At 45.3% G+C, this 115,343-nt stretch carries 92 protein-coding genes, 2 tRNA genes and 1 pseudogene (1 of these 95 running past the window's edge); 46 read left to right on the forward strand and 49 right to left on the reverse strand.

Annotated elements, in window-relative coordinates; genetic code table 11:
* The 5 genes and pseudogenes from ABIO93_RS22515 to trmB all read left to right on the forward strand — a co-directional run.
* Positions 1 to 336, forward strand: a pseudogene (locus ABIO93_RS22515) (TonB-dependent receptor); the annotation flags it as partial.
* A gap of 30 nt (positions 337 to 366) precedes the next feature.
* A complete protein-coding gene (locus ABIO93_RS22520; RefSeq protein WP_348071871.1) occupies positions 367 to 1,446 on the forward strand; it encodes an SPOR domain-containing protein in 1,080 nt (359 codons plus the stop codon).
* Positions 1,447 to 1,550: 104 nt separating this feature from the next.
* Complete coding sequence (locus ABIO93_RS22525; protein WP_348071873.1) at positions 1,551 to 2,477, forward strand: hypothetical protein; 927 nt, start codon at positions 1,551 to 1,553, stop codon at positions 2,475 to 2,477.
* A gap of 7 nt (positions 2,478 to 2,484) precedes the next feature.
* Positions 2,485 to 3,783, forward strand: coding sequence for a folylpolyglutamate synthase/dihydrofolate synthase family protein (locus ABIO93_RS22530; protein WP_348071875.1), 1,299 nt, complete (start codon positions 2,485 to 2,487; stop codon positions 3,781 to 3,783).
* Between the two features lie 18 nt (positions 3,784 to 3,801).
* Positions 3,802 to 4,461, forward strand: coding sequence for a tRNA (guanosine(46)-N7)-methyltransferase TrmB (trmB, locus tag ABIO93_RS22535; RefSeq protein WP_348071877.1), 660 nt, complete (start codon positions 3,802 to 3,804; stop codon positions 4,459 to 4,461).
* A 54-nt stretch (positions 4,462 to 4,515) separates the two neighbouring features.
* Here trmB and gap read toward each other — a convergent pair whose 3' ends face one another.
* Positions 4,516 to 5,529 carry a type I glyceraldehyde-3-phosphate dehydrogenase gene (gene gap, locus ABIO93_RS22540; RefSeq protein ID WP_348071880.1) on the reverse strand — a complete coding sequence of 338 codons (1,014 nt, stop codon included), beginning with the start codon at positions 5,527 to 5,529 and terminating at the stop codon, positions 4,516 to 4,518.
* Positions 5,530 to 5,929: 400 nt separating this feature from the next.
* On the opposite strand from gap, the gene ABIO93_RS22545 reads away from it, so the two are divergent.
* Positions 5,930 to 6,745, forward strand: coding sequence for a 2,3,4,5-tetrahydropyridine-2,6-dicarboxylate N-succinyltransferase (locus tag ABIO93_RS22545; RefSeq protein ID WP_348071882.1), 816 nt, complete (start codon positions 5,930 to 5,932; stop codon positions 6,743 to 6,745).
* Between the two features lie 221 nt (positions 6,746 to 6,966).
* Positions 6,967 to 7,353: a helix-turn-helix transcriptional regulator gene (locus tag ABIO93_RS22550; RefSeq protein WP_348071884.1), complete on the forward strand. Its 387-nt coding sequence runs from the start codon at positions 6,967 to 6,969 to the stop codon at positions 7,351 to 7,353.
* A 44-nt stretch (positions 7,354 to 7,397) separates the two neighbouring features.
* Here the strand turns inward: ABIO93_RS22550 and ABIO93_RS22555 are convergent, their stop codons facing one another.
* A complete protein-coding gene (locus ABIO93_RS22555; protein WP_348071886.1) occupies positions 7,398 to 9,305 on the reverse strand; it encodes a gliding motility-associated C-terminal domain-containing protein in 1,908 nt (635 codons plus the stop codon).
* A gap of 492 nt (positions 9,306 to 9,797) precedes the next feature.
* Between ABIO93_RS22555 and ABIO93_RS22560 the strand changes: the two genes are divergently transcribed.
* The 9 genes from ABIO93_RS22560 (at position 9,798) to ABIO93_RS22600 (ending at position 29,156) form a co-directional block, all read left to right on the forward strand.
* Positions 9,798 to 12,956, forward strand: coding sequence for a TonB-dependent receptor (locus ABIO93_RS22560; protein WP_348071888.1), 3,159 nt, complete (start codon positions 9,798 to 9,800; stop codon positions 12,954 to 12,956).
* Between the two features lie 11 nt (positions 12,957 to 12,967).
* Positions 12,968 to 14,476: a RagB/SusD family nutrient uptake outer membrane protein gene (locus ABIO93_RS22565; RefSeq protein ID WP_348071890.1), complete on the forward strand. Its 1,509-nt coding sequence runs from the start codon at positions 12,968 to 12,970 to the stop codon at positions 14,474 to 14,476.
* Between the two features lie 405 nt (positions 14,477 to 14,881).
* The gene (locus tag ABIO93_RS22570) at positions 14,882 to 17,188 is read left to right on the forward strand and encodes a DUF1549 domain-containing protein (RefSeq protein WP_348072132.1); all 2,307 of its coding nucleotides are present in this window, start codon (positions 14,882 to 14,884) and stop codon (positions 17,186 to 17,188) included.
* A gap of 267 nt (positions 17,189 to 17,455) precedes the next feature.
* The gene (locus tag ABIO93_RS22575) at positions 17,456 to 18,883 is read left to right on the forward strand and encodes a DUF1501 domain-containing protein (RefSeq protein ID WP_348071892.1); all 1,428 of its coding nucleotides are present in this window, start codon (positions 17,456 to 17,458) and stop codon (positions 18,881 to 18,883) included.
* 488 nt (positions 18,884 to 19,371) lie between these two features.
* Positions 19,372 to 22,605 carry a TonB-dependent receptor gene (locus ABIO93_RS22580; protein ID WP_348071895.1) on the forward strand — a complete coding sequence of 1,078 codons (3,234 nt, stop codon included), beginning with the start codon at positions 19,372 to 19,374 and terminating at the stop codon, positions 22,603 to 22,605.
* Between the two features lie 40 nt (positions 22,606 to 22,645).
* Positions 22,646 to 24,154, forward strand: a complete 1,509-nt coding sequence (locus tag ABIO93_RS22585; protein WP_348071897.1) for a RagB/SusD family nutrient uptake outer membrane protein — start codon at positions 22,646 to 22,648, stop codon at positions 24,152 to 24,154.
* Between the two features lie 379 nt (positions 24,155 to 24,533).
* Positions 24,534 to 27,230 (forward strand): heme-binding protein, encoded by a 2,697-nt coding sequence (locus ABIO93_RS22590; protein ID WP_348071899.1) that lies wholly within the window; start codon positions 24,534 to 24,536, stop codon positions 27,228 to 27,230.
* Positions 27,231 to 27,367: 137 nt separating this feature from the next.
* A complete protein-coding gene (locus ABIO93_RS22595; RefSeq protein WP_348071901.1) occupies positions 27,368 to 28,264 on the forward strand; it encodes a TIM barrel protein in 897 nt (298 codons plus the stop codon).
* Between the two features lie 22 nt (positions 28,265 to 28,286).
* Complete coding sequence (locus ABIO93_RS22600) at positions 28,287 to 29,156, forward strand: TIM barrel protein (protein ID WP_348071903.1); 870 nt, start codon at positions 28,287 to 28,289, stop codon at positions 29,154 to 29,156.
* Between the two features lie 4 nt (positions 29,157 to 29,160).
* On the opposite strand, the gene ABIO93_RS22605 is transcribed toward ABIO93_RS22600, so the two are convergent.
* Positions 29,161 to 30,036: a DKNYY domain-containing protein gene (locus ABIO93_RS22605; RefSeq protein ID WP_348071905.1), complete on the reverse strand. Its 876-nt coding sequence runs from the start codon at positions 30,034 to 30,036 to the stop codon at positions 29,161 to 29,163.
* Positions 30,037 to 30,403: 367 nt separating this feature from the next.
* Between ABIO93_RS22605 and ABIO93_RS22610 the strand changes: the two genes are divergently transcribed.
* Positions 30,404 to 31,759 (forward strand): hypothetical protein, encoded by a 1,356-nt coding sequence (locus ABIO93_RS22610; protein ID WP_348071907.1) that lies wholly within the window; start codon positions 30,404 to 30,406, stop codon positions 31,757 to 31,759.
* A 27-nt stretch (positions 31,760 to 31,786) separates the two neighbouring features.
* Here ABIO93_RS22610 and ABIO93_RS22615 read toward each other — a convergent pair whose 3' ends face one another.
* Both ABIO93_RS22615 and gyrA read right to left on the reverse strand, forming a co-directional pair.
* Positions 31,787 to 33,247 carry a tetratricopeptide repeat protein gene (locus ABIO93_RS22615; protein ID WP_348071909.1) on the reverse strand — a complete coding sequence of 487 codons (1,461 nt, stop codon included), beginning with the start codon at positions 33,245 to 33,247 and terminating at the stop codon, positions 31,787 to 31,789.
* A 73-nt stretch (positions 33,248 to 33,320) separates the two neighbouring features.
* Positions 33,321 to 35,957, reverse strand: coding sequence for a DNA gyrase subunit A (gene gyrA / locus ABIO93_RS22620; protein ID WP_348071911.1), 2,637 nt, complete (start codon positions 35,955 to 35,957; stop codon positions 33,321 to 33,323).
* 278 nt (positions 35,958 to 36,235) lie between these two features.
* Between gyrA and ABIO93_RS22625 the strand changes: the two genes are divergently transcribed.
* From ABIO93_RS22625 to ABIO93_RS22645, 5 genes are all read left to right on the forward strand, one after another.
* A complete protein-coding gene (locus ABIO93_RS22625; protein WP_348071913.1) occupies positions 36,236 to 37,540 on the forward strand; it encodes a gluconate:H+ symporter in 1,305 nt (434 codons plus the stop codon).
* A gap of 34 nt (positions 37,541 to 37,574) precedes the next feature.
* Positions 37,575 to 38,051, forward strand: coding sequence for a RidA family protein (locus ABIO93_RS22630; protein WP_348071915.1), 477 nt, complete (start codon positions 37,575 to 37,577; stop codon positions 38,049 to 38,051).
* A gap of 11 nt (positions 38,052 to 38,062) precedes the next feature.
* Complete coding sequence (locus ABIO93_RS22635) at positions 38,063 to 39,175, forward strand: D-TA family PLP-dependent enzyme (protein WP_348071917.1); 1,113 nt, start codon at positions 38,063 to 38,065, stop codon at positions 39,173 to 39,175.
* A gap of 22 nt (positions 39,176 to 39,197) precedes the next feature.
* Entirely contained in the window at positions 39,198 to 40,268 is a 1,071-nt protein-coding gene (locus tag ABIO93_RS22640) for a membrane dipeptidase (protein ID WP_348071919.1), read from the forward strand.
* A gap of 222 nt (positions 40,269 to 40,490) precedes the next feature.
* The gene (locus ABIO93_RS22645; protein WP_348071921.1) at positions 40,491 to 40,742 is read left to right on the forward strand and encodes a hypothetical protein; all 252 of its coding nucleotides are present in this window, start codon (positions 40,491 to 40,493) and stop codon (positions 40,740 to 40,742) included.
* 14 nt (positions 40,743 to 40,756) lie between these two features.
* Here ABIO93_RS22645 and ABIO93_RS22650 read toward each other — a convergent pair whose 3' ends face one another.
* The 3 genes from ABIO93_RS22650 to ABIO93_RS22660 all read right to left on the reverse strand — a co-directional run bounded on the left by ABIO93_RS22650 (position 40,757) and on the right by ABIO93_RS22660 (position 44,248).
* Positions 40,757 to 41,323 carry a DinB family protein gene (locus ABIO93_RS22650; protein WP_348071923.1) on the reverse strand — a complete coding sequence of 189 codons (567 nt, stop codon included), beginning with the start codon at positions 41,321 to 41,323 and terminating at the stop codon, positions 40,757 to 40,759.
* Between the two features lie 72 nt (positions 41,324 to 41,395).
* Positions 41,396 to 41,980, reverse strand: a complete 585-nt coding sequence (locus tag ABIO93_RS22655) for a Crp/Fnr family transcriptional regulator (RefSeq protein WP_348071925.1) — start codon at positions 41,978 to 41,980, stop codon at positions 41,396 to 41,398.
* Between the two features lie 30 nt (positions 41,981 to 42,010).
* A complete protein-coding gene (locus ABIO93_RS22660) occupies positions 42,011 to 44,248 on the reverse strand; it encodes a bifunctional alpha,alpha-trehalose-phosphate synthase (UDP-forming)/trehalose-phosphatase (RefSeq protein WP_348071927.1) in 2,238 nt (745 codons plus the stop codon).
* A 664-nt stretch (positions 44,249 to 44,912) separates the two neighbouring features.
* On the opposite strand from ABIO93_RS22660, the gene ABIO93_RS22665 reads away from it, so the two are divergent.
* The 3 genes from ABIO93_RS22665 to ABIO93_RS22675 all read left to right on the forward strand — a co-directional run bounded on the left by ABIO93_RS22665 (position 44,913) and on the right by ABIO93_RS22675 (position 48,363).
* Entirely contained in the window at positions 44,913 to 45,485 is a 573-nt protein-coding gene (locus tag ABIO93_RS22665) for a hypothetical protein (RefSeq protein ID WP_348071929.1), read from the forward strand.
* Between the two features lie 339 nt (positions 45,486 to 45,824).
* Positions 45,825 to 47,543, forward strand: coding sequence for a tetratricopeptide repeat protein (locus ABIO93_RS22670; RefSeq protein ID WP_348071931.1), 1,719 nt, complete (start codon positions 45,825 to 45,827; stop codon positions 47,541 to 47,543).
* Between the two features lie 418 nt (positions 47,544 to 47,961).
* Positions 47,962 to 48,363 (forward strand): DUF1801 domain-containing protein, encoded by a 402-nt coding sequence (locus ABIO93_RS22675; protein ID WP_348071933.1) that lies wholly within the window; start codon positions 47,962 to 47,964, stop codon positions 48,361 to 48,363.
* A 4-nt stretch (positions 48,364 to 48,367) separates the two neighbouring features.
* Here ABIO93_RS22675 and ABIO93_RS22680 read toward each other — a convergent pair whose 3' ends face one another.
* From ABIO93_RS22680 to ABIO93_RS22690, 3 genes are all read right to left on the reverse strand, one after another.
* Positions 48,368 to 48,760 carry an NUDIX domain-containing protein gene (locus ABIO93_RS22680; RefSeq protein WP_348071935.1) on the reverse strand — a complete coding sequence of 131 codons (393 nt, stop codon included), beginning with the start codon at positions 48,758 to 48,760 and terminating at the stop codon, positions 48,368 to 48,370.
* Positions 48,761 to 48,777: 17 nt separating this feature from the next.
* Positions 48,778 to 49,230 (reverse strand): DUF1569 domain-containing protein, encoded by a 453-nt coding sequence (locus ABIO93_RS22685; protein WP_348071937.1) that lies wholly within the window; start codon positions 49,228 to 49,230, stop codon positions 48,778 to 48,780.
* A gap of 106 nt (positions 49,231 to 49,336) precedes the next feature.
* Positions 49,337 to 50,491, reverse strand: a complete 1,155-nt coding sequence (locus ABIO93_RS22690; RefSeq protein WP_348071939.1) for a beta-eliminating lyase-related protein — start codon at positions 50,489 to 50,491, stop codon at positions 49,337 to 49,339.
* A 91-nt stretch (positions 50,492 to 50,582) separates the two neighbouring features.
* On the opposite strand from ABIO93_RS22690, the gene ABIO93_RS22695 reads away from it, so the two are divergent.
* Genes ABIO93_RS22695 through ABIO93_RS22705 form a run of 3 tightly spaced genes read left to right on the forward strand, consistent with a single transcriptional unit; the run spans position 50,583 to position 52,776 of the window.
* A complete protein-coding gene (locus ABIO93_RS22695; protein WP_348071941.1) occupies positions 50,583 to 51,989 on the forward strand; it encodes a DUF4932 domain-containing protein in 1,407 nt (468 codons plus the stop codon).
* A gap of 59 nt (positions 51,990 to 52,048) precedes the next feature.
* On the forward strand, positions 52,049 to 52,456 hold the full coding sequence (locus tag ABIO93_RS22700; protein WP_348071943.1) for a type II toxin-antitoxin system RelE/ParE family toxin: 408 nt from the start codon (positions 52,049 to 52,051) through the stop codon (positions 52,454 to 52,456).
* On the forward strand, positions 52,453 to 52,776 hold the full coding sequence (locus tag ABIO93_RS22705) for a helix-turn-helix transcriptional regulator (RefSeq protein WP_348071945.1): 324 nt from the start codon (positions 52,453 to 52,455) through the stop codon (positions 52,774 to 52,776). Before ABIO93_RS22700 ends, ABIO93_RS22705 begins: the two co-directional genes overlap by 4 nt.
* A gap of 10 nt (positions 52,777 to 52,786) precedes the next feature.
* On the opposite strand, the gene ABIO93_RS22710 is transcribed toward ABIO93_RS22705, so the two are convergent.
* A complete protein-coding gene (locus ABIO93_RS22710) occupies positions 52,787 to 53,239 on the reverse strand; it encodes a GNAT family N-acetyltransferase (protein ID WP_348071947.1) in 453 nt (150 codons plus the stop codon).
* Positions 53,240 to 53,500: 261 nt separating this feature from the next.
* Between ABIO93_RS22710 and ABIO93_RS22715 the strand changes: the two genes are divergently transcribed.
* Positions 53,501 to 53,731 (forward strand): DUF433 domain-containing protein, encoded by a 231-nt coding sequence (locus ABIO93_RS22715; RefSeq protein ID WP_348071949.1) that lies wholly within the window; start codon positions 53,501 to 53,503, stop codon positions 53,729 to 53,731.
* A complete protein-coding gene (locus tag ABIO93_RS22720; RefSeq protein ID WP_348071951.1) occupies positions 53,715 to 54,038 on the forward strand; it encodes a hypothetical protein in 324 nt (107 codons plus the stop codon). The genes ABIO93_RS22715 and ABIO93_RS22720 overlap by 17 nt, the downstream gene beginning before the upstream one ends.
* 40 nt (positions 54,039 to 54,078) lie before the next feature.
* Here ABIO93_RS22720 and ABIO93_RS22725 read toward each other — a convergent pair whose 3' ends face one another.
* The 12 genes from ABIO93_RS22725 to ABIO93_RS22780 all read right to left on the reverse strand — a co-directional run bounded on the left by ABIO93_RS22725 (position 54,079) and on the right by ABIO93_RS22780 (position 73,927).
* Complete coding sequence (locus ABIO93_RS22725) at positions 54,079 to 55,374, reverse strand: MFS transporter (RefSeq protein ID WP_348071953.1); 1,296 nt, start codon at positions 55,372 to 55,374, stop codon at positions 54,079 to 54,081.
* Positions 55,374 to 56,012, reverse strand: coding sequence for a bifunctional 4-hydroxy-2-oxoglutarate aldolase/2-dehydro-3-deoxy-phosphogluconate aldolase (locus tag ABIO93_RS22730; RefSeq protein WP_348071955.1), 639 nt, complete (start codon positions 56,010 to 56,012; stop codon positions 55,374 to 55,376). The genes ABIO93_RS22725 and ABIO93_RS22730 overlap by 1 nt, the downstream gene beginning before the upstream one ends.
* On the reverse strand, positions 56,009 to 57,013 hold the full coding sequence (locus tag ABIO93_RS22735; protein WP_348071957.1) for a 2-dehydro-3-deoxygalactonokinase: 1,005 nt from the start codon (positions 57,011 to 57,013) through the stop codon (positions 56,009 to 56,011). The genes ABIO93_RS22730 and ABIO93_RS22735 overlap by 4 nt, the downstream gene beginning before the upstream one ends.
* A gap of 62 nt (positions 57,014 to 57,075) precedes the next feature.
* Positions 57,076 to 59,289 (reverse strand): PQQ-binding-like beta-propeller repeat protein, encoded by a 2,214-nt coding sequence (locus tag ABIO93_RS22740; protein ID WP_348071959.1) that lies wholly within the window; start codon positions 59,287 to 59,289, stop codon positions 57,076 to 57,078.
* Positions 59,290 to 60,771 carry a RagB/SusD family nutrient uptake outer membrane protein gene (locus ABIO93_RS22745; RefSeq protein WP_348071962.1) on the reverse strand — a complete coding sequence of 494 codons (1,482 nt, stop codon included), beginning with the start codon at positions 60,769 to 60,771 and terminating at the stop codon, positions 59,290 to 59,292. It lies immediately after the preceding gene.
* Between the two features lie 14 nt (positions 60,772 to 60,785).
* Positions 60,786 to 63,776 (reverse strand): TonB-dependent receptor, encoded by a 2,991-nt coding sequence (locus tag ABIO93_RS22750; protein ID WP_348071964.1) that lies wholly within the window; start codon positions 63,774 to 63,776, stop codon positions 60,786 to 60,788.
* Between the two features lie 48 nt (positions 63,777 to 63,824).
* Positions 63,825 to 65,066: a galactonate dehydratase gene (gene dgoD, locus ABIO93_RS22755; RefSeq protein WP_348071966.1), complete on the reverse strand. Its 1,242-nt coding sequence runs from the start codon at positions 65,064 to 65,066 to the stop codon at positions 63,825 to 63,827.
* Positions 65,067 to 65,124: 58 nt separating this feature from the next.
* Positions 65,125 to 66,366 (reverse strand): mandelate racemase/muconate lactonizing enzyme family protein, encoded by a 1,242-nt coding sequence (locus ABIO93_RS22760; protein ID WP_348071968.1) that lies wholly within the window; start codon positions 66,364 to 66,366, stop codon positions 65,125 to 65,127.
* 402 nt (positions 66,367 to 66,768) lie between these two features.
* Entirely contained in the window at positions 66,769 to 67,803 is a 1,035-nt protein-coding gene (locus tag ABIO93_RS22765; protein WP_348071970.1) for a LacI family DNA-binding transcriptional regulator, read from the reverse strand.
* Positions 67,804 to 67,839: 36 nt separating this feature from the next.
* Complete coding sequence (locus ABIO93_RS22770; protein WP_348071972.1) at positions 67,840 to 69,195, reverse strand: enolase C-terminal domain-like protein; 1,356 nt, start codon at positions 69,193 to 69,195, stop codon at positions 67,840 to 67,842.
* Between the two features lie 34 nt (positions 69,196 to 69,229).
* Positions 69,230 to 70,771 (reverse strand): SusD/RagB family nutrient-binding outer membrane lipoprotein, encoded by a 1,542-nt coding sequence (locus ABIO93_RS22775; protein WP_348071974.1) that lies wholly within the window; start codon positions 70,769 to 70,771, stop codon positions 69,230 to 69,232.
* A gap of 21 nt (positions 70,772 to 70,792) precedes the next feature.
* Positions 70,793 to 73,927, reverse strand: coding sequence for a SusC/RagA family TonB-linked outer membrane protein (locus ABIO93_RS22780; RefSeq protein ID WP_348072134.1), 3,135 nt, complete (start codon positions 73,925 to 73,927; stop codon positions 70,793 to 70,795).
* Positions 73,928 to 74,525: 598 nt separating this feature from the next.
* On the opposite strand from ABIO93_RS22780, the gene ABIO93_RS22785 reads away from it, so the two are divergent.
* From ABIO93_RS22785 to ABIO93_RS22795, 3 genes are all read left to right on the forward strand, one after another.
* On the forward strand, positions 74,526 to 75,719 hold the full coding sequence (locus tag ABIO93_RS22785; protein WP_348071976.1) for a histidine kinase: 1,194 nt from the start codon (positions 74,526 to 74,528) through the stop codon (positions 75,717 to 75,719).
* On the forward strand, positions 75,691 to 76,464 hold the full coding sequence (locus ABIO93_RS22790) for a LytTR family DNA-binding domain-containing protein (protein ID WP_348071978.1): 774 nt from the start codon (positions 75,691 to 75,693) through the stop codon (positions 76,462 to 76,464). Before ABIO93_RS22785 ends, ABIO93_RS22790 begins: the two co-directional genes overlap by 29 nt.
* A 141-nt stretch (positions 76,465 to 76,605) precedes the next feature.
* Entirely contained in the window at positions 76,606 to 76,962 is a 357-nt protein-coding gene (locus ABIO93_RS22795) for a hypothetical protein (RefSeq protein ID WP_348071980.1), read from the forward strand.
* A gap of 56 nt (positions 76,963 to 77,018) precedes the next feature.
* On the opposite strand, the gene ABIO93_RS22800 is transcribed toward ABIO93_RS22795, so the two are convergent.
* Genes ABIO93_RS22800 through ABIO93_RS22815 form a run of 4 tightly spaced genes read right to left on the reverse strand, consistent with a single transcriptional unit; the run spans position 77,019 to position 83,202 of the window.
* Positions 77,019 to 80,102 (reverse strand): efflux RND transporter permease subunit, encoded by a 3,084-nt coding sequence (locus ABIO93_RS22800; protein ID WP_348071982.1) that lies wholly within the window; start codon positions 80,100 to 80,102, stop codon positions 77,019 to 77,021.
* Positions 80,103 to 80,121: 19 nt separating this feature from the next.
* On the reverse strand, positions 80,122 to 81,165 hold the full coding sequence (locus ABIO93_RS22805; protein ID WP_348071984.1) for an efflux RND transporter periplasmic adaptor subunit: 1,044 nt from the start codon (positions 81,163 to 81,165) through the stop codon (positions 80,122 to 80,124).
* A gap of 8 nt (positions 81,166 to 81,173) precedes the next feature.
* Positions 81,174 to 82,538 carry a TolC family protein gene (locus ABIO93_RS22810; RefSeq protein WP_348071986.1) on the reverse strand — a complete coding sequence of 455 codons (1,365 nt, stop codon included), beginning with the start codon at positions 82,536 to 82,538 and terminating at the stop codon, positions 81,174 to 81,176.
* Between the two features lie 49 nt (positions 82,539 to 82,587).
* Positions 82,588 to 83,202, reverse strand: a complete 615-nt coding sequence (locus ABIO93_RS22815; RefSeq protein WP_348071988.1) for a TetR/AcrR family transcriptional regulator — start codon at positions 83,200 to 83,202, stop codon at positions 82,588 to 82,590.
* A 217-nt stretch (positions 83,203 to 83,419) separates the two neighbouring features.
* Between ABIO93_RS22815 and ABIO93_RS22820 the strand changes: the two genes are divergently transcribed.
* Positions 83,420 to 84,976 carry a sulfatase gene (locus tag ABIO93_RS22820; RefSeq protein WP_348071990.1) on the forward strand — a complete coding sequence of 519 codons (1,557 nt, stop codon included), beginning with the start codon at positions 83,420 to 83,422 and terminating at the stop codon, positions 84,974 to 84,976.
* 88 nt (positions 84,977 to 85,064) lie between these two features.
* Here the strand turns inward: ABIO93_RS22820 and ABIO93_RS22825 are convergent, their stop codons facing one another.
* Positions 85,065 to 85,523 (reverse strand): hypothetical protein, encoded by a 459-nt coding sequence (locus tag ABIO93_RS22825; protein WP_348071992.1) that lies wholly within the window; start codon positions 85,521 to 85,523, stop codon positions 85,065 to 85,067.
* Positions 85,524 to 85,737: 214 nt separating this feature from the next.
* Here ABIO93_RS22825 and ABIO93_RS22830 point away from each other — a divergent pair, with 214 nt between their 5' ends.
* Both ABIO93_RS22830 and ABIO93_RS22835 read left to right on the forward strand, forming a co-directional pair.
* Positions 85,738 to 86,544 (forward strand): metallophosphoesterase, encoded by an 807-nt coding sequence (locus tag ABIO93_RS22830; protein WP_348071994.1) that lies wholly within the window; start codon positions 85,738 to 85,740, stop codon positions 86,542 to 86,544.
* A 43-nt stretch (positions 86,545 to 86,587) separates the two neighbouring features.
* The gene (locus tag ABIO93_RS22835; protein ID WP_348071996.1) at positions 86,588 to 87,145 is read left to right on the forward strand and encodes a hypothetical protein; all 558 of its coding nucleotides are present in this window, start codon (positions 86,588 to 86,590) and stop codon (positions 87,143 to 87,145) included.
* On the opposite strand, the gene ABIO93_RS22840 is transcribed toward ABIO93_RS22835, so the two are convergent.
* Entirely contained in the window at positions 87,146 to 89,848 is a 2,703-nt protein-coding gene (locus ABIO93_RS22840; RefSeq protein WP_348071998.1) for a PAS domain-containing protein, read from the reverse strand.
* Positions 89,849 to 89,984: 136 nt separating this feature from the next.
* On the opposite strand from ABIO93_RS22840, the gene ABIO93_RS22845 reads away from it, so the two are divergent.
* Both ABIO93_RS22845 and ABIO93_RS22850 read left to right on the forward strand, forming a co-directional pair.
* The gene (locus ABIO93_RS22845; protein ID WP_348072000.1) at positions 89,985 to 91,697 is read left to right on the forward strand and encodes a hypothetical protein; all 1,713 of its coding nucleotides are present in this window, start codon (positions 89,985 to 89,987) and stop codon (positions 91,695 to 91,697) included.
* Between the two features lie 42 nt (positions 91,698 to 91,739).
* Positions 91,740 to 92,252 (forward strand): DUF1440 domain-containing protein, encoded by a 513-nt coding sequence (locus tag ABIO93_RS22850; RefSeq protein WP_348072002.1) that lies wholly within the window; start codon positions 91,740 to 91,742, stop codon positions 92,250 to 92,252.
* A 363-nt stretch (positions 92,253 to 92,615) separates the two neighbouring features.
* On the opposite strand, the gene ABIO93_RS22855 is transcribed toward ABIO93_RS22850, so the two are convergent.
* From ABIO93_RS22855 to ABIO93_RS22865, 3 genes are all read right to left on the reverse strand, one after another.
* Positions 92,616 to 93,419 carry an AraC family transcriptional regulator gene (locus tag ABIO93_RS22855; protein WP_348072004.1) on the reverse strand — a complete coding sequence of 268 codons (804 nt, stop codon included), beginning with the start codon at positions 93,417 to 93,419 and terminating at the stop codon, positions 92,616 to 92,618.
* A 77-nt stretch (positions 93,420 to 93,496) separates the two neighbouring features.
* Positions 93,497 to 94,522, reverse strand: a complete 1,026-nt coding sequence (locus ABIO93_RS22860; RefSeq protein ID WP_348072006.1) for an SDR family NAD(P)-dependent oxidoreductase — start codon at positions 94,520 to 94,522, stop codon at positions 93,497 to 93,499.
* 113 nt (positions 94,523 to 94,635) lie between these two features.
* A complete protein-coding gene (locus tag ABIO93_RS22865; RefSeq protein ID WP_348072008.1) occupies positions 94,636 to 95,352 on the reverse strand; it encodes a DUF3891 family protein in 717 nt (238 codons plus the stop codon).
* A 325-nt stretch (positions 95,353 to 95,677) separates the two neighbouring features.
* On the opposite strand from ABIO93_RS22865, the gene ABIO93_RS22870 reads away from it, so the two are divergent.
* Both ABIO93_RS22870 and ABIO93_RS22875 read left to right on the forward strand, forming a co-directional pair.
* Positions 95,678 to 96,676 carry a hypothetical protein gene (locus ABIO93_RS22870; RefSeq protein WP_348072010.1) on the forward strand — a complete coding sequence of 333 codons (999 nt, stop codon included), beginning with the start codon at positions 95,678 to 95,680 and terminating at the stop codon, positions 96,674 to 96,676.
* Between the two features lie 90 nt (positions 96,677 to 96,766).
* A complete protein-coding gene (locus ABIO93_RS22875) occupies positions 96,767 to 97,867 on the forward strand; it encodes an acyltransferase (protein ID WP_348072012.1) in 1,101 nt (366 codons plus the stop codon).
* 160 nt (positions 97,868 to 98,027) lie between these two features.
* Here the strand turns inward: ABIO93_RS22875 and ABIO93_RS22880 are convergent, their stop codons facing one another.
* The 4 genes from ABIO93_RS22880 to ABIO93_RS22895 form a co-directional block, all read right to left on the reverse strand.
* On the reverse strand, positions 98,028 to 98,963 hold the full coding sequence (locus tag ABIO93_RS22880; RefSeq protein WP_348072136.1) for a transposase: 936 nt from the start codon (positions 98,961 to 98,963) through the stop codon (positions 98,028 to 98,030).
* A gap of 58 nt (positions 98,964 to 99,021) precedes the next feature.
* Positions 99,022 to 99,372 (reverse strand): transposase, encoded by a 351-nt coding sequence (locus ABIO93_RS22885; RefSeq protein WP_348072014.1) that lies wholly within the window; start codon positions 99,370 to 99,372, stop codon positions 99,022 to 99,024.
* A gap of 143 nt (positions 99,373 to 99,515) precedes the next feature.
* Positions 99,516 to 99,588, reverse strand: a tRNA-Thr gene (locus ABIO93_RS22890).
* A gap of 113 nt (positions 99,589 to 99,701) precedes the next feature.
* Positions 99,702 to 101,606: a DUF349 domain-containing protein gene (locus tag ABIO93_RS22895; RefSeq protein ID WP_348072016.1), complete on the reverse strand. Its 1,905-nt coding sequence runs from the start codon at positions 101,604 to 101,606 to the stop codon at positions 99,702 to 99,704.
* Between the two features lie 106 nt (positions 101,607 to 101,712).
* Between ABIO93_RS22895 and pdxH the strand changes: the two genes are divergently transcribed.
* Entirely contained in the window at positions 101,713 to 102,354 is a 642-nt protein-coding gene (gene pdxH / locus ABIO93_RS22900; RefSeq protein ID WP_348072018.1) for a pyridoxamine 5'-phosphate oxidase, read from the forward strand.
* Here pdxH and ABIO93_RS22905 read toward each other — a convergent pair.
* The 7 genes from ABIO93_RS22905 to ABIO93_RS22935 form a co-directional block, all read right to left on the reverse strand.
* Entirely contained in the window at positions 102,351 to 102,947 is a 597-nt protein-coding gene (locus ABIO93_RS22905) for a hypothetical protein (RefSeq protein ID WP_348072020.1), read from the reverse strand. The two genes, pdxH and ABIO93_RS22905, sit on opposite strands and share 4 nt — an antisense overlap.
* A gap of 96 nt (positions 102,948 to 103,043) precedes the next feature.
* Positions 103,044 to 104,324: a citrate synthase gene (locus ABIO93_RS22910; protein ID WP_348072022.1), complete on the reverse strand. Its 1,281-nt coding sequence runs from the start codon at positions 104,322 to 104,324 to the stop codon at positions 103,044 to 103,046.
* A 324-nt stretch (positions 104,325 to 104,648) separates the two neighbouring features.
* Positions 104,649 to 105,104 (reverse strand): hypothetical protein, encoded by a 456-nt coding sequence (locus ABIO93_RS22915; protein WP_348072024.1) that lies wholly within the window; start codon positions 105,102 to 105,104, stop codon positions 104,649 to 104,651.
* Between the two features lie 30 nt (positions 105,105 to 105,134).
* Complete coding sequence (gene miaA / locus ABIO93_RS22920; protein WP_348072026.1) at positions 105,135 to 106,091, reverse strand: tRNA (adenosine(37)-N6)-dimethylallyltransferase MiaA; 957 nt, start codon at positions 106,089 to 106,091, stop codon at positions 105,135 to 105,137.
* A gap of 16 nt (positions 106,092 to 106,107) precedes the next feature.
* A complete protein-coding gene (locus ABIO93_RS22925; RefSeq protein ID WP_348072028.1) occupies positions 106,108 to 106,998 on the reverse strand; it encodes a hypothetical protein in 891 nt (296 codons plus the stop codon).
* 103 nt (positions 106,999 to 107,101) lie between these two features.
* Complete coding sequence (locus ABIO93_RS22930) at positions 107,102 to 107,707, reverse strand: hypothetical protein (RefSeq protein WP_348072030.1); 606 nt, start codon at positions 107,705 to 107,707, stop codon at positions 107,102 to 107,104.
* 165 nt (positions 107,708 to 107,872) lie between these two features.
* On the reverse strand, positions 107,873 to 108,718 hold the full coding sequence (locus tag ABIO93_RS22935) for a methylated-DNA--[protein]-cysteine S-methyltransferase (RefSeq protein WP_348072032.1): 846 nt from the start codon (positions 108,716 to 108,718) through the stop codon (positions 107,873 to 107,875).
* Between the two features lie 174 nt (positions 108,719 to 108,892).
* Between ABIO93_RS22935 and ABIO93_RS22940 the strand changes: the two genes are divergently transcribed.
* Positions 108,893 to 109,195, forward strand: a complete 303-nt coding sequence (locus ABIO93_RS22940) for a hypothetical protein (RefSeq protein ID WP_348072034.1) — start codon at positions 108,893 to 108,895, stop codon at positions 109,193 to 109,195.
* A gap of 235 nt (positions 109,196 to 109,430) precedes the next feature.
* Here ABIO93_RS22940 and ABIO93_RS22945 read toward each other — a convergent pair whose 3' ends face one another.
* Entirely contained in the window at positions 109,431 to 110,414 is a 984-nt protein-coding gene (locus tag ABIO93_RS22945; RefSeq protein ID WP_348072036.1) for a Gfo/Idh/MocA family oxidoreductase, read from the reverse strand.
* A gap of 95 nt (positions 110,415 to 110,509) precedes the next feature.
* Between ABIO93_RS22945 and ABIO93_RS22950 the strand changes: the two genes are divergently transcribed.
* From ABIO93_RS22950 to ABIO93_RS22960, 3 genes are all read left to right on the forward strand, one after another.
* Entirely contained in the window at positions 110,510 to 110,731 is a 222-nt protein-coding gene (locus ABIO93_RS22950) for a VF530 family protein (RefSeq protein WP_244825177.1), read from the forward strand.
* A 66-nt stretch (positions 110,732 to 110,797) separates the two neighbouring features.
* On the forward strand, positions 110,798 to 111,685 hold the full coding sequence (locus ABIO93_RS22955; RefSeq protein WP_348072039.1) for a J domain-containing protein: 888 nt from the start codon (positions 110,798 to 110,800) through the stop codon (positions 111,683 to 111,685).
* Positions 111,686 to 111,804: 119 nt separating this feature from the next.
* On the forward strand, positions 111,805 to 113,040 hold the full coding sequence (locus tag ABIO93_RS22960; protein ID WP_348072041.1) for a DEAD/DEAH box helicase: 1,236 nt from the start codon (positions 111,805 to 111,807) through the stop codon (positions 113,038 to 113,040).
* A gap of 59 nt (positions 113,041 to 113,099) precedes the next feature.
* Here ABIO93_RS22960 and ABIO93_RS22965 read toward each other — a convergent pair whose 3' ends face one another.
* Positions 113,100 to 113,564: a CHRD domain-containing protein gene (locus ABIO93_RS22965; RefSeq protein ID WP_348072043.1), complete on the reverse strand. Its 465-nt coding sequence runs from the start codon at positions 113,562 to 113,564 to the stop codon at positions 113,100 to 113,102.
* Positions 113,565 to 113,642: 78 nt separating this feature from the next.
* Positions 113,643 to 114,278: an SH3 domain-containing protein gene (locus ABIO93_RS22970; RefSeq protein ID WP_348072045.1), complete on the reverse strand. Its 636-nt coding sequence runs from the start codon at positions 114,276 to 114,278 to the stop codon at positions 113,643 to 113,645.
* A gap of 207 nt (positions 114,279 to 114,485) precedes the next feature.
* Between ABIO93_RS22970 and ABIO93_RS22975 the strand changes: the two genes are divergently transcribed.
* A tRNA-Lys gene (locus tag ABIO93_RS22975) sits at positions 114,486 to 114,558 on the forward strand.
* A gap of 303 nt (positions 114,559 to 114,861) precedes the next feature.
* Here ABIO93_RS22975 and ABIO93_RS22980 read toward each other — a convergent pair.
* Entirely contained in the window at positions 114,862 to 115,065 is a 204-nt protein-coding gene (locus tag ABIO93_RS22980; protein ID WP_348072047.1) for a hypothetical protein, read from the reverse strand.
* Positions 114,972 to 115,343: the 3' portion of an SDR family NAD(P)-dependent oxidoreductase gene (locus tag ABIO93_RS22985; protein WP_348072049.1), read on the reverse strand. 225 nt of this gene lie beyond the right edge of the window; the window shows 372 of its 597 coding nt (coding positions 226–597); the start codon falls outside the window, past its right edge; it ends in the stop codon at positions 114,972 to 114,974. The genes ABIO93_RS22980 and ABIO93_RS22985 overlap by 94 nt, the downstream gene beginning before the upstream one ends.

The following is a 115,343-nucleotide window of genomic DNA, read 5'->3' on the forward strand; positions in this document are numbered from 1 at the left end:
AATTACTTCGATTACGCGATGGGTTCAGTAGAGGAAGCCTGGCACCGGCCGGATCTTACATTGAACTGGTTTAATGCCCTAACCATCAGCAAAAAGCTGTTCGTTACCGCAGATTTTTATATGTTGAAAGGAATAAAAGCGAAAAATTTTGAGAGCGGTGTAGTCACCAAATTGCCCGTCATCACGGACCTGAATTTGAAGATTGACTATCTGTTAACCAAGAACTTCTCTGCTTTTGTGGCCCTCAATAACGTATTGGGGAAAAACTATCAGCGTTACCAATACTACCCGCAGCAGGGGTTAAACTTTATTGGAGGATTATCATTTTCTTTTTAACTTCGCTCAGTTAACGTTAAAATACGCTTCATGATCGCAGTTGAAACCGTCATCCGAAAACTCATTGGTGAATACGAATTCGTCATTATACCTGGGTTTGGAGCCTTATTATCTCATCAGGTTCCAGCCATTTATGATAACAATTCCGGGTTCTTTACACCACCGGCCAAACGACTGGCTTTTAATGAGTATTTGAAACTGGATGATGGTCTGCTGGCCAACTACATTTCGCGTCACGAAGAAATAACACATTCAGATGCAGTAGATTACGTTAAAGTTTACACGGATAGGCTGCGTTCGGGATTAGAATTCAATGGTCGTGCGTTGATAGCGGGCATAGGAGAGTTCAACAAGAATGTGGAGGGAAAATTGGTTTTTGAACCGAAAACTGAAAAGTACTTCAAAGATGAATGGTATGGTTTTCAGAAGGTTAAGGTGAAGCAGTTAGAGAAAAAGGCTGTGATTGCCGCGCTTGAAAACAATTACGTGAACGATGATGCTGTTGAAGTACTTGAACTGGAAGAGGAAACAAGGAAACCGTTCAAGTGGACTAATTGGGCTGCGGCGGCTGCCATTGCAGGACTTCTTTGCGGACTGAGCTTGTTTTTGGTTAACTCCAATGGAGGCGATATTCAAAGTACCCTGAACCCGTTCACGGAATTATTCAGCAGCTTTAAAACTGAAAAAGAAGAACCGAAGAAAGAGCCCGAGGCTGTGGTGGTTATTCCTGAAAGCAAGATAGAAATACAGCCGGTATTGAAGGATTCGGTTGCTGGTGAAGCAGTAGCTGAGGTCAAAGATTCTGCTGGTAGCCATGTACCTGAGGTGCTTCCGACTGTAAATGTGCCTGTGGTCACTGGACCAGCGCCAGCCATGGCGAAGTTTTACGTGATTGCAGGAGCGTTCAAAGGATCGAAGCAAGCGAAAATTCTTTTGGCCGAATTAAAAACCAAAGGGTTTACGGAGGCTTCCATTTTACCCGGCGACAAATTCAGCACGAAGGTTAAAGTTGCCATTAATGGATTTGAAACAGAGACAGATGCTTACCGCGCATCGGCCAAATTGAAAGCAGTGATCGGTGAAGCAGGTTGGGTATTTAAGAGAAGATAGTCAAAACAGGAGCATAAACGAAGAGGAGGCACAATGCTTCCTCTTTTTGTTATATACGATTTTTTTTAAATTTACGTTTTCGAAGGGAAATTAACGCTGAAATAATGATTGAATTACAGGCAGAAGACCGTCAGAGAATCGCCGTATCCTGGGCAATGTCCTTCGGTATTACCATTGCCATGCTTGGGCTATTCTTCATCATCCGGTTGACGAGTTCAGTACCCAAAGTGGCACCAATGGAGCTTTTTGTGGAAGTGAATTACGGTACGAGCAAGGTAGGTAAGGGCGATGTGCAGACCTACAACAAGCCAAATAACAGCAAGGTACGCGAAAATATGAAGGCTGACGCGGACGAAGTGAAGAAGGTAAAGTCGGTAGCGACTCCCAAACCTACACCTCCCACACCGCCTAAAATCGAGTCTCCTAAGCCTGCAAAGACGGTAGCTGAGAAACCAGTTATTGCTACCAAAGCTGAAAGCCCGGTGGAAGCTCCTGAAAAGACAGACGTTAAGAAATCAACGGGCGTGGAGAGCTCTTCCGCTCCGGTGAGCAAGCCAGCGCCCGAAAAAGCGATCAATAAGGACGCATTATTTTCTAAATCTTCCGGAAGCAAGTCAGGAAGTAATGGTACGAATGGTACGAAAACAGGTGTTGGAGGCAACAACAATGGCGATGACGCAGAGGGAGTAGGAGACAAAGGTTCAAAAACCGGTAGTCTTTTTGCCAAGACTTATAAAGGTGAAGGAGGCGGTGGCGGCACGGCTGTCGGGCTGAACCTATCCGGTTGGAGCTGGTCAAGAAGACCGGTTGTAGACGATAATTCGGATGCTACCGGGGATATTACATTCAAAATTACCGTTGATAAAAACGGACGTGTAAAGAGTATCGTAACGCAAAGCACAACTGTGACGGACTACGCTGTCGTCAACAAGTACAAGACCGCAGTGAGAGATCTGACATTTATTTCAAAATCCTCCAATGTTCCGGACGAGTCGGTAGGTACCATTACATTTAAAATACGCTCTCGATAAGTTAAGAATGAATTATCAGGAAACATTAGATTACCTGTACAGCAGATTACCTGTTTTTCAGAATATAGGGGCCCGTGCTTTCAAGCCGGGCCTTCATACTACCCAGGAGCTCTGTAAATCCCTTGGAGACCCTCAAAACACGTACCCAACAATCCATGTAGCCGGTACAAATGGAAAAGGAAGTACCTCTCATATGCTCGCGGCCATTCTTCAGGAAGCGGGTTACAAGGTAGGATTATATACATCACCTCATTTAAAGGACTTTAGAGAAAGAATCCGAGTAGATGGCGTGCCTGTAAGCGAAGATTTCATCATTCAATTTACCGATGGTCAAAAATCTAACATTGATAGATTAAATCCTTCTTTCTTTGAAGTGACTGTTGTAATGGCATTTTCATACTTTTCGGAGTGCGATGTGGATATAGCAGTGATCGAGGTAGGGATGGGCGGGAGGCTTGATTCGACGAATGTGATCACGCCTGTTCTTTCGGTCATCACCAACATCAGTATGGACCATACGCAGTATTTGGGGGACACACTTGGGCTGATTGCATCAGAAAAAGCTGGTATAATAAAGCCAGAGGTTCCAGTAGTTGTGAGCGAGTATCAGGATGAGGAGATCACTCAGGTGCTACTGGAAACGGCCAAAGAGGCGAATGCTCCTATTATTTTCGGTTCTAAGAAATATGATATAGGGAATGCAGGAGTGGAAGCAGGAAAACTATTACTGAATGTTAGTGAGGTAAGTGGTTCAAAACCAAGCCGCGAGCTACGTTTAGACCTGACCGGTTCGTATCAGTTGCATAACCTGGGCGGAGTGCTGGCAGCGGTGGATATTTTAAATGAAAAAGGCTGGAAGATTGAGGATGGAGCGATTCGTGGTGCTTTGGAATCGGTTGTTAAACTGACCGGGCTGAAAGGTCGCTGGCAGCAGCTTGGTATAAACCCACTCATTTATTGCGATACAGCCCATAACACTGCCGGACTTACGGAGACCATTCGTCAATTTGCGGGTATTTCAGAGGGGCGTCAGCGATTTGTCATAGGTTTTGTCGGTGATAAGGACATTACAACGATGTTGGGTTTGTTTCCTGCCGATGCTGAATATTACTTTTGCCAACCGTCCAATATGAGAGCTCTAAATGCAGCAGAACTGAGATCTATGGCTCTGGGATATGGGTTGCTGGGTGAAAGTTATCATAATGTGAATGACGCCTTGAAACAGGCAATTTTGGAATCGGGGCCGGAAGATGCCATCTACGTAGGTGGAAGCACATTTGTGGTAGCGGATCTCGAACAGTTATAGTTGATATTTTATTTAGGAATGGCAAGGAAGAAATTACATCATTACGAATTTAGTGCGAAGGCAGACAATGTGATCGAGGCGGGTAAGACCTTGTATACAGAAGTGAAAGGCCGCTGGAACCAGTTGTATTTTAATAACGAAAACCCGATAGTTGTGGAGCTGGCCTGCGGAAAAGGGGAGTATACGGTGGGATTGGGTAAGGTGTTTCCTGACAAAAACTTTATCGGTATGGACATCAAGGGTGACCGGATCGCGAGAGGAAGCCTGATGGCCATGGAGCAAAACCTGCAAAATGTCGCTTTTTTGAGGGCCGGCATTCAGTATTCTGAAGAGTTTTTTGATAAAGGCGAGTTAAGCGAAATTTGGCTTATCCATCCGGATCCGCAGGTGCGAGAGCGGGATGAAAACAAAAGGCTCACAAATCCTGGTTTTCTAGGGAGATATGCAGATTATCTGCGCAAGGACGGTTTATTTTGCTTGAAAACGGACAGCTCGTTCCTATATGATTACAGTCTGGAAACAATAAGCCAGTCGGGACGTTACAAAGTCCTGGAACATACCGACGATCTTTATACGTCTCATTTGTTGGACGAGCACTTTGGAGTGAAAACACATTACGAGAGTATTTTTACAGCAAAAGGACATACGATCAAATACTTTAAAGCACAGGTTATATAACAAAAGGCCCGTTTTATCAATTGACAAAACGGGCCTTTCTGTATTTGGGACTTACTATTTTGCGATAAGACCTGCGAAATAGTAAACTGTTCTTACCAATTGAGATACGTATGACATCTCGTTGTCGTACCAGCTAACTGTTCTAACGATTTGAGTACCGCCTACTTTCTGAACTCTTGTTTGGGTTGCGTCAAATAATGAACCGTAGCTGATACCAATGATGTCGCTGCTTACGATTTCATCTTCTGTGTAGCCAAAGCTTTCGTTAGAAGCAGCTTTCATGGCAGCATTGATTTCTTCGATACTGGTTTCTTTACCCAAAATAACTGTTAACTCAGTCAATGAGCCAGTAAGTGTTGGTACACGCTGAGCAGAACCGTCCAGTTTACCTTTCAATGAAGGAAGAACCAATCCGATTGCTTTTGCAGCACCTGTACTGTTAGGAACAATGTTCTGTGCGGCAGCTCTCGCTCTTCTCAAATCTCCTTTTGGATGTGGAGAGTCCTGTGTATTCTGATCGTTAGTATAAGCGTGGATGGTAGTCATCAGACCATTTACGATGCCAAATTTCTCTTCCAATACCTGCGCCATTGGAGCAAGGCAGTTGGTTGTACATGAGGCGCCGCTGATAATCGTTTCGGTACCGTCCAGAATGTCATGGTTAACATTGAAAACGATCGTTTTAAGATCACCGGTAGCAGGAGCGGAGATAACAACTTTTTTCGCACCAGCTTTGATGTGTGCGCTGGCTGATTCCTGGCTGGTGAAAAAACCAGTACATTCCAGAACAACGTCTACATCATGCGAGCCCCAGGGAATTTGAGCAGGGTCACGTTGTGCATATATCACGATATTTTCACCATTAACAACTACTGAATTGTCAGTTGATTTAACGTCAGCATCGAAACGGCCTTGTGCAGTATCATATTTAAGCAGGTGTGCTAATACTTTTGGACTGGTCAGATCATTGATGGCAACGATATCGATACCTTCCATGTTGTAAATCTGACGGTAAACAAGGCGACCGATGCGGCCAAATCCATTGATTGCAACTTTAACTTTAGACATATCTTGATTGATTGGTTATTTCAGGCACAATATTAATAAAAATGCACGCGGTTTTAAAGAAATCAGGTAAAAATACAGTTATAAGCTGTCAAACTAGAATAACTACTTATATTAGTAATTTTTGATCAAAATACTAAATTCAATGGATTTTTTGGTTTTGTTTTTACTAATATAAGTAGTTTTATTCTTTTAGTTTATGTTCTTGTATGTCGTCAACCTTATCTATATTTGCTTTCAGCTAGATGATACTTCAGTCTTACTCCAACCATTATAGACAATAGCAGGGTTGATAACATATCTGATTTATTACATCTAAATCGCATTAATAAATTTTTTGTTAATTCTATAACTAACTGAAAATAAGAGAGTTAAATATATCTAATTAATCAATTACTTAAACATGAGTTTCGCAGATCAAATAGAATCTTACTGGACAAACCGGGAACTTTTAAAAGAAGAGTCAGCCAAAAACTTCATCAAAGATATTATAGAAGAAGTAGATAAAGGCAGGATTCGCGTAGCAGAACCACAGGAAGACGGTACCTGGTTAGTGAACGAAGCGCTAAAAAAAGCAATCATTCTTTACTTCCCAATTCAACAAATGCAAATTAGCGAAGTTGGCATTTTTGAATACCACGATAAAATGAAGCTAAAAACCGGCTACGACAAGCTAGGGGTTAGGGTAGTGCCACCAGCGGTAGCAAGATATGGTGCATATATTTCAAAAGGAGTTGTATTAATGCCTTCCTACGTTAACATAGGTGCATATATAGATGAAGGGACCATGGTAGACACCTGGGCAACGGTAGGGAGTTGTGCGCAGATTGGTAAGAACGTTCACCTTAGTGGTGGAGTAGGGATTGGCGGCGTACTGGAACCTGTGCAGGCGTCCCCTGTTATCATTGAAGATGGCGCTTTCATCGGATCCCGCTGTATCGTTGTAGAAGGTGCTCACATTGGAAAAAGAGCTGTTTTAGGTGCTGGTGTGACGATTACAGGTAGTTCGAAGATCATTGATGTAACAGGAAGCGAGCCAGTAGAGTACAAAGGTTTTGTACCGGCCGACTCAGTGGTTATCCCAGGAACATTACCCAAAGTATTTGCTGCCGGTACTTATAACGTTCCCTGTGCACTAATCATTGGTAAGAGAAAACCTAGTACCGATCTGAAAACCTCACTGAACGAAGCATTAAGAGAAAATCACGTAGCGGTTTAGAAAAGTAAATCATATGAAATGTAAAAAAGCGGTACCGTGTGCCGCTTTTTTTGTTTTAGAGCCAAAATTCTGCATAAATATAGATATTTACATTGTTGAATTATCATATAGCTTAGATAATTAACATTAGTAAACTAACATTTGGTTACTTTTATAAACATCTTATTTGTTTACTTATCTACATTATTGTTATATTTGTAAACACAGTGACAATATGCTTTATGGATTTAAGTGAGAAAATTAAACAGATTCTGATTAACAAAAATATCAGCCCATCGCTATTCGCAGATGAAATTGGTATCCAGCGTTCCAGCATGTCTCACATACTGGCTGGGAGAAATAAGCCAAGCCTTGACATTGTACAGAAAATTGTCAAGCGTTACCCTGAGCTTGGGCTATCCTGGATATTGGACGATGAACCATTGCCTGCTCCGATTTTGGCCGCTCCGACCGCCTCTTCAGAATCGCGCCAAAAAAATGTTATGGTCGCCAGTACGGTACAGGAAAATGTCGCGAAACAAAAACCGGAGCCTAAGCCGGAGAAGCGGGTCGATAAGATACTGATTTTTTATTCAGACGGGACTTTTCAGGAGTTCAAACAGGCTTGATTAACGATGTTAACTAATTTGTAATCATTCAGCTAATTGCCTGATTACTTCAAAAGCGTAATTGTGCCCTTCACATCCTGCTCTGCAGTTTTGATGATATATGGATAGCTCCCGGGAGGAACCGGTTCGTTTTGATATGTTCCGTCCCATGGTATGTCATATCCGGCAGAATTGAAGATGACCTGTCCCCAACGATTATAGATTCGCATCTCCACAATCTGGTCTTTGGAGTTATATATCTCGAATGTGTCATTGACGCCGTCGCGATTAGGAGAGAATGCGGTTGGAATGTGCATCTTGTCGATCACAAATACCAGCACGCTCGCCTCGGCCACACATCCATTTTCCGACTGGACGGTCAATTTATATTCCGTCTCCACCATCGGCTGAACCGTTGCATCCATTTGATCAGCTGCGGATACCAGGCCCTGCGGTGGTGACCATTGATAAGCATAAGTCCCTGTCAGCGGGAATATTACCGGTTTCAGGATAGTTCTCGAGCCTTCAACTACTCCTTTTTTCTCGGGAAGCGCAATGGACAACGATTCCTTGCTGACTATAATCGTGTCCTGGCCACTGCATCCTTTCACTTCATTGGTGATTCGCAAGATATAAGTTCCGGCTTCATCGATCGGCAATGTGGGAGAGGTGGCTGCCAGAACAACATTATTCTTGCTCCATTGAACAGCCTGGCTGGTGGTAACATTGCCTCCATTCGCAAGAAGATCTATCGATTCTCCCTCACAAATAACCTCCTTGATCGCTGAAATCACAGCATTGATCGGTGGGGCGAAACGAACATTTACTATAAGTGAACTGGTGTCTCTTGAACATTTGCTGGTGTAGCTCTTCACAACAGCGTACCGCCCGGAGTCCTTCACCATGATACTTGCATTCACCTCGCCCGGAATGTTTGACCCATTCAATTGCCACTGGTACGCCCAGTCGGCTGAGCTTTCGGTTTTCAGTTCAATAGGACTTTCGGGACAAAACGATACGTCGGAAACCACCTGTTCTTCGAGTTTGATAACCGGCTGCTGGGGAAGATCGTCGTTGCAATCGATAACTAGCAACTGAAAATCCCGCCTGATCGACCCGATTTTTTTTCCATTCCGGTACTCTTCGCATTGAATTGCAAATACATACAGACCAATGCGATTGGCATTAACCGTGAGCTGGCCTGTGCTACTAACTTTCAAAGGGCTGGTACCCGGTATCACATTGCCCAAAGAAATGCCCGGCGCCCAGGTAACAAGAGGGTAACTACTTTTAAAAACGTCAGTGCCGTATGGCTGGTTTGGATTAGTAGTACCGCGCATAGGCGTCACCAGCGAGTACCTGAGCTCGTCGCCATCTGCGTCCGTGGCAGCCATACTCATCGAAAATGGTCTGTTGCTACAAATGTACTGGCCATTGGGAGCAACGAATTCTGGTGAAGAATTGGTGACACTTACCGGAGGAAATTCCAGATAAAACACCATTCCATTGTCTCCCGGCTGGGTGATATTGTTGATGTCGTCGTTGCGGCAGCAGCGCTCCCATGCAATGTAATAACCTTCCGGATCGCTGTACCGCTGCGAAGTCAGTGAAACTGTTCCTCTATATATGCCAATAATAGTGCTTAGTGAGCGACTACTGGCACAAGCCTTGTTTTGGTAACTGATCGCCTCGGACCTGATGTAATCCACTGTGATCTGTTGGACAAGGCTGTTGTTCTTTTTGCGATAGATGAAAAGGTCTGCCTTGGAATCTCTGTTTCCGGCCGTGTTCGGGGTAGGGATAATCAGGTTTTTTTGATCCCAAAATTGGAGCAGCGTGATTTCAAAAGTGCCTGCGCCGCCCTTGCGCTGCATTTGAAGTTCCCCACCAACGATATGGTTCGCGGTAACATACAGCGTAAATCCAAATAACAGCGATAGAATAAGTGCTATACGTCGTAAAAAATTCTTCATTGGCTAAATGGCTGGCATTCTTGCACATGCTATAAAATTAATCATTCCTGTTACAAATGCCGGATTATGTTTTCAAAAACTTTGTATGAAGCAAAAGTTAAACAAAATGTGTCTTACATACAATTTTCTCCTTTTACCGGACACAGCAGGACAGTCTGATTTACAAATACGTATACTTTGCCATTATTAAACAATTCAAATCAAAAATTGTACTAATTGAGCAATTCGGTTTTTTGCATATCAATGTTGATATCATAATTAATTACAAATCAACAGCTTATAAAATTAGTATTCAACTAGGTCCTTTTTCTCATGTTTCACCTAAACGCAGTGTATATGGCCCAATAAACAGCAGGCATTGACCCATTAATTCAGTTGTATCACATTTTCAACTACACAATTCCTAAGCTTATGAATCAATCTCGACCATTGAAATTCAGCACCAGCTTGCGATCATTTGGAAAAATAATGCTCGGCCAAGTGTGCTTAACTATGTCAATCGCCACTCTAGCCCAGGCGGAGACAGTCAAACATCTATTACACGATCCGGTAACAATTATTATAGACCGGGCCATTAAAGGAAAAGTTAATGACGACAAAGGACTGGCGCTGCCCGGAGTAAGCGTTGTTCTCAAAGGATCCAGTACCGGAACCGTTACCGACTCGGAAGGTTCTTACACGCTGAACATTCCCGAAGCAGGTACTAATATTTTGGTTTTCTCTTTCGTCGGGTACGTACCAAAAGAGGTTACAGTGGGAAATCAGACTTCTCTGAATATCGAACTGGCCGTGGATACCAAAGCATTGGAAGAGGTTGTGGTGGTAGGATATGGTACCCAGCGCAAGCGCGATATCACCTCCGCCGTTTCCGTTATTAATATTGATGATATTGGTGAAGTTCCTAAATCCAATGTGACCCGTATGATCCAGGGACAAGCACCCGGTGTGATCATCAAGCAAAAAAGCGGAACACCCGGTCAGCAGTTTGAAGTGAAAGTGCGTGGTATCAGCTCGCTGGGTGCAGGTAGCGATCCACTGTACGTAATCGATGGTTTTCCGGTCGGAATTTCAGTTGGACAAAACCTGAACCCGAATGATATTGAAACGATTTCAGTACTGAAAGATGCAGCTTCGACAGCGATCTACGGTGCCCGCGGATCAAATGGTGTGGTTTTGATCACTACCAAATCGGCGAAAGAAGGTAAGACAAGCCTGAATATTTCCTTCGATTATGGTGTGCAGAATATTCCGGAATCCAGAAAAACCAAAGTTTTGAATGGCCCCGATTTCGCACAGTTTTTGAGGGAAGTCTATATCGGCAGGTTTTTGATTAATCCAAAATACATGAGGCTGCCTACCGAAGAAGAGATACCCATCGATTTCCGTAATCCTAAGGATACCAAGTATTCCACCAACTGGTTTGACCTCATCCTGCACAACAATGCGCCTTACAAGGATGTGAATTTGACATTATCTTCCGGAAAAGGCCCGATAAAATCTGTGGTTTCAATGGGATACTATAAAGAAGACGGCTCGCTTCAATACACCGGCTATGACCGTGCTTCAGTACGTACCAATCTATTTGGTGAGGTTAACAAGTTTATCAGTATGGGTATGAATGTAGCTGGTAGCTATTCCAGGTCCAATCTGGCCAGTACGGATGGCCGTAGCGCGTTGGTAGGGTTAACGCTGATCAGCGACCCGCGCCGCCCTGCTTATGATGAAAAAGGGGAACTGATCCCTTACCATAATGGTGTGGGCGATATTTTCGGTTTTCCAAATCCATTATATGTTCTTAAAACAGTAAAACGGAACCGGAACATTGCCGACGTGCTCGCTAACGGATACATTGAACTGAACATTGCGCCTGGCCTGAAATTCCGGTCGTCGGTCAATGCGAAGATCAATTACAACACCTATAAGGAATTTGTACCGTCGACCATCGGGAATGCGATTGCTACTGGTAGCAACGGAGCGCCTCCGCGGATCGCTACAGAAAGGGACGATTCGGAAGAGCTGCGCAACTATGCGGCTGACCAGCTGCTGACCTATAACCGTAACATTGGCGAAGATCACCATTTTGACGCCATGCTCGGCTATTCTGCTCAGCAGGAAACCGTGAAAGGTCTGTATGGTTCAGCGAATACTTTTCCTGACGATTTAGCCCCATACCTGGGCAATGCGACCATTCGGTCATCCAACTCGATCGAAAGAAAATGGACGATGATCGCTTATCTGGCCAGACTTAACTATTCGTTTAAAGATAAGTACCTGCTTTCTGCGACTTATCGGAGAGAAGGTAGTTCCAGGTTCAGTGAAGGTCACCAGTTCGGTAATTTCCCTGCCGCATCTATTGGATGGAGGCTTTCCGAAGAACCATTCATTCCAAAGGCAGCCTGGCTTACGGATTTGAAACTAAGAGCCAGCTGGGGTATGACGGGTAATAACAGTTACTCAGTAAGCGCCAACAATAACTTTGGTATCGGCCAGAATGCTGGTGACGATGGTAACTATGCAAGTTTGTCTTTCCTGGGTCTCAATAATTATGTGTTCAACAACACGTTGGCCCCTGGAAAAGTAGTAACCCGCTACGCCAACTCGGAGCTGACATGGGAAAAATCAAACCAGACTGACATTGGTTTTGATCTTTCGACATTCAATAACAAACTGGTCTTCACATTTGAATACTATAAGAAGATCACCGACGATATGTTACTTCCTTACAGCATTCCAGCCGTGTCAGGATTTACGTCTACATTGAAAAACCTAGGCAAAGTTCAGAATCAGGGTGTCGAACTGGCGGTTCAGTATCGTATCAAAGTGGGCCAGGTTAATTTGCGGACCAATGCGAACATTACAATCAACCGTAATAAGGTACTCGCGATCCGTGGCCAGAATGATTTCATTTTGCAGGGAAGCCAGTATGGTGGATATAACATTCAGCAGGTGGGTAGGCCGATCGGGATGATTTTCGGTTATAAAAAACTGGGTATCTTCAATACCAAAGAAGAAATCGCCGCAGCTCCCTTGCAAGAAGGAGCCGTACCTGGTGCAATGAAATTTGCCGATTTGCACGGTGCAGCCGACGGAGGGCCGGATGGGATCGTTTCTTACGATACCAAGGACATGACCGAAATCGGTAACCCGAACCCTAAATTCAACTGGGCATGGAATGTGGGTGCAGACTATAAAAAATTCGATATCAGCGTATTACTGATGGGAGCCTACAAATTTGACGTGTACCGGAACATTGAAGCCTCGACTATGAATATGGACGGCGTGTTTAACGTATTGGAAAAAGCCAAAGATCGTTGGAGATCACCTGAAAATCCGGGATCCAATCCAGGCAGCAAAAATTCCCAGGGAGGAACAGACTATTTCAAATGGTCACGCGAGAGCAGCGAGCGTTACGTGTATGACGGTACCCACATGTGGATCAAAAATGTAACGATCGGCTACACACTTCCAAAGATTGATGGAGTCCTTTCTGATGCAAGGATCTTCATTAATGCAGCTAACTTGCTGATCGTCACCAAATATCCAGGCAACAACCCCGATGCTGGTGTCAGGGGCGGAACTGAACTTAACAATGACGACGAGTCATATCCTGTTCCGAGAACCTTTTCTGCTGGTATAAAAGTTAACTTCTAAATCTGACGGAAATGAAAAATATAACCGCAATAGGAATAATCGTTTTGGGGCTGCTGCAATCATCGTGCAGCGAAGATTTCCTCAACCAGTCCGATCCAACCAAAGTAGGTGTAGACCTGTTTTACAAGAATGAAGCCCAGGTTAAGCAGGCATTGAATGGCGTCTACGGGGCTGTTCAGAACCTTAACAATGGCGCTTACATTTTCGGAGAGTTTCAAACTGACAACACGACGGTGGATCTAAACCCCTCCGATCGTGGGGGTGCCGGGGGTTGGGAAGCATTCGAATATTCGACCGTCAATTCAGGGAATGGTGAGATCGCGACATTATGGAACAGCTATTACGCCGCGCTGTACAATGCGAATCTGACATTGGAAAAACTCGCAGATGCGACTGTTGACGAAGCGCAAAAAAAAGAAGTAGAAGGTCAACTCAAATTTCTGAGGGCTTACATGTTCTTTAACCTCGTCCAGTACTTTGGCGATGTCGTGATCGTAACCTCCACATTTGCTACACCTGATGCCGCATTTGATCTGGTACGGTCTCCGCAGGCGGAAGTTTGGGCACAGATCGAGAAAGACCTGAAAGAGGCCGCGGCTCTGCTGCCTGCCAAGTATACCAATGCTGCTGACAAGGGCCGGGCAACCAAAGGAGCTGCATTGAGTCTGCTTGGAAAGACCTACCTGACCAATAAGAAATACGCCGAAGCCGTTACCACATTAAAAGAGGTAACAACACTCGGATATGCGCTCAATGCGAACTATGCCGACAATTTTGAACCCTCGCCTGCCAAAAAGAATGGCGTTGAATCAATTTTTGAAATTCAGTACCAGGGTGACAATGACCTCGGCGAATGGAGCAATTTTGAATATGTCTTTGCGCCGCGGGTTTCCAAAGGTGCGGTAACAGGATATGCGGCGGGAGCCAACGGCGGTAGAAATGCGCCTACCAACGATATCATGGCTGCTTATGAGAAAGGTGATCTGCGTAAAGACATTTCTCTGAAACCCGACTTCACATTAGACGGCAAGCTGTACCCAGTTCCTTACGTTAACAAGTACAACTATGCGCACACGATCGTGAACCGTACCAATACCAACTGGCCGATCCTGCGCTATGCCGATGTGCTGCTGATGCTGGCGGAAGCTACTAACGAGCAAACGGGCCCGACAGCGGAAGCGCTGGATTATGTCAATCAGATCCGCAAACGGGCAGGTCTGGCTAACATTGCACTGCCTGGCAAAGTTGAGTTCAGAGCGGCGATCCTGAAAGAGCGCAGATTGGAGCTGGCATTTGAAAACCACCGCTGGTTTGATCTGAAAAGAACCAAAACACCTGCGGAATGGGCTGCTTTCATGAATGCGCACGGCCTGGCAGAACGCGCCAAGCCTACGATTGACCGCGGTGCTGTGCCCTTTAACTCTACGGATTACGTGTATGCAGAAAACGAATATTTTCTACCCATACCCGCACCGCAGATCCTGATCAATAGCAAGTTAACGCAGAACCCAGGTTATTGACAGGTTAAATTGAATTACCAAGTTGAACACCCCGTAAGGAGGAGCATTGATATATATGCTTCTCCTTATAAAATTTATAACTTAACGATTAGACAATTCGTTACTATACTAATGATGTATTTGCTAATGTGTCTGCCAAGAAATCTTTCTACATTGTTTTGCTATAAAACTACTTCTGATTCGTTCCCTGGCAATATCCTCACTGATCCCGGAAATTTTCAAGAAAATCCTGAAAAACAAATAACCCTGAAACCAAGACACAGCAGGACAGTAGGCTCTCACATTCATTTTAGTATTGTAAAATAGATTCGCATAACGCTACCTTAAACTCCTTAACCACTAATCATTTATATTGTGTTACTCCAAGCAACTGAAACTTTCTGGCTTTGGCAATTTTTAGGTCGACTGCATCCCTTATTGGTCCATTTTCCAATCGGGCTTCTGCTGGTCGCATTGTTATTTGAATTAATCGACTGGAAACGTAAATCGACCGGTTTACGCGACGCTACCAAAATACTTACCTGGGTAGGTGCCGGCAGTGCCGTGTTCGCCGTCACATTTGGCTTGCTGCTTGCCAGTGCCGAAGACGCAAGCGGCGACAGCCTGGAAATACACCGCTGGGCAGGAATTGCGACCATGACACTGGCGATCCTCGCTACATTATCCCTTCGTTCAGATAACCGCAGCCTTTATCGTGGGTTATTGCTGGTAACTGTTTTCGGCGTATCGCTGGCGGGACATTATGGCGCCATGCTCACCCACGGCGACGACTACCTCACCAGCGTGCTTCCATCGTCTGGTGAAACAAAGCCGGAAGGTGCCGATGAGCCGGATTTTGTATTAACCAACAACGGTGCATTGAATCCTCAGCAGGTTCAGGACCTGAATGTAGAAGTCAGGACCATTCTTGCGCATAACTGTTACAGCTGCCACAGTGAAACCAAAACCAAAGGGGAATTGAGGCTGGACAGCAAGGAAGCCATTATGAAAGGTGGCGAAGATGGTGTGGTCGTTATTCCAAACCATCCGGATAAAAGTGAGATGATCCGCAGGATATCACTCCCGAAAGGCCACAAGGAAGCGATGCCGACCAAAGGCAAAAGACTCACTGAAAGAGAAGTCAAAATACTAAAATTCTGGATCGAAAAAGGCGCACTCTGGCCTGATGGGAAAGAGAAAAGCATTTATCGCGTGGCAGAACTCGCTCCCCGTACACCCGCAGTACCTGCGCCAACGGGTGATCTTGTTAAGCCCGTCGATCTGTTTGTCAATGCCTATTTCAAAAAAAACAAATTGGAGTGGAAACCAGCGGTAAACGATCGCATTTACGTACGAAGAGTATATCTGGACATTATCGGACTAATACCGACTCCTGAACAGGTTGAGAAATTTGTGGCTGATACCCGTCCCGACAAAAGAGAAATATTAGCCAAAGAGCTCCTGTCCCGTAATGATGATTATGCGCAGCATTGGATGTCGTTCTGGAATGATGCACTTAGAAACGACTACTCCGGTACCGGCTACATTACCGGCGGAAGGTTTGACATTACCAAATGGCTTTACACTTCCCTGGAACAGAACAAACCTTATAACTGGTTTGTAAAAGAGCTGATCAGCCCTACCAAAGAATCAGAAGGATTTATCAAGGGAATCAAGTGGCGGGGGACGATCAATTCCAGCCAGCGTACCGAAATGCAGGCAGCACAAAATGTGTCGCAGGTTTTTCTGGGACTTAACTTGAAATGTGCCTCCTGCCACGACAGCTTCATCAGCGACTGGAAACTGGCCGACTCTTATGCATTCGCGAACATATTCGCCGATACACTTTTGGAGATCAATCGCTGCGATAAACCGACAGGTAAAATTGCAGGTACCAAAATGCTATTCCCGGAATTGGGCGAGATCAGTGTCGATGCCAGTACAGAGAAACGTCTGCGGCAATTGGCCGATTTTCTGGTACAACCCAAGGACGGCCGTTTGTACCGCACGGTCGTGAACAGGGTGTGGGCGCAGCTACTAGGCCGTGGCATTGTAGAACCTGTTGACATGATGGACAACATGCCATGGAGCGAGGACCTGCTCGACTGGATGGCTTCGGATTTTGTTACAAACGGTTATGACATGAAAAAACTCATTTTCACCATTGTTACTTCCAAAACATATCAGTTGCCTACGTCCTCGGTGAAAGAGGCGAGCGACATCATGGCCAATGATTACAAGTTCACCGGAATGGTCAGGAGACGGCTTACCGCCGAGCAGTTTTCGGATGCGATCAGTTCCGCATTCAATCCAATGTATGCCGACTCGCTCGTGGTATACAAGCGTCTGCCGGAAAACTTCAAGACCCGCCTCCCGTTTGCACGCGCAGCATTTGTACAGAACGATCCGTTCCTTACTTCATTGGGCCGACCAAATCGCGAAACCGTGAGTACCAGCCGAACTTCTCAAGCCAACTTGTTGCAGGCATTGGAATTGACGAATGGGAATAAGTTTACGGAAAATCTCAAAGCAGGTTCTAAAAAGTGGCGTACCAAATATCCGACATCAGATTCGCTGGTCACAGAACTTTACAGGCAAGCACTGGGCCGGAGGCCGATGCCGAAGGAGCTGGCAGCGGCTGTTAAAATCCTGGGACCAAGCCCGAGTGAAGAGAGCATTCAGGACCTGGTTTGGGCGATCGCGCTTGTGCCGGAGTTCCAGCTTATTTATTGAATGAGTGAATAATGATTGAATGATTGAATGATTGAATGATTGAATGATTGAATGACTTAATGAATGAATGATACTTTTTGAATGTATATAAAGTATTAAAAGGTAACTACAAATAAAAAAATTTGATATATAATGAAGGGCAGTTAACTGTTATATTTTTTATAAATATTAAAAGTATTAAAAGTATATAACCAAGCATTGATAGCTAAAGGCTAACAGCCATTTCAACCAAGCAACTATAAATCAGCATTTTAAAATATTAATAAAATGAATACCCAATGGAATAGGAGAGAGTTTTTGCAACATGCGAGCGCCGCAACCATGGCAGCACTCGCCGCAGGAGCTCCGTTATCAAGTCTGCTTTCATCCTGTAAAGGGAAATCCGGCGCGAACTCTTCGGCGGATACAGTGATATTATTATGGATGGCAGGTGGTATGGCGCATACCGAAACCTTCGACCCAAAGCTCTACACACCATTCGAAAAGGATATGGAGGGTAACCGGGTTTTGAGTACTTTCAAATCATTGCCGACTGCACTGGACGGCATCCACTTTTCTGACGGGCTGCAATCCATTGGTAAGGTAATGGACAAAGGAACGCTGATCCGGTCTTACGTGGCAGCTGATATGGGACACATTCTGCATTCGCGACACCAGTACCATTGGCATACCTGCTACGAACCACCGCAAACCGTGGCGGCGCCGCATTTAGGATCCTGGATCGCTAAGGAACTCGGCCCTAAAAATCCGGTTATCCCTGCTTTCATTGACATTGGCCAGCGGTTCACGGTCGGTGAGGCGGAAGAGTTGAAAGCATTTCACACGGCCGGTTTCCTCGGCAATGAATTTGGCCCATTCTTTATCCCGGATCCCAGCCAGGGACTGGAAAGTGTTCGTCCGCCGGTAGGAATGGATGCGAAAAGATTCGAAAGAAGAAACCAGCTTTACAACGAACTCATTAATAATAGTCCGGTGGGAGAGTTTGGCAGCGACTACCAGCGCGAGTCATTGAAACGGTCGATGGAGCAGGCATATTCATTGCTCAATTCACCCGAATCCAAGGCATTTGACCTCAGTACTGAACCGAAGGAAAGCTACGATACCTATAATACCGGCAAATTCGGCCTCGGCTGTTTACTCGCGCGCCGGCTCACCGAGCAGGGCGCCAGGTTCATCAGCGTCACTACCGAATATGAACCATTCAAAGGCTGGGATACGCATGAAAACGGGCATACCAGGCTGGAAGAAATGAAAAAGCAGATTGACGGGCCGATCGCACAATTGATCAAAGATCTGGATCAAAAAGGCCTGCTGGATCGCACAATGGTGGTTTTGGCCAGTGAATTCAGCCGGGATATGATGGTGGAAGGGCGACCGGACGCGAAAGTGAAAGAGCAGGTGAGCCAGCCAGACATTCTTTCGGACCTGAAATTTTACGGAATGCACCGCCATTTTACCGACGGCTGCTCGATGCTGATGTTCGGTGGCGGGATCAAAAAAGGCTTCGTATATGGTAAAACCGCAGACGAGCGCCCATGCAAAACCATTGAAAAACCTGTCAAAATAGATGGCATTCACCAGACGATTTACCACGCATTGGGCATAGCTCCCGATACGCAATACGAAATAGAAAAGCGCCCATTTTACACAACCCCGGACGGCAAAGGCCAGGCTGTGATGGAGTTGCTAACTTAGAAATAGGTATTATTTCGACCTTAAAGCATTCGGGAACGATACCGGATGCTTTTTTTATGGGTTATGTCCTAAAAACTCATGCAAATTAAATATTAGTTAAAACCAGACAGAGCAGGACAGTCAACTCTATCAATCCTTCTACTATTGCATAAATATTACTTTAAGAATGAAAACTTGTTCTTTGCGGACATACTATACATTTTATTCTCAAAGTATTTCAATCCTCATCAACGGTAATTACCTAACCCTTTCGGCATTGAATGACTCGACCGGATTATTGTGTAAAAACCGCAATTAGATTAAAACGATAAATATTAAAACTTTTTAAACAACAGCCACAACCGGCTATTCCTAACCCCCTTGAACAAGTATTCACCTAAAACCGGAACTATGGAACACAAAGCCACCTGACCTTACTCTCTTTCTCCGGCTATCCCGACAGGATCCACGAGAACCTCTGCTAATTTCTAAAACTAAAACTTATTCTTATGAATCAATTTCGACAATTCCCATATTGTGCCCGATTGAACTCCATGCTAAAACTCTCGGTAAGCCAGGTGCTGATCGGAGCGGCGTGTGGTCTCAATGCAATGGCCGATAATCATTTGGCCTTCAATCCTATTACCGAGAAAAATCACTCCATCGACCGTTCCATCAAAGGAAAAGTAACGGATGAAGCGGGCGAAAAGATACCAGGTGTCAGCATTGTTTTAAAAGGCACCACTGTCGGTACCGTTACCGATGCCGAAGGAGTTTATGCAATCAATGGCCCTGATGCGGGCGGAACACTGATATTCTCCTCTGTTGGTTTTCTTACACAGGAAGTACCGCTTGGCAGCGCTACCACAATAGATATCAAGCTTTTAACTGACTCCAAAGCCCTTTCCGAGGTAGTGGTAGTGGGTTATGGCAGCCAGTTGAAAAAAGAGATAACAGGCGCCGTGCAAACGGTTAGCGCAGCTGAGATAAAGGATGTCCCGGTTTCTCAGATTACGCAAAAATTGCAGGGCCGGCTTGCAGGCGTTCAGATCAACCAGACTACCGGTAAACCGGGACAGGGAATGACCGTTCGTATACGCGGACAATTATCTGTTACCGCGGGTAGCGATCCATTATATGTGGTTGATGGTTTCCCAATAACCGGAACGATTGGCGCAATAAACCCAGATGAAATTGAGGAAATCACAGTCCTCAAAGATGCATCATCGACCTCGCTTTATGGTTCGCGCGCTGCAAACGGAGTTGTGCTTATTACCACAAAACGTGGAAAATCAGGAGAAACAAGCGTTAGCTTCAACGCATTTTACGGAACTCAGAAGGTTCCAATGCACGGACGCGTCAAAATGCTTAACGCAACGGAATTCGCTCAATTCAAAAAAGAATTCTATGAAGACAACAATCAACCAGTACCAGCCGAATTCCAGAATCCATCGCAATACGAGGGAAAAAACAATGACTGGTATGATGCTGTACTGAGAAGAGCTCCGCTTCAGAGCTATAACCTGAGCATTACATCCAATAAAGAAAACATGCGTACTTCCCTCGTCGCTGGTATTTTCAATCAGGACGGGGTTGTTCTAAACAACAAGTACAAACGTTATTCGCTCCGGATGAATTCCGAATACAACGTAGGCAAAAAAGTAAAAGTTGGGTTTAACATCGCTCCACAGTATGTTTTCGACAATACACCGAGAACCGACGGTGACCGCGGAACGGGTATACTTTTCAATGCCTTGCATACCTGGCCGGTTATGCCTATTTACGATGCAGATGGTCAGCTAACCAAGTTCAACACATTCCCATCCAGTACAGGGAATATTTTCAATTATCCTAACTGGGTAAGAGCCGCCAATGAATTGGTCAATGAAACGAAAAGCACCAAATTGCTTGGAAACGCATACCTACAATACCAACCAGTAAAAGGGCTGACACTGAAATCGACGATCAATATTGAAATGGAGAATAACAAATTCTTCTTCTTCAACCCATCCACAGCGACCAGCTCGATCAACGTGCCCATTCCGACAACAGCAGTTTCGATCCGCCAAAATGTTCAGAATTTTTCATGGCTGAATGAAAACCTTGCCACTTATGTGCATAGTTTTGGTGACCATAATTTTGAATTGCTCGCAGGTTTTACGCAACAGCGTTTCCGTCAGACTTTTGATCGTCTGACCGCAAACACTTATGCCGACGACAGGCTTCCAACAGTACAGGGTGCATTGAACATTGACCGTGCCGGTAATTTCAACGTAAATGGTGTCTCAGGTTCGAATACCTTTAATGGTATTAACGAATGGGCCTTGACCTCATATCTGTCCCGTTTGTCTTACAACTACAAAGGCAAATACCTGCTAACGGCGGCTGTTCGTGCGGACGGTTCTTCGCGTTTCGGTTCTGAGAACCGTTGGGGTACATTCCCATCTGTTTCATTAGGCTGGGTTATTTCTGATGAAGAGGTGCTGAAAAGTATGCCTAAAATCTCATTTGCCAAAGTACGTGCCAGCTATGGTGTGATTGGAAACAATAACATTGGTAACTATACCCAATATGCACTGGTTAACAACACAACTAACGCAGTTTTTGGAAACACTGTTGCCACTGGCGCAGTAGTAACCTCTCTGTCTAACAGCAACCTGGGTTGGGAAACAACAAAGCAATTCGATCTTGGTCTTGATCTGGGTCTATTCAACGATCGGATTCAGTTTGTGTATGATTTTTATACCAAGAACACCACGAACTTGTTGTACGCCGTGCAAATTCCTCAAGAGGCCGGTTTTACTAACTTCAACGATAACATTGGCGAGATCAAATTCTGGGGACATGAATTTTCACTTACCACCCGTAATCTGGAAGGTAAACTGAAATGGACAACCAATGCCAACATTTCGATCAACCGTAATAAGGTTCTTGAACTGGCGCCCGGTATCGACCGTGTATATGGATCTTTCCACATCACACAAGTTGGTCAGCCATTTGGCCAGTTCTATGGCTTGGTAAAGGAAGGATATTACACCAGCGCCGAAGATCTTAAAAATTCTCCCGTGATTCCAGGTCGCTCGGCCATTGGTACCATTAAATTGAAAGACGTTAACGGCGACGGCGTCATTACAAACGGAGGTGACGCAGATGACCGGACTATCATCGGAAGTCCGTTCCCTAAATTTACCTATGGATTGACAAACAATTTGAGCTATGGAAATTGGGATTTATCAATTACGGGATCAGGTTCTTATGGCAATCAGCTTTGGGTGCGTCACATATATAGTACTGCCAACCTGGATGGTGTATTTAACATGGTGGCTGGCGTTAAAGACCGATTCCGTGTTCAAAATGCATTGGTTGATGGAAAACAGGTTGCAACTACTGTGATTAGCCAAGGAAGCGGAAGGTATGGGGCGACAAACAACGGTGGAAACTTTACCGGTATTGAACGCGACTGGAACAGTACTCAATTCCTGGCCGATGCTTCATTCTTTACGATCAAGAATATTACTTTGGGTTACAGTATTGGTAAGGTGAATAAATTCTTCAAATCTGCCCGTCTCTACGCATCTGCACAGCAGGTATACGTATTTACTAAATATTGGGGCGGCCCTAATCCCGAAACCAGCGCACAAGGTGACGGCCAGGGTGACGGTGGTAACCTAAGCCAGGGTGTTGATTTTTCAAGCTATCCAGTTCCTCGCACTTGGACAGTGGGTGTTAACCTGAACTTTTAAGCCCGACCGTAATCAAACTCATTCTTAATTCCAATTAGATATGAATAAAAAATATATAACAACCTGCCTTTTAGCACTGGCGATGACTGGTTGTAACGATGAATTCTTGACCGTTGTGCCTGAGACAGCACTCAGCTCAGCAACGTTTTTTGTAAAAGAGGCCGATTTTCAACAAGCTGTAAATGGCGCTTACGAGCCTTTTCGCCAAATGTATAACGAGCGCGCATGGATACTAGAGGAAATGCACTCCGACAATTCATATTACGCACGTAACACGCTTTACGGCGCTGTCGATCCAACGGAAAACGTGGCAGATTTCGCAGTTCCGACTTCTGGGGGCGTGACGGCAAATGATAACGTTTTGGTTCAATATCGTCTCAACTATCGGATTATCGCCAGAGCAAATCAAATTCTGGCTTCCATTGACGCCATCGATTTTGCTGCTGCTTCTAAAAGCAATTTAAAAGGACAAGCCTTATTCTTACGCGCTTTTGCTTACTTTGACTTAGTGCGGTTATTCGGAAAAGTTCCTCTGCATTTACAACCTGTTACAGGTCGCGAAGATGCTGCATTGCCACTATCAAGCACCGAAGAAATCTACGCCCAGGTTGAAAAGGATGCGAAAGAAGCTAGCACATTGCTTTTAAACAAAGCAAAACAAGAAGGAGGCCGCGCGACATCGGGTGCTGCAAAAGTGGTACTTGCCAATCTTTACATTACTCAGAAGAAGTGGGCGCTGGCAGAACCATTGTTGAAAGATGTGATCACAAACGATGGATATAGCCTGATGCCGGACTATGCTAATGCTTTCTCGACGACCACTGCAAACAAGAACAATGCAGAGTCTGTTTTTGAGATCCAGTATATGGAAGGTTCGGCCGGATACAATGGTAACCAGATCTACCGTTTCATTCCATCGCCTATATCTGCTGCTGAAATCGCACCGATCACCGGTACGTCAAATCCGCAGCCAACTTCTCAGGAAAGTAACAACATTCCAACCCCTGATTTGATCGCAGCTTATGAGGCTGGTGACAAGCGGAAGGACATTTCCATAGGTATGGTTACATTGAGCGGCAGTCTTGCAGAAAATAAGGTTTATCCTTATATCAAAAAGTACGCAAAAACGCACTCATTGCACAACAACACAGGTCAAAACTGGCCAGTGTACCGTTACGCGGAAGTGTTACTGTTCATGGCAGAAGCATTGAACGAGCAAGGCAAACCAGCGGAAGCTGCTACTTACCTGAACCAGGTGCGTACGCGTGCAGGACTTGCGGCTACCAAAGCTGCCTCACAAGCGGATATGCGCGAAGCGATCTTCAAGGAAAGAAGAGTTGAGCTGGCATTTGAAAACAAACGCTGGTTTGATTTGACAAGAACCGGTCGCGTGAAGGAAATCATCGGAGCTTACGGAGCAAAAGTGAAAGCCAATCCACAAGCTTACTACTTCCCAAAAGGAGCAGTTCCTCCACCAAATGCATTCACAGTATTGGACGACTACTATGGTCTGCCAGCCGTTGAATCAGCATTAACGCCGCATTTTTGATTTGAATTAGGTAGTGAATTTTGAATGAGTGAATGAGCGAATGACTGAATAATTGACTTTGTGTTCAATGATTCATGAGTTCAATCATTCACTCATTTTTCACTTCAGATCATTCACCCATTCATCCACCCACCCATTCACTCATTCATTCATTCAATCATTCAATCATTGAAAATCCCGACACAACAGGATAGTCTCGTCATGCATTACCTCTAATATTGTAGTTATCAGATTATTTAAAGTTTTAGTTAGTTTTATTTAAGATATTAGTAATAAAAATACCTGCGAAACTTTACTGAATGAGCGAATAATCTATTATCAATGCATGGTCTGTCAATCAATTTTATCATTTATAATTACTTAAACTCTGAGCTGTAAAATGTACACAAAAAAACAATGGTTAAAACTTCCAATGACGCTTGCAGTGCTTCTGGCTGTGGGCGTTTTCTGTGGAGTGATGCTGAGTAACCGAACCGCCAAACATCGTCCTCCCGGCTCAAAGGTTGACAAACTGAAATTACCCGAAGGTTTCAAAGCGGAACACTTGTACAGCCCTTCCGAAGCAAAGAATGGGTCGTGGGTTGCTATGGCATTTGACAATAAAGGCCGGATGATCACATCTGACCAATATGGATTTTTGTATCGGCTGGAATTGCCTCCTATTGGTTCAACAGCCGCTCCGAAGGTAGAAAGACTAATCGTAGGCGATAAATCTGATACCGCCAAAGTCAATTTAGGCGCTGCACAGGGATTGCTTTATGCATTCAACAGTCTTTATGTTGTTGTCAATAACAGGTCCACTGAAAAAATCCCAAATGGCAGCGGTGTATATCGTTTGCAGGATACCGACAATGACGATCAGTTTGATAAGGTGACGCTACTGAAAGCCACAAAAGGAGAGGGGGAACACGGCCCGCACAGCATCATTCTGTCTCCGGATAAAAAATCTCTTTTCGTGGTGGCAGGTAACCATACCGATCTGCCAACAATGGATTCTTACAGACTGACTCCTAATTGGAAAGACGACAATCTTTTCCCGTTGATCAAAGATCCACGCGGACATGCCAACGATAGAATGGCTCCTGGTGGCTGGATTGTTCAAACAGATCCGGAAGGAAAAAAATGGGAATTGATGACTGCTGGTTTCAGGAACCCATACGATATTGCATTCAATGAAGCAGGTGACCTTTTCACCTACGATTCTGATATGGAATGGGATTTCGGTCAGCCTTGGTACCGTCCCACAAGAGTATGTCACGCGATTAGCGGGGGCGAATTCGGATGGCGGACCGGATCAGGTAAATGGCATCCTTCATTTCCAGACAACTTGCCTGCAATACAAAATATCGGTCAAGGCTCACCAACCAACCTGATATATCTTAAAGATGCCCGTTTTCCAGAAAAATACAAAAATACGTTACTCGCATTTGACTGGAGTTTCGGGATTATGCACGCATTGCACCTGAAACCAAACGGATCTACTTATTCCGCTGAACACGAGGAGTTTATTTCGGGCTCGCCGCTACCACTTACCGACGGACAAATTGGTCCTGATGGCGCACTTTACTTCCTGACAGGTGGTCGCCGCCTCGAATCGGATCTATATCGTGTGTACCATAAAGACTATCAAAAAATCGCGGCTGGCTCAAACGTGGTTACCCCTGTAATTACGCCTGAACACAAGTTGCGTACCGAATTGGAAAAATTCCATGCCAAACAAGATCCGAAAGCAGTAGATACTGCCTGGCCAAATCTGAAACATCCGGATCGTTTTGTTCGCTACGCAGCTCGTATCGCCATCGAACATCAGCCGGTTGACCAATGGAAATCGAAAGTTTTGGCTGAAAAAGATCCACAAACTTTGATCTATGGCGCATTGGCATTGGCTCGGCAGGGAGATGCAAGTGTAAAAAATGATCTTTATAAAGCACTTACGAAGATCGATTATGCCAAGTTAACGGACGCTAAAAAAGCAGATCTACTCAGAACATTTGAGGTTGCATTGTTCCGTTTCGGTCAGCCTGATGCTGCCACCAAAACAGCAGTAGTAGCTTATTTGAATCCGAACTATCCTGCAAAGTCACCTGAAATCAACCGCTTATACAGCAAATTACTGGTGTTCCTTGAAGTTCCTAAAACAGCTGAAAGAACATTGGCGTTGTTGAAATCGGAGAAATTTGAAGACAAGGACAACATTCCTGCCACTGCTTCTTCCGACCTGATCCTTAGAAACCCGCAGTATGGTTTGGACATTGCTGGCTTGTTGGCGAAACTTCCTCCGGCGCAGCAGACTTTCTACGCAATGGTATTGAGCGGTGACAAAACCGACTGGACACCCGCTTTGCGCGACGAGTACTTTAAATGGTTCAATACTGCTTTCGGCTTCAAAGGCGGGAGAAGTTATATCGGTTTTATTGACAAAGCACGCCAGCGGGCTCTGACTCACGTACCGAAAGATAAATTTGAATACTACAATGACCTTTCTGGCGCTAAGTTACTGACAGCCAATGGAAATGACATTGCTAATGCGTATTCACCAAAAGGACCGGGACGTCAATGGAAAGTTGATGACGCTGTGAAACTGGTTCAGGATAGTCTGAAACATCGTGATTTTGATCGTGGCAAGCTGATTTTCTCAGCAGTTATTTGCGATAAATGCCACACCATTCAAGGTGAAGGTGCGGATGTTGGCCCTGAACTGACACAGTTAGGCACACGTTTCAGCGCGAAAGATATGCTGGAAGCGATTATCATTCCTAATAACGCTGTGTCTGACCAGTATGCTTCAACCATATATACGTTGAAAGATGGTCAGTCGGTATTGGGTCGCCAGATGAATGAAGATGCTAATTTCTATTACATCGCTCAAAATCCTTTTGACTCAAAAACGATCCGCAAAATCGGCAAGAAGACAGTGGCGTCGACGAAAACTTCTCCTGAATCGATCATGCTTCCAGGCTTGATCAATGGATTGAACCCGAACGAACTGAGAGATTTGGTTGCTTACCTGATGTCGGGAGGTAACAAAAACAACCCGATTTACACCGAATCTTCCGCTCCAAAAGGGGGAAAATAGATCGTTTTATTTTTGAGTAGATTATAGTTTATTAAGCTTAATATAGTGGTGCTGCGTGTTGATCGGCTGCTTTTCCCAGCAAAACCGATCCGGTAGCATCACTATTTTTTTTAACCAATTCAGTAAGAAATCAACGAATGAACAAAGTTGCGAGCAGACGTTCAATTCTCAAAAAGGTAGTAGCCGGTACCGGTATGCTGACCTTCCCAATATCTTTATCAGAAGCATTTGCAGCTTCCGAAAAAGCATTGGGCCCCAAACTCAATGGCAAGATCAATCATTCTGTTTGTAAGTGGTGCTATGGTAAGATACCACTGGACACATTTGCACAGGACTGCAAGAAAATAGGATTGAAATCCATTGAATTGCTTGGACCGGAAGAATGGCCGGTTATCAAAAAGTATGGACTAACCTGTGCATTACCCTGGGGTGAAGGCCTGACCAAGAGCATTGATAAAGGGTTCAACGACCCGGCCAACCATGATGAACTGGTAAAAGGCTTCGAAGACGTGATTCCCAAAGTCCGGGCTGCCGGTTATGATAAGATCATTTGTTTTTCAGGAAACCGACGCGGCATGTCCGACGCTGACGGGATGAGAAACTGCGCGGTTGGGATAAAAAGGTTAATTCCAATTGCAGAAAAGCATAATGTAACGCTCGTTATGGAACTGCTCAACAGCAAAGTCAATCACCGTGATTACATGTGCGACCGGACAGAGTGGGGGGCTGCGCTCTGCGAAATGATCGGTTCCGAAAAATTCAAGTTGCTTTACGATATCTATCATATGCAGATTCAGGAAGGTGACGTGATCGCAACCATTAAAAAATATCATAAGTACATTGCGCATTACCACACTGGCGGTGTACCGGGAAGAAACGAAATCGACGAAACGCAGGAATTGTATTATCCTTCGATTATGAAAGCGATCATAGACACCGGGTACAAAGGTTTCGTTGGCCAGGAATTTATTCCGAGCCGGAAAGATGACCTTGCGTCATTGAAACAAGGAGTCACCATTTGCGACATAGCCTGACACATTTATCCTTTACAGAATCATGTCAAACAGACGTACCGCATTAAAAAATATAGCCGCGAGTACCGCCGGCATACTTTCTATATCCGAAGTTTTTGCCGCCACTGAAAAAGCACTCGGCCCAAATCTGAAAGGTAAAATCAACCACTCCGTATGTAAATGGTGCTATAACAGCATTCCGCTGGAAACCTTTGCGCAGGAATGTAAAAAAATAGGAATTTCTTCGATCGAACTTCTTGGTCCAGCTGACTGGCCGATCCTTAAAAAGTACGGCCTCACTTGTGCCCTGCCAAATGGTGCAGGTATGGGAATCGAGAAAGGATTTAATGATCTCGCCAATCATGACGAGCTTGTGAAAAGTTACGAGGACATTTTTCCAAAATTAAAAGACGCCGGGTATACAACGGTCATTTGCTTTTCGGGAAACCGTCGCGGTATGTCCGACATTGACGGTATGCGAAATTCGGCGATTGGATTGCGGAGACTGATGCCGTCGGCTGAAAAGCATGGCGTTACCATGATCATGGAGTTGCTCAACAGCAAAGTCAATCACAAAGATTATATGTGCGACCACACATCCTGGGGCGCAGGTCTTTGTGAAATGGTAGGCTCTGAAAATTTCAAATTGCTTTACGACATTTATCACATGTCGATCATGGAGGGCGATGTGATTGCGACGATCAAAAAGTATCATAAGTACATTGCCCATTATCATACAGGCGGTGTTCCGGGAAGAAACGAAATCGATGAAGGTCAGGAATTATATTATCCGGCCATCATGAAAGCAATTGCCGAAACAGGTTTCAAAGGCTTTGTAGCTCAGGAGTTTATCCCAAAAAGAGAGCCGATCGCTTCATTGAAACAATGTGTGGAGATCTGTGATATTGCCTAATTTCTTAGTCTTCGAACACGATCTTTTCATTTGTACAATATTTGCAACGCTTACCATTTGGAAATGTAGTCGGGTCCGTATTTGGGATCACGATGTCCCAATGGTAAGCTTGCTTTTTGTCCCGGCTGCAATGCGATTCCTCATTCAGGATTTCGAAAGTGCTAGGATCAGAGTCGGGGAGAGGCTTACCCCGCCAAAACACGTGTTGCGAATCGGAGGTATAGAAAGCATTTAAAACTTTAAAACTCGACGGTTCCGCATTGGGTACTTCCTGTAATTGAGTACTTTCCATTAGATAAACTTTGGACTTATCCATTGAATACCCGTGAGCCAGCGGCTTGAAACTTTCAGCATCCGCACCTGGAATTCTCGTATCATTGGCAAGAATTCCTAACTGGTCCTTGTAATAAGACGAACCTCCTGATTGACCTATCAATTTAAATGACGCGGGATCGTCCGAGATAATTTTATCAGACCAGTAGACATGCTTGCAATCTTTGTGAACATTGTCGTCAATGAATTCAAAATGATCCGGATCGTCTGACAAAATTTGGTTCAGGTAAAATACATGATCCTGGTCACGCGAAAAATAGCCTTTTAATCTGACAAGGGACGAAGCATTCGCATTACTGATAAGCTTGCCTTCAAAATAGACATGTTGTTTATCCTTTCCATAGCTGCCTTCGGGGAATCCTTGCTCATCCAGATTTTTGAAAGATTTTGGATCAGCCCCAATCAATTCTATGGCCGGTCCGCTGCTAAGACCTCCGAAATAGTAAACCTTGTCATCGCTGATATGATAACCGCTTTTTGAAAGCATTCCCGGTTTGCCATCTGAACATGAAAAGAGGAAATTGAAAACCGTAGAAACTATACTCATTATGAATGCTTGTTGGACAATTGTCTTTATCGAACTCATTTTCAGCATCTTGAAATTTATGTAATGATACCAGCTTTCATTCAATATTCTAAAACCTGTTGATTTAACGGACTAAGGATGATGAAAACGAGCATTTAAATCATAATTTAAGTAAATTTCAAAAAGGTAGTTTAGATTTACTGTTGGTCAAATTGGTCTTGAAATTACTGAAAAGCAACATCTTACACACAAAACAGCTCAATCTAATCCCTCTTAGATTTAAACGTAAGCATGATCCTGACCATAGGCACGGTATATCCAAATCTCGCGGCTATGTGATTTGTGTCAAATCCTGAATTCGATATATATTTGTTGTATAATTTATATTATGTTAAATAGACTTTCTGACAACACGAATCTAACCTTTCTTACCTTATTGGTCTTTCTTCTGGTAGCACTATCCAGACTTTATTATGTGGAGCACTTTGCAGTGCCGTTACCTTATTGGGATCAATGGGATGCCGAAGGAGATTTTCTATTACGACCGTGGATCCAAGGAACATTGAAACTGTCAGACCTATGGCAGCCTCATAATGAACACCGGATATTTCCCACCCGCGTGCTGTCTCTCGTGATTTTTGAAATCACCGGTTCCTGGAACAACCTGACCGAAGCTCGTTTGAATATTCTCCTGGCGGCCGCCATCCCGGCCTCACTGGTTTGGTTGCTGCATCGGCACGGCGCATTGTTTGGCAAAAGATATTTCTTGCTCATCGTGATCATTGCGCAATTCGCTTTGCCTTTCTCTTTCGAAAATTTGCTCATCGGATTTCAGAGCCAATTCTATTTTCTGATCCTGTTTACAGTAACCTCCATTAGTCTCGCTACATTCCATCCCCGCAGCATTTTTTCCATTGTAGCAATATTGATACTTTCAGTGGTCAGCGTCCTAACAATGGCTTCCGGTCTTTTGACTCCATTGGCAGTTGCGTTGGTGTATCTCTTAAACTGGTATTTAAACAAGACAAATTCGCTACCTAATACATTGATTATTAATGCCCTACTGATTGTCATTGCTGCCAGCGGATATTTGTTATTACCTCAAATAGCTGCTAATCAGGTATACCGCGCAAGCAACTTGTCGGAACTAAGCAGCGCTGTCGGCTACATTCTCAGCTGGCCCATTATCGGTAGCCCCTTACCTGCCATTGTGTTATGGCTACCGGCGGTCATCGTAATTCCAATGTTGACATTTTATAAAAAACTAAATCGCATCGATTTATTGATGGCCGGATGTTTTGTCTGGTCCCTCTCCCAGGCGCTTGCCATTGGCTACGGCCGTGGACAGGAACTGACCGAAGTCGCTTCGCGCTATACCGAGTTATTCAGTTTGGGACTTATCGGTAATGCATGGTTTGTGATACGAGCCATTGAAACATTAAGTAACCGATGGTTTCAAATTTTACTACCGATTTTCTTTGCTATTTTCCTTGACGGGCACATGACCCATTACAGTTATGACATGCACGACATTCGTAGAAATTATCGGCTATCCCTCATTCAAACCGCCAATGTTTCCAAGTACTTGAAAACTAACAACAAATCGTATTTACAACAACCAAAATGGCAAATCCCCTACCCTGACCCCGTCCGTTTACAGCAACTCCTGGACAACCCTACCCTACGCGAAATCCTGCCGCCATCCATCGTGCAGAAACAAAAAAGCGGCGTCAGAGTGAACTGACGCCGCTTTTTAAGGTATTCTTACAGACTATTGCTCATCAACACAAGCAACACCTTTGCTCGTAAACTGCTCCAAAACGCCGTTTACAGTGGTCAGGTTTTCCTTAGCTTCTGCTTCGTCTTTTGCCTGAATCGCTTTTTCGAAATATGGCTTAGCTTTTCTGAATTTTCCACACACACGGCCTTCCACTTCTTTGCCACGTTGCTGATACTCAGTCATGTTCATATTATCGACTTCGCCTTTCAATTGAACAGCTTCGTTGAAATAGAAAACACCAAGGTTGTACAACGCATCGTAGTTGGCAGCGTCAATTTCCAATACTTTTTTGTAGTTAACAATTGCCTCTTTGCTAGCTGACGCCTGTTTTGTTTTCAACTCAGCCAATTCTTTTTCAAGAGCTGCTACGTCATTACCTTTTGAAGCATCCTGAGCTGTTTTAACGTCAGCTTCCATTTTAGCAATGGCTTCTACCGTTTCCTTTTTCTTTGCATTAACATCCGCCAGCTGGCGTTTCAAATCCGCATTTTTTGGTTGCTTTTTGATTAATGCGCTGATACGCTTCACCTCACCATCAAAAACCTCAATTTTCCCTTTTTCACTTTCCAGGTTTTTAGCCAAGTTAGCAGCTTTACCACCACCTGATCCAAGCTTGTTCTGGATTTCTTTAATTTTCTGAGTGGCTTTGGTGCTGGTGTTATCGTAAAGAATAGCCAGGTTCACAATGTTTTGCGCATTAGTAGGATCGCTTTTTGTCAAAGCAGTCAACTCGTTGATCGCTTGATCTTCTTTACCGGAAGCCAACAAAATGTTAACCACCTCTGCTTTAAGATCCTTGTTACCAGGAGATTGAACCAAACCTTTGTTCAAAGTTTCGATCGCTTTGTCAAAATTGTTTTCTCCGCGATACAGCTGTGCGAGACCGTAAAACACACTAGGGTCTTTACCTCCGTTTGCAGCATATTTCTCGAATTGCTCTTTCGCAACATCCTTTTTGTCAAGTTGCTGAGCAGCGATACCACCATATAAAGAAGCCAACGTGTCCTTTTTGTTGATTTCCTGTGCACCGATAAACATTTCCAAAGCACCGCTCAGGTTTTTAGCCTGATATTTCTCAGCTCCCTGCTTTACAAATGCATTGAACAATTGCGTTCCTTCACCGCCAGCAATGACATTCTGTGCTTCCTTTGCAGATTTACCTGGTTCACCCTTTTTAGTGACATCCAGTTCAACCACCTTTTTGTAAGCTTCCAAAGCTGTTTTCGCTGCGCTTGAATCCACTTCTGATCCTTGTAGAGCAATGTTTTCATAAAGTTTAGCTCTTTCCAGCCAAAAAGCGGCCTTTGCACTACTCTTTGCATCGGTTACATCCTTATCACTTTTTTCTTTATCCTTACGATATTGATCTACCACGGCCTTATTAACAGCATCCTGCGCAAACGCAGCCATACTGAAAAGGCTAAGTGCAGAAACAAAAAACAGTTTTTTCATAAATATTAAACTTTGGTTGTGATTGATTGTTCGTTCGCTAAATATAAATCAATTAATATTATTTTTACAAAAATCATGCCTCTGACTCGTCAGCAGGATCATTTTCGTCTTCTTCATCATCCTCCGTCACATCTTCATCTTCTTCTTCCTGATCCTCGGCAGTAAGAATTTCCACGTCTCCCGCGCCCTCACCTTCGATCACAGCAGCCGGGCGTACGATCACGTTTCCGTCTTCGTCCAGTTCTTCCACTTTTTCTTCGTCCGGATCTTTCAGAATTCGCGTCACAGAAGTGATTTCGTCAGAATTATTCAGTTTGATCAATTTGACACCCTGCGTATTACGGCCTGCCAAACGAATATTCAAAACGCTCATTCTGATTGCAATACCATTTCTGGTGATAATCATCAAGTCATCCTGTTCGGTGACCTCGCGGATCGCAACCAGTTTACCTACTTTATCCGTAGCATTCATGGTGGAAACACCTTTACCACCACGTTTGGTAATACGGTAACTATCTATATCAGAACGCTTACCAAAACCATTTTCAGAGACTACCAGCAGCTGAGCATCTTCTCTGTTGATACAAACCATACCAATCACCTTGTTCTCAGGATCATTCAGGTTGATACCGCGCACACCGGCAGCAGTTCTTCCCATCGGGCGAACTCCTTTTTCGTTGAATCGAACGGCACGCCCTGCACTTGATGCGATCACGATATCATTGTCTCCGTTGGTCAGCGCTACATTCAACAGTCGGTCACCTTCGTTGATAGAAATCGCGATGATACCATTTGTACGCGGACGAGAGTAAGCTTCTAGCAAAGTCTTTTTGATTGTGCCCTGCTGCGTACACATTATGAGGTAATTATTGTTGATATAATCCTCATTTGATAAAGTCCTAACGTTGATCACTGAACGAATCGAATCTCCGTTTTCCAGGCTGATCAGATTTTGGATCGGACGGCCTTTGGAATTTTTACTTCCTTCCGGCACTTCGTATACCTTCATCCAGAACAGTTTACCATATTCTGTGAAAATCAACAGGTAATTGAGCATCGTCGCGGAGAACAAATGCTCGGTGAAATCGGTATCCTTGGTTTTCACACCACGGGAACCTACCCCACCCCTGGTTTGCGTACGATACTCGGACAATGGTGTTCTTTTGATATACCCTTCATTTGAAATGGTAATCAACATTTCATCATCCGGGATCATATCTTCATCGCTGAACTCTTCGGCTGCAAACTCAATTTTGGTCCTGCGTTCGTCGCCATAGCGTTCCCTGATCTCTCCGAGTTCTGTTCTGATAATGTCAAACTTACGGAATTCGTTGGCTAGAATGTCTTTCAAATCCGTGATCAGAACCATGATCTCGTCGTATTCCTTTATAATTTTATCTCTTTCAAGACCTGTCAACCTTTGCAGACGCATTTCAAGGATCGCCTTGGCCTGGATCTCGCTTAATGCGAATTGCTCCATCAAACCGTTTCTGGCGGTATCCGGGTCGCGCGAGCTGCGGATCAGGGTAATCACTGCGTCCAGATTATCCAGGGCAATAATCAAACCTTCCAGAATGTGGGCGCGTTTTTCTGCCTCTCTCAGTTCATACTCGGTACGTCTTGTAATCACCACAATCCGGTGATCCACATAATGCCTGATCAGGTCTTTCAGATTCAGCGTTACTGGCCGTCCTTTTACCAGGGCCACATTATTGACACCGAATGATGATTGCAATGGGGTGTATTTGAACAAATGGTTCAATACAATATTTGGAATAGCGTCCTTTTTAAGATCGAACACGATCCGCATTCCATCCCTATCCGATTCGTCGCGGATGTCGGAAATTCCGTCTAATTTCTTGTCATTGATCAAGCCGGCGATACGTTCAATCATCGCAGCCTTGTTGGTCATATAAGGAATTTCCGTGATAATGATCTGCTCACGGCCAGTCTTGGAGACTTCGAAATTCGCTTTCGAGCGCATGATGATGCTGCCGCGACCGGTTTCAAAAGCAGAACGCACGCCCTGATAACCATATATAATACCCCCCGTTGGAAAATCAGGCGCCTTTACGTACTCCATCAATTCGGGGATGGTAATTTCATTATTGTCAATATAGGCCAGCACACCATCAATAACCTCTGAAAGGTTGTGAGGCGCCATATTGGTAGCCATACCCACCGCGATACCGGAAGAACCGTTAACGAGCAAGTTCGGGAATTTGGCCGGGAGAACAGAAGGCTCTGATAATGAATCATCGAAATTCGGCTGAAAATCGACGGTATCCTTACCCAGGTCATTCAACAGCTCATCAGCAATCCTTTTCAGTCTTGCCTCTGTGTAACGCATCGCCGCCGGATTGTCACCGTCAACCGATCCGAAGTTACCCTGACCGTCAACCAATGGATAGCGAAGCGACCAAGGCTGGGCCATACGCACCATGGTATTATACACTGAAGAATCCCCGTGCGGGTGATACTTACCTAAAACCTCCCCTACTATACGAGCCGATTTTTTATGCGAGCGGTTGTAATTAACACCTAAATCCGACATCCCGTAAAGAACCCGCCTGTGTACCGGTTTCAAACCATCTCGAACGTCGGGTAAAGCGCGGGAAATAATAACTGACATCGAGTAATCGATGTATGCTCCACGCATTTCATCCTCAATATTAATGGGGATAATGTTTTCACCAGAAGATTCTGCCATAAAGAATTAGAAAAGAATCGAAAAATTAGTGAGAGATTGAAATTATTCAACTACTCAGTGAATTAGTACAATATTGTAAGTTCCAAAAAGTCAAATTTCGCTATTTTAAAGCATTCTAACAAACTATCTTTTATGCTATTTCTGCGTTCCGTTTGTATGTCCGTGATATCCCGACTTTTACCCGAAATACCATCGAAATAAAACTTAATTCGCTTCGATCATTAAATTTCCCCTTCTTCCATCTTATAAAGCAAAGCTTACTTTTTCACAACTCCATTATGCCTTTATTACTAACCTTTATAGCGATTCTTGCGCTAATTTTACTGATTGCCTGGTTAAAGATTGACACATTCATTTCCTTCCTGCTAGTCTCCATAGGACTTGGTCTGGCAAGCGGACTGGATGTTGAAACCGTTAGTAAGGCTATTCAGAAAGGTGTGGGCGGAACACTGGGCGATCTGGTTTTAATCGTAGGTTTCGGGGCAATGCTCGGTAAAATGGTCGCCGATAGCGGAGCCGCCCAGCGAATTACGGATGCATTAATTGGCCTGTTCGGGCAAAAATACATTCAATGGGGCATGGCGCTGGCAGGATTTGTGATAGGTATACCTCTGTTTTATAATGCTGGCTTTGTGATTGTGATCCCATTGATTTTCATGATCAGCGCCACGGCCAGGCTCCCACTCTTATATATAGGTGTACCCATGCTATCCGCGCTATCGGTCGCGCACGGGTATCTCCCGCCCCACCCTTCTCCTGCGGCCATTGCAAGTCAGCTGCATGCGGATCTGGGAAAAACACTTTTTTACGGTATCCTGGTCTCGATTCCAGCCATAGCAGTCGCTGGGCCGCTTTTTGGTAGCACCCTTAAAAGATTTCAGCCCAAACCTGATGCAGACCTGTTTAATGTAAAACCAAGACCTACTTCCGAACTTCCCGGATTGGGAATAAGTGTCGTTACAGCTTTACTTCCTGTATTTCTTTTGACAACTATGTCGGGTGTAAAGCGACTCTACCCGGACAATAAAGTGATCGGTTTACTCGCCGAGCCTTACTTCGGAATGCTGGTTTCCGTACTTTTCGCGGCCTATGCATTAGGACTGCAACGTGGAATGGAAATGAAAAAGATCAGCAAATCAATGGAGGAAGCTTTCAAAGGTGTTTCTGTGATTTTGCTCATCATTGCAGGAGCAGGTGTTTTCAAAGAAGTAATGACGGCCAGCGGTGTAAGTACCTATATAGCAGACAATCTCAAAAATATCAACATTTCACCTCTGCTGCTCAGCTGGGGAATCGCGGCCGTGATCCGTGTTTGCGTTGGGTCGGCCACGGTCGCTGGGCTTACTACGGTTGGCATCCTTTCCCCGCTTTTGGTCAACTCCGCAGTACCGCCCGAATTGCTTGTACTGGCCATTGGATCAGGCAGTCTGATGTTTTCTCACCTGAATGACGGCGGCTTCTGGCTGTTTAAAGAATACTTCAATCTGAGCATTAAAGACACGCTGCTTACCTGGTCGGTGATGGAAACAATTGTCTCTATCATGGGATTGCTGGGGGTTTTAGTGCTAAATTTGTTCGTTTAGAAATCAGAAATCAATATTTACCAATCTACTAATCATGGATAATACGCCTGAATCGAACTTCGCTGCCCTTGGTCTTAACCTCCCTCCCGCTCCAAAACCCCTTGGCGTATACAAGCCGCTTTTGATCGTTGACAAACGCTGGGTTTACGTTTCTGGACATGGCACCGTGCAGGATGACGGAACATTAATAAAAGGAAGAATTGGTAAAGATATGGATGAGGATGCAGGCAAACTTGCAGCTCGTCAGGTGGGATTGACCATTCTATCTACATTAAAAGCAAACCTGGGAAGCCTTAACAGAATTAAGCGGGTAATCAAAGTCTTGGGAATGGTGAACTGTACACCGGATTTCGAAAAACATCCGTTCATTATCAATGGATGCAGCGAGTTGTTTGCCAAAATATGGGGCGAAGAAAACGGTATCGGCGTACGCAGCGCAGTAGGTATGGGCTCATTGCCGGATAACATTCCGGTTGAGATTGAAGTGATGTTTGAGTTGGAAGAGAAATAGAACTTAAAAATATGGCCTGGTTTCAACTCAAAAATCCCGACGAGGTAATTTCGCCTTCGTTACTGTTCTATAAAGATCGCATTGAGAATAATATCCGTAGTATGATCAGTATTGCGGGAGATGTGGATCGTTTGGTTCCGCATGTTAAAACCCACAAATGCGGTGAAGTCGTTAAAATTCAGCTGCAACAGGGAATCAGCAAATTCAAATGCGCGACGATTGCCGAGGCTGAAATGCTGGCTGACGCTGGTGCTAAATGGATTCTGATTTCCTATCAGCTGGTAGGTCCCAATATTTCGCGACTGTTTCAATTGCGTGCCAAATATCCCGACATTATTTTTTCCTCATTGATCGACAACGAAAAGTCCGCGAATGATTTGAATGAGGCGTCGATAGCGCATGATTTCACTTCAACGTTTTTTATAGATGTTAATAATGGGATGAACCGCTCGGGTAGTCCGACAGACGGAACTATACTATCCCTGTACCGCTATGTGACGAGCCTGCCCAACATTGCGTTCACGGGAGTTCACGCCTACGACGGCCACATCAGAAACCCGGAATTTTCAGAACGAAAACTGGCGACAGATGAAGCATACGACAAGATTTTGCCATTGCTTGATCTGATCAAAAACGATGCCGCAGGCGAGCCCATGATCATTGCAGGCGGATCGCCTTCATTTACGGTGCACGTGTTAAGGCCAGAAGTTTTTCTCAGTCCTGGGACCAATGTGCTTTGGGATTGGGGTTACGGCGACCGATTCGACGGGCAACCCTTTCAGCATGCAGCGCTCATTCTGACACGCGTAGTTTCAAAACCGACTGCCGGCATTGTCACCATTGACCTTGGCCATAAAGCCATAGCTGCTGAAAATCCTGTCGAGAGCAGATTCAAATTGCTGAATCTCAACGGTTACACGGTTTTGAGCCAAAGTGAAGAACACGGCGTATTGGAGGTCGGCGCCGAAGCCTGGGAATCCATCCAGATCGGTGATGTGCTTTATGCACTCCCCTATCACATTTGCCCTTCGGTAGCATTGCACGATTATGCCAGTATCATTGAAAACGGCGAAGTTACCGGTGAATGGAAAATTACTGCACGTACCCGCAGACTGACTATTTAGTACTCATTTAAAATATTCATACATGTTTCTTTTTGATGCCCACCTCGACCTTTCGATGAACGCCGTTGAATGGAACCGCGATCTGACGCAGGAATTGAGCGCCATTCGTGAGCGTGAAAAGAACCTGAACGACAAACCTGATCGCGGCAAAGGCGTCGTCAGCTTTCCTGAAATGCGTAAAGGCAATATCGGAATGTGCGTCGCCACACAAATTGGCCGTTTCGTAAAACCCGACAGTAAAATCCCTGGCTGGCATTCGCAGGCACAGGCATGGGCACAAACCCAGGCCCAAATCGCCTGGTACAAAGCCATGGAAGAAGCGGGCGAGATGGTACAGATTACTGAACTCGCAGGGTTGCATAAGCATTTAAATCTTTGGCAAACAGCCGAATCCACTGAAAATTTGCCTATCGGGTACATTCTCAGCCTGGAAGGTGCAGACTCATTTATAAGTCTGAAAAATCTGGAAATAGCTTACCAATACGGCTTGCGTGCGATCGGTCCGGCACATTACGGCCCGGGCGTGTATGCATACGGTACCGATTCGGATCAGCCGCTTTCTCAGAAAGGCAAAGACCTGCTTATTGAAATGGACAAGCTCGGTATCATTCTTGATGCCACGCACTTATGTGACACAGCATTCTGGGAGGCCCTGGATATTTTCAAAGGACCGGTTTGGGCGAGTCATAATCTGGTACGTGAAATTACCCCGCATAATCGCCAGTTTTCCGATGCGATGATCAAGGAGTTGTTGGAAAGAAAAGCGGTGATCGGTATGGCTTTTGACGCGTGGATGATGATTCCGGGCTGGATCAGAGGAAAATCGACTCCCGAAAGTACCGGTCTAAAAATCGAGCACATTGCCCAGCACATTGACCACATTTGCCAGCTGGCCGGCAATGCACTCCACGTAGGCATAGGCTCCGACCTGGATGGCGCTTATGGAAAAGAACAATCTCCCGGAGACCTCGATTCCATTGCTGACCTGCAATCCATCACCTCTATTCTATCGTCACGCGGCTATTCTGAACAGGATATTGAACAAATTATGTGGCGTAACTGGGTTGATTTTCTGGACAGAAGCTGGAAATGAAAAGTCTAATGAATTCTTAATATTCGAATAAAGTAATAGTCAGAAAAGCTTTGCAACTTACGTCCGGGTTACAAAGCTTTTTTGTTTTGAACAATTAAGATATTTTAACAATACTTATTTGTAATTATTATAAATAAGTGTCACTTTTGGGAAAGCAAACTAAAACCAGCGATATGATAGACTATACTTAGTCAAAAGCTATCCTTCATAATAAGAATTACCATGAGAAATACATATAAGATTTCATTTCGTACTAAAATCAAGAATACAAAGTCATTTCAGCGACTGCACGATTGCCTTAAACAATTAAATGTAAAGCACTGGGCCTACGATTTTCAGGAATTACTGCTTACCCTTACCTCGGAATTGTCGGATTTTAGCAGAATACAGGCTGTGTTACGCTCAGCGGGGTATGTTTGCCATTTTGTTAAGCTTGAAAACCTGGATGATAACGGCGGCCTGGCAGTGGCCTAAGCAATGTAAAAGGCTCAGATACTGGCTACTTTTACCAGATTTCTCTTAGCCTGCTGCATATGCCGCTCATCATGGGCGATAATGAATTGAAAGACATCTCCTACCCTTAACTTTATAAAAGGCAGAATCGAAACTGGGATCTTAATGGTCTCCATGTCCTTACTAACCGCATTTCTTAACAAAAATAGCATGTCTTCCTGCTGCCGGAGAAACTCCGCTACCGTTTGAGCCGCGTCCAGTTCCGAAGGCGGGATATGTCCTTTGAAAGCTTTGAATTTGCCCTTACTAGTTTCCGGTTCCATCATTTTGGTAAAATACGCTCCCAGCCAACTACTTGTAAAATCCTGCTTTTCGAAGTTTTCAGCTGCTTTTTCTATTTCCTGTCGAATTTTGGGCAGGTAGTAATCGCCGTAGCTGTTCAAATGTGCGAGACATTGCGCGATACTCCACCCTCCCGAAGACGAAGGACTGTTCAGAAGAGCTTCCTCTCCATTCTGGAACAAGACCATTGTATCTGAAATGTGACCTTCGACCCGGTCTTCGAGCTTTTGCAGCAGTTCTTTTTTATTTACTTTTCCCATTGCATTTCTGGTTGGATTCAATGCAAAGATGCCGGTTCCCTGATTTCTAAAATTTGGTAAAAACCAAGATTTTCAGATTCTCACCTTATTGACCAACTTACTAAAATTCGTAGGATCAATGCCCAGATAATTGGCCAGATACTTATGAGGTACGAGCTGCAAAATATGCGGGCTGCGTAAAAGTAGTTTCCGGAACTTATCCTCGGAGGAAAAACATTGCACTTCTACCAATCGCTCCATCACACCGGAAAGTGTTTGCGTGAGTCCCAGCCTGACCATTCGTTCAATCGCCGGCCGCTCATTCATCAGCAATTTCAGTTCACTGTAAGGCGCTTTTAGGAATCTGGAAGGCGTTAATGTCTCATAATAGTACCGTGAAGGCTGTTCCAGCAGCAACGAATCCACTACTCCACCAAAAGATGGCGCGTAGGTAAACACAATCGTCGCCTCCCGGTTCTGTTCATCCAGATAGTAGACCCGCTGCACGCCTTCAATCACAAAATACAAATGCTTTTCCTTCTCTCCTATGGTGGTGACTATCTCTTTCCGTCTGGTCTGAAACGGTTTCCAGATCGAGGAGAGCGCTAACCAGTCATCCTCAGATAAGGGCTGAATAGCATTAACAAGTGAATGTAAATGTTGTAAAGGATCCTGCATTTGATCCCCAAAATACAAAAAACGCCAGAATTACTCGCCTATCGACGTGACCATAAAATCCAGAAAATGAAAGACCTCTTCCTGATTTCTGATGTGGTTACGCGCGGCCGACAGATCATCCCCGATTTTAATGGTAAACGAGTCATCAGGCAAAGCCTCAAACATATCCTCATCGGTCGTATCGTCGCCAATCGCCAGTACAAAGTCGTAATTGCCAATTTCAACAAAAGTCCTTGCGGCAGTACCTTTGTTGAAAGCTGTCTTTTTAACTTCTACGACCTTGTTACCATCGATCACTTGCAGATTCAGTTCTGGTTGAATGTAGTTTTTCAATTGCCAAAGGAGCTCCTGCGCACGGCGGCTTGCGTATTCTATTTCATCGGCAGTGCGGTAATGCCAGGCCAGCGCAGTTTCCTTTTCTTCGACAAATGCGCCGGGACATCTTTTCGCGTAAATCTGCATAATCGGGCGGATGCTGTCTTTCCAGTTTTCCTCATAGCTCTCATTAAGCAGCCATTCAGTACTACCTTTCAACCGGGTCAATGCGCCATGCTCCGCGATAATGTGAACTGGCATCTCTTTAAAAAGCTGGTCTAAAAAGTGACGGTCCCTTCCGCTGATAATGACGACCGTATCTCTTTTGGCAATATCCTGTATCAGCTTCCTCACATCTTCCGAAATGATCGCCTTCGCAGGATCAGGCACAATGGGTGCCAACGTGCCATCGTAGTCAAAAAATAATATTCTGTTTGTTGAAGATTGATAAGCCCTGCGGATTGAATCAATACCTCTATCGGTCAGAAACACCTGGCGCAGCCTTTCGTGTTCTTGTTCAAGCATCATCATTTGTGTAAAAAAATCATTGGTCCATGCAAAGACGTCGTAATCCTGTATACGCTCGCGCATGGCGTCCATTCTTTTGGTTTGTTCTTCAACCGGCATTTCAAAGGCCGTTTTGATTGCGTCGGCAATATCCTGCTGATCGAGCGGATTGATGATCAACGCTTCTCCGAGCTCCGCTGCAGCACCTGCCATTTCGCTGAGTATCAGCACTCCTTGCCTGTCCTTCCGGCTTGCTACATATTCCTTGCATACGAGGTTCATGCCATCCCGTACTGGCGTAATGAGCGCAACATCACTGGCAGTATACATGCCAACCATTTCATGATAAGCCATGGACCGGTACTGATAGATAATGGGCTGCCAGTAAATATTGCCATAGTCCGCATTAATCCTTCCGACCGTCTGATCAATCTCCGATTTCATCTGCTGGTACTGGTCGATGGTATCTCTTGAAGGCACCACTACCATCACAAACGATACCTTTCCATGCCACTCCGGGCAGTTTTCCAGAAACCGTTGGTATCCTTTCAGTCTGTGAATAATTCCTTTCGAATAATCCAGTCGATCGACGGAGAAAATTATTTTTTCCTTTAACGACTGCCTTGCCTCGTGTCTGGCCTCCGCCACTTCAGGCTCGTCGAACGCAGCATTAAACTTCGCGAAATCAATGCTGATCGGAAATGAATCGACCTTAATGATCCGGTTGCTCATATTAATGTAATGCAGCTTATTCCCATAGCCTGACACCAGCCTTGCCGCTTTCAGGAAATATTCCACATAATCATTGGTGTGGAACCCGACCACATCAGCCCCCAGTATACCGTCGACAATTGCCTTGCGCCAGGTAACCGGTAATAGCCTGAAAAGCTCAAAAGATGGAAATGGAATGTGAAAAAAGAAGCCGATTTTATTTTCCGGAAACCGTTCACGTATCAGGCCGGGAAGCAGCATTAGCTGATAATCCTGCACCCATACCACATCACCGGGCTGAATGATCTCAGCTACTTTATCAAAAAAGAGTTTATTGGCAACCTGGTAGGCATCATAATAGGCTTCATCAAAGCGGGCAAGCGAAGGGAAGTAATGGCATAACGGCCAAATCAGATTATTGCAGAATCCTTCATAGTAGTTTTCATTTACCTCATCTGAAATAAAAACCGGATGCGCCTGAAAGTCATCATTGGTAAGCGACTGTCCTTCCAGTTCCTCTGGGGTATTTTCCGAGAAACCTATCCACTGGATTTTCTCGGCAGAACTGAAAGTCGGCGCTGTTTGGTCGTTGACTAGTGATAAAACCGCAGAAACCAACCCGCCCGAATTCTGAAACAATTGCACCTGATCGTTCTCCATTATCAACTTAAACGGCAATCGATAGGCTACAATAATGAGTCTTCCTGGTTGTAATGGTTGTTTAGAATTTTCCATAGATTTCAAAAAAGGCAAAAAACCTATGCCAATGCACCTTCAAACATTAAAAAAAAATATTCTTTTGACAGCCGCCAGATTTATACTAGCTTAGTACCTGCAACCTCCCTCATCATGTTAAAAGGAACCGGTAACTTCCGGGCAGGATGATCATTCGTGATTGTTTTGTGAGCAATTCACATTGCTGTTTTCCATACAATAACATGATGATTGACCACAAATACAGGTTTTTCGAGACCTTAGATTAGTCAAGGACTACAATCATGTAATCGCAGATTAATAACTGTGCCACTCTTTGTTGTGGGTTGCCGGCGGTCAGAAATGACCGCCATTTTTTTGTCCGTCTGATAATACGGATACGTCCATACGTAGCGTTTCTTGGCGCAGAACAGGGCAATTATGGGCAAGCTCTGGAAAATTATACCCAAGCCGTCTCCATTTCGTAAAACTCCATTTTTTTCCAAAATCCATTCTTTTTGACAAACGAAGCGGGTTTTGAATGCATGTACACCATTTGTATACCCGTATGTGATAAGGGTTTACCTCATGTATACCCTCTTGATTTGACTACTGGTTTACGCTGATCGTAAGTTTGCAATGCGTTCGAAACAGCGCCATTTGCCATTCGGCAGGTGACCTCCAAAAGCCTTTACTACTCAAAAAAATGAAAAGTCTCATTCCCGTTCTGATTACGATCAGTATCACCCTCACATTAAAAGGGTATTTCAGCAGTGGCACTTTCAACACGGATGCCGCCGAAAGCATTTCTCAGAACAACGTATCACCAGCACTCACCGCGCAATCTGACACAATCAAAGTGGCAGTTGAATTCCCAAAAACATTTGAATTGCAACTCGTAAAAACCGCTGTCATTTCCCTCGAGAAAAATGTAGACTTCGGTAACCCTTATGTGCTGTCAGACTATCCGATCGGTGCCGTAAACTGGATTTCCCGCGAAGGGTTGACGACTGCATTACCGCCTTCCAAAATTCAGTCCTTTACATCCGGTACACCCATTGCGAAAGGCCTTAGCTGGCAAGAACTAAATACGGCGATCGCGCCGAAGTACCTTTTACCAAACCACGTACCCGGCTATTCATTTTCGGCTGAAAAGCTTCCTTCTAATACGGTCATTACTTATCAGACAGCCGACGGAAGCTATTATATCCTGGGAGTGAAGCAAATTTCCTGGGGCAAAACCCGGGCGATCGAGCTTTCCGTTTACCATGCATCCTGATTTCACATTTACTGTTATATACACATTTATTTATCCTCCATACTAACAACATTACGACAATGGATTATTCAGCATTACGCATAGCCCGTGAAGGAGAGGTACTTATCTTTTTAAGCTTCATCATGATTGTCTGGGCCATTTCCTTGATCCGCTCCGAAAAAATCGAACGGGTCTCTTCGAAAAACAATCGCTAAGATATTTTAACACACTATATGCATAAAACGATCTGGTTTTGCAAACAGGTTTTCTGGCTTAAATGTCCGGAAAACCTGTTTTTCGTTTCAATTTCTTACCTAAATATTGCTATTTTTGCCGCTTACCTCCTTTTGCTGTTCCCGAATGAAAGATTTGCTTACCAATCGTTTCATTGCTCTTTTTTGTGTGCTAAGCCTGTTCTGTTGGCCTGCATTCGCGCAGTTTGAAAACATGGTCAACCAAACGCATGCACAGCGTTACACAGCCATTCGAAAGTTCATCGTGCAGCACGTCATGAAGTTCGACACCATCGAATCTTTCAAATCTATTCAAAAACTGCATGAAGTAGCGGTAAAAGCCAAAGACGAAGATCTGGTACTGGAATCCAATCTGCTAGTGATGCTTCTGAAAGCGCAAATCAAAAAAGAAAACCCTCGCAGGCTGATCCGTGGTACCAGGACTGTGCTCAGAAAAGCAGAAAAAGCCAACAATCTGCAAATCCAGATTAGGGCAAGGATGATGCTGAGAGGCTTTTACTGGTATGAAACCAAGAACTATGAACTGGCATTCGAGCAGTATCTCAAAATTTACCCGCTGCTTAAAAAAGTAACGGCGGAAGATTTTCCCGAAAAAGCCTACACCCTCACGCAAATGGCAGAAGCCTACTACTTCTTCGCGGATTTCAAAAATGCCATACGCTATTCCAGGGAGGCGCTCGCCGCAGAAGTAATTGAAGACCACCGGGGTGTGCACAACACGGCGCGAAATACGATCGGGCTAAGTCACATTAAATTAGGTAGGCTGGATTCAGCTGATGTTTACTTTCAATGGATCATGGATAATGTGGGGATCAACGACTACGACGTTTGGAAGGGAATAGCACAGGGCGACCTCGGGCTCACTGCCTACCTGCGGGGAGACTACCAAAAAGCATTACCACTGCTACAAAGTAATGTAGATCAGGCTTTGATTTTCGGAGACCATAGCCAAGCTGCCAGGTCACTCACATTGCTGAGCGATATTTATTTCAAAACCGACCGGATTGAGGATGCAGAAAAAACAATGCTCCAGGCCAGAGAAAATGTCCGCCGTTCCGGGCTTCTCAAACCGTTGGAGCAACTTTACCAGGTTTTCGCGAAGGTGTATGCTACCCGTGGCGACATTAAGCTGACCAGCACCTACCTTGATTCTGCAAACCAGATAAAAGACCAATTGGCTAATGAGTTCAACTCGATCCAGATGTTGCGAGCCACCGAAAAGTCCCAATTACAATCGCACCGTGCCGCAATGCAACGGGTGGCGGCCGAGAAACAGATCAAGACATTGGAAAGAAATATTCTCTTGATTCTGATGGTGCTTTTGGTAGTAGTACTGTTTTATTTTTACAAAACGCATTACTATCAGGCCAGGGAAAAACAGCGGGTCATTAACGATCAGCTGATCAAAGCCGAGCAGGAGCTCACATTTGCGGCCATTCAGCTGGAAGAGTTTACCAGAAGCATTTCCGAAAAGAACCTGCTCGTTGAAGAACTAAGTGCTAAATATGGTATCAATGTAAGTGATGAGACAAGAATCGAACTGCAAAAAAGCACGATTCTCACTGATGAGCAATGGGAATATTTCAGGGCGCTTTTTGAGAAAATCCACGCCGGCTACCTGCATCGGCTAAGGGAAAAACTACCAGGCCTCACCCCTGCCGAAACACGCTTTATGGCACTTTCCAAACTAAATCTGACTTATAAAGAAATGGCTAGTACGCTCGGGATTTCGGTCCAGAGCGTACGCGTAATCCGTCACCGTATCAGGAAAAAGCTCAATATCCCCGAGGAAGCGGATTTGCATGATGTCGTGGACACAATATAATACGCACATAATCAGACTGTAACGAATTGGAATGTTTTTGGAATGCCTGTTTCTCTGCATTTTATAAAGCTATTTCTACATTTGATACTGTAAGACCTAGCCTGTGTTCAATATGAGATTCGTAAAGTACAAGTATTTCATTTTGCAGTCTATGCTGCTCGTGCTCCTAGTCTTCCTGACAGTTTGCAGATGGTGGAGTGGCCATTTGGAGCAAGCGCATAAAAAAGAAAAAAATAACCCTAACCTAACCCATCAATTAACGATTCGTTAGACCCTCCTTTTATTATTTCAGTGATCGTGGATCGACCATCGACTGGGCATGATAAAAGAAACTTGAAGAGTGAGTAAAAGCTTTTGCATGTCAAAGGCTTTTACTTTTTTTTTGTTATTTGCAACAAAACTCTTAAACCCAGCATTCATGCCAAAGGAAGATAAACCTGCTTCAAAACCGAGGGCAAAGAAATTAACCGACACCGAACAAGTTGCCGAGTTTATGAGCAAACTGGAACATCCGTTAAAGGTAGAAATTGAAGCGGTCCGTCAGATCATCCTGAACGCCGATCCGAAAATCTCGGAAAGGATCAAATGGAATGCGCCGAGTTATTACACCACAGCCGATCTGTTGACTTTTAACCCGCGATCGCAAAAAAATGTGCACCTCGTATTTCATCACGTTACGATTGTTCAGATAAAATCTGCATTGCTAGAAGGCGATTACAAAGACCGGCGAATGGTATATTTTACCGATATGCAAGACATTGAAAACAAAAAAACAGAACTTGAACGCATTCTGAATGAATACGTTCAACTTGCCGGTTAACCAATCAGTCCAGTAATTCTCTTGCGAGCAGGTCGTCAAATATGATTTTGTCGACTTCGGATACTTTCTCGCGGTCGGCGTAGGACAGCCAGGCGATCTCTTCAATTTCAGCGGAAGGCGCTATCTCACCCGAGTAAAGGCCCGCGTAGCAACGCATATTCACCATTACACCTTCGGGTTGGCCGTGCGCTTGTGCTAGAAAGGTACCGTAAAATACGAGGGATGCGGGATCAATGATGATAGTCAATTCTTCTTCAATCTCACGAGTTAAGGCATTTTCGTCGGACTCACCGAGTTCTCTTTTACCGCCCGGAAGATAAAATATGTCGCGACCGCGGGTCCGCGCAACGAGGACTTTTTTGTCTTGAATTTCAATGAATGCTAGTTTGTCAATCATGGTTTTAATTTGTTACCTCACACTCCGAATTGTGTGAGATGGTGATTTAAATGTTTGTAGAACATGGTATTCCACTCCGTTGAGGTGAGTTTCCCAAAACTTAACGATTCTTTACCATTGAAGTGTTGCTCCCCAAGCTCTGCCGTTTTCTTCAAATATCCAATTAGTCGGCTTTTTTCCAGTTCAAAATCCTTGTCGCCGGTAATGACGAATGCAGGGGCAGTCTGCTGACTTTTGACATAGGGTTTATCTCCACAAACTGTACTTTTCGCAAAAATCTGCACCAGCAGCCTCATTAGAATGTTCGGCTTGGGATGTATATTTTCAAAAGCCATTTCATAAGCGACATTGCAATGTGCCAGCATCTGAGGAGCATTCATTTTGCCCCATAGTTGCTTTGTTTCCGGCTGAAGTACGGCGATCCGCTCCGTTAATTGAGCTACTGTTTCGGGTAAGAAGATGTTTTGCATTGTTGGTGGTTGGTTGCGATTCAAGGGTATTTTATGGTTAATGTTGGGCGTAGTCTCTGACCGCCCGGCGGCCCGGTACGTCCAACACCAATAACTCATTCATTTTTCAAGCCTCTTTCAACGCTTCCAAAAATAAGCCTGTCAGTTCCTGAACCGGAATCCTATTGATAGAAGGGTTCACTTTCAGCATAAAACCGTGATCACCCGATTTAGCTATTTCAATATTCCTTTTCGCCAGGCCTTCCTTGAATTTGTCCGGATTAGCATTTATAAGTAGGAGATTTACAAAATGCGAGCCATTTTCTATTGTACCGAATTTGACGCGTTCATTCCTTCCCAGCTCTTTGAACAATTTCTCGCTGCTGGACCATGCCAATTTGTACTCATTCATGAAACCGTCGGCATAATGCAATGCTACCGCGGCGAAAACCCAGGCTGCCGGCAGCCCGCCGCCGAACATTCGTCGTTCATGGAACAGTTTCGCAGTAAATGACCGATCACCAGCCAAAATAGCGCCCGAAGAAGCATTAAAGCATTTCCACATGGAAGTAAAAACAGTATCGAACAGTTCACCGTAACGCTTAGGTTCTACACCGGTATGCACCGCTTGCTTAAACAACCTCGCACCGTCCAAATGTGTTTTGATACCATTCTTTTTGGCAAAATCAGTGATCTTTTTCAGGCTTTCGTAACTCACCATTCTATCCTGCTGGCGCCTCACCGGTGTTTCGATCGCGATAGCACCGATCTGCGCTTCCACGCGGCCCAGTTTGGTTTTGGCAATGATCGCTTCAACATCTTTCAAAGAAAACTCCACGGTATTGGCACCCAATGGTATCAGATTTAACCCGCTCAAAATCTGCGAACTATCCCCTGTATCATTGTAAATATGGCTCTGTTCCTGAACGATTACCCTGTGATTACTACCTGACAATTTTCGCATGGCAATGTGGTTTGCCAAAGTCCCAGTAGGCATAAACACACTGGATTCCTTTCCGAGCAATTGGGCAAATTTGTTCTCCAATTCCTCCACTACCCCGCCATTGGAATAAAAATCCGCCTTGATCTTACCTTCATCCGCGAGTTTCATCAACAGACTGGCATATTCCTTCGGACTCTGGTTCAATCCGTCATGCAAGAAATCCACAGCTTGTGCCGATTTCAAAGGGTTTTTTAAAGAATTATTTCCGGCAAAAGCACCATTGGTATCAGCGGTAGCAGCAAGCATACTGCCTAGTTTGACAAAGTCTCTTCTCTGCATCGGAGTGAATGAATAAATTTCAACTAAAATAAGGACAGAAATAGTTAAAGCCGCTATTTTGTAACCTTTATACATAAAATTAATCTTCATCATGAGCAAACTCGCACTCGCCTGCTTCTTCATCGCACTCATTTCGATTTTCAATGGAGCCGTTTCATTTTCTCAGAATATTAAAGTCATCAGGGCATCAGGTAAAAGTGTCGATATCAGAGTCGGGAGCGAGTTGAGAAAATCGAACTGGAATATTTCTCCGGATATCAAACCAGATGTCTATGATGTTTACGTTCCAAAGGCGGGTAAGGCTGTGACATTCATTACCAACAAAGATTCAATTCGATTTGACGTAAAACCCGATGATTATCAAGCATTTGTCATCTTGTTAAATGGAAAAGACAGCGCATTTACGGCGATCAAAGGTCATCTCGACGTTCCCCGCGCAAGGTTTTCCGACGATTATAAAAAGTCACATACCGGAAAAACATTCGTAGAAATCCCGCCGGTTTACGAATTGATGAATGTTGTGATGGCGATCACGAATGAAGGAAAGAAGGACAATGGCATGATCAGGAAGAACAATACCTATTATTCTGACGTCCTGCAATGGTTTGATCAGTATCATAACGACCCGGCGGTTGTAGCTGTGAATGCCGAAATTGCAAATCCCGACAACTATTTTTCCGCGAAAATGGATGCTTACGCATTTGAATACCAAAACGAAAAGATAGTGCAAAGTCATGTTTACGATCGTATTGGCTTTTCAAACACGAACAATATACGGTCACTAATCCCCGCTTTGCAAGAATTCGCTGTTAAAAGCAAGTTTGCTGATTTTTACAAAAAGCATCAAAATTATTATGACGGCCTCATCACCAGTTACCGTGATTCCATCGGAGTTCCTGAAATGCAAAAGTGGTTGGTCATCAACTTTCCATCTACAAAGTATGACTCATTCAAAATCATATTTTCGCCATTGGTAGCCAGTAACCAGTCAGCCACATGGTTTGAATTCGACGGTTTTAAGGAAGCGCAGGCGCACGTCAACTTTCCGTTCCATAGTGCAAACCAACCAAAAACATACTCCAAAGAAGCCTCGCTGGTTCAAGACGGGTCCATCGTTTTTACTGAGCTCAATCATGCATTCATCAATCCCGAAAGTGCAAAACCGCAATACGCAGAAAGGATAGTCAAAACCTTTGCTAATCTGGCTACCTGGAACAATCCGGAGAAACCCGCCAAGTACTATAATGATCCATTTGCCTCCTTCAATGAATATATGAACTGGGCATTGGTATGCCTCCGCTACCTGGATTACGCACCCAAAAACGAGCAGGAAAAGCTGATTCAGCAAACCGAAAACATGATGGTCAACTCACGCGGCTTTATAAAATTCGCCGAATTTGATCAGTTTTTGGTGAAGCTGTATAGGAATAGGAAAAAAGGACAGGTGCTGGCTGATTTGTATCCGGAGATTGTGGGGTGGTTTGAGGGGAATAAGTAGGGATGTACCTCTATTTTAAATCTAATTCAAAAATTGCCTAGGGAATAAGTTTCCTTTCAATGAAACTTATTTATATCTTTACAACACACACATTATATCCAGAAATGATTGAGAAACTATTCGACATCATTATGCTCGAAGAAGCATTTGATTTTCTTAAAAGTATTGACAAAAAGCATTCGGAGAAAATACTTTATAACATCAGGAAGGCTCAAACCAGTCGTGATCCCGAACTTTTCAAAAAACTAACTAACGAAATTTGGGAATTCAGAACGCTATATCGTGGATCTCATTGCCGCCTGCTTGCATTTTGGGATAAGAGTAATACTCAGCAAACACTAGTTATTTCGACACATGGATTTGTAAAAAAGCAAAGTAGAGTTCCCGATACCGAAATTGGAAGAGCCCTCCAGATCAGGGATAAGTATTTTCAAGAGAAAGAAAAATCAAACAACGAAACGAAATGAAAACCTACACACTGGAAGAAGTTCAGGATCAGTTAATCGGCAAAACCGGTACACCAGCCCGCGATAAATTCGAATATGATTTACAAATTGACCTGATGGGGCATGCTATCAAGCAAACCCGTTTGGAACGTCATCTTACACAGGAAGAACTTGGAAAATTGATTGGTGTACAAAAAGCACAGATTTCAAGACTGGAAAATAATGCGGGTAATGTTACCGTTGACACATTAATGAGAGTTTTCTCGGCTTTGAAAGCAAAGGTTAGCCTGCAAATTGAACTGCTAAATGCCGACAGTACCATCGGAAAGGCAAGTTTTTAGCAACAATCATCTAACCCAACACCTTCTCAAAACAAATACTATTCGCCACACCTTCATACTGGCCATAATTCGCAGTAATCTGATAATTGTTCTTTTTATAGAACGCGACGGCTTCGGTTTGCCTTTTGCCGGTTTCCAGAATGCAGCGCGTGGCACCTAATTCTGCTGCCCATTTTTCCAGTTCGCCCAAAATTTGGGAGGCAGTACCCTTATTTCTGCCCTCGGGAGCTACGTACATTCGTTTCACTTCCATCGTTTCTGGTTCAAAAACTTTGATCGCCCCGCAGCCAATGGGCGTTTCGTCGTCGTACACGACAATGACATGTTTGATCTTGTCAAGCTTGTTGTATTGGGAATAAAAAGCATGCTCGTCGCCGTCGGTAGTGGCCAGGTAGGCGTCCAGGGATTTGATTAAAGTGATGAAGTCGTTGTTGTCGGAATCAGTTCTGGTAATGTTGATCATATTGATGAAATGTGGTGTTGTTTCATTCTAAGTATCTCAATATTACAAAATGTTTGTCTTCCTCCATTCAAGTGATCATATGAAACAAACAGAATTGAAGTAAGGAAAAATATTTTCATTAATCAAAGGAATATTAAGCAGAAGCACAATCAATGAAGTGGGTGTACGTATAATAAGGTACATAAGCTTTGGATTAACTCCGTAATTTGACCGCACATATATGGTAAGTTTGTATATTTGAATTAACATAAAAATCAGGATATGCTATACGGACGAGTGAGTATTGACCCCGAGATAATGAGCGGCGCACCGGTTTTTGCAGGAACTCGTGTTCCTGTTCAAAATTTGTTTGATTACCTTGAAGGAGGCGAGGATCTGGCGGAATTCCTTGATGACTTTCCATCAGTTTCCAAAGAAACTGCACTGGCCGTGCTAGAAATGGCTAAAAAGACCCTGACATCTGAAAAACTGCTAAATGAAAATTTTGCTTGACGAGAGTTTGCCACGTAAGCTTCGTCAAGATTTTGGAATTGAGCATGAAGTGTGGACTGTAAGAGACAAAGGCTGGCTAGGGAAAAAGAATGGTGAGTTGCTTAATCTCATGATTAAAGATCATTTCGAAATCTTTGTGACCGTAGACCGAAATCTCACTTATCAGCAGAACATTGAAAGACTAGCAGTAACTATTTTTGTTTTGTGTGCTTTCAATAACAGGCGGGAAACATTGAAACTTCTGGTTCCAAAAGTCTTTGAAAGAATTGCAGCAGGTGATCTTCAAAATCTGATTGAAATCTATTAAAAAACCAGAGCAAAGTCCACAGCTTGAAAGGTAAATCCTCCTAACGCAAATCATCCAACTCCACTACCTTCACCGTTTTGGTCAACAAATGAATGATCAGCCATGCTACCAGGTACGTACAGCCGCAGATCGTGAAAATAATGTTATAGCCAGCCTGAATGTTGCCCGCTGCCTTGTAAGTATCGAGCAGATCGCCAATCAGGATCGGGAACAGGATCCCTCCTACCGCCCCTGCCATGCCACCGATACCTACAACCGAACTCACAGCCTGTTTTGGAAATAAATCCGAAGGCAAGGTAAACACATTCGTCGCCCAGGCCTGGTGCAATGCAACCGCCAAGCTGATCAGCCCCACAGCCACCCAAACGCCCGTCGCAAACTGGATCAGAATGACCGATAGTTCCAGAAATGCAAAGGCCAGCAGCACCGTTTTACGTGCCTTCAATGTCGGCCAGCCTTTTTTGATCAGCCAGGACGAAAGGTAACCTCCGCCGATGCTGCCGACCGTAGTCGCCGTGTAAATCAGCATCAGTTCCAGACTTGGCTTTTTGAGATCCAGGTTAAATGTAGAAGCAAAGTAAGACGGGAGCCAGAACAGAAAAAACCAGTAAATTGGGTCAATGAGGCCTTTTCCGGTAATGTAAGCCCAGGTTTGCGGGAATGTAAAAAGTTTGATCCATTTTACGGGCTGCTTTTCCGCCTCATTCTCGTCCTGATCTTGTCCGCTGGTAATGTAATGCAGTTCCTCTTTGCTAAGCCGCTTCTGTTTCGTCGGAATGTCGTAAAAAATCAGCCAGAAAATCAGCCATACGAAACCCAGCGCTCCTGTGATCCAAAACACTCCCTGCCAGCCATAATGTTCGAGTATCCATGGTTCCAGTATCAATGCTACAACAACGCCGACACTCGTTCCGGCATTGAACAACCCGGTCGCCAGCGCACGTTCCTTTTTGGGAAACCACTCAGCCACCGTCTTCACCGCCGCAGGATAGTTACCAGCCTCGCCGAGCCCAAGCCCAACCCGCGCCAGGCCAAAACCAAACGCGCTGCGCGCCACCGCATGCAACATACCTGCAATGCTCCAAAACACAATGGTAATGGAGTACCCTGACTTCGTTCCGATCTTATCAATCAGCCAGCCGAAAAGTAGCAAACCCACCGCATAAGCAGCCGTAAAAGCCATCACAATGCGTGCAAAATCGGTTTCTGTCCACACAAATTCTTTTTCAAGAATGGGTTTCAGCAAGCCGATAATCTGCCGGTCGAGGTAATTAATGGTGGTGGCTGTGAAAAGCAAGACCACAATGATCCAGCGATAATTTTTGGTGGTACCCATTACACGGCGAGTTTTTGAACGAATTGCAGAAAATGCTCCCTCAACCCGTCCCAGTTTTTGTCTTGAATCAATTTTTTGTCAAAAAGTTGCCCGCCGATCCCCAGGCCATTTGCCCCCGCTTTCAGAAACGCTTCCATATTTTCGAGCCCTACTCCACCGGTAGGAAGCAATTTGAGCTGGCGCATGGGCGCTTTCAAATCTTTAATGTATTCGGGCCCCAGTGATGTAGCAGGATAAATTTTGACCATCGTAGCTCCTAATGTCCAGGCATTGTAGATTTCCGTTGGCGTGAATGCGCCCGGGAAGACTGGTATGCCTTTTTTGACACAGGATTTGATCACTTTTTTATTGATAATGGGCGTGACGATGAATTGCGCTCCGGCTTCCAGCGCAATTTCCAGGTCGTCTTTGGTACACACCGTTCCGGCACCAATATTCAGTCCTTCACCCTCGTTCTCCAATGCATAGCGAATGATTTCCGCTGCGCCAGCCGTATTCATGGTAATCTCAATGGTAGTAAGTCCCACTTCGCGGTAAATAGGCAGAATACGCTTTATATCGTCAGGAGACACATTTCTAATGATGCCAACCAAGGGTGCTTTCTCAAATAACTCACGGGAAAATGTACGCTCACTCATAAATTGGTTTTGTTCAATGTTAAATTCTGATGTTCAAATATTTTAATCTGTCCGATCGTCGCGGCCCTGCCTACTGTCATAGCCGGAATGATAGTTGTTCTTCCTGAAAGGTTCAATGCTTCAATCGCAGCATTATAAAGCTTAAAAAGGTTATTTTGGCAACATAATACCAATTGCGTACCCGTTTCTTTTGTCAGATGCCGCATTTCCGCACCGATCAGCAGGCCGCTCAGGAACATTGCATTTTGTTTCTTATCTAATAAATCAAAAAGCTGGTTAGTTCTTACTGTAAATAATGTATTTAAAATATCGCCATAACCCGATTCCCTGATCCCGGTAATGAATGATTCCCGGGCATTTTCGGAAAAATAGGTCGCATCATCCAGCTCGACAGAATCTCTCAGTATGCTGTGCCGGGCCATCAGATTAAAAACTTCGCCTGTCATGTAGGTCTTGAAATCAATTAGCCGACCATCCCGCACAAACATATGCTTCGAATGCGTCCCGGGAAAAATAAAGATCGCATCCTTGTCACCCAAATCCATTGCCCCAATCAATCCGATCAGCTCTGTTTCTTCCCCGCGCATTACATCATGGTTACTACACACACCCGAGAGGAGCAGGATATCGTGTGGAAAGTCCTCTCCTTGCTCAAAATGCCGCATCATGGTGTGCTTCCCGTCGAGCGAAAATGGTAAGGTAGCGTAAGCAATTTCCTGAATGCCCAGCGAAGATGAAGCCATGCCAGATAGCACCATGGGAATACCGTCGAGATTCAAAGCTACTTTTTCCGCCAGTAAATCAATGTGTTGCTTCAATTCCTGGCGAAAAAAGGTTTCCCTGGAGATGCCGTTATTTTCTATTTCTTTCCAATGATTAAACGTGTTACCAATACCATTTTGCGACAATACCTCTCCAATTACCGTCTGATTCTCCCTATTGACCAACCGCAACCGGAAAGACGTCGTCCCCCAATCACAACACAGCAAGTATCTCTCCATTTTGTCGGTTTTTTATAAAAAAGACTTACCAAGTCTTGCAGACTTGGCAAGTCCCGTTAAATCTATCTCGGCAGCGCGAACGCGACATAGGTGCCGCCAGGTTTTAATCCATATCTCGTCCCACCCGCCGCAATGGCAATATATTGCTTTCCATTGACCATATAAGTCACCGGCGTCGCAAAACCTCCGGCAGGAAGCTTGTATTCCCACACAACTTTTCCTGTCTTCATGTCAAAAGCGCGTAGTTTTTCATCATAAGTAGCCGCTATGAACAATAGTCCGCCCGCCGTAACGATCGGACCGCCGTGATTTTCGGTACCAGTCGGCGGAATTCCCTGTTTTGTCAATTCCGGATATTCGCCCAGCGTCACCTTCCATAAATATTCGCCGGTATTCAAGTCCACCGCATTCAATGTGCCCCAGGGAGGTTTGATCGCAGGATAATTGTCCTGGTCACGAAACTGCACATTACCATTGTTCACATAAGGCGGTGCGAAGGGAAAACTGGCGTTCTTTTTTTCAGCCGTTTCCTGAGATTGCGCGTGAATGTCGTTGGCAGCAGGTTTGATTTCCATATTGAGCAGAAAATTAATGATCGCTGCCCGGTCTTCTTTTGCAATGTGCTGAAAGGAAGGCATCCTTCCGCGGCCGGTTTCCAGCAATGTGCCTATCTGTTCGCGGTTCATCTTTTTACCAATATCCTTTAAAACCGGATAAGCCTGCGCCTGAGCAGTTGACGCTTTGCTATCCGTAGCATGGCATGCCGCGCAGTTCGTATTGAACAAAACAGCTCCTTTTGACAATGCCTGGCCATCCGCTTTTTCCCGAGCATCCCGCATTTTGAGCCACCAGAGCATATTATTGCCGTTCACGTACATGATTCCGTTGGGATCGGCGGCAGTCCCACCCCATTCCGCTCCGCCTCCTATGCCATAGAGCAAGCCTCCTTGCAGATCGGGAGGCTGGTTTTTGAGACCTTTGTTGCTTGTAGCAAACCGGTCGAGCACATAGGCGTGTGCCTCTGCTGTGCGGGTCGTGATGTCAGCCTCTGTCAGAATCTGGTTCGCGAATGGTGCCGGCTTTAGCGGTACAGGTTGAGTGGGCCAGGGCTGCTCGCCGGGTAGCGCGCCGGCTACCGGCGCTGGAACTTCCTTGACCGGAAAAAGAGGCTTGCCAGTATCACGATCAAAGACAAAAATATAGCCGTCTTTCGTAGCCTGTGCCACCGCGTTGATCGTTTTGCCCTGATGCTTCACCGTGATCAGGTTGGGCGGACAGGGAATATCCCGGTCCCAAAGATCGTGGTGCACGGTCTGAAAATGCCAGATCCGCTTACCGGTTTGCGCATTCAATGCAATCACGCAATTGGCAAAGAGATTAGTACCTTTTCTCGCTCCTCCATAAAAATCCACAGATGGAGAGCCGGTTCCTAAAAACACGGTCCCGCGCTTTTCATCCAGCACCATTCCCGCCCAACAATTAGCACCGCCCAGTTTTCTGTAAGAATCCTTGGCCCAGGTATCATACCCATATTCGCCCGGCAAAGGGATTGTCCTGAAAATCCAGGCCACCTTACCCGTACGCACATCGAATGCACGTATGTGACCAGGTAATGCATCCCCGCCCTCGGATACGGAAGAACCGGTAATGAAAAGGTTTTTGAAAACAACACCGGGCGTCGTGTTTCTGATATTGAAATTATTAATATCATAACCGTAAGTTTTCTCGTCGCCGAGACCGTCATGAAAATCAACCTCGCCATTGTTGCCAAAATCCTTCACCAACTGCCCATTCTCCGCATTGATCGCAAACAATGTAGCTCCTGCGGTGAACAATATGCGTTTGTCATTCCCTTCCGACCAGTAAGTAACACCACGCACCGGATGAAACCTTGGCCGTTTTCCTTCAAAAGGATCAAATTTCCAAAGTTCTTTTCCAGTTGCGGCTTCCACTGCGAATACTTTCAGACGCGGCGTGGTACCGTACATAATGCCATTGACAATGATCGGCTGACATTGCATGTCCATTCCTCTTTCCTGCGGGTTTTTGTTTTCCCCCGTGTCAAATGTCCAGGCTAGTTGCAGGTTTTTGACATTGTCTTTATTGATTTGGTTTAAGGAGGAATAGCGGTTTCCGGCGTTATTGCCGCCGTATACTGGCCAGTCCTGGTCCTTGCTTTCAGACTTACCACCATTAGACTTACCAAGTCTTGGAGACTTGGCAAGTCTTAGCCCGCACAACAGGAATGCCAGCATCAGAAAAGGAAGAAATTTCATTTAATTCAAATTCGGGTTGATTGAAGTATCCGTGTAAGGAAGCGGAAACCAGTAATTCGCTTTCGTGATCGGTTTAATGGGTTGCAGATCGTCGGCGCTCTTTTTCGCATTGGCCTCCTCCAATTTTTCCAGCCTGATCAGGTCAAACCAGCGGGTTCTTTCGCAGGCAAACTCCCACGCCCGCTCTTTGATCACCTCGTCGGCAAACTGTGCAGCACTCAGCCCGTCAGCTGCGGAAAGTGCTTTGGTGCCAGCGGCCCAGCCTCGCAGTCTAACCTGGTTCAATGCATCGTAAGCCGCCTGATCAGGACCGCCGGTGCCGCGAGCTTTGGCTTCCGCGTAAACGGTCAGGACGTGCGGGTAGCGCATCATGACCGATGGCAGCGAAATACTGGATGTGACAATGTTGCCTTTAATGTACCACTTGGCATAATAGGGATGCTTGGTCAGACTACTCTGCCATGGAATTTTGGTAGCACCCAGACCAAATTCAGTGCGGAATGTTGCATCCTTGCGCGGGCCAGCGGGAAAGTCGCGGAAGAAGTTCAGCTCGGCAAACATATCGTCCCAGCCGCCTTCTTCTCCCGGCATCGTAGTATTACCGTAAGTAGCATTCGCAGTTCCGCTCCCAGCCGCGAATCCGCTGATTTGAAACACCGATTCCTTTGTTCCCGACGATGCAGGATCGTTTTCAAACACGGCAGCAAATGTCGGTAACAACTCAAAACCATATAAAGCTTTATTATCAATCACTTCCTTCGCTTTGGCAGCAGCCAGGTCGTATTTGTCGGTCTGTTTCAAAGGCCAGCCTGCCATAGTCAGGTACACATCGGCCAGGAATGCCTTTGCGGAACCTTTATTGGGACGTCCCGGATCGCGTTTCGTATTAGGCAAATTGGTCTCCGCAATTTTCAGATCGGCAATTATCAGATCGTAAACCTGTTGCGGTGTTGATTTCCCAACCGTCAGCAGATCATCGGAATATTCACCTGCCGTAATCAGCGGAATATTGCCCCAGAAACGCGTTAGCCAGTAATATGAGAATCCCCGGATAAAATGCGCCTCGCCCACAATAATGTCTATGGTGGCCTTGGTACCCACCGTTTTTTCATAGTTATTGATCACATTATTAGCACCTTGAATGGCTTTGTAACAACCATTATACACCGCATTGGAACGCTGGTTGGTCGTAGAAACAGCGAATTGGTCAAACTCGCGCCAGTCGGCTTTGTTACTCGCCGGGTGGGTCGTCACATCGTCGCTACCAATGGTGGCCGCAGTAGCCGAAGGGTGAATAAATCCGTAGCTCCACTGCGAACCCAAGCCCTTGTAAGCACCAGTAAGGGCAGATTCCAGACCATCTTGCGTGGACAGCACGTTTTCACCGTAAAGAAGTCCCGTAGTATCTTCTTCCAGGTAATTTTCGCAACCCGAGCCAATCAGCAGCAAGGATGCGAGGAAATATATATTTAGTTTTTTCATGATAGTTTTCAATTTTAGAATCCAAGAGTTAATCCTACAGTGTAAACCTTTGCATTCGGATATGACCCGCGATCGATACCCATGGCTGTATCCGTGTTTGAACCTACATTGCTGGATTCAGGATCGGGGCCGGTGTATTTGGTAAAGGTCAGAATGTTCGTTGCGCTTGCGAAAACACGAACTGAGGCTTTGTCCCGGAAAATAGAGCCCGGAATGTTGTAGGAAAGGCTTACGTTTTTCAACCTCACATAACTACCATTTTCAATAAACCTGCTCGACTGCGTGAATGGCTGATAAGTTTTGGTAAATGCCGGAATGTCCGAATCTTCATTGCCCGGACGGTAGTAATCACGGATCTCGGTCAGCAAAAATTGCCGTGCTTCCCCGGAGCCTGACATCGCGCCAGCCCTGGTATAATTGAGTTTGTCTAACCCAAATGCGCCCTGGAAAAATACATTCAATGTTAATCCACTGTAAGTGAATGTATTGTTCCAGCCACCGGTCAGCTTGGGGAATGCGCGTCCAACGATCTGGAAGTCATCTGTGGTAATAATGTTATCACCATTTACATCCTGGTAATGCGGATCACCCGGTACCCGGCCCTGCTTGGCGGCGATATCGGCCTCATTGGGTTTGAAAGTGCCCAGGTAGTTCAGTCCCCAGTACGAACCAAGCGGTTCACCGGGCTTTAACATAAATTCATTGGTAATGGACATTCCGCCACCAGCTCCTGTGCCCGTACCCAGCCGTGGCAGTCCACCCAGACTTAGTACCTTATTTTTCAATGTCGAAAAATTCAGGTTAGTCTCCCAGCTGAATTTGCCGCTTTCAATCGGAGTGCCGCCTATGGCCAATTCAAACCCTTTGTTTTCAATTTCACCGACATTCCTCGTCTGCGTTCCGCCACCCGCATAGTTGGGCAATGCCACATTCAGCAGCAGATCGGTTGTGTTTTTGTGAAAATAATCAGCTTCCACGTGAATGCGACCATTCAGGAATTCCATCTCAATACCCACGTCAGTCTGGCGGGTAGTTTCCCATTTCAGGTTTTTATTTCCCTGATTTCCCTGGATCACACCAGCCGTCACCGCCGTGTTGTTGAATGCAACCTGCGTGGTACTGTAAGCTGACAATGTCGCATACGGGTTAATCGCCTGGCTACCAGTCATCCCCCAGCTCCCACGAATTTTCAGGTTGCTGAAAAAATTGAGGTTTTTGATAAATTCCTCCTCAGAAAGCCGCCAGCCTACCGCCACCGACGGGAACACGCTATTGCGGTTGTCTTTGCTAAACTTCGAAGATCCGTCCCTTCTGATCGCCGCAGTCAATAAATATTTGTCTTTGAATGCATAGTTAACCCTTCCCAAAAGCGAAAGCAATGTCCATTTGGAAAAAGCAGAATTAACTGTTGCCGCAGAATTACCACCGATGTTGTTGTATCCCAATTGCGGAAACCGCAAGCCGGTTGCCGTGGCAGTGAAATTCCGGTCGGTAAGCTGCTGCGTTTCCAGCACTGCTACCGCTGTGATGGAATGGTTCCCAATGGTGGTACTGTAATTTAATGCATTGGTATTCTGCAAAGTAACCTGCTCCGACGAGTAACGCGTAGCGCTCGGGTTGTTGTTCGAAAGTCTCTTACCTGTGAAATTCTTGTTCTGCGCATTCAGGTAGTTGATCGCATATTGCAGATCCAGCGACAAACCCTTGATCGGTAACTGATAGTTCAGCCCACCAATCGCATTGATGTTCATGCGCTCAATGTCATTGGATTTGTCATAAAGCTGATCCAACGGACTTCTGGAAACGGAACCGATCGGGTCGGCAAATGTGGGTTGGCCATCCGTGCCATAAGCTGGCGTAGTAGGCGCCCACTGCAATGCCTCGATCAGCGGGCCACCGCCGTCGGTATTATGGTTTGCCGATTTCGCACCCGACATATTCAGTCGCAAAGTCGCTTTTTTGTTAATCTGCGTATTCAAATTGGTACGCAGCACATATCGTTTAAAACCTGTGTTTTCAACGATACCTTTTTGTTTTACAAAATTTCCCGAGATAAGAAACGAGGTTTTTTCATTACCCCCCGAAACGGTTACCTGCTGCTGCTGGCCGCTGCCTTTTCTGTAAATCAAATCCTGCCAGTCGGTACCGCCATTCTTTTTAAAATCTGCAATCTGTGCTTCTGTGAAGGGAGTGTTGGAACCGGTCGCAATGGCGCGGGCATTCACTATTTCAGCAAATTCCCCGGCCGGCAGTATGTCAAAAGTCTTAACCACATTGGAAACACTGCCCTGTCCCTCGTAAGTTACCTTAATGCCTTTTGTTCCTTTTTTGGTAGTGATAATGACCACACCATTGGCACCGCGACTACCATAAATGGATGTCGACGCCGCATCTTTCAAGATTTGAATGGATTCAATGTCGGCAGGATTGAGCAAACCATAATTGGCGCCCACAAAACCGTCGATCACATACAATGGATCATTATTACCCAAAACAGAATTGGCCCCACGTACCCGTACACGTGAGTCCCCGCCCGGTGCACCATTTGACTGCGTCACTTGCACACCGGCCGCACGTCCCTGCAGCACCTGGTCGAGCCGGGTAATGGGCTGCTGCGCAAACTCACGCGTAGACACGACCGACAATGCACCTGTCACATCGGTTTTCTTCTGGGTACCATACCCTACCACTACCAGTTCTCCCAAACTCCGCGACTCCTGGATCAGTTGCAGATCCACCACCGAGCGATTGTTAATGGCGACGGTCTGGCTTTGGTATCCGATAAAGGAAAAAACCAGACTACCGTTTCCCGGCGCATTGATCACAAAATTACCCTCCCCGTCCGTTACTGTTCCCTGCGAGGTTCCGCTGAGCAGGATGCTTACACCCGGCAGGGCTGCATTGTCCTGGTCACTCACTTTTCCCGTCACTCTGCTGTTCTGGGCAAAGACATAGCTTTGGCTCAGAATGAGATGCAATAAGACTAAACTTACAAGTTTTCTCATGGTCGTTGAAAATAGATGTTTATATAAAAAATGGGAATACACACTTGATTACCAGTCCACGACCGAACCATCCAGCGCATTGTATGTCTCCGGATTTTTCCAGTCGTGGCCGATTTTTTCTTTCAATTGATCCTCATCAAGCTCAATACCCAGGCCGGGTTTGGTCGGGATCAGAACGGTACCGTCTTTTTGTAGTTTAAATGGTTCTTTGAGATAGCCTTCGCCGAGTGTTACCTGCTCCTGAACAAGGAAATTGGGAATGCTAGCGGCAAGTTGCAGTCCGGTGGCCAGGGAGATCGGGCCCATTGGATTATGGGGGGCAATAGGAACATAATAGGCCTCTGCCATGCCCGCAATAAGCCTGCCCTCGGTAATTCCGCCAGCGTGGCAAAGGTCGGGCTGAATGATACTGGCAGCCCCTTTTTCAAGAATCTCCCGGAAGCCCCATTTGGTAAAAATCCTTTCACCGGTAGCAATCGGCAGATGCGTCCCTTTGGCGATCTCCACCATCGTGTCCACATTCTGCGCCTGGCAGGGTTCCTCGATAAACATTGGCTGGTACTGTTCCAATTCCTTGATCAGTACCTTGGCCGTTTGCGGCGAAATCGAACCGTGAAAATCAATCCCAATGTCCATTTCCGGGCCGCCAGCCTCACGGAGCGAAGCAAAATTATCGGATGCATACCTGATGAATGCGGGATTTTCAACAATGTTGGCCGGGTTCTTTTTGGCCACACCGGTTTTGATGACCGTAAAACCTTCGGCCTTCCTTTTTTTCATATCATCCGCATTGGCCGCACGTCCATACACACGTACACGGTCGCGGGTAGGCCCGCCCAACAATTCGTAAATGGGCACATTCAGGAGCTTGCCTTTGATGTCCCACAATGCCTGGTCAATGCCGCTTAATGCGCTGGTCAGAATAGGACCGCCACGGTAAAATGCGTGCCGGTAAATCGCCTGCCAATGATGCACGACCTGCCTTGGATCCTTACCAATCAAATAAGGTTCCACTTCCTGAATGGCCGTTTTGATGGTGAGCGCGCGGCCTTCCAGCAGCGGCTCTCCCAGACCGACTACGCCTGCGTCCGTGTGGATTTTCAGGAAGATCCATCTCGGTTTGATGAGGATCGTTTCCAGTTTTGTGATCTTCACTTTGCCGTACTCGCGGAAAGGTTCGGGAGCAGTGGCGTAGGAAGTTTTGGGTAAAAGCAATGTGCCGGTAGCAGCAATGCCCAGTACCGATTGAATCGCATTCCTTCGCGAAATGCCGGATTGTTTTTGTTTCATTGAATTAAGGGTTTAGAAAGACTTGGTAAGTCTACAAGCTTGCCAAGTCTTGTTTATTTTACCAGTTATGAATCGAACCATCAGGGGCTTTCAATATAGGATGCGGAAACTTGGTTTTCTCTTTCACTTCCATCACAAACGTCGCCTTCTTAGGATCAAATTTCACTCCCAGTCCCGGCGCATCGTTGAGATACAACTTGCCGTTTTTGAAATTGATAAAATCCTCATTGAAGTACGGCGGACGTTCAGGCTCGCCGCCACCCAGTTCCATCAATGCCCTCGAAGGGCTGCTCGAACCCAACACATGTACCAGCGTGGCCGTGGACAGCGGGCCGGTAAAGTGCGGGATCATGCCTACATAATGTGTTTCGCACATGGAAGCGATCTTCTTGAACTCACCAATGCCGCCCGTATTCGGTAATGTAAACCGGGTGTAATCGATCAGCCGGTTTTCGATCAGCTCATTGGTATCCCAGCGATCTCCGAACTGCTCGCCAACCGCAATAGGAACTTTGGTCATAGATCTTACATTTTTATAAACAGCTGGATTTTCAGATCGCACTATATCTTCGATGAAGTAGGGTTCCAGGTCTTCCAGCGCCGTGCAGATCTTTAAGCCATCCGTCAGGTCAAAACGGGTATGCAGGTCAATGGCCCACTTCCCGCCGCCGCCAACAGCCGCGTCGATTCTCTTGCAGAACTCAATGGTCTTTTTGACATTATCGTAAAAATCAAACGGTTCGTCGCCATTACCGCCTGTCGGGCCAATGCGGTAAGCCCTTAATCCTGCTTCAATGCAATCCCTTGCTCTCTCCTCCTCCGTTTTTGCCTTCGACGCCCTGAAACCGGTCGCGTAGCATTCCACATAATCGCGGGTAGCGCCGCCAAGCAGTTCATATACAGGCACATTCAATGCTTTCCCCTTAATGTCCCATAATGCCATTTCCAATGCGCCGAGGGCGTGTAATTTCTCGCGTCCGGGCGGATAGAACATACCGCGATACACGTTTTGCCAGATGTGTTCAATGCGGAACGGATCTTCGCCGATCATCATCTGGGCACATTGCTCGATCATATCTTTCGAACCGCCCTCTCCAATTCCGATGATACCGCCATCCGTTTCAATTTCCACAATGCCGCGCGCCTGGTTAAAGAGCGGTTTGTTATAACCGGGGGCAGCATAGTAGCGGATTTTGGTGATTTTCATTTTGGACGCAGCCTCTGCCTTGATCAGCGGAAAGCCTGCCGCAATGGCCGTAGAACCCAGTATTGCTGATTTGATAAAGTTTCTCCTTTGCATTTTCTTTTATCGTTGGTTTGTTACAAACAGGTTGCCCCGCTGGGGCATTTTGTTTTCAATGCGTTATCATTTCCTAGAAACAGGTGGCCCCGCCGGGGCCCTTTGTTTCGATATTCATCGTCATTTTCTAGAAACAGGTATGCCCTACGGGCATCTACATGTAGCCCGGGACGCCGGGGCCCTTTGTTTCGATACTTATCGTCATTTTCTAGAAACAGGTATGCCATACGAGCATCTACATGTAGCCCGGGACGGGCTTCCTGTTTCTAGGAAGAATGATGCGTTTCGAATAGGGCTCCGTAGGTGCCCCCATGCATGCTAAATTTTCCACATCAGGATTTTGAAAAATCATCTTTTTGCAACCGGTTGTTCATTAATCGATTAAGCAATTGTGGCAAAAAATTATTTCACCCAGACTGATTTGGCGAACGACGAATCCCTCGCGATCAACTTGGCTTCCATGAGGATCTGCTTCATTCCTTCGTCGGGGTTTTTGAGTTTTTTCAACAGATATTCCACCGATGTCTTACCCAGCATTTCCAAAGGCTGACGCATGTAGGTGATCGGACAATAGTACAGATCGAAAACCTCGGCCTGGCCAAAACTCACGATCGCCAGGTCGGACGGAACTTTCAGGCGCAGTTCATTGATGTATTTCAATCCGTTGATTGCCAGACCATAGGTTGCGAAAATGAGCGCATCTACTTTGTGATCCAGCGCAAGGATTTCGTCAATGGCTGTCTTTACTTCGTGGTCCATACTTTCAAACTGTACTTCTTTCAACCAGCTGCTCTGAAATTCGATCTGGTTGTCCTGCAATGCATGTTTGTAACCCCTGATACGCTCCTCCATGTGATACATATCTGATTTATAAGCCATTAGACCAATGTGAGTATATCCTCCCTTAATGAGGTGAATACCGGCGTCGTAGGATGCCTTGTAGTTATTAGTGGCCACAAAATCAGTCTGGATATCGGGAAAATGCCTGTCCAGCAGCACAAACGGAATGTTCCTTTCTTTCAGGTAATGGATCTGATTTTCGGAGCCTTCGCAGGAAACAATGATAAAACCGTCGACCTGCCGGTTAATGAGCACATTCAGCAGGTCCCACGATTTATCAGCATTTTCGTCGCAGCTTCCTATGATGACCGTATATCCATTCCGCTTCGCTTCATCCTCCACTACCCGCGCGATATTGGCAAAAAACGGGTTAGAAATGTCCGCAATGATCAGCCCGATCGTGTGTGTCTTCCCGCTCCTCAGGCTCTTGGCCAGATGATTGGGCTGGTAGTTCATTTCCTTAGCCAGTTCCCTGATCTTGTGAGCGATAGCCTCACCCACTCTCGTCTCTTTTTCCTTCCCGTTGAGGACATACGATACCAGCGCGGTGGAAACGCCTGCCTTTTGTGCGATGTCTTTCAGGGATGTTTTTTTCATGAGATATATGGGATGGCGTACATGAGATGGCTGGGCCTATGGTCGTATGAGCGTTCCGTCGAACTTTCTCACTTGCCAGTTGGATTTGGTGGTGATCGGGTATTTGGCGGCTTCTTTTTCGTTAATATCTACCCCTATTCCCGGCACTTCGTTGACGGACATATAGCCGTTTTTCATCGTCGGGCAGCCGGAGAAAACTTCCAGGGTCTTCTCATTGAACTGCACTGCTTCCTGGATACCAAAGTTCCAAACCGCCAGGTCAATGTGCGCGTGTGCGGAGTGGCCCACCGGCGAAACGTCCCCCGGACCATGCCAGGCTGTTTTTACATTAAACCATTCACCCAACCGCGCCACTTTCATCGCCGGGGTAACACCGCCGATCTGGGAAACGTGGATGCGGATGAAGTCAAACCATTGGTTTACCATCGGCTCTACGAATTCATTGACGTTGTTGAAAAGCTCTCCCATCGCGAGTGGTACAGTAGTGCTCTGTCTCAGCAATTTGAACCATTTCATGTTTTCGGGCGAGAATGGATCTTCTATGAAAAACGGATTATAGTCTTCCAGCTTTTTGATCATATTGATCGCATTCATCGGCTGTACCCGTTCGTGAATGTCGTGCAGCAGCTCTATCTCCTCCCCGCAGCTCTTCCTCACTGCTTCGAATAGCTTGGGAATGGCTTTGAGGTAGGTGTTTTCATTCATAAAATTGTCCGTCGGTCCGCCGAAGTTCTCTTTTTTAAAATCTGGCTGCTCGGCTGTGCTTCCTACCGCTCCATAGCCGCCTTGCTGGATACGGATGTATTTGAAACCGCGTTCCATAATACCCTTCACACTCTCCACCGTCGCCTCGGGCGTGTTGCCGTTGGCGTGCGTGTAGCACGGCACTGCAAAACGTACTTTTCCGCCCAGCAATTGATACAGCGGCATACCGGCGCGTTTTCCCTTAATGTCCCAAAGCGCCTGATCCAGGCCGCTGAGGGCATTGTTAAGTACAGGGCCGTTGCGCCAATAGGAACTTACATAGGCGCCGTGCCAGATATCTTCAATGTTATCGACGTCCCTTCCGGCGCAAAATTCGTTGAGATAGGTATTGATCGCCACTAGTACTACGGCCGCCCGCTGCGTGAAAGTGGCGCAGCCGAGCCCGTAAAGTCCAGGCTCCGAGGTTTCCACTTTAACGACGATCAGGTTGGAGCCCTGTGGCGCTGTGGCTATCGCCCTCACGCTTTTGATAGTCACGGGTTTCATGGCTTTGGTATAGGAAGGCGTCTCTTTTTGGTCCCTCGCCTTTGCGTCGGACATTCCGCCAAACAATCCCAATAATCCTGCTGAACCGCTCAGGCCCAATGCTTTCATCGTATCACGACGGCTAAATCCAGAATCGTTCATATCTGTTTTGGTAAATGAAAAAATGGTTAAAGGTTTATTTTTTATCCCACCAAACCCTCGTGTTAAGGTCGTTGGGGCCCTGGCGCGCATTGGCGTCGTTGACATTTTGCAGGTTGACAATGATCTCACTATCCGGGTAAGGCATACGGCGGATAAAGTCCTCTTTGATCTCCGATCCGGGATATGGATTTTTCTTCAATGCAGGAAAGCCACTTCTTCTGAAATTGGCAAACAACTCGTTACCGTCCAGGAAGGATGCTACCCAATATTGCGTATTGATCTGATCCAATGCTTTGGCATTATCCAGCGGATGTGCTTTGAGGTATGCGACGATGGCATCTTCCTTAATGGCCGCATTGACGTCGTACTGGGCCATTTGTTCCAGGTGTGCGCGTACCCCCTTGGCGAAATAATCCGCAGCTTCTCCTGAAACCCACCCACGAAACGCTGCCTCGGCCAGCAGCAACTGATTTTGAGCATAGGTAACGTGAAACTCGGGAGCATCCAGTTTGAGCACAGTCGTTAAATTGATCTGTGTAAAATCCCAGAGACTTGCTACACCGTTTTCCGCCAGTACACTATTGATCGTCACATCATTATAGCCCATAGGCATTCCTATCTGCACTTTCGGGTCGGAGGACGCGCGGGCGCCTGTTTGCTCGGGACCACCTTTTGCTCCCACGTACCGCACGGCCATAACCGGCAATCGCGGGTCATTGTTTTCTTTTAAATAATTTACAAAAGGTGCCGCCAGATAAAAATTGGTTTTCTCCCGCGCAGCGAGGTGATTGGCAATGTAATTATTGTAAATCGCGGTATGGCGAATGATCGAATTGTCGGCATTACTTTCAAACAATCCACCTGCTACGGCTTTCGTTACATAAGTTTTTGCCGTGGCTTGATCTGCTTTTGACAACCGCATCGCCGCCCGGAGCATGAGCGAGCGCCCCAGTTTCTTCCATCTTGCGACATTGCCGCCATACAAAATATCGGTGGTAACAGCAGGCTGAGCAACGTCCAGAGCGGTGGAAGCTTCGTCCAGTTCTTTTAAAATATCTTTATAAATGGCTTCTTGTGCATCATACTTGGGTCTGATCACTTCGCTGATGTAACCTTGGCCGGCTTCGAAATAAGGTATATCCCCATACGTATCAGTCAGGATCATGAATGCGTAGGCTTTCCAAATCCTGGCCGCATTGTAGGTGTTGACCTGCATGGGATCGGCCTTGGTCTGGTCGGTCACCGCCACGACTTGCTTGATCACATTTCGGTAAAAATTCACCCATACCAGCGGTGTGTTCGCATTGTTGAACTGATTGTAATTCCCGCCCGACAATGAGCTGCCATAAGGCGTAATCACCTGTTGCACAATGCCAAAATTATAGCATAGCATACCCAACGTGGACACACCGTCCAGATAGGTGGTACTGATGATCGCCTTGTTCAGAATCAGCGAGGGCGCAAGTGAAGTAGGATCAACTTTGTTGGTATTGATCTCGTCAAATCCTTCATCACAGCCCGTTATCAGCCCGACCGAAAGAATCATCGACAGTATATACTTAGTTGTAGTTTTCATTGGAAACAATTTTTAAATGCTTTAAAACTTCACATTCAAATTAAACCCTATGCTTCTTGTCGGTGGCAGACCGGGCCAGAAATCAAGGCCGGTTGCATTGTCCGACGAGTTCAATATTTCCTCCGGGTCCATGTTTTCGGTCCACTTTTTAATGACCAGCACATTGTTTGCCACAGCACTCAGCTTCAATCCCTTGACAAAGAATTTTTCGGGTAGGAACCGTCCCAGATCGTAACTTAAGGTCACTTGGCGCAGCTTCCAGAATCCGGCATTGAAAACAAAATCTTCATTGATTCCCAGCGGATTAATGGATTCATAGAAAGGCTGCACAGCCGATTTGGTTTTATTCACCTCTCCGTCGGGATTCACACCATTACCAATCACAAAACCCTCTGCACGACCTGGTAATGTCCTTTTGGACAGTCCGTGGCGCATGTAATTGATGTTCCGTCCGGCGATCAGTTTATGGCCCAGTTTGAAGTCTATCAATGTGGATAGCATCAATCCTTTGTAGGTAAATGAGTTGGTAATCCCACCAAAATACTTGGGCAGCGCATTGCCGACATTCTTTAATGTATTGTTACGCAATGGCATACCACTGTTTTTGTCAAAAACTTGTCTCCCCTGTGCGTCACGCAAATAGGTGAATGTGTACAGCTGCCCGAGCGGCTTACCTACGACCATGTTGAGCGTACGGCCACCGCCACCGCCGACCGTGATGACGGTATCTTTTTCAGCCAAACCCAGTTTGAGTACTTTGGAAGTATTGTAGGACACATTGAAGCTCACATCCCAGCTGAAATCCTTCGTTTTAACCGGTGAACCTGAGATCAGCAATTCAAGACCTTTATTCATACTCCGGCCCACATTAATAAGCTGCGCGGTGTACGAGGAAGCGTCGGAAATCTGTGCCGCAAGTATCTGATCGTCTGTGGTTTTGTGATAATACGTCACATCAAAACCGATCAGATTATTGAACATTTTCATTTCCAGCCCTACTTCCGCTTCCTTGATCCGTAGCGGCCTCAGGTTTTTGTTGGGTACCGTGGAAGCGTTAATCCCTCCTACCGGTACCTGCTGGCCCGATGGGTTCGGGAATGAATTGTTATCCACCGCGTAGTACAATGCATTCGAATAAGGGTTCACGTTGTCCGAACCTACTTGCGCGTACGCTGCTCTCAGCTTACCAAATGTGATCCACGTAGGCAGGTCCTTAAACGCCTGGGAGAAAATAAAGCTACCGGTAACGGATGGATACAGAATGCTGCGGTTTTGTGGCGCGAGCGTCGAGAACCAGTCATTACGGGCAGTTACATTCAGGTAAAGAAATTCTTTGTAAGAAATAGTTGCTGCCCCATACAATGAGTTAATTTTCTTCTCTGACAGTCCATAAAGCGGGTTTTTCACCCGGCCATTCATCACCGTGTACAAATTGGGCTGAATGAAATCCTGCACAGTCACACTGTTGTAATCCATCCTGGCGTAACGTTGGTTACCACCCAGTGTCACGTCCACGCCAATGCTGCCGAAGTTGTGATTTCCTCCCAAGATAAAGTCCAGGTTCCGTTCTGTATTTCTTCTAATATCCTGTGTAAATGAGCCGTTTACAAATCCTACCGGAGCTTTGGCGATCGGTGCGTAGCCATTTGGAATGTTATAGTCCTGGCCACGAACGTAAAAATCCTGCGCTATCCGTCCTTGCAGATACAACCAGTCAGTGAACTGGTATTTCAATGCTACATTGCCGAAAAGCCGGTCCCTGGTAATGTTTTCGAAGTGATGGCTCAGCGCATAATAGGGATTATTTCTTACCAAAAACCTTGCAAAGACAAACTCGTCGCCATTTGGCTGGGTTTGATTTTGTTTCAATGCATCAAAAGGCATAGAGTTCGCCAGCGTGAAAATCACGGTTGAAGTTGCAAAGTCCTGGGCGTCGATCTGCGGCGGATTGGTGTTCTTTTCTTTGGAATAATTGATGTTACCAAATGCCGTAAGCCGTTTTGAAATATTCTGCGTGAACCCCAGATTGACGATCTTCTTATTGAATTTATTGTTTTCAACGATACCACGGTTGTCAGTATTGGCCAGTGAAAGACTGAAACCGCCATTTGGACCATTATTGGAAACAGTAATGGTGTTGGTAAGATTGGTACCGGTACGATAAAACTGTTTCACACGATTGCGAACAGGTTGATAGGGCCATGTTTCATTGTCAAAAAGCGTCTGCGTCATGCCCGGCTCGAACTTCTCGCCAAAGCTCCAAACGCCGGAGGTCGGGTTAGCGCTGGTTGGCCTTTTTCCGCCCTCTCCCTGGCCGTATTCGTACTGAAAATCAGTGAAATCGAGTGGTGTATCAGTCGTGAAATTGATGTTGTAGTCCAGACCGATACCTTTGCCGGTTCCCCGGTTTTTAGTGGTGATCATCACTACGCCGTCTTTCGCGCGGGAACCGTATAACGCAGCGGCAGTAGCTCCTTTCAGTATTGTCATGGACTCAATGTCATCGGGGTTAATACTCGAAAGTCCGTCGCCACCGTCCGAGTTGTTCGCCGATCGCTGAGCGAAATCACCGCCTCCCGCATAGTTGGAATTGTCGATAGGAACACCGTTCACGACGATTAGCGGATTGTTTTGCCCACTAAATGAGGACTGTCCTCGGATACGGATCTTGGCCGTTCCGCCCGGACCGGTCGAAAGCGATGAAATGTTCACACCTGCCATTTTACCCTGTAATGAGCTCACGACATTAGGCGAACGGTTGGTCGAGATCTGGTCTGCATTCACTGTCGCGGTGGCATAACCCAGCGTTTTTGCCTCTCGCTTAATACCCAGGGCGGTGACCACTACCTCATTCAGGTTTTGAGATTCCTGGATCAACTGCACGTCGACGACCGATCTGGAAGTGACATTAACCGTTTGACTTACATATCCTATAAAGGAAAAAACCAGGCTCGCGTTGACGGGTGCATCGATGGCAAATTTGCCTTCGGAATCCGTCACGGTACCTTGTGAAGAACCGCTGATCAGGACGTTAACCCCGGGCAGAGGCTCCTTGTCCTGGCCGGTAACCTTACCGGTAATCCTGCTGCTTTGAGCGATGCTTGAAAAGCAGCACAGGCATAGCAGCAACGTCGTAATCGTAAAATATTTTCCCATCATTGATTGATTAAATTGAAGTAGAAAACACCAAAGGCAATAGAAGCTCTTTACGCCGCAGAACCGACGAACGATACTAGATATACGTAAGCAATATTCTTGCATCAGCCGAGGTACCACGGCCGGCAAATAACCAAACAGGAGCACGCAGGCCCCCTTTCTGAACAATCCGAATCTAAAATTTTTTGTTTAAACGATTAAGCAACAATTTAAATGTTAACGGATCAGAAAAATGAAATGTTAGGTTTGATGGTAATTGATTTACTGACTAAAAGCTGCTGAACTTAGAAGAGGTACTTCATGCACAAAATATCGATCTTCAATATTTTATACTTATTCTTATTTAAGAAGAATTAATGTTTTCAAATGTAAGTTTAATCGATTAAACAACAAAATTTTGAAACAAATATTTTATTACATTTTTTCCAAAAATAAACATATTGTTAAAAATGGCGGCAATTAACGCACTATGTCCTGAAAAAGACTTTCAAATAAGCATTTATTCAGTTCGCGTAAAGACAGTAAAAAACGTGAGCACCGTCATTTAAATTTGTCAGTAGACCTCTCATCCATCACCCGTTAATCGTCCGATACGCTCATGACATTTGTTAAGCGCCTCCTTGACCAATCGAAGTTACCGCTTACAGTGACGGAATTCTGGCGTTATTCATTTTTTTATTGGGGCATTTTTGCCATGATCACGCTCGGCCAGTTCACCATGTTATGGCTTTTGCAACAAGGCGTGGCCATGCGCAGTCACGAACTATTTATCTGGCTCCTCGACGGTCTGTTCTGGTGGTCGACCACGCCGCTGGTGCTTTATGCATCGCTCAAAATCCCCATTGCTTTTAAAGTAAGGCAGAGCACGCTGCTCAAACCTGTCTTGTACCATCTGCTGATCGTGACATTCCTGAATATCTTCATCAACACCTTTCACTGGTACATTACCAATCCATTGTTATATCTGGCGATCGGTAAAGCCCTGCCGTTTGAAAGCTACCTTTTTTCACTCTTTACCGCTTACACCGGCAGCTTTGGACAATACATGCTGCTGGTGGTGGGCTTTAACAAGGTTTCCTACATTTATCGCTACCAGGAGCTCAAACAGCAACATTTTGAGACCGAGATCAGCAATGAGCAGCTGCGTGGCCAGCTCGCCAATGCACAGCTGCAATCGTTGAAAATGCAGCTCAACCCGCATTTTTTGTTTAATACATTGCATGCCGTAGTGAGCTTGATGCTGAAAAACGACATCAGAAAAGCTACGCTGATGATCACCACATTAAGCGACCTTTTGCGAAGTGTACTTGTTAACCAGCAATCGGATTTCATTCCTTTGCGGGAAGAACTGATGCTGACGCGCCAGTATCTGGACATTCAGCAGATCCGGTTTCAGGACCGGCTCCATGTCGAATACAAAATTGATCCGGGGGCCGAGCTGTACCCGGTACCGCAGCTCATTTTGCAACCGTTAGTCGAAAATTCGGTCACGCACGGTATTTCCGATGTCACCACCAATGCATTGATCAGGGTTACAGCGGAAATGAGTTACGAAGGATTACGGATCGTCATATTTGATAATGGTACCGGTGCCAATCAACGCAAAATTTCAAAAGGAATGGGATTAGGCTTAAAAAACACCATCCTGAGGCTTCGGCAGGCTTACGGTGAACACGCACAATTTATTTTCGACCAGCCTTCCGAGGGTGGTACTTATGTGACCATACATTTTCAAGGCCAACCCAAAAAAATCAGAACAGAAGATGAAGCATTCCAGTCTTATAATAGATGACGAGATACTGGCGAGGGAAGTGATACGGACTTTTCTGAAACACGATCATTCGATGGAAGTGTCCGACGAGGCTTCCAATGGTACCGAGGCAGTGGTAAAGATCCTGCAACACCGGCCCGACATTATTTTTCTTGACATACAAATGCCTGAACTTGATGGCTTTGAAGTGTTACGGGAAGTATGGCCGCACCATCAGCCTTTCGTGGTTTTCACTACTGCCTACGACCAGTACGCACTCCGCGCATTCGAGGTGAATGCGATCGATTATCTGCTCAAACCTTTCGACGAAATACGTTTTCATCAGTCACTGGGGCGGGTGAAAGAGCGCCTCAGTCAGAAAGCCCAGCCGCGGATCGAGGAGTTGGTCAATAGCCTTTTGAAGGAGCCACGAGTCCCGGAACCTGCCTACCTGCACAGGATATTAGCCAAGGAAGCTGGTAAAATGTATCCGATCAAGACAGACGACATTACCCATTTTTCGGCAGATGGTAATTACATTTCGGTGTATACGGTCCAGCAAAAGGTTTTTACGATTTATGACAGCCTGGGAAGTCTCGAAGGAAGGCTCGATCCATCGGTGATGATCCGGGTGGGCCGGTCCAATATCGTCAACATGAACTACATTACAGAGCTCGAAACCTACTTTAACGGTGAGTACATCATTCATTTATCTTCCGGCGACAAGGTCAAATGGACAAGGGGTTACCGTGACAATATCAAGGCTTTTTTGACAAAAATCGGCTAGTACCGGTTACGATTTAACTTTGTTATTCTACGATTCAGATACCCAAATACACGGATTAAACATTTTCTATTCACATATCTTCGATTTGAGGTGCATTTTTGTCTTAGGTATAATTTTGAATTCTACTCAAATCCGTTAGCCATGAATATGAAATCATCTACTCTTAATGCACCGTATGCGTACCACTATGCCGGGAACACCCGGCTGATTCAAAAGAATTTCTTGTTACTGGTCGCCGCCTCCGCTGCCCTCGCCTTTTTCGGTTCACAAATCTGTTGCGATAAAAACGCGCAATCCGGTCGGCCAACTGATTGCGCCGTAGAACAAAACTTCTCGCAGCGAGCCGAGCCAGGGAAGTGGAGCTACGACGAAATGGCCCACAAGCTGATCTTCGAGTACGGCAGCAAATCCAGCGAAGTCGAAGGTTTTAGTTACCGCCTTGGCAGCGCGCTGCTAAAACTTACCAACAAAATCAACGCAGATAAAAGGCGTAGTTAACAGTGCTTTTGTCACCCGGAGTCGAAGTGTAAATGCCCTTCGACTCCGGGTGAGAACTAGTACTGCAATTCCGGCACCGCCTCTTCCTTCACTTCCTGCACAATGGTCGGTGGCAGTAATTTATACATCACCGGCGTCACTAGCCTTGATAACAAAGTCGAACTGATCAAACCACCAATCAGTACCAGTGCCAATGGTGAATACAGCGCGCTGTACTCGATGACAAGCGGCAGCAATCCTCCGATAGCGGTCATGGACGTGAGTAAAATAGGTACGAAACGAATTTCTCCGGCCTCGATAATGGCTTCTTCAATTCCTTTCCCCTGCTCTCTGAGCTGATTGGTAAAATCAACAACGAGTAGTGAGTTTTTGACTTCGATACCAACGAGTGCGATGAAACCAATGGTTGCGGTGAATGATAATGTCTCACCAGTCAGAAACAGCATTGCCAGGCCGCCCACGATCCCCAATGGAATAACAGAAAGTACGATCAGAATGCTTTTGAATGTCTTGAATTCGAGGATCAGCACCCCCAGGAAGCCAAATATGGTCACGAGAATGATCAACCCCAATCCACCAAAACTTTCTTCCTGACTTTCTTTTTCTCCGGCAACGGTAAATGTCTGACCTTTTTCAAATTTGAAACTGCCCAGCTTGGTGGTAATGTCGTCATTCATGCGCTGCACATTGTATCCCGGTTTTACAAAAGAAGAAACGGTTACGTAGCGGTCCTTGTCGTAATGCCGGATCTGGTTGGGAGAACTTTCCAGCTCTATCGTCGCTACGTTTTTCAGCGGCACATTAGCCCCTGATGCAGTAGGTACATATAGTTTGTCAAAAACACTGTAATCCTGAATGGTCGAATTCCTCGAAACGGATACATTCACATTGTAATTATCAGCCTTACCCACATCCTCGCGGTACGTCGCCACATTCAGCCCGGCTGCGCCCAATCTCACAGTCCGGTCGATGTCGGAAGACGAAATGCCCAGTGTACCTGCTTTTTCCTTGTTGATCTTCACTTTCAAATCCGTCGGCTGCACCAGCAATGGATTGTTGACATAGATAGTACCCTCTGTTTTGCTCAGCATATCCGCTACCCGGAAAGCGCTTTTGCGGAGATCGTCCAGGTTTTCACCGTAGATCCGGTACGCCAGCGGCGCTTCGATCAATGGTCCCTGTTCAAAATCCTTCACTTTCATTTCGGCACCTGGATATCTTTCCAGTTTCTTCCTCAATTTTTCGATAACTTCTACTTTTTCTCCGGTTTCCAGGCCTTCAACCTGAACAAATATTTCCGCAAAGTTCTCACTTTCATTCCGTTGGATCACATTATAGTAAACCCTCGGATTTCCTTTTCCAACATTAGTAGCAAACGATGTGATCAATGGTTCCTTTTTCAAAATCCCTTCAACATAACGCGTCACCTCGTTGGTCTTTTTAAGATTGGTACCCTGCGGCGTTTCAATGTCTATCAGGAACATGGGTTTTTCTGATTTCGGGAAAAGGCTGTTTCCGATGAGCGGTACCAGTGCGAGAGAGCCTGCGAAAATTCCCCCGGCCAGCAACAAGGTAACGATCGGCCATTTTAAAGCCTTATCCAGCAAACTTCCGTAAGTTTTGTGAATGCCTTTTTTCATGCCTCTCAAAAGGAAGTTACCATCTTCACTTGCATGCGGTTTCAAAATAACGCTTGATAAAAACGGCACGACCGTCAGTGAGACGATCATGGAAGCGAACACCGTGGTAATCACCGACAATGGTAAACTTCTGATAAAATCACCCGCGCCTTCCGGTAAGAAAACCAGCGGCAGGAATGCAAAAATCAACAGGATCGTACAGCCCACAACAGCCAGCCCAATTTGGGAAGAGGCTTTGATGGACGCTTCTACCTTCCCGTAACCCATTCGCAGGTAACGTTCTATGTTTTCCACGACCACAATGCTGTCATCCACCAGGATACCCAGTGCGACGATCATCCCGACAATGCTCAGCTGGTTAATGTTATATCCCAGCAGGTTCATGATCGTAAGCCCAATCGCCAGCGAAAGCGGGATCGAGATCATCACGACCAGTGACGCGCGTGTTCCCAATGGTAGCAATGTGAGTAGTACCAGCAAAATCGCAATGCCGAAATCCCGGGCGAAATGCGACAGGCGGGTATCCACGCTCTTAGCCTGGTCAAATACCTTCACTAATTCAATGTTCGATGGAAGTTCTTTTTGAAATTTGGCAACAATGGGCTCCACCTGCCCCTGAACCGCGATAATGTTCTCCCCTTCTTTCTGGCTGATATTTACAAAGCTGCAACGGAAACCATTCAGACGGGTAATGTGTGTTTCATCTTCATAACCCAGCTTCACCTCAGCCACATCTTTCAGTAATACGATTTTCCCATTGGCTGTGGACACGACTGTGTTGGCGACTTCTTCCAAAGTCCGGTAATTACCACTCGTTTTGACATTCAACTTTTTGGTACCCATGCTAATGCTACCACCCGGAATATTCACATTCTCGCTTTGTAACGCACCGATCACCTGGTTCTGCGTCAACTTTTGCTGGGCGATCTTTTGCAGGTTCAGGCTCACTTTCACTTCACGTTCTGGAATACCGGAATATTCCACTTTTTTCAATGTCTTGATCTTTTCCAGGCGCTCCTTAAATTCTTTCGAATACTTCTTCATTTGCGCATAGGAGGCATTCTCGCTGATCAGCGCGTATTGGTAAATGCTCACGTCGGACGGGATCTGCTTGTTGATCCGGATGTCGCTCACGTCGGCAGGTAGTTGTGCACGCAAACTGTTGATCTCCCGCACCAGCTCCTGGTACTTGTCGTCCGGGTCGCTGCTGTACTTATATTGTACCTGCATCACGGCCAGTCCGTCGCGGATATCCGTGATCACGTGCTTCATGTCGTCGAGCTCATTGATCTTCTTTTCCATGGGGTCCACTACCAGCTGCTCCATGTCCTTGGGATTGGTACCGGGGTAAATCACCACAACTGTAAACTGCGGCGGGTGGATTTCAGGGTCTTCGCTGCGTGGCATTGTAAATAAGGAGTAGATTCCCAGCGCAAGCACGGCGAGGAAAACCACCAGCGTAAACTGGTAATTTTTGACGGCAAATTCAGGTAATTTCATGATTTCGTTTGTTGAATGATTACTGAATTATTTTGATATCCGACCCCTCAGCCAGGTAGGCGGAACCTTCCCGGATCACTTTCGCGCCAGCATCCACTCCCGACAAAATGAATGCTTTATCTCCTTCCAGAAAAGCAATTTTCACCTGTTTTTTATGCGCTTTGCTTCCGTTGGCTATGAACACGAATGCGGTATCATTCTCGCCTTCAATGAGCGCGTCTACCGGAATAGAAACCATGTTTGTTTTCTCTTTCGGATAAATACTCACTTTCGCAAACAGCCCGTTTGCCATTTTAGCGTCCTGCTTATCGAGTCTTATTTCCGCTTGATATAGGCCAGAAACTACGTCGCTACCTTGCGACAATGACTTCACGCTGCCTGTAAATGTCTGAGGATAAGCATCGAAAATAATATCTGTTTTTTCACCGCCTTTCAGTCTGGCCCAGTCTTTGTCCGTCAGGCCGCATTTGATCACCCAGTCTTTTTGGCTGGTACTACTGATGAACAGCACCGGCGTACCGCCCTCCACCTGCTCGCCGGCGTTTTGCAGTTTTTGGATTACCACTCCGTCAGCTCTGGAAATGATTTTTGCCTGCGAAAGATTGAAGCGAACAATTTCGAGTTGTTTTTCTGCCAAAGTGAGCGACGTTTGGCTATTTTCCAGTTGTTCTTTGGTATTGACGCTGTCGCGGTAGAGGTTTTGCGTGCGCTGGGCGTCGCGTTTGGCTTTCAGGAAATTTTCCTCAGCCTGGGCCATTTGCGCGGCAATTTCGGTGGTGTTCAATGTAGCCAGTACTTGTCCTTTTCTCACACGGTCACCCTCTTTTACCAAAACACTATTGATAATACCGCCGATCTTGAAAGACAAATGTGCCTCATTTTCGGAAGCGAGCAACCCGGAGGTTTCCACCGCCTGCGCCTGGCTCAGCGCCGATGAACTAATGATTTTGACCGGAATGGTCGTGTCGGTTTCCTCTGCTTTTTTTTCTTCCCTGCACGCCGTCATCGCGAAAATGGAGGAGGCAAAAAGCGCGATCATGCTTATTTTGATGGTAGTTTTCATGTCATTGTTTAATTAGAAAATACATAGCTTGCTTTTGCCCGTTCCAGCTCAGCCGTGCGGGTTTGTACATTCAGGTAAGAAATACTTTGTTGCAGCTGATCATTGATTAACCTGTTCTGGGCGTCCAGCAGCTCAATGTAAAGCAGCTGGCCTTCACGGTACAATTTCTGCTGGTCTTCGTAATACTGTTTCGAAAGCGCTGTCTGGCTTGTGGAGGCGCGGTAAATCGTCACCGCAGATTTCAATTTATTTGCAGCCGTTTGTGACTGTAATTCAAGCTGTTGCTCTACCTGGCTCAGTTGTGCCGAAGTAGCATTCCTGTCCATGACGGCCTGCTTGGTTTTGTACTGCACCCGGTTTGCAGCGAAAACACGCCAGTCCAATGTCACCCCAAAAAGATAGTAGCGCGTGTCATTATTAAATTTGATAAAATCTCCTTGCGTACCCAGGTCCATAAAAGTCGACAGCTTTGGTAATGATGACGCTTTTGCTAACTGACCCGATAATGTGTTGATTTTCAACAATGATTCCAATTTGACGAGCTCCTCTCTCCTACCCGAGGCAGCAGTGTCCGGTTCAGGTGCCAGCTGCGCCGGTGCCTGTCCATCAATGCGCGAATCGAGGGGCGCATTCAGTAGGAAATTGAAGTAACCTGCCGCATTCACCGACTGGTTTTTAGCATCCTCCCATTTCGCTTCCAAGCCGATCAGTTCATTCTCTGAGCGGCTCACCACCGTCCTGATCGCCTTGTCATTTTTAACCAAAACCTGATTAAACCTGAGATTTTCCTTTGCCAGGGAAACGGCGCTTTCCAGTATCGTAACTGCCTCCCGTGATTGCATATAGGCATAGTAGGCGAACTTGATCTCCTTCACTAACTCGCGTCTGTAAACGTCAGCCTCTGCCTGCTGGAAATTGATCTGCTCTTTCCGGATCCGCGTGTTGTAAGTTATTTCAGCATTGTAGAGCGGCAACGAAGTCCTGAACTTGGCGTCGTAGTAATTATTAGGATTAAAAGTCTGGTTCACATTCTCAACCTGCGGAAATGCGGACGAGTTGGTTAGTTGATTTAATGAAGTGTAAACCGGGTTAAGCAGGTCACCAATAGGGATACTGATCTTCCGGCCTCCGCGGGAATCAAGATAAGAGCCATTGAAATTGACTTCCGGGAGAAAAAATGTCTTTGCTTCCTTCAAAGCATACATGCTTTTTTCGAGCAAAAATCCCTGCTGACGAATTCCCTGGTTGTTTTTCAAACCCTGCTGAATGTAGCCTTCCAACACGCTTTCCTGCGCCTGCGTCCGCCCGACCAAACCGGACAGAAAAAGTATGTATAGCAAATGCCGTAGCATTCCTCGAAAAATTGAATTCATGTAAGTGATGTTTATATAATGAACAGTGTTTAGCTGGGGGCAAATTTTTTTAGGTTTTTAGATTTTGCACGAAATTTTCAAAGGATGTATTCAGCATAGCCCTAACGACGTCATCTTCCATTTGGAGAATGCACATTCTCTCACGCACATACAACGACACCAGGCCGTGCGTGAACGACCAGACGGAGATAGCAGTGATGAATTTGTCCGCCGGCTTGATCATTTTTTGTTCGAGGCATTCGGTGATCGTTTCCAGGACGTACCCAAAAGCACAGTCACCAGCTGCCCATTTTTCCGCATTTTTAATCTGTGTCATGGGCGCCCGCATGATGAACATCAGATCATAGTAGTCCGGATTGTCGAATGCAAATTGAACGTAAGTTCTGCCTACTGCCGCCAAACGCTCGAATGGGTTTTCGATCACATCGTGAGCCCTGAAAAGTTTTTCAAGAATCGAGAAGGCATTTTCATGAATTTCAAAGAAAATCTCATCCTTATCCTTGAAATACAGATAGATAGTAGCAGGACTATATTCAATATCCTCGGCAATAGTCCGGATAGAGGTCTTGTCATAGCCTAATTTCAAAAACAACTGAGTAGCTGAATCGATAATTAGATTCCTCATATCCTGTTTCTCCCGCTCTTTTCTTTCCTTGATTGCCATGCGCTTTGTAATTACGCTGTGAATATAATAAACAGTGTTTAGTAAATGCAATATTTGGGAGTATAAATATTAGGAGTGGTTGAAAAAATGATGTCAACGGCGGTTGAAAGTCTGGCGCCATGCATGGGCTAAGCGAATTCTGGCACTGCCCTGAGTCCAATTTGGGCTTTAAACATGCAATACGTCTAGTACTTTTTTTTTAATTTTACCCTTAATTATGAAAAGAATACTTTCAATGTTGCTGGGCTTCGGGTTGGCACTTACTTTGCCTGTTTTTGGACAAAAAAAGAAAGGTGAAAAACCAAATATCATTGTCTTCCTCGTGGATGATATGGGCTGGCAGGACACTTCTGTACCTTTCTGGGACAAGGCAACGGATTTCAATAAACGCTATCGTACCCCCAACATGGAACGGCTGGCGCGCGAAGGCCTCAAATTCACGAATGCGTACGCAATGCCTGTATGTACTCCTTCCCGTGTGAGCCTGATCACGGGTGTGAACGCGGCGCATCACCGCGTGACGCACTGGACCTCACCAGACAAAAACAAAAACACAGATTACGCCGATTCCACATTGCAATCAGTGGATTGGAATATCAATGGTTTCAGCCCGGTAGCCGGAGTGGAGCATACTTTTCACGCTACTCCCCTGCCGGAAGTGCTCAAACAGAACGGCTATTACACTATTCACAGCGGAAAAGCACATTTCGGCTCAGCAGGTACGCCCGGCTCTGATCCCAGGAATGCGGGTTTTGAAGTCAATATTGCCGGTAGCTCTATCGGGCATCCCGCGAGCTATGCCGGTGAGGAAAATTATGACAGCCCGGTCAATGGTAAGCCTAACCGCAATGCAGTACCGGGACTCGAAGGTTACCACGGAACCCATGTTTTCCTCACCGACGCGATCACCACGGAGGCATTGAAAGCGCTGGAAAAACCCGTTTCAGAGAAAAAGCCGTTTTTTCTGTACCTGGCACATTATGCTGTCCACATCCCTTTAACGGCTGACAAGCGTTACATTGATCACTATCTCAAAGCAGGATTGGACACTACTGAGGCCAAATACGCCGCGCTGGTGGAGGGAATGGACAAAAGCCTGGGTGACGTGCTGCAATATCTTGACGATAAAAAACTTGCCGGTAACACCATTATCCTCTTCATGTCGGACAATGGCGGACTGAGTACTACGCCCGCCCGCGGCGGTAAGGCGTGGACGCACAATTTGCCTTTGAAAGCTGGTAAAGGATCTGTTTACGAAGGAGGTATCCGCGAGCCCATGCTAGTACGCTGGCCGGGCGTTGTGAAACCGAACACGGTAACAGATCAATATGTTATCATTGAAGACTTTTTTCCGACAATCCTGGACATTGCGGGCGTTAAAAACCCAAAACTGGTACAGTCCGTTGATGGGCAAAGCTTATTACCATTACTCCGAAATCCTGCTGCCAAAAACAACGACCGTGAGCTGGTCTGGCATCATCCCAATCGTTGGATCGCCTCTGAAGGGCCTAATATCCATTATTCCAGTGCATTCCGAAAGGGAGACTGGAAGCTGATCTACGATTACCGGAAATCGAAACTGGAACTTTATAATCTCAAAAATGACATCGGCGAACAAACTGACCTGGCCGCTTCCAATCCGCAAAAAGTGAAGGAACTGGCTATGCTATTTACCAAACAGTTGAAACAATGGAATGTGCAATGGCCGGTGTTTAAAGCAACAGGAAAGCAAGTGCCCTGGCCAGACGAAATCGCTCTGAAAAGACCGCACTAGCCGGCCAACCCCAACATTCGCTTTATTTTCACAACAAAAAACGCCACAGGTGACCTGCGGCGCTTTTGCATCATAGGCACGTAGAATGTTACCTGCTTCCGCCACTGCCTGGCAAAGAAGCAAGTTTAGCTTCATCATCGCTGATCTGTTTTCTAAGCGATTCGATATCTTTTCTCAGATCTTCCAGATTATCAGCTGCTCTTCTGGCTCTTTTCGCATCCCGGTGCGCTGAACCCGCGCTTTTGCTGGCGCGTCTAGCTAATTTTTTATCCTGGGCATCGTCGCCCAACTTTTCTGCAGCCTTTTTATTGTCTTCCGCTGCCTGCTGTGCAGTCTCAGCTGCTTTGGATGCTTCTTCTGTTTTTCCCGCTAATTCGTTCTCCAGTTTAGCTAGTTCCAACTTGCGGTCAGTTAGTTTTTTACTTAATTCTAATGCCTGTTTCTGGTCTTTCAAGATGCTGATAGAGTCCTTTGAAACTACTTGCGCAGACAATGACAATGTGAACAGTACAAGTCCCATTGCACCTACTATGCCTTTGATTTTCATGATCGTACTTAATTTAGATTTAAACTTGAAAACAGCCCCATTGCAATAACCGTGCCTGAAAATATCCATGCCTCAGATGCGCTCAAACCTGACAAATGCATGTCAGAAGTGAATAAATATAGTAAAGTAACTGGAATTATACCAATGAATTATGGGTTAGGATAAAACGGCCAGCATGGCGCTAATTCACTCTTAGGACATTAATAGTTACAAATTGAAATCTATACAACGTTGGACGTTTTTTGGTCTGGCACTAGCATTAAGCTCCTGCGAAGGGCTTTTCCAATTCAATCCCAATCAGGTTATTTTCAAAGACAGCGATAAAAACCTGAATGCCAGAAACATTGAAAAAATACAGGCACTACCTCCTGCTGACACTGTAAAGTTTATCGTCATGGGTGATTCTCAGCGCTGGTATGATGAATCCTCGGATTTTGTAGAAAGTGCCAATCAGCAGAAGGACATTTCGTTCGTCGTTCACGCCGGTGATATCTCAGATTTTGGCCTCAGCCAGGAGTACAAATGGGTCCACGAGATCATGTCCACTTTGAAATGCCCCTACGTAACGGTGATCGGTAATCACGATCTGATCGCCAACGGTGCGGCGTCCTATCGTAAAATGTATGGGGCGCTCAACTACTCCTTCGAAGCTGGTAACAACAAGTTCATTTTCATCGATAATAGCTCCCGCGAGTATGCATTCGACGGCTCCGTACCTGACATTGGCTGGCTGAGATCACAGCTCAAAGACAATCCCGGAAATAAGAATGCCATTGTCGTGGCGCATGTGCCACCTTTTGACGGGGATTTTGACAAAAACCTGGAAAAGCCCTACGCGGACCTGCTGGGTAATGATCCCAATGTACGATTGTCTCTATATGGCCATCAGCACCGTTTTCTGGACGGCGAGTTTTATAACGATGGCGTACATTATTACCTCACCACCAGCATGGGTGCAAGAGGATATCTCGTGGTTTCGACCTGGAAGGATGGTTATAAAGTGGATAAGGTTGAATTCTGAGATGACGTACAAATATTTTTTACCCCTGTTTTTACTCCTTTCATTGGCCGCTAACAGCCAGGACCTGCAACCCAGCAAGCCTGCGCGTAAATGGTACATTCCCGACCATTTGAAACTGCAATTTGCAGGTAATATCGGTTTTTTATCCGGCGGCCCGGGATATATTTCTCGTAATAAAACGCTGGAAACTGACCTGCTTTTTGGCTTTCTGCCCCAGAAATATGGCGGCGATGCATTGGTGACCATTACCGGTAAAACGACTTATTCGCCCTGGCGGATCCCTCTGAAAAACGCTCATTACATGGCTCCGTTTTCGCTTGGGTTCTACCTGAGCTATACGTTCGGTCCTCAGTTTGATACCAAATGGCCCACTTACTATCCCAAAGGTTATTACTGGTGGGCGACCTCCTTCCGGCCGGGGGCATACGTGGGGGGGAAAGTGGGACGCGACATTGTGCTGAACAAGCGCAGGCGCGGCCTCGAATTTTACTACGAGCTGGGTACGTATGATCTGTTGCTGATCAGTTACGCTCAAAATCCCAAGTACCTCAATTTAAGCGATATAGTGAGCTTATCGCTAGGCTTAAAGCTGGATTTTTGATCAGAGCTGTTCTGTTTTTGCGGAAATGTCCCTGATAATGTCATCCAGTGAGTAAGCGGAGATCAGGATATGGTCGAGCAATTCGGTTTTTTCAATTTCCGAGTTCTGGTAATTTTTGACCAGGTCGATCAGGCTCATTAGTCTCGCCAGCGGCGCGCGTATCACATGCGATTGCATCCAGGCGATCTCCTGGAATTTCTGATTTTGTCCTTCAATTTCACGAATGTACCGGAGCCGGTCAGTAACGTCATGACCAATGGAAATCCAGTGCGTCAGCATACCCTCATCGTCGGCGACGGGGTGAAGGGACAGATTAAGGTCATAACTTTCCCCATGACGCTGGTAGCAAACCGTTTCAGTTTCCAAAGGTTCCAGGTTCCTGATCGCATTCCTTAGCCTGCCAAAGTCATTTTTTGAAGAACTGAAACCTTTCAGCACCACCGGACTTTTACCCACAATGTCGGGCGCGGCATAGCCCGTCATTTTTGTAAATGCCGCATTCACATACAGAATTTTCAAACCCGCGATATCATCGGGATTAGACTCCGCTATCAACACCATATCATTGGTATTGGTAATCACCGAGCTCAGTAATTTCAGCTCATGCTCCTCTTGTTTTTGCCTGCTAACATCCCTTAGTACACCGATCATACGCACAGCATGACCATCGCTGTCTCTCAAAATATAGCCGTTTTCCACCACGTGGGCATATGATTGGTCCGCTTTTCTGAACCGGTAGTCAGCAGTCCACTTACTTTTCTCAACTTCTGACAACTGTTTTTGAAGACTTACCTCAGTTTTTTCGCGGTCTTCCGGATGCACGTGCCAGGCCCATTTCGCAAGCGGGTAATTGCCATCCACCAGATCAAAGCCAAACATCCTGTAAAACCCGAGGCCCCATTCGATGTGGTCGTTGGTCAGGTCCCAATCATAAATGGCATCATTGGTAGCCTTATTGACAAACTCATAAAGCTCGTTATTCTTCCGCAACTCGGTAACCAACGACTGCAATCTGTTTTTGCTGGCCATGATCAATTCGGAATTCTTTCTGTTTTCCAATACCACAGTCAAGATAGCAATCAAACGGTCGATGATTTTGATCTCATCCTCGGTAGGTGCTTTCACTTTATCATAGTAGGCCGCAAAAGTAGCTATCACAACATCCTCGGAAGATATAATCGGATGGGACCAGCATGCCAGTAAACCATACGGCAGGGCCAGTTGGCGGTAGTCTGCCCATCTGGGATCATGGGCAATGTCGCTCACAATGACACGCTCCCTGGTGAATGCGGCCGTACCGCAGGACCCTACATTATTATCGACGACGGTGTTTTCAATGGATTGAATGTATTCATCCGGTAACGACGGCGCGGCCCAGTTGTTGATCCTGTTATCGACAATTCCGACAATAGAACATTTCATATCGGGGAATATGCGTTCGATCCCTAGCAGATACTCATTTAAAACGTGTCGCAGGGTTGAAGTTTTTCGGGAGTTCAATTCCAGTACCGTTTTTTCCAGATGCTCAATGTCCTCCAGTCTTTTGGTCTCCGTAATGTCAACCATAAATCCGCGCAGCAATATCGGCCTGCCGCTTTCATGGATAACGGTCACCAGATCCTTGATCCAGATGATCTCGCCATCCGCTCGTTTCATCCGGTAATCGAAAGTATGGTTCCTTACTTCCAGGGTCTGGCGATGACAGTATCCTATCGCCATATCCACATCTTCGGCATGAATGTGGTTTCTCCAAAAATTGCTCTCGCCAAGCCATTCTTCAGGTGTATAGCCCAGTATCCGCTTCACCTGATCGCTTACAAAAGAAAATTCAAAGGTCTGCGCATCCGCTTCCCATACGATCCCGTCGATGGTCTGGATCAGTGACTCAAACCGGTTCCGCGATTCAATCAGTTCTTGCTCAATGATTTTGCGACTATGAATATCCTGAATGGTCCCATACATGCGTGTACAGACACCATTGTTGATTTCGGCCTTGCCCGTAATTCTGATCCAGCACGGGTTTCCCTTCGCGGTAATGATCCTGAGTTCCAGATCAAAAAGGGTGCCCTTCGTCAGTGTTTCCTGCGTTGCAGCAAAAAACTCCCCCCGGAACCCATCATCGTAAAAATCGGCGGATAATGTGAAGTCAGGTTCGTAATCGGCCTCCACCTCGTAAATCTCCTTCACGACATCCGACCATACCAATTTTTCATTGATCACATCTGCATCCCAGCTTCCTATTCTGGCAATCCGCTGGGTTTCGGACAAGAACTTATCATTTGAAAATGTGAAATCGTTAAGCCTGAACTTGGTGATCTCCGTCACATCGGCAACCGACCTGAGAATATATTCGATCTCGTTGTTTTCATTCAGAATAGGCGTATTAGTCGAAACCAGGTACCTGACTTCCGTATACCTGGCACCCGGCACGCTTACCACAAAACGCGAAACAGGGGTTTGATTAGACAAATGATCGTCCAGCAGCTTTTCCAGCAGATCTTTCCAGGGGGCCACATTCGTGTAGGGATATTCAGGATATGCTTCAAAATAGCCTTTTCCTACCAGCTGGTCCCTGGTCCGAGATACAAGGGCAAGATATGAATCGTTAACATCGGCAATAGTGAACTTCGGAGAATCGGGCAGCAATACCAGACTTGGTGCCGGGAGCGCTTTAAAAATCTGATAGATGAAGTCCTTTGCCATAAACCTTACGGATAGCTTGCTGGCGACAATTTAAAGGTTAAATGCCATATTTGTATCAACTTTTTTTTAAATTCCTACTTTTTCGGTCCATTGCCTGTCGTGACGCCTTTAAAGACTTTTCAAACCAATATTACTGATGAAACCCCTGCTACTGCCGATTACATTTGTATCCATTTTGCTTGGAATTACATTATTCTGTTACCAGCCTGGACCGGAACGTGCGGTTACCCTCGAAAATATAGCCGTATGCGGACCTGCTTATTCGGGCGTATCAGCGAAGACGGCCGAGGGCAAATTCATCGTCGCCCTACCCGGCTGGGGACATTACTCCTACCCTGTGACGGTGAAGTCCGACAGTGCTCAATTCTACTTTGATCAGGGCCTGAGCATGTATTACAGCTATCATTTCAAAGAGTCAGTAGCCTCATTTAAAGAGTCAGAAAGGTTGGAAAACAACAATCCTATGTCACTTTGGGGACAGGCGCTGGCAATGGGCCCCTATTACAATGCTGCCCACAGCTACACCAAGCCAGCCGGATTAGCAGAGGTATTGAAAAGCATGAATGAGGAAGCTGTGAGCGCGTCTCCCAAGGAAAAACAGCTCATTGAAGCAATGAACAGCCGCTACTCCGCCGACCCGACCGATTCGGACAGGCCGGCATTAAACCTGGCCTATGCGCAAAAAATAAAAGAATTAATTTCGCTACACCCTGATGATCAAGACATTGCAGTGCTATATATCGACGCCATGATGGTGATCCATGCCTGGGATTTTTGGAGTAAGGACGGTACTTCCAAACCATGGACGCCGGAACTGGTCCGTATTTGTGAAAAAGTATTGAAAACCAACCCCAAACATCCCGCCGCGCTACATTATTACATTCATCTGACTGAGGCTTCGCGTCATCCCGAAGTATCGCTCGGGGGTGCGGAAACATTACGTGACCTGCTGCCGGGCGTTGCGCATATGGTGCATATGGCCAGCCACGCGTATGAGAGGAGCGGACTTTACAGCAAAGGAGTGGAGGTAAATAATCTGGCAGACGACAACCTGCTTTACTACGACTTGCTGGCCAAAAACCTGTCACTGAACAAGCATTCGCCCCACTACTTCGCGGTGCAGAGTTATTGCGCCCTCAGCGGTGGCATGTACTCAGAAGCTATGCGCTATGCCAAACGCTGCAATAAAAGCGTTGCGCCCACGGCTGAAACTACCTACGACCAATACCTATATATGATACCCGTAATGACGCTGGTGAGAATGGGTAAATGGGACCTGATCTTGAAAGACAGCATTGTTCCCGACAGCCGCTGGACCTACGCAAGCCTGCTTTCTGATTTTGCAAAAGGCATCGCATTCGTCAATACCGGGCAAGTCGATTCCGCGGCGGTACATTTGGAGCAGTTACGTACTAAGATGAAAGACCCGATACTGACCCAACGAAGGATACCATTCAACTCGCCGATTCAAGTAGCCGGAATTGCAGAAAGTATCCTGAATGCCGCCATACTATTCGCCCGGAACGAACACGTACTGGCCATTGCCAGTCTCGAAAACGCGGTAAAACTGGAAGACAAACTGATTTACACCGAGCCAAAGGACTGGCCGATCCCTGCCAGACAATTTCTGGGGGCATATTTGCTCAAAAGTGGAAAGCCTGCGCAAGCTCAGAAAGTGTATCAGGAAGATCTGATATTTAACCCTGGCAATGGCTGGTCGCTGCTGGGCATGTACCAGAGCATTCGGGCGCAGGGCAAAAAACAACATCTGGCAAGTTACAAAGCCAGATACCAGACTGCATTTGCACATGCAGATCAGATTCCGTCGCATTCAGTTTTTATGAAATAGCCTAATAATTAGTAACTTATCCCGAATTAAACTGACTTTCTAATGGGTGGGTTAAAAATTAACGGACCAGGTTTCAAATCGGTTCTTTCAGCAACATTTGTGGCAGGTACCCTGGACATTGTTGCCGCAATTCTCTTGTATGCGGTTATCATGGAAAAAACCACCCCGTCGAGGATCATCATGTCCATAGCGAGCGCCGTTTTTGGTAAAGAAGCTTACTCCGGCGGCTTTCCAATGATCCTGACAGGCCTGGCATTGCATTTTCTGATTGCTTTTATATTCTCGTTATTTTATTATTTTCTTTATCAAAACATTAGCCTATTGAGCCGTAAGAGGCTTTTGAGCGGTATTTTATATGGTGTGTTCATCTGGCTGGTGATGAACCTCATCGTGCTGCGCCTGGCATTCCCCACCATGCCATCGCCTGATTTGCAAGCCGTCGCCATCGGGATCGCGATCGTGATACTGGCTGTCGGTATTCCAATTTCCTACATTATTTCGGCTGGAAGTCGCAATGCTTACGCCGTGGCTGGAAAATCCCGGGGTAACCTCTGAAACAGATCATGAAAACACTCGCGAAATACGACAAACTATCGAACCCAACCTGGTAGGCCGCTTCCGAGATCGGCATATTGCTCATGCCTATTCCGTGAACCAGCTCATTCGTTACTATCCTACACCAGTAGTAACGATACACCTTATACGCAAGAAGTCGAATTAGATTGAGTATTTTTAAGGATGTTCTCACCCACCCAATGGAAACTCTGGCTTGGGACGGGGATGACCGTTTTTCTTGCTGGCTACCAACAGCTTTTCACTACCTTGCTGCATCTACCTTGTAGATTCCGGCCCCTTAGTTGCGCTCTGAAACGTATCAGGCGGACATCCCCAGCGAGCGTCGTAATACCATCGAAGAACTCATAGCAATTGACTCGGCGTAACCCCATACTTCTTTTTAAATGCAAAAGAAAAATGCGAGAGATCTTCAAAGCCTACTTCGAGATATACCTCTGTGGGTTTTTTCTTCTTTTCGGCTAATTGATAGTGCGCCAGTTCAAGTCGTTTTTCGGTGAGCCATTTTTGAGGAGTAGCATTGAAAAACTTCCTAAAATCCCTGTTGAATGTCGATAAACTGCGGCCTGTCAAATAGCCCAGTTTTTCCATGGGCATATTGAACATAAAATTTCGCTGCATGAAATCAATCAGATCAATTTTTCCAGGATCGTCAAAGTTTGCCAGCACGCCGTCCACCGTCTTGTCAATCTCCCTCAAGATTGTGATTGCTTCGGTAATTTTCAGAGACGCGATACTTTCGGGAAATTCGCCCCTCACATCAAAGTAGGGTATCAAAGAAACCAGGCAACTTTCCAATAGCGGATGATTGCTCAGGCTGATTATTTTTTGCTCTGGCGTTACCTTTTTTTTAATTTCTATTTTTTCATAAAACCTTTTCAATCGTTCGGTAGTCAAATGCATGACTACCGTTTTGTGAGGTTGACCATTTTTCGGATAATTAACAATGGTCGCCAGTTGATTCCTCGGAATCAAAAATATGTCGCCCGTTTTGAAATAGTGGGTAGCATTTGCCTGTATGATCTTTGTTTCCCCTGAAATAAACCAGATTAGCATGTGATCATCAAACATCAGATCTGATTTAAACAGTTTGTCGTCATAGCTGGACAATTTGATCTCCTTTGTCAGGTACTTTGAAATGTGATCCATAGTTGAGTTGCGAATTCCGGTTAGACGAATACGGGCAATTCAAGATAACAAAAACAATCATTTAAAATCATTTTGCTTCACGATCTTGCATGTGCAGGTACTTCGGCCCCGAACTTGATACCTATAATTTCTTCGCTCCACTCCCATAACCTTGTGGCACTTGTCTCGTCCAGCGAATACGGTTTTACACCGCTCTGCCTTTCCGAGGAGCCATTTTCGAGGCATAATTCAGCGATATCTGCGTCTTCACAATAAATGCCGCCGATGTCGTCCAGTATTGGACTGGTAGCACACCACACCGTAGTCGCCGCACCCTGTGGGATTGTCTTTAATGATGCCAGCACTTCCGGCAACAGATTTCCCTCCGAATCCAAAAAGCCCATTTGCTGAAACAGTTCCAGCGATGCTTCTCTACCCAGCTCGGTCCCGTAGATGGAACCCGGATGCAATGAGTACGCCCTCACATTGTCTTTTTTTCCAAAATTATCCAGTTCGACTGCGAATAAATTGCTGGCTGTTTTCGATTGCCCGTAAGCTTGCAGCGTCTGGTATTCACGGTGGAGGAAATTTGGATCTTCGAAGTTGAACTCGGCCATTTGGTGGCCAAGAGAAGACACATTGATCACCCTTGCGCCGTTGGCCGATTTGAGTGCGGGCCACAGCCTGGCAGTAAGCTGAAATTGTCCTACATAATTGGTAGCTAGTTGCGATTCGATCCCGCGACTATCCCTACGCAAAGGAACCCACATAATGCCTGCATTGTTGATCAGCAAGTGGAGCGGCCGACCGGAGGCCAAAAAAGTTTCGGCAAATGCATCGATAGAAGCGGGATTCATGAAGTCAATTTGGGCTAGTTCTACATTCGGGATGCCTTCGAGGTTTTTCTGCGCCTTTTCTACATCTCTTGCCGGTACCACTACGGTAGCCCCGGCCGCAGCAAGTATTTTAGTGGTTTCCAGGCCAATACCAGCATTTCCGCCAGTGACGATCGCGATCTTACCGGTCAGGTCAATTCCTTTCATAACATCATTTGCAGTAGATGTTGCGTTGAACCCTGAACCGATCGGTTTTTGTAAGGCTCCCTGATAATTGTTTTGTCTCATGTCATTTTATATTTAAAAGTGATAGGACAAAATTACCCGGTCATCAGGCAGCTCGTTGTGTTCAGAATGTCAATTTACTTTGTTTACAATGTCAGGGCTGGTGTCTGGGATCGCTACTCCTCCGCAATGATGAGCGTATGAAGTTGCACAGGAGCATCGTTGAGCGCCGCTCTGAATTCTTCATTGCTTTCAAAGGTCAATTGACGGATATGACGGCTCTCATAATTAACTGTAAAGTGGTCTCCTTCAAATGGCCATGGGGTCACAATCAGGTTGCCCTGGTTAGAAAGGCCAAGTTGATAAGTTGTTCCGTCAGGACCGCTGCTGATCTCCATTTTCCTGTTTTCCGGCTGCACTAGCCCCTGGCAAATGAGCAGTGAAAAGGCGTCACAAAATTCAAGCAACTGGTAACTGGCCGAAATTTCTTTGTCGGTCGTGCCTGCTTCTGAAATCCATTTCTTCTCTTTCTTTTTTAACGATTTACAATATTGCTTGCCAGCAGGATCATTGCCGTATAAAAACCGAATATGCCTGCCAATCAGAATCCCAATGTAACGCCCCTTTGTTAATACTGCTTCCAACAAGTTGTCGCAATAATCCCGATCGAAGTCCTTCATTTTGAAGTTTTTCGGCCCTCCATTTTTGTGAATCAATTCGGGAAGGCTTAGTTCATCTTTCACATCATCGTGGTCAGCTGTTGCAATCAGGGTCTCTACCCAGCGTTTGGGCTGCGTTTCTCTTTTCCAATGTCCGCAGATTTGTGCTGCAAGCGCCCCGTGAGAGCGTTGCAGGACAATCGACCATCCATTTTCTGTGTAAGTAACAATCATTTGGTTCGCAGGTAACAACGCTTATGCATGTCAGCCCTGAGCGAATCAGTCCGGTGCAAGCATTGCGGGTGTTGAAAATCAGGCATCTTAAAATACTGTACCAGTGCTGATTATCAACACACCAAAATTGTGTCATCCATGATCGGCTGGGGAACAGTACCTGACTGGGACAAGACCTATGACTTTTTTGGTCAAAGGCAACGACTGGACATACCAGGAACTGCTAAAACACTAAGTAATCAGGCATGATTTAGAATAAGTTTCCAATGGGTTACAACTAAATTGTCGATTTCCGTATCTTTTCCAGAAATAATAGGAACCTGACATGAAGAAATTTATTGCCATTGCGTTGCTGCTTCAAAGTTGCTGGCCGCTGGACTTAGGCAAAAGAAAAGATGGAAATTTCCTGGAAGATGTGGTTCGGCTGGATGATTTTAATTCGGAGTACGATGACTATAATTCAGATTTACCTTCTAACAAATCTGGTCTAACCACTTTAACTTTTTCTTCTAAAAGAGACAGGAAGGACGTTTTTAACCTTGTCAGTTACCCGGCGAAATTCTCCTACGATAAACGATTAAATCTCGAAAAGTATAAGCCTGATGGCGTGCAATATGACTTGTTCAGGGACACCGGCGCTCTGGAAGGCATGATTAACAGGGCAAATGGCAATTTCAATGTATACGGGCCTAAGACTTTAATGTTTGGAGAGGATATACAGGATAGCGGCCAGAAAAGAAATTATTTTCTCTTTTTTGCCGATGATTCCGAGGGTAATATGCAAATCAAATACTACTGGAACAATGATAAAGGTATTGAAGGGCCGTTCCATTTCGACATCCTGAATTCTGCAGCGGACGATGGTTATCCCAGTTTCTCCACCATGGGTGACAAAATATATTTTAGCTCAAACCGGGACGGAAACTTCGACATTTACGAGATAACCATACCTCGGGTGGATGGCGAGAAAATTACGCCCGAGAGTCTTCTTCAGCCTCTTTCCTACACGCTTCGCAAAGTGGAGGAGCTCTCAAGTCCTTCTGATGACAAGTGCCCGTACTTTTATGATGGCATGATGACGTTCGTGTCAGACCGGCCAGGCGGGTTAGGAGGCCAGGACATATATCATGCAACCTATGAGAATGGCAAATGGGGCCCGCCGATCAATGCCGGGGAGAGGGTCAATACTTCGCACAACGAATACAGACCCATTTTACCTCGATTAAATAATTTCAACTACCACCTCATGATTTTTTCATCGGACAGGCCCGGCGGAAAAGGAGGCTATGACCTATATATGACCGGGCTGGAAAAAAGGTGGTAGGATCTTATCGCACTAAGGCCACATCATGAAATACTAGCCTTACTATGTCATGATCGACAGTCAACTTTTTAGTCTATTTTTGCCTACTGAATGACAAAAAAATTCACCAATATAGAAACTCACAGAAGGAACAATTTCGATTTTCTCAGGTTGCTATTTGCTGGCTGTGTTATCATTACCCACTCATATCCATTGGCAGGGTCTAAGGAATGCGATTGGTTGTGTCAGATAACCAATGGTCAATATACATTTTCGTGGATTGCCGTGAGAGGTTTTTTTGTAATCAGCGGTTATCTCATTTTTCAAAGTCTGGAAAGATCAAGAGATCTTTCTGATTTTTATTGGAAAAGGATATTAAGACTCTTCCCAGCCCTTGCTGTGGTACTTATTCTGACAGTGGTTCTCGGGCCTTTTGTTTATGAGAATGATACGTCGTATTTGTTAAATAAAAAGGTCAGGACTTATATTCCCAACAATCTGCGACTTTACAGACTTCAATACGACATTCCTGGAATATTTGATCAAAATCCACACAAGTCGGCCATAAATGGTTCGCTATGGACAATTCCTTTCGAATTCACGATGTATATTGCTGTATCTCTACTGTTTTTTATAAAAAGCAAACGTGTACCTGTCATCCTGGTTTTGTCGGTATTTTACTTGCTTCTTGCCAAGCTGGACGTTTTCAATTTTACGGAAATTCAGAAATGGAATTTCTTCATTCTTGATTGGTACTTGATTGAGCTTGGCGTTTATTTTGCTGCGGGCTCACTTCTCTCGGCTGCCAGAATGGCTAATATTTCACCACGACATTTACCTATAATATTGATTTTTTCGTTGGGCTTGTTCGTCCTTTCCACCGGGCAACCCATTTTCTCCTTTGCGAGCGTTACATTACTTCCTATTATCGTGTTGAGTATGGGTCTACTGCCGGTTTATGGCATTAGCAATATTACAGAGCACATTGGCGACCTATCTTATGGCATTTACATATACGGATTTCCTGTACAGCAAACTCTCGTATACTTTTTTGGAATGGAACACATAAGCCTCATGTTTACGAGCCTTATCATTTCTGCAATTCTTGCCTACTTGTCCTGGCATGTTATCGAAGCACCAGCATTGAAGCTAAAAAACCTACAACCAATTCCCATTCTTATTCGGAAAACACGGGATGTTCTTAGAACTTAACCCGAGCTCTTTAAATCAAAAAGGTTAACTTATTAACTTTAATCGGATGATTTTGATTTTGGAAATTTTCGAAATCCCACGCGCTCCACAACATTTTGACTTTATCGCATATCATCCCTGATCCCAAAACTATGGATCAAGTTGAATTCTTGGGGGGAAGTTAAGCATAGAGTTTCGTAAGCCTAAACAAGAAGAAAGGGATATCCCGAACACCTCTGGATGACGACCGAAATGCCTTGATCTTCGCATTGAAGGACTCAGCCGAAGCATTGGTGCTTCTGTTGTTGAAGAAGCGGTCCGCCGCGCGGTTCAGGATGTCCAGATAGTGGGTTTGAATAGATCTGGCGACGGTTTTGAAAGAATCAAGGCCGCAATCTTCCACTTGATTGTACCAGAGCGCAAGCTTTTTGAAGGCATGTTCTTTTGATTTACAAGTCCTGAAAATTGTCCCTAATCCTGTTGCCAGCTTGTAGGCTTGGTTTATAAGCGGATAACGCTCAAAGAGCAATCTGGAACGCTGAATTTGAGAAGCAGTCCATTTATCTGAATGCTTAAATAGTAAATACCGGCTCCGAACCAGTAACTGTTTGTCCGTATCGCCATTAGCGAGAATTTCAGGCTGGTAAGGTAAGCCAATTTTCCTAGCAGCTTCAATAGCTTGGTTTTCCTGATCCAGCGCCTCCCACCTGTATTTGATTCTAATTTCTTGGACGGCATCATAAGCCAGCTTTTGCACATGGAAACGGTCTATTACCTTTGAAGCCTTTGGAAAGCATCGACTGACAATCAGTCCCATATTGGCGGCCATATCCAAGGTCACTTCACGTACTTTACTACGAATGCGCTTGGGTATTTTTCGCAAAATCTCAATCACTGATGCTGCTTGCGTACCCTTCACCATTGCTAACAAAGAACCTGTTCGGCCTTTTGCAGCCTTATTAGTCACAATCGTATAAAGTTCGCCATTGGAAAGTGAGGTCTCGTCGATGCTTAAATATGGACCGGTGTTTTCAGGGTATAAAAGCCATTCAGCAGCATGCTCACGTTGGTCCCAATCTTTGTAGTCGCTGATATGGTCTTTATACTGCTGTTGCAGTTGCTTACCGTCCAGGTGAAAGTATTTGCCTAATTGGGAGCAACTTACAGGGTTATTATCAATACATCCCTTTTAAAAAATCAGCGAACTCTTTGGTCATCCGAGTTCCCTGTTGAACAACATTCCAATCCCTGCTAACAATCTCGCCGGTATCCTTGATTTCCCAGCGGCGGCGCTTGATACAAAGCGTAACACGCTGATTACGAATCGGAAAATCCTGAATGTATATCTCAGGCAAAAAGCCTTTCGACTCTAATTTTTGGTCTTTGTATTCGGTAGGAGGAAGGTTCTTTTCTTCCAGGTAAATATGTAGACCTGGAATGGCTTCGACGATTCTGGAAAGCTCGAAATATTCGAGGATACCCTCGGGCAACAGGAACTGGACTAAGGCTAGATAAGATTCTTGCAATGGATTCTAAATTGATTCATTACAAAAAAACTACTTTTCTAACTTCCCCCCAACTTTTCGGACTGATCCAAAACTATTGCAACTTTTATTGCAACTAAAATAAAAAGGACTTAGCTCAAAAAGCTAAGTCCTTCATTTTCAAGAGCCCCCAGTCGGGATCGAACCAACGACCTACTGATTACAAGTCAGTTGCTCTACCAGCTGAGCTATGGAGGCCTTTTTTACTTCCTGATAGCGTTTCTTATTCCGTTATCATGGTGCAAAAGTAGTAGGAAAGACTATACAGCGCAAGTGCTTGGAAGTATTTTTTTGCAAACTTTTTTGCATTTTTAGATAGCCTCCTGAATTATAGTCAGTTGGTGTTTCAAATCTTCCAGCTGATTTTGCGCGGCGCTAATTTTTCTTTCAAATTCCTGCTTCAACCGATCCGAAGTTTTCGATTTCGCAAAGAACTCAATGTTATTCTGCCATAATGCAATGTCATTTTCAAGCTGCGTAACGCGACGTCTGATATCACTTTCCTTGCGGTAAAGATTACGTCCGCCTTCTCCATCTCTCACCAGTTCGACCTCACTTTCCAGTACAGCCTGCTCTTTCTCTTTGGTAGAAAGCTGGCCGATAGCACTCACATAGGTGTTAATGGCCGAAATATAGCGTTTTTGAATCGTCTGCATGTCCTTCTTAGGTACAAAGCCAATCGATGACCATTCGCTCTTGAAAGCACTCAAAAGGTTAAGAGAAGATTCATCCTTACTTTTGGCAGCTGTTTCGATTCGCTCGATCAGGTCTGTCTTACGTTTCAGGTTGTTTTCAAACTCATCCTCTACCTCCTTATTTTTAGCACGTTTCTGGTCAAAATAAGCATCGCATGCTTTTTTGAAACGATCATAAATAGTATCCTTGAATTTTTCCGGAACCTGACCGATACCTTTCCATTTTTTCTGCAATTCAATGATCTTCTGGGTCGTCGATGGATTATCTTCGCCTGAACCAAGGATCGTTTCCGCGTCGGTACACAGCTGGTTTTTCAGTTCCAGATTCTGCTCTCTTTTGGATTCCAACTGACGGAAAAACTCTCCTTTATTATTGAAGAAAGTTTTAAGTGCAGCCCAGAATTTCTTGCTCAGATCTTTTCCTTCCTCCCGTGGCATAATGCCTTTCAAAGCGACCCATTGATCCTGAAACGCCATGATTTCCTTTGTCTTGGCATTCCACTCCTTGATACTGCCCGAATTGTAGGAGGTAAAGGGCACGATCGACTCATAAATTTTGAGTTTCAGATCGTAGTTTTCCTGCATGGATTTCTTCTGCTCGGCAAACTGACCTCTCTGTGCGTCATAAAGCACATCCAGCGCTTCCTTAAACCGCTGCCATAGTTTTTCCTGATCTTCTTTCGGAGCAGGCCCTAAATGCTTGTATTCTTCAAAAATATGATTGGCATCATTCAGGATCTCGCGCGTCATAGGACGACCTTCCAGCGACTTGCCCAGTTCCTCGACTTTCTCGCAAAGCTCTGCTTTCAGTTCTGCATTGCGGCGCCTGTCAAGTTCTTTTAATTCGAAGTATATGTTACGGTTGCTGAAATAACGGTCTATCAGTGCATTATAGGTAGCCCATAAGGTCCCGTTGTGCGGGCTAGCAATGTTACCGGCATGCTTCCAGTCTTCCTGAATTTTTTTGAATTCCTCCCAGCTGGATTTCAGTCCGGACGCATCCGTTTCGCGGGTTCCTTCGTCTTCCAGTAATGAGCGAAGACGCTGCAACAGACCCGTTTTTACATTAAAGTTTTTCTCCTTTTCCTTTTCCTGGCCCTGATAGTAAGAATTCTTTAACCCTCTGATTTCTCTGCTGAGCGCATCTATTTTCTGGGTCTCGGCATCATACTTGTATTCAAAACCATCCTCGCCACCGGTATCGGCAACGAAGGCACCAAGAGCGGCTTCCCTGTCTTTCAGTTTGATCTGATCGAGTACCGGACGAATTTCGCGCGCAACAGATTCTGCCTTTTTCAGCAGTGCCGGTTTTGCTCCTTCCGCCTGGATAGAGGCCAGTTCATTCTCCAACAAGTTAACCAGTTGTTCTTTCGACAATTGGCTGTAATCAACGTCCGGCACTTCCTCCTCATGTTCTTCCGTCAACTCATTGTTAAGATCAATTTCCAGGGTGTCAATCGTCTTTTGTGTCAGGTCTTCCTGCTCCTCGCTTTTGACCCCTTCCTGTTGTTCTTGTGCCATCGTGATTCTTGTTTCGTAAGTACGTCTCTTATGGATTACAAATCTAATAATCTTTCCTCTGAAATGGCTAATTTTGGCTTCTTAACATTGAACATATTAGCATCCAATGGACCATAACATCGCAAAAATCCGTCATGACTATAATTTAAAGGGACTTCATGAAACGGATTTGGCCCCTGACCCCCTGAAACAGTTCAAGTTATGGTTTAGCGACGTGCTTAATGCAGGTATTTCTGAGGCCAATGCGATGCTGCTTAGTACCGTTTTAAACGGTCGTCCGTCGGGCCGGATTGTGCTGCTGAAGGACCTTAATGAGACCGGTTTTTCGTTCTTTACTAACTACCAGAGCAAAAAGGGTGAGGAAATTGGGGCTAACCCCCAGGTTGCGCTGACATTCTTCTGGAAGGAATTGGAACGACAAGTGCGGATCGAGGGTAGCATTCAAAAAACCACTGCCGCTGAGTCTGACGAATACTTCGCGGTTCGGCCACGCGGAAGCCAGATCGGGGCCTGGGTTTCGGACCAGAGCGAGGTGATTACTGGGAGGGACATACTTGAAGCAAAAACCAGGGAGCTGAATGAACGGTTTGAAGGCCAAACCGTTCCCCGACCGCCACATTGGGGGGGCTACCGGGTCATTCCTGATTACATTGAGTTCTGGCAGGGGCGCCCAAGTCGCTTGCACGACAGGCTAGCCTACCTGAAAACAGCTGATAGCAGCTGGAAAATCGAAAGATTATCTCCCTAGTTCTTCGGATTTCTATCCGGAAGCGTTTTTAAAACATACTCCCCTAGCGGAGAAAGCGTATAACCTGGTTCGTGACTAATCGTCAGTCCCAGGTTTTTTAGTTTCCTTACATTCAATTTCAGCCATTCCTTCTCTTTTCCAACTTTGGTTGCCAGCTCCACTGCACGTAATTTCGGGTTTTCCTCAATCGCTTTTAACACCTTTTTAGTCCAGCTACCCTGCTTGCTGAATTTGTCGAGTTTTAGTAAACTGTCTTTAATCAACTCTAATTCCTCGTCACTGATCTCACTCTTTTGTCTCAGATCAATGCGGGGATCAGCGCTTTGATAGCTCACACCTATTTTATAGATGGTTCCTTCGTCAATCTTGGTCATTTCGGTGGTCAATGACTGTAAATCCTTAAAACCAGCCTTTCCGGCATCATCGTCGGAAATCTGTGATAAATCGATTGCGGCTATATCTGTAATTTTCACTATGCCGACGTTGGTTTTGAGCAGGCTTCCTTCTTTTACAGATAATTTCTTCCACTTTCTGAATGCAAGAGAAATCTGCCCTGACATGATCCCTTCGAGCTGTTTTTGTTTAATAAGCATAACTTCTTGATAATTCCGGTGTCCTGGTACTTGTTATAAAAAAAGAGATTGCCATTGATAAGCAATCTCCTTTTCATGATATTTTATATTAAATTTTTATCGTTCACTCATCGGAACAAATTCCCTTTTTGGAGCTCCCACGTACACCTGACGCGGACGACCAATCGGCTCTTTGTTGGCGCGCATTTCTTTCCATTGTGCAATCCATCCTGGCAGACGGCCAATCGCGAACATTACGGTAAACATATTGGTTGGAATGCCCAATGCGCGGTAAATGATCCCTGAGTAGAAATCCACATTCGGGTAAAGCTTGCGTTGTACGAAATATTCATCTTCCAATGCTGCTTTTTCAAGTTTCTGAGCAATTTCAAGAACTGGATCATTGATACCCAGCTTGTTAAGCACATCATCAGCTGCTTTTTTGATGATTCTTGCACGCGGGTCGAAGTTCTTATAAACCCGGTGGCCAAAACCAAACAAACGGAAACCGCTGCTTTTGTCTTTGGCCATATCAATGTATTTCTGCGTATCGCCACCGTCGTTTTTGATCGCTTCCAGCATTTCGATCACCTCCTGGTTTGCCCCGCCGTGCAGAGGCCCCCATAATGCGCTGATACCGGAAGAAATAGAGGAATAAATGTTTGCGTGAGACGAACCTACCAGCCTTACCGTAGAAGTAGAGCAGTTTTGTTCGTGGTCAGCATGCAGGATCAACAATTTGTTCAAAGCTGCTGACACTACCGGATCCACATTGTACTTGGCAACGGGTAGTGAAAACATCATATTCAGGAAATTAGAGCAATAATCCAGGTCATTCTGAGGATAATTGACCGGATGTCCCTGTGATTTTTTATAAGACCAGGTCGCAATGGTTGGTAACTTAGACAGCAAACGGATAATGTGCAGTTGCGTCACCTCTTCGCCATTCTCGTTGGAATCAGGATAAAAAGCACTCATCGCGCTTACCAGTGACGAAAGCACGCCCATTGGATGCGCATTCACCGGAAATCCTTCAAAAATTTTACGCATATCCTCGTTTACGAGCGTATGCGTTCTTATATCGTGCTCAAAATCAGCGAACTGCTTTTCGGTAGGAAGCTCTCCGTAGATCAACAAGTAAGCTACTTCCAGAAACGACGATTTCTCAGCCAGGTCTTCGATCGAATAACCTCTGTAGTTCAGTATACCCTCCTCACCATCCAAAAAAGTTATGGCGCTTTTGGTTGCACCGGTATTCTTGTAACCTGCATCAATTGTAATATACCCTGTCTGGTCACGCAATTTCGCAATATCAATCGCTTTCTCTTTTTCACTTCCTTCAACTATCGGGAACTCGTACTTTTTACCATCAAGGGTTAATTCAGCTATTTGGGACATATAAATAAGAATAAATTTAAAAAGGTTAGTGACAAGATATTGCAAACCAGGTCAATTCAATCCAAAGATTTTCCGCGTTACTGATTTACTTATCCAATAAATTAATTTTGTGTTAAATGAAATCAGGATTAACCATTTCCCGATCTGACACAAGCCGCAATATCCTAAAAAACTGTGTACTTTCTATTATTATCCGTGTTTTATTTGTGTGAATTCAAGACCTGGACAATAATATTTCACAATTTGAAGTATTAATGCTAATATTCTACTGTTAACAAAAATAATGCAAAAAAGACCTGTTTTTACAGGTTTTAGAGTTGGTTATTACCCGGGTTTGACAATGTCACCTTCCTTCACAACAGCTACTTTCTGCTTCTCCGTTTCCAGCAGCCTCTTCACCAGATAACGTCCGTACAATCCCATCAAAATCACGGGTAGCAAATGCGCGCCGTATATAAATGCCTTGCCTGTGATGCTGTATGAGAATGACGAAAATGTAATGTACACATACATAAACCAGCCCAAAGCAATGGTGATAAACGTCGGGTATACCAACAGTGCCGTCTTTTTCTTTACAAAACGATAGACCAGCTCACAGATCAGGAGCGAAACGCCCACAACCAGCGCGACAGTGAGTAAGGCCCGTGGGAAGTTTTTAATGTAACTGTGCTTGTAAACCAATACGCCGATTTTCCCGATTAGATTGGGATGCGCCAAAAGATAGGCATCCGTAACACTCAAAATCAGCAAAAGCAACATGCTGCTTATCTTCCTGTTCATTGGTATGACGTCATTAATGTACACTTACTCTTACTTTATACCCGAAAATCCGTCTTTTAATTCCTGATATTTTTCGGAAATAAAACGAATCTTCTCAGTTTCAGACCAATCGTCAAGCAGCCAGTTAATTACCAGGCCATCTTTCTCCATTTTACGGAAAAATGTCATTTGTCGCTTGGCAAATCGATGTATTTCAGTTTCAAGCCTCGCATGCATGGTCACATAATCGCTCTCGCCCGTGAGGTACTGGGTGACAAATTTATACTCCAGGCCGTAATAAATCAGTTGCTCGGCGGTTAGTCCAATATTGAGTAGCTGCTGCACTTCCTCCACCAAGCCATTTTTGAGCCTTTCATTCAATCGGCGAGTGATGCATTCACGCCGAACCTCAATCGGTGGATTGAGCCCGAAAATGATCGGTTCGTATTTGCTTTCATCATTAGCGAACTCAGCTCCTCTACCCGGTTCATTCGACAAGAATTGTGCTATTTCTATCGCTCTTATCAGCCGCTTTCTCGTGGAAGTATCTGCGACATCGTGATAGGCAGAATGCATCCGTTGAAATCGCGCGAGTAGTGTTTCGGCTGGGAGATTTTCCAGTTCCTCCCGGAGCGGTTCATTAACTGGTATCGCCGCGTAGGCATGTCCTTTCAACAATGAATGAATGTAAAATCCGGTACCGCCACACAGTATCGGGTAACGTTGTCTGGCCAAAATTTGATGATACGCAACTTCGAAATCTTGCTGAAAATCATTGACATTGTATTGCTCACCCGCTTCCCTGATGTTGATCAAATGATAAGGAATGCTTTGTCCATTCACCACATATTCGCCCAGATCCTTGCCGGTACCAATGTCCATGTTCTTGTATACCTGCCTGGAATCAGCGCTCAACACTTCGCCATGCAATTCGTAAGCCACTCGGGTAGCAATGTGCGTTTTGCCGGAAGCGGTAGGACCCAAAATGACGATTAATGGAGAGTTCATGATTGAATGCGGAATGCTAATGGGCGTATTCAAATGGTTTTACAAATTTCAAACTTCCTGCATTGTAAACAGTAACCTGACCTTCCCGAACATCCGTTTCGGCGGATTTGGACGATCTGGCTATTTTATTCAAATCCAGATTGAATGCAATGGGCGGTGTCTGACCTTTCATTTCAAAACCCAGTTTGCGGTAGCTGGCACCATCAGACCATTCCAGATCCGCATAAGTCATGATATCGTCGGGCTGTCGGTCCTTGACAAAAGCATTCAATAATTTATCCAAACCACCGATGACATTGCTGTCCAATACACTGGCAAACCGGATTAGTTCATAAGATCTGATCGCTTTCTGTTCCTGTTGAAAAATACGTGGATGGCTAAACGTTGCCACCGCAACCAGCAACTCCTCTCCTCCCCGATCCACCTGAAAATCAGCTTGTAAAACCCTATAATACCGATTTGGCAAAAACAAGCCATACCTGAACTTGGATGAAACGGAACCATTCAAATGATTAGTTTCCAAAAAACTGATCGCGTCCTTTTTATCAATGCGTCGTGCAATGGTAAGCCGTGCTGGAATTTTATAAGAAAGGCCTAACATCGCCGAAAGCCGGGATTTCACTATTTCTGGCTTTGTCATCCAATAATCTTCCCAAAGCATGATGCACCGATTCCCCGCAGCCCGCTGTGTGGTCAAATAGTGATGCGAGCCCTCTAACTGCGCGAATGACTCTTTATTTAACCATTCTCCAATGCGCACAAGGATCAATTCCAAGATACATTGCTCATTCCGGAAAATTTTAATTCTATCAGTGTTAGCCTCATCTCCAATCTGAAACCCGGACTGAAATCCGACGGATTCCAGCCAGTTGCCGATCTGTTCCTGAGTAGGCGCTTTTGACTTCAATGGCTCATTTTTTGAATTTCGACAGCAAGTTATATCGGTTGCCACATATAACAAAAAACGCGCCGGTGTGGCGCGTTTTTGCAATCGTCGAGAATAAGAAGGATTATTTCCCTCCAAGGCCGAAAATGAGGCCGACATTCACACCTCCAAATTTAGAAGTAGACTCAAAATCAATGTTATCGGCACTACCGGTTGTAGAACTATGGTTTTCGTTCCCAAAAACAAAGTGATAAATACCTTCAACCTGGATACCAACCTTGCCGAAAGCAAATATCAGACCGACTCGCGGTGCCGCACCAAAATTGCTGTGACGTGAAGATTCGGCAATTGTATTACCGTTAAATTTCGCATCATACTTTGAAAAATACACCCCCGCATCTCCTCCAATATAGGGGCGGATCACGCCAGTGGCGAAGTAGTAGTCCAGGGTACCCGTTACAGGCATCAATGTTCCTTGCGTACTCAATGTCTGCCCGGCAATGGTATAGTCGCTCCCATCTGCGTAAACCTTGCCCGCTACCCCGAATGCGAACTGAGGAGAAGTAAATACTCTTAGATTAACACCACCACCCGCCAGGGTCTTCGAATCCTCTACATTCGACTTCGCGATACCTCCTTGAAGACCCAGTGAAAACTGGGCGAAACTTGCCGAGCTGATTGCTATCATTACCAGTGCAATCGCTACTGTGCGGCTCCAATTCTTTTTCATATCTAATATTAAAATTACAGGTTTTTAGATGTCACCTTTCACTCTAATATCAGTCCATCTCAGAAAAATTGCATTGTAATATTACCATACTGATTAATATACAGCATTTTATAAATTATTCTATATTTTAATTATGCTATTTCCAAGCGAGCTTTTCTGTGCAAATTATTCCTCATGTTGGCGGGCCGCCTCCCAACCTATCAATGCTTTTTTGCGAAGGCTTCCCCAACGGTACTCGCCCAAAACCCCTTCTTTACGGATCACCCTGTGACAAGGTATAAGGTAGGCAATGGGATTGTCGCCCACAGCCGTCCCTACTGCCCGCACGGCGCCGGGATTGCCGATACTCTGTGCAATTTGCTGGTAAGTAGTGACGGCACCTTTCGGAATGTTGAGTAACGCTTCCCAAACTTTCAGCTGAAAATTCGTTCCCTGGACCAGTAATGGCAGTTTTTCCAATGATTTTTGCGAAGGCTCGAAAATACGGGACACATAGCTTTGCGTGACCGACTGATCAGGCTTGATGGTGGCGTAATGCCATTTTTTGGCAAGCAATATCAGCTGTTCGTCCCGGCCGGCAGCATCAATGAAAGCCATGGAACAGATTCCCCGCTCGGTCACCGCAATGAAGCAGTTGCCAAAAGGTGTATCATGAATTCCGTAACTGATATCCAAGCCCTTACCCGAACTTTTGAATTCCTGTGGGGTCACAGCTTCAATGGCTGTAAAATGATCATATACCCGGCTCTGGCTGGATAACCCGGCAGATTCGGCCAGCTCGACCAGGTTGGATGATTCCCTGATTTTTTCTTTGAGGTATCCTGCTGTGATGTATTGCAGGAATTTTTTAGGGCTTACTCCTGCCCATTCCGTAAAAACCCTTTGAAAATGGAACTGGCTGATACTCACTTCCTCAGCCACATCGAACAGCGATGGCTGCTCTTTTGCATTGGCCACGATGAATTCAATTGCCTTGGCGATTTTGTCGTAATTATAAGTTTGCTGGTTCATCTGAATTAGTAATTTGTTGTACAAATTTGGCTGAAATGTCCAGCGTACTCAACCTGAAACTTGCGCAATATCGATGACCACTTACGAATTGAATGTATTGACTAAAAGTACATCGCCTTATATTCACATTGTATTTTAGAACCAGATCGCCGATCCGTTAACAAACGCATATTTATGAAACGTTTCATCTTCACCTCATTCCTGTTATGGCTGAGCACATTGAATTCAAATGCTCAAAATTTCAAGTCTGAAATCAAAAAGCTGAATGGACAGATCGTCGCCGCCCGCAAAAGCGGTAAATTAACCGAAACAGAATACGGCAAGCTGATGCGGGAACAGGAAATTATCAAACTGTCGATCGAAAAAGCGCAGGCTGATGACATCGTGACGGCAGACGAGAAAAACAAAATCCATTCAAAAATCGTCCGGTCGAAGAAGCGGCTGGCCAAATACAAAACCAACCGGGAAATTTATTAAAAGAAACAAGCCCCTGTCGGAAAGGCAGGAGCTTGTTTCTTTACGGGTTAGTAGTCCTTTTTGCCATCCTTTTTCGCCTTTTTCTCAGCACGTTTCTCTTTCAGGTTTTTCTCAGGTTCCTTTTTTGTACTACCCTTATCGAGGTTCTTACCTTTTGCCATGACTGTTGAATTTTGAGTTTAAGTTTTAAAATAACTGAAATACTGTCAGATATTGTATTTCCAGAATACGGAATTTATTTGCTTTTCGTAATCCAGTCCATGATCAGATTGGATCTGGCGCCACTGATCCCACTGCTCGGGCTTTTGCCCTCCCCTCTTAGTTCTTTCACGATCAGGTTAATAAGCGGCTGCTGCACGTGCTGCGGGTAGGGAATGTTAAAAACCTCCGTTCCAGCTTCCGTTTCCACTATGATGTCAAATTTCTCAAAGTAAGAAAATGTAATTCTGCCCTTCGAACCGATGATCTGAGCCTGATCCTCTCTTTGCTCTTTGTTGATCGTGTAACACCAGCTTCCTTTGCCCAGCACGCCCGATTCAAATTCAAAATTGGCCATTACAATGTCGTCCGCTTCATATAATCCAGCCTGATTCCTTGCAATACCCGCCGCATATTTGACCGGACCAAACACGTATTCCAGAAAATCAAACTGGTGTGACGCGAGATCGTGAAAATGGCCGCCACCGGAAATTTCCGGGTTAACTCTCCAGCGAGGCTTAGGAGCTGCTCCTACTTCTTCCTCATAAGGCTGCCATTGCAGACAAATGTCGACAAATCTAACGTCACCAATCACTTTTTCATCAACGAGTTCTTTCACTTTCAAAAAATAATCCAGCGCGCGGCGGTAATAAGCAACAAAAACAGGCACGCCTGTTTTCATACTCATCGCATTGATCCGGTCGCATTCAGCTGCGTCTCTGGCCATTGGCTTTTCAATGTAGACGGGTTTGCCGACCAACATGGCTTTAATAGCGAGGTCTTCATGCGCATCGGGAGGAGTAGCAATATAAATTGCGTTAATTTCGGGGTCGTTAATGAGATCATCTGCATTATCGTACCACTTTGGGACCTGGTGACGTGAGGCATAGTCGGCTGCCTTTTCCCCGTCCCGCCGCATCACGGCGATCAGACTGGAATTTTCGACTTTATTGAATGCGGGGCCACTTTTGACTTCTGTTACATTACCGCAACCAATAATTCCCCATTTTATTTGATCCATGACAAGGGTTGTAAGTTTGAACTAAACATTAAGCATAATAATTATTTAATCTGAAAAATCTACTTTAAACTCATATCAACATTTAAGAGCCTGCTATGGAAGTACAGCCCAACAATCCGCTTCACGGAAAGACCCTGGAAGCCATTTTAACCGAACTGGTCGATTATTATGGTTGGGAACAAATGGGTTATCATGTCAATATCAATAGTTTCCAATTTGAGCCCAGTATCAAATCAAGTCTTAAATTTTTGAGAAAAACACCCTGGGCACGCAAGAAAGTAGAAGATTTGTATGTAAAAATGCTGGAACGAAAATAGATACTTATCTTTCAACAAACACTGTCTCGTTCAGAAGACATTGAAATAACCCAAATTTTAGTAACCATGCCTTTTGTAGATTATTATCAGATACTAGGTGTTGATAAAACCGCGGACGAAAAAGCAATTAAGAATGCTTACCGGAAATTGGCAAGAAAATACCATCCCGACCTGAATCCCAATGACAAGGCCGCGGAAAAGAAATTTCAGGAACTCAATGAGGCCAATGAAGTGCTGAGCGATCCCGAAAAAAGGAAAAAATATGATCAGTATGGTAAAGATTGGCAATATAGCGAAGAGTTTGAAAAATCGCGTCAATCGCGCAGAAGCTCCGGCCAGTCGCAGGGACAACCGTTTTCGGGTGGTGGTGCGGATAGTTTCTCGGATTTTTTTGAATCAATGTTCGGGTCATCCAGCGGTTTTGGCGGAGGCGGCAGGCAAGCTAAATACCGTGGCCAGGACTACCAGGCCGAACTTAAACTGACTTTGCGGGAGGCTTATGAAACGCACAAGCAAACGCTGACTGTCAACGGTCGGAATATCAGGATAACGGTGCCGGCAGGCATAGAAAACGGGCAAACCATCAAAATACCCGGACACGGCGGCAAAGGCACCAACGGCGGTCCAGCTGGCGATTTGTTCCTGACATTCAACATTGAACCTGATGAAAAATTCCGAAGGTCCGGCAACGACCTGCATTTGAAAGCAGACCTGGACCTCTACACACCTGTACTAGGCGGAGAATTCGTCATTGATACATTAAGCGGTAAAGTAAAACTCACTATCAAGCCTGAAACGCAAAACGGCAGTGTCGTCAGGTTGAAGGGCAAAGGCTTTCCGGTTTATAAAAACGAGGGCAGTTTCGGCGATCTTTATGTGGAATTCGACATACAAATCCCTACCAATCTCACCGAGCGCCAGAAAGAATTGTTTACTGAATTATCAAAATCCTAACCTGATATGTAATGGAAAATGGCAGGGCATTTAATAAAATCACGCTTTCCAGATTAGCGGCGTATCTTTGCACTCTTAATTGCGCGGGGAGGTTTCCTACCCTGTAAAATCCATGATGTATGAAATTTGACGATTACCACATTGCCCCCGAAATCAAACAAAACCTGGAAACAGCCGGATTCAAACGTCCGACCGACATCCAGTTTAAAGCCATTCCAGCAGTTATAAAAGGCGAAGACGTACTGGCCATTGCACAAACCGGCACTGGAAAAACCGCCGCTTTTGCGATCCCGGTTATTGATAAACTACACAAACAGAAGTCCTCAGGCCGCTCAGAAGGCATCAAATGCATTGTGATGGTACCGACACGAGAACTTGCGATACAGATCACCGAGGTCTTTACCAAAATCGGTCAGCACACCCGCGTGAAGACATTCAGCGTATTTGGCGGCGTCGAGCAGGGCCCGCAGATCGCGCAGTTGGAAAAAGGAATAGACATACTTGTTTCAACACCCGGACGTATGTTTGATCTGGTGAGTCAGGGGTACATTAAACTCAATAAAATTGAAATCCTGATACTCGATGAGGCCGATCACATGTTGGATTTGGGTTTTATCAAGGACATTCAGGACCTGATCAAATTCCTGCCTAAGAACCGCCAGACATTGTTTTTTTCAGCTACTATCAATGAAAAAATCAAAAAACTCGCCTACTCACTGGTACGGAATGCGATTCGAATTCAGATATCCCCGAATAATCCGGTAGCGAAAAACATCAACCACTCCGTCGCTTTCGTAGCCATGGATGATAAAAGGTTTTTTCTGGAAAGGGTCATTAAGGAAAATCCTGATAACAAGATCCTAGTCTTCGTACGAACGAAAGTGCGCGCTGAAAGGGTTTACAGTGCCCTGGAAAGAATGGGAATCAAAAGCCTGACCATCCACGGTGATAAGGAACAGGTGGACCGGCTCACCGCATTGAATGATTTCAAAAAAGGAAATGTCAAAGTACTGATCGCGACAGACGTGAGTGCCAGAGGAATTGATATTGCCAATGTTGATTATGTAGTGAATTATGACCTGCCTGAACAGGCTGAAAACTACGTTCACAGGGTCGGTCGTACAGGAAGAGGAACGCAGAAAGGACTGGCAGTATCATTCTGCAGTCCGGAAGAAAAGCCGATCCTGGAAGAAATCCAAACGTACCTGGATAAACCCATCGACGTTTTAAAAATCAGCACAACAGACTATTCACAAACTTTGGACTTCACTACCGACACTTCCAATGACATCAAAGCACTGATGAAGGAAATTGAAGATTATCAGTCGATTAAGAAGAAAAACAAGAAAAAGTAAAAACAAAAAACGCCTGCAAGAATGATCTTGCGGGCGTTTTTTATGTCGGGCGCTCTATATTATTCTTCAAATTTATCCGCCAGGATCTGACCACGTATTTCACCGTAGATATTGTCTTTGGTAGGCACATTCACATAAAGCAATCCTATTACCAGCATGGTCTGCTGCTCGGTGCTCAATTTCTTGGTTCCCTGAACCTGGTTGCCTGCTGGGTTCGCAGCCAACTCAAACAATATCGGACCTGCTTCCCATGCAGGATTCGCGCTATTGATGGTAACTGATGTGGGGATAATGTTCTGATACGTAATGTTGTATTTGAGCTCCATGGTGTTTTTGTTATACTCAAAAATACCTGTGCCTTGTCCGGATGATGTAGCTTTAGGAACAGTCGGGGTACTATTTATAACAGCAGAAAACTTGACAATATCCTCATTATGAGGGCCTTTGTCTTTACAGGAAGAAACAAATCCCAACATTACAACTCCTGCGATCAATAGTAAAAAACGTTTCATTGGCTTTTTCATACATCATTAATTTAAAAAAGTTAACCTCTAAATATACATACAAACTCATATGTTACAAAAATGATACCCGTAGACCGCTCAAATATTCCAAAGGTCACTTTTCCGGATATATACGATTCTATTGTTCCAGATAACCCTGTCCCAATGGTCCACAGAGCCTACAATAGTCAATTTATGGCCTTTTCCGACACGTTCAACCACGGGCGAGGCGGAGGATGGCTCATCTCTGAGGAAAGTGTTTTCATTGACAATAATGCACGTTTGATAAAGCGAAGGGACATTTAAAATCCCCAACAGTACCACCAGATAAACAACAATTGAAACTTTGTGAATCTGTAAAATGGGCTCTCTCCGTCGTGCTTTTGTAACCATTATTACAACTATATAGATCCCCAAAGTTAGAAGCAATATTGGAATGTAATCCCCATATCTTCGGTAAAATATTATAAAATAATTGTAATCGTCGAATTCATAGCCGGTTAGATTTTGTTCGACGGCCAATTTGTCCATTTTTTCAAATAGTCGCCTGGAAGGGTTGATTAGGGCTAATTTACTGAGATAAAAAAGGCAGTCGGTATAGTTATTTGTCTTTTCAGCAAGAAAAGCGAGCTTCAAAAGCAAGCTTTGATTATTTTTTTCGTCTTCGCTGAAATTTTTTTTATAGAGGCTGAGCGACTCCGGGTACTTCGCCATAGCGAACAGAGAATCAGCCATTTTTAACTCTTTTTTATTAGCTGAAAAAGCCGGTTGAGCTACCAAAACCGATCCCGACAAAATCCAAAACAACAGGTATTTCTTTCTAAGGGCTTGCATTATACTTTTAAGAATTCTACTTTTGCATCGCAATTACGGAAAAGGCCACGGTTAATCCAACAAGTTGCAAAGTTCAGAAAGCTCATCTAATCCGAGCAAAAAGAACAAGATTCCGTAGCTCAGCTGGTAGAGCAATACACTTTTAATGTATGGGTCCTGGGTTCGAATCCCAGCGGGATCACTTGAAGAAATAACAAAAAGCATCAAAAGCCTGCAAATCAATAGATTAGCAGGCTTTTTTCTTGTCCGGATTTAACCAAAATTTTCCATTTTCCACAAATTTTTGGTCCATAATCCGGTGAGTTTGAGAATATGCAAATTTTACTCACCAGAATCGCCACAACTCATTGTATAACAAGCTGTTCACGGCGTAAACAGCTTGTGCTGAAACGGCTTGCAAGACTACTTTTGTTCAACTTTTTAACCTGAAAAAGGTTCGTTATCAGGTATTGCAACGTCACGATGGTATTTGATTCAAATGGAATCAATTGCCGTAAGCTGCCAACCATTTGGCTTTAATGGCCGCCCTTGCATTGATAAATTCTACGTCTGTACCCTGGGCAATTGCATGCACACCTGCTTTTTCGCCAGTATTCATTTCAGTAGCATAAACACCCGGCTGTATGGACACATTCTCGATATTGCATTGTCGTAGTTCGTCTTGCATACCTTCTGCAATGCTTTCCACGCCAAACTTAGAGGCAAAATAAGGCACCATAAAGGGCGATGTGTGGCCGCTGGCACCGGGAGTGATATAATGATCAAGCCGCTTTTCTCTGTACACATAGTTGGCAATACTGCCTGGTAGGTACGCACCACGCCGTAAAAATTCACTTCAAATATCTGGCGTATTTTATCCAGACTGTATACTTCCAGTAAGCCAAAACCTGCAACGGCAGCGTTGTTTACCAGCACATCAATCTTGCCATGTTTTGCGAGGTTTTTTTCAAATGCTTTGGTAACCGA

It is taken from the genome of Dyadobacter sp., from assembly GCF_039919315.1.
Taxonomy (GTDB): domain Bacteria; phylum Bacteroidota; class Bacteroidia; order Cytophagales; family Spirosomataceae; genus Dyadobacter.

What these genes read in the sequence shown, in the direction of transcription:
- ABIO93_RS22520 (WP_348071871.1), top strand. Translation starts at nt 367, where the DNA reads ATGATCGCAGTTGAAACCGTCATCCGAAAACTCATTGGTGAATACGAA.
- ABIO93_RS22525 (WP_348071873.1), top strand. Translation starts at nt 1,551, where the DNA reads ATGATTGAATTACAGGCAGAAGACCGTCAGAGAATCGCCGTATCCTGG.
- ABIO93_RS22530 (WP_348071875.1), top strand. Translation starts at nt 2,485, where the DNA reads ATGAATTATCAGGAAACATTAGATTACCTGTACAGCAGATTACCTGTT.
- trmB (WP_348071877.1), top strand. Translation starts at nt 3,802, where the DNA reads ATGGCAAGGAAGAAATTACATCATTACGAATTTAGTGCGAAGGCAGAC.
- gap (WP_348071880.1), bottom strand. Translation starts at nt 5,529, where the DNA reads ATGTCTAAAGTTAAAGTTGCAATCAATGGATTTGGCCGCATCGGTCGC.
- ABIO93_RS22545 (WP_348071882.1), top strand. Translation starts at nt 5,930, where the DNA reads ATGAGTTTCGCAGATCAAATAGAATCTTACTGGACAAACCGGGAACTT.
- ABIO93_RS22550 (WP_348071884.1), top strand. Translation starts at nt 6,967, where the DNA reads ATGGATTTAAGTGAGAAAATTAAACAGATTCTGATTAACAAAAATATC.
- ABIO93_RS22555 (WP_348071886.1), bottom strand. Translation starts at nt 9,305, where the DNA reads ATGAAGAATTTTTTACGACGTATAGCACTTATTCTATCGCTGTTATTT.
- ABIO93_RS22560 (WP_348071888.1), top strand. Translation starts at nt 9,798, where the DNA reads ATGTCAATCGCCACTCTAGCCCAGGCGGAGACAGTCAAACATCTATTA.
- ABIO93_RS22565 (WP_348071890.1), top strand. Translation starts at nt 12,968, where the DNA reads ATGAAAAATATAACCGCAATAGGAATAATCGTTTTGGGGCTGCTGCAA.
- ABIO93_RS22575 (WP_348071892.1), top strand. Translation starts at nt 17,456, where the DNA reads ATGAATACCCAATGGAATAGGAGAGAGTTTTTGCAACATGCGAGCGCC.
- ABIO93_RS22580 (WP_348071895.1), top strand. Translation starts at nt 19,372, where the DNA reads ATGAATCAATTTCGACAATTCCCATATTGTGCCCGATTGAACTCCATG.
- ABIO93_RS22585 (WP_348071897.1), top strand. Translation starts at nt 22,646, where the DNA reads ATGAATAAAAAATATATAACAACCTGCCTTTTAGCACTGGCGATGACT.
- ABIO93_RS22590 (WP_348071899.1), top strand. Translation starts at nt 24,534, where the DNA reads ATGTACACAAAAAAACAATGGTTAAAACTTCCAATGACGCTTGCAGTG.
- ABIO93_RS22595 (WP_348071901.1), top strand. Translation starts at nt 27,368, where the DNA reads ATGAACAAAGTTGCGAGCAGACGTTCAATTCTCAAAAAGGTAGTAGCC.
- ABIO93_RS22600 (WP_348071903.1), top strand. Translation starts at nt 28,287, where the DNA reads ATGTCAAACAGACGTACCGCATTAAAAAATATAGCCGCGAGTACCGCC.
- ABIO93_RS22605 (WP_348071905.1), bottom strand. Translation starts at nt 30,036, where the DNA reads ATGAGTATAGTTTCTACGGTTTTCAATTTCCTCTTTTCATGTTCAGAT.
- ABIO93_RS22610 (WP_348071907.1), top strand. Translation starts at nt 30,404, where the DNA reads ATGTTAAATAGACTTTCTGACAACACGAATCTAACCTTTCTTACCTTA.
- ABIO93_RS22615 (WP_348071909.1), bottom strand. Translation starts at nt 33,247, where the DNA reads ATGAAAAAACTGTTTTTTGTTTCTGCACTTAGCCTTTTCAGTATGGCT.
- gyrA (WP_348071911.1), bottom strand. Translation starts at nt 35,957, where the DNA reads ATGGCAGAATCTTCTGGTGAAAACATTATCCCCATTAATATTGAGGAT.
- ABIO93_RS22625 (WP_348071913.1), top strand. Translation starts at nt 36,236, where the DNA reads ATGCCTTTATTACTAACCTTTATAGCGATTCTTGCGCTAATTTTACTG.
- ABIO93_RS22630 (WP_348071915.1), top strand. Translation starts at nt 37,575, where the DNA reads ATGGATAATACGCCTGAATCGAACTTCGCTGCCCTTGGTCTTAACCTC.
- ABIO93_RS22635 (WP_348071917.1), top strand. Translation starts at nt 38,063, where the DNA reads ATGGCCTGGTTTCAACTCAAAAATCCCGACGAGGTAATTTCGCCTTCG.
- ABIO93_RS22640 (WP_348071919.1), top strand. Translation starts at nt 39,198, where the DNA reads ATGTTTCTTTTTGATGCCCACCTCGACCTTTCGATGAACGCCGTTGAA.
- ABIO93_RS22645 (WP_348071921.1), top strand. Translation starts at nt 40,491, where the DNA reads ATGAGAAATACATATAAGATTTCATTTCGTACTAAAATCAAGAATACA.
- ABIO93_RS22650 (WP_348071923.1), bottom strand. Translation starts at nt 41,323, where the DNA reads ATGGGAAAAGTAAATAAAAAAGAACTGCTGCAAAAGCTCGAAGACCGG.
- ABIO93_RS22655 (WP_348071925.1), bottom strand. Translation starts at nt 41,980, where the DNA reads ATGCAGGATCCTTTACAACATTTACATTCACTTGTTAATGCTATTCAG.
- ABIO93_RS22660 (WP_348071927.1), bottom strand. Translation starts at nt 44,248, where the DNA reads ATGGAAAATTCTAAACAACCATTACAACCAGGAAGACTCATTATTGTA.
- ABIO93_RS22665 (WP_348071929.1), top strand. Translation starts at nt 44,913, where the DNA reads ATGAAAAGTCTCATTCCCGTTCTGATTACGATCAGTATCACCCTCACA.
- ABIO93_RS22670 (WP_348071931.1), top strand. Translation starts at nt 45,825, where the DNA reads ATGAAAGATTTGCTTACCAATCGTTTCATTGCTCTTTTTTGTGTGCTA.
- ABIO93_RS22675 (WP_348071933.1), top strand. Translation starts at nt 47,962, where the DNA reads ATGCCAAAGGAAGATAAACCTGCTTCAAAACCGAGGGCAAAGAAATTA.
- ABIO93_RS22680 (WP_348071935.1), bottom strand. Translation starts at nt 48,760, where the DNA reads ATGATTGACAAACTAGCATTCATTGAAATTCAAGACAAAAAAGTCCTC.
- ABIO93_RS22685 (WP_348071937.1), bottom strand. Translation starts at nt 49,230, where the DNA reads ATGCAAAACATCTTCTTACCCGAAACAGTAGCTCAATTAACGGAGCGG.
- ABIO93_RS22690 (WP_348071939.1), bottom strand. Translation starts at nt 50,491, where the DNA reads ATGCAGAGAAGAGACTTTGTCAAACTAGGCAGTATGCTTGCTGCTACC.
- ABIO93_RS22695 (WP_348071941.1), top strand. Translation starts at nt 50,583, where the DNA reads ATGAGCAAACTCGCACTCGCCTGCTTCTTCATCGCACTCATTTCGATT.
- ABIO93_RS22700 (WP_348071943.1), top strand. Translation starts at nt 52,049, where the DNA reads ATGAAACTTATTTATATCTTTACAACACACACATTATATCCAGAAATG.
- ABIO93_RS22705 (WP_348071945.1), top strand. Translation starts at nt 52,453, where the DNA reads ATGAAAACCTACACACTGGAAGAAGTTCAGGATCAGTTAATCGGCAAA.
- ABIO93_RS22710 (WP_348071947.1), bottom strand. Translation starts at nt 53,239, where the DNA reads ATGATCAACATTACCAGAACTGATTCCGACAACAACGACTTCATCACT.
- ABIO93_RS22715 (WP_348071949.1), top strand. Translation starts at nt 53,501, where the DNA reads ATGCTATACGGACGAGTGAGTATTGACCCCGAGATAATGAGCGGCGCA.
- ABIO93_RS22720 (WP_348071951.1), top strand. Translation starts at nt 53,715, where the DNA reads ATGAAAATTTTGCTTGACGAGAGTTTGCCACGTAAGCTTCGTCAAGAT.
- ABIO93_RS22725 (WP_348071953.1), bottom strand. Translation starts at nt 55,374, where the DNA reads ATGGGTACCACCAAAAATTATCGCTGGATCATTGTGGTCTTGCTTTTC.
- ABIO93_RS22730 (WP_348071955.1), bottom strand. Translation starts at nt 56,012, where the DNA reads ATGAGTGAGCGTACATTTTCCCGTGAGTTATTTGAGAAAGCACCCTTG.
- ABIO93_RS22735 (WP_348071957.1), bottom strand. Translation starts at nt 57,013, where the DNA reads ATGGAGAGATACTTGCTGTGTTGTGATTGGGGGACGACGTCTTTCCGG.
- ABIO93_RS22740 (WP_348071959.1), bottom strand. Translation starts at nt 59,289, where the DNA reads ATGAAATTTCTTCCTTTTCTGATGCTGGCATTCCTGTTGTGCGGGCTA.
- ABIO93_RS22745 (WP_348071962.1), bottom strand. Translation starts at nt 60,771, where the DNA reads ATGAAAAAACTAAATATATATTTCCTCGCATCCTTGCTGCTGATTGGC.
- ABIO93_RS22750 (WP_348071964.1), bottom strand. Translation starts at nt 63,776, where the DNA reads ATGAGAAAACTTGTAAGTTTAGTCTTATTGCATCTCATTCTGAGCCAA.
- dgoD (WP_348071966.1), bottom strand. Translation starts at nt 65,066, where the DNA reads ATGAAACAAAAACAATCCGGCATTTCGCGAAGGAATGCGATTCAATCG.
- ABIO93_RS22760 (WP_348071968.1), bottom strand. Translation starts at nt 66,366, where the DNA reads ATGCAAAGGAGAAACTTTATCAAATCAGCAATACTGGGTTCTACGGCC.
- ABIO93_RS22765 (WP_348071970.1), bottom strand. Translation starts at nt 67,803, where the DNA reads ATGAAAAAAACATCCCTGAAAGACATCGCACAAAAGGCAGGCGTTTCC.
- ABIO93_RS22770 (WP_348071972.1), bottom strand. Translation starts at nt 69,195, where the DNA reads ATGAACGATTCTGGATTTAGCCGTCGTGATACGATGAAAGCATTGGGC.
- ABIO93_RS22775 (WP_348071974.1), bottom strand. Translation starts at nt 70,771, where the DNA reads ATGAAAACTACAACTAAGTATATACTGTCGATGATTCTTTCGGTCGGG.
- ABIO93_RS22780 (WP_348072134.1), bottom strand. Translation starts at nt 73,927, where the DNA reads ATGGGAAAATATTTTACGATTACGACGTTGCTGCTATGCCTGTGCTGC.
- ABIO93_RS22785 (WP_348071976.1), top strand. Translation starts at nt 74,526, where the DNA reads ATGACATTTGTTAAGCGCCTCCTTGACCAATCGAAGTTACCGCTTACA.
- ABIO93_RS22790 (WP_348071978.1), top strand. Translation starts at nt 75,691, where the DNA reads ATGAAGCATTCCAGTCTTATAATAGATGACGAGATACTGGCGAGGGAA.
- ABIO93_RS22795 (WP_348071980.1), top strand. Translation starts at nt 76,606, where the DNA reads ATGAATATGAAATCATCTACTCTTAATGCACCGTATGCGTACCACTAT.
- ABIO93_RS22800 (WP_348071982.1), bottom strand. Translation starts at nt 80,102, where the DNA reads ATGAAATTACCTGAATTTGCCGTCAAAAATTACCAGTTTACGCTGGTG.
- ABIO93_RS22805 (WP_348071984.1), bottom strand. Translation starts at nt 81,165, where the DNA reads ATGAAAACTACCATCAAAATAAGCATGATCGCGCTTTTTGCCTCCTCC.
- ABIO93_RS22810 (WP_348071986.1), bottom strand. Translation starts at nt 82,538, where the DNA reads ATGAATTCAATTTTTCGAGGAATGCTACGGCATTTGCTATACATACTT.
- ABIO93_RS22815 (WP_348071988.1), bottom strand. Translation starts at nt 83,202, where the DNA reads ATGGCAATCAAGGAAAGAAAAGAGCGGGAGAAACAGGATATGAGGAAT.
- ABIO93_RS22820 (WP_348071990.1), top strand. Translation starts at nt 83,420, where the DNA reads ATGAAAAGAATACTTTCAATGTTGCTGGGCTTCGGGTTGGCACTTACT.
- ABIO93_RS22825 (WP_348071992.1), bottom strand. Translation starts at nt 85,523, where the DNA reads ATGAAAATCAAAGGCATAGTAGGTGCAATGGGACTTGTACTGTTCACA.
- ABIO93_RS22840 (WP_348071998.1), bottom strand. Translation starts at nt 89,848, where the DNA reads ATGGCAAAGGACTTCATCTATCAGATTTTTAAAGCGCTCCCGGCACCA.
- ABIO93_RS22845 (WP_348072000.1), top strand. Translation starts at nt 89,985, where the DNA reads ATGAAACCCCTGCTACTGCCGATTACATTTGTATCCATTTTGCTTGGA.
- ABIO93_RS22850 (WP_348072002.1), top strand. Translation starts at nt 91,740, where the DNA reads ATGGGTGGGTTAAAAATTAACGGACCAGGTTTCAAATCGGTTCTTTCA.
- ABIO93_RS22855 (WP_348072004.1), bottom strand. Translation starts at nt 93,419, where the DNA reads ATGGATCACATTTCAAAGTACCTGACAAAGGAGATCAAATTGTCCAGC.
- ABIO93_RS22860 (WP_348072006.1), bottom strand. Translation starts at nt 94,522, where the DNA reads ATGAGACAAAACAATTATCAGGGAGCCTTACAAAAACCGATCGGTTCA.
- ABIO93_RS22865 (WP_348072008.1), bottom strand. Translation starts at nt 95,352, where the DNA reads ATGATTGTTACTTACACAGAAAATGGATGGTCGATTGTCCTGCAACGC.
- ABIO93_RS22870 (WP_348072010.1), top strand. Translation starts at nt 95,678, where the DNA reads ATGAAGAAATTTATTGCCATTGCGTTGCTGCTTCAAAGTTGCTGGCCG.
- ABIO93_RS22875 (WP_348072012.1), top strand. Translation starts at nt 96,767, where the DNA reads ATGACAAAAAAATTCACCAATATAGAAACTCACAGAAGGAACAATTTC.
- ABIO93_RS22895 (WP_348072016.1), bottom strand. Translation starts at nt 101,606, where the DNA reads ATGGCACAAGAACAACAGGAAGGGGTCAAAAGCGAGGAGCAGGAAGAC.
- pdxH (WP_348072018.1), top strand. Translation starts at nt 101,713, where the DNA reads ATGGACCATAACATCGCAAAAATCCGTCATGACTATAATTTAAAGGGA.
- ABIO93_RS22905 (WP_348072020.1), bottom strand. Translation starts at nt 102,947, where the DNA reads ATGCTTATTAAACAAAAACAGCTCGAAGGGATCATGTCAGGGCAGATT.
- ABIO93_RS22910 (WP_348072022.1), bottom strand. Translation starts at nt 104,324, where the DNA reads ATGTCCCAAATAGCTGAATTAACCCTTGATGGTAAAAAGTACGAGTTC.
- ABIO93_RS22915 (WP_348072024.1), bottom strand. Translation starts at nt 105,104, where the DNA reads ATGAACAGGAAGATAAGCAGCATGTTGCTTTTGCTGATTTTGAGTGTT.
- miaA (WP_348072026.1), bottom strand. Translation starts at nt 106,091, where the DNA reads ATGAACTCTCCATTAATCGTCATTTTGGGTCCTACCGCTTCCGGCAAA.
- ABIO93_RS22930 (WP_348072030.1), bottom strand. Translation starts at nt 107,707, where the DNA reads ATGAAAAAGAATTGGAGCCGCACAGTAGCGATTGCACTGGTAATGATA.
- ABIO93_RS22935 (WP_348072032.1), bottom strand. Translation starts at nt 108,718, where the DNA reads ATGAACCAGCAAACTTATAATTACGACAAAATCGCCAAGGCAATTGAA.
- ABIO93_RS22940 (WP_348072034.1), top strand. Translation starts at nt 108,893, where the DNA reads ATGAAACGTTTCATCTTCACCTCATTCCTGTTATGGCTGAGCACATTG.
- ABIO93_RS22945 (WP_348072036.1), bottom strand. Translation starts at nt 110,414, where the DNA reads ATGGATCAAATAAAATGGGGAATTATTGGTTGCGGTAATGTAACAGAA.
- ABIO93_RS22950 (WP_244825177.1), top strand. Translation starts at nt 110,510, where the DNA reads ATGGAAGTACAGCCCAACAATCCGCTTCACGGAAAGACCCTGGAAGCC.
- ABIO93_RS22955 (WP_348072039.1), top strand. Translation starts at nt 110,798, where the DNA reads ATGCCTTTTGTAGATTATTATCAGATACTAGGTGTTGATAAAACCGCG.
- ABIO93_RS22960 (WP_348072041.1), top strand. Translation starts at nt 111,805, where the DNA reads ATGAAATTTGACGATTACCACATTGCCCCCGAAATCAAACAAAACCTG.
- ABIO93_RS22965 (WP_348072043.1), bottom strand. Translation starts at nt 113,564, where the DNA reads ATGAAAAAGCCAATGAAACGTTTTTTACTATTGATCGCAGGAGTTGTA.
- ABIO93_RS22970 (WP_348072045.1), bottom strand. Translation starts at nt 114,278, where the DNA reads ATGGCTGATTCTCTGTTCGCTATGGCGAAGTACCCGGAGTCGCTCAGC.